This is a genomic window from Kaistella polysaccharea, from assembly GCF_020410745.1.
GTDB classification, from domain to species: Bacteria; Bacteroidota; Bacteroidia; order Flavobacteriales; family Weeksellaceae; genus Kaistella; species Kaistella polysaccharea.
In genome coordinates, this window is record NZ_CP084528.1 from 1326445 (window position 1) to 1441787 (window position 115343).

Sequence of the window (115343 nt, forward strand, 5' to 3'; positions counted from 1 at the left end):
CCTGTTCCTTTATCTTTTGCAGAAACACTCAAGATACCATTCGCATCAATATCAAAGGTTACTTCGATCTGCGGAACTCCTCTTGGAGATGGTGGAATATCGGATAAATCAAATCTTCCGATTTCTTTATTATCATTAAACATTGGTCTTTCTCCCTGTCCAACTCTAATGGATACTGCAGGTTGGTTATCACTTGCAGTAGAGAATATTTCTGATTTTTTAGTTGGAATAGTCGTATTTGATTCAATTAGTTTTGTAAATACAGAACCCATTGTTTCGATACCTAATGAAAGTGGCGTAACATCTAATAAAAGAACGTCTTTCACGTCACCTGTTAAAACTCCACCTTGAATCGCTGCACCTAATGCAACAACCTCATCTGGGTTTACTCCTTTTGAAGGGGTTTTCCCGAAGAATTTTTCAACTTGTTCCTGAATAATTGGGATTCTTGTAGAACCACCAACTAAGATTACTTCATCAATGTCAGATGTTTGAAGACCTGCATCAGAAAGCGCTTTTTTACAAGGCTCCATAGAACGTCTTACCAAGTCAGCTGCCAATTGTTCGAATTTCGCTTTGGTTAATGTTTTAACCAAGTGTTTCGGACCTGTTGCAGTTGCTGTAATATAAGGAAGGTTAATTTCTGTTTGTGTGGAAGAAGACAATTCGATTTTTGCTTTCTCTGCTGCTTCTTTTAATCTTTGTAGGGCAATTGGATCAGATTTTAATTCAACACCTTCTTGAGTTTTGAATTCATCTGCCAACCAGTTGATAATTACATCATCAAAATCATCACCACCTAAATGCGTATCACCATTTGTAGATAATACTTCGAAAACGCCATCTCCTAAATCAAGGATCGAAACGTCGAAAGTACCACCACCTAAATCGTACACTGCGATTTTTTGATCTTTATGACTTTTATCTAAACCATACGCTAATGCTGCAGCTGTAGGCTCATTAATAATTCTTTCTACTGTAAGACCAGCGATTTCTCCTGCTTCTTTTGTAGCTTGTCTTTGTGCATCATTAAAGTAGGCTGGAACTGTAATTACCGCTCTTGTTACTTCCTGACCTAAATAATCTTCTGCAGTTTTCTTCATTTTCTGAAGAATCATTGCAGAAATTTCCTGTGGTGTATATTCACGGTCATCGATTTTTACTTTTACCGTATCGTTCGGACCTTTTACTACTTTGTATGCTACTCTTCCGATCTCGGTTGCATCATCTTTAAAATGCGTTCCGATAAATCTTTTGATGGAGTAGATTGTTTTTGTTGGGTTGGTTACCGCCTGTCTTTTTGCAGGATCACCTACTTTTCTTTCACCGTCTTCTGTAAAAGCTACAATAGATGGTGTGGTTCTTTTACCCTCTGCGTTTGGGATAACTACAGGATCTTTACCTTCCATTACCGCAACACATGAGTTGGTTGTACCTAAGTCAATTCCAATTATTTTACTCATATCATTTATTTTTAATTATTATCTAATTTATTTTTACATGCTGAATTTCTCCAATTTTATACCAAGTAAAAAATAATGACAAATTGACAGAGTAGTTTTAGTGTCAACAGAAAAGGCATCTTATATTGCTATAAAATGCCTTTAAATATGACTTAATTTATATTTTATTTTTTCAGTGTCAAAATATAAGCGACCATTTTTTTTGCGTTTTCGGTGCTCATTCCGGCGTGTGGTGTCATCGGAATTTCGCCCCAATTGCCTTTTCCTCCTTCAATAATTTTAGATGCCAGCATATCGATGTCCGCTTCCGTATACTTATCGGCTACTTCCTGATATGATGGTCCGACAACTCTTACGTCCATTTTATGACAGGTTAAACAGTCGGCTCCTTCGATGAGCGCCAAACCTTCATGTTTTCCTGCTGCCGCGGAATCAACAACCGTAATTGCCGGTTCTTCCAACATTACATTAGAGTCCATATTAGGATTAACTTCTTTTTTACTACAAGAAACGATTGCGATTACTCCGCACATCATCAGATACTTTTTCATTCGTTTATTATTTAATATCAATTTTAATTTTCTGTGCCACAAATTTCACGATAATTATCATACTGTATATATGATTACGGTCATAATCCTAATCACCCAAAGAATGGTACTTTTGGGTATACAAAAAAATAAATAAAATGAAATCATTAAAAACAGTTGCACTAGCAGCACTAGCCTTCACCCTGTTCTCGTGCGGGGGCGACAAAAACACCGATTCAATCCCAACCGGATCTACTGAAACGACCGTAACGACTACAGATGAAACTGCTACCCCAGCGACAGCTGACGCAGCAAAATACGATCCAAACCGTGGTTTAGGAAAACATGAAAACGTAGATGTTAGCAAATTTGATCCAGCTATGGCTGCAGCAGGTAAAAAAATCGCTGAAGTTAAATGTACTTCTTGCCACAAACCTACTGAAGAAAAATTAGTTGGACCAGGTTGGAAAGGCGTTACTACAAGACAAACTCCCGAGTGGATCATGAACTTTATTTCTAACCCCGATCCAATGATCGACGTAGATCCTGAATTACAAAAACAACTTGAACTTTGTTTGGTAAGAATGCCAAACCAAGCTCTTACTGATACTGATGCCAGAGAAGTTCTCGAATATATGAGAGAAATCGACGGCGCTAAATAACAGGTCTTACTCATGAATGGTAAAGTGTATTGCCTTTACCATTCATTTCTTTTCCTTTCTGTTCTGAAAGAAAAATCAATTAATATATGAAAACTTACAAAAAAATTGGACTCGCAGCGTTTGCTGCGATGAGTATCGTTGCATGTAAGCCCAAGGGCACGAAGAATGTCGTATCGGGTGATGCAGCGCAGAAGGTTTACGTTGCGCCAGGGCAGCACGATGAAGTTTACAACTTTGTCAGCGGTGGTTTTAACGGTCAGATTAGTGTTGTGGGACTGCCAAGTGGTAGAACACTGAAAATCGTTCCTGTATTTTCAGTTCACCCAGAAAACGGATATGGTTTTAGCGAGGAAACGAAACCAATGCTTGAAACTTCTCACGGTTTTGTACCTTGGGATGATCAGCATCACCTTGCTTTATCACAAACGAATGGCGAGATCGACGGTAGATATTTATTCGCCAATGCGAATAATACTCCACGTGTAGCAAAAATTGACCTCAAATCTTTCAAAACGACAGAGATTCTGGAGATTCCTAACTCTGCCGGTAACCACTCCTCTCCTTTCCTAACAGAAAATACAGAGTATGTAGTTGCAGGAACACGTTTCGCAGTACCAGCTGATGGTGCGGGCGACGTACCTATTGAATCTTTTAAAGAAAACTTCAAAGGTTATCTTTCTTTCATCGGAATTAATAAAGAAGATGGTAAAATGGACATTACGTTCCAAATTGAAGCGCCTGGTTTTAACTTTGACTTGTCACACGCAGGTAAAGGTAAATCGCATGGTTGGTTCTTTTTCTCTTGCTACAACTCCGAACAGGCAAATACACTTCTTGAAGTAAATGCTTCTCAGAATGAGAAAGATTTTATTATGGCAGTGAACTGGAAAAAAGCTGAAGAGTATTTGAAAGCTGGAAAAGCTAGAAAAATGGCGGTAGAATATGCTCACAATACTTATGATGAGTCTACGCATATGGCAAAATCAGAAATTTTGAAAGAAGTTTCTGTACTTTCTGCAAAAGAATTAAAAGACATCTGCTATTTGATTCCTTGTCCAAAATCTCCACACGGGTGTGATATTGATCCAACAGGAGAATATATTATTGGATCTGGAAAATTGGCAGCATTAATCCCTGTCTTCAGTTTTGATAAATTAATGAAAGCAATTGCTGATAAAAACTTCGCTGGTGAATTTGATGGTATTCCAATCGTTAAATATGATGCAGTTTTACACGGTGAAGTTCAGAAACCTGGTTTAGGACCATTGCACACTGAATTTGATGGAAAAGGAAATGCCTACACTTCCATGTTCGTTTCTTCCGAAATTGTGAAATGGGACATTAAAACATTGAAAGTTTTAGACAGACAGCCAACTTTCTATTCTACAGGTCACCTTATGGTTGTTGGTGGAGACACTAAAAAACCTTACGGAAAATACCTAGTAGCGTATAATAAAATTACAAAAGACAGATATTTACCTACAGGTCCGGAATTGGCGCAATCTGCCCAGCTTTTCGACATCACGGGTGATAAGATGAAACTGCTTCTGGATTTCCCAACCATTGGTGAACCCCATTATGCACAAGCAGGACCCGCCGAACTGTTTACCAAAAATCAGGTTAAATTCTTCAAACTCGAAGAAAATAAACATAAATATGTAACCAAAGGTGAAGGTGAAAGTAAGGTCGTCCGCGAAGGGAATAAAATCCATGTCTACATGACCTCAATCCGTTCTCACTTTGCTCCAGACAATATAGAAGGGGTAAAAGTAGGTGACGAAGTTTATTTCCACGTGACCAACCTTGAACAGGATTGGGATGTCCCTCACGGATTCGCAATCAAAGGCGCACAGAATGCAGAACTACTCATTATGCCGGGTGAAACCAGCACACTGAAATGGGTTCCACTGAAACCAGGAATGTACCCGATGTACTGCACCGATTTCTGTTCAGCATTACACCAGGAAATGCAGGGATATGTAAGAGTATCTCCGGCTGGCAGCAACACTCCGCTTATTTATTCTTTGAATAATAAAAAGGACAATGCGCAAAGCCCAGTGAAAGAAGGTGAAACCAAATAACAATTTAATTAAAGGGCAGTTTTCACTGCCCTTTTTTCTTTTTGATGATATCTCTCAGTTTGTAACTTTTATCACACCCAAGTTGAATTAAAGTGTCGAACTTTACAATAGGAACTCCTCAAAAGAAGGCACCTAAAAACAAACCTAATGAAAACACTACCACTACACAAATGGTCAAAAATTTTGCTTATCATTTTAGGAATAGGCTTGGTGATCGCGATTTTTGTACCGATCTGGTCTATCTATCTTAATGCTCCGCAATATCCCGAAGGTTTAGCAATGTTTATCCACTCTAATAAAGTGAGTGGTGAATACGAAATTATCAACGGCTTAAATCATTACATCGGAATGAAAGAGATTCATGCAGATGAATTTTGGGAATTTAAAATCTTGCCGTTTGCCCTGGCTTTTTTTGCAGCATTGTGCTTTTTGGCAGCTTTTCTAAACAGCCGAAAAATACTTTATGCATTAACCGCATTATTCCTGCTTTTCGGGATCGGATTTGTTATTGATTTTTGGCGATGGCTTTATGATTACGGCCACAACCTAAACCCTCATGCTGCGATTATTGTTCCCGGAATGTCTTATCAGCCACCCTTGTTTGGATACAAGCAATTACTTAATTTTGAAGTTTGGTCTTACCCAAATATTGGCGGAGGAATCATGATTGGAGCCGGAGTAATTTTACTTATCTTAGCATTTGTAGAATTTAGATCTGCTAAAAAAGCGATTTAATCATTACATTTTGATTGATAAAAAGTTGTATAAATTTAAAAATATGAAGTTATTTAAAAACATTCTTGTAGCAGCAAGTGTCATCACTTTAGCATCTTGCGCAGAAAAAGGACCTCAAGAAATTACGGTAGGAAAAGATCAGTGCGATAATTGCAAAATGACCATTACAGAACCTAAATACGCGACTCAATTACTGACAGAAAAAGGAAGAGTCTATAAATTTGATGATATTGCCTGTCTTCGCGATTATGAAGTTTCTAATTCAGAAACTACGGGAAATGCGAAAACTTACGTCGCAGATTATCCAAGTGGTAAATTTGTTGAGAGCAATACGGCAACCTTCATTAAAGGGGGTGATATTAAAAGCCCGATGGGTGGAAACACACAAGCTTACTCCGATAAAGCAGCGGCTGAAAAAGCAGCAGCTGAACTTGGCGCAACCTTAACCAATCCATAAAAAAATGTGCAAACTTGTAGTCAATTAGGTCTACAACGAGTATGAAACATGAAAAAATTATCAGCAATCTTACTATTTTTACTTTTACCGGTCTTTGCATTTTCTGCAGTTTTAAAGGTCGGTAAAAATGAACAGTATAAAAGCATTAAACAAGCTATCGCCGCCGCAAAAAGCGGCGATACTGTTTTAGTTCAAAAGGGAATTTACCGAGAAGGCACCATTGACTTGGAAAAATCAATTGCTTTAATTGGCATTGATCGACCTATTATTGATGGAAATTTTAAAGGAGAAATTATAACATTCCGCGCAGACCGAATTATCTTAAAAGGCTTTAAACTCATCAACAGCGGTCGCGATGAAATTCGCAGTGTAGCCGCCGTACATGTTTACACCAGCAGCAATTCTGTCATTGAAAATAATATTCTGGAGAATAATTACTTCGGAATCTATATCCAGCGTGGGTACCGAATTTTGATTAATAAAAATAAAATAACAACGGATCGGGGAACTTCCCAGGAAAATATCGGTGATGGCATTCACCTTTTAGGAAGTCAGGAAATTTGGGTTAAAAACAATTACATCAGCGGACATAAAGACGGAATTTACCTTGAAAAAAATATAAAATGCTACGTTTATCATAATCTTTCCCGCGACAATTTGCGCTATGGCTTACACTTTATGTTTTCCAATGACAGCGTCTACACTTCTAATGTTTTCGATAATAATGGAGCTGGTGTTGCCGTCATGTACGCAATGAACGTGAGCATGTATCACAACAAATTCATCAATAACTGGGGCGACAGCGTGTACGGACTTTTATTAAAGGAAATATCGTACAGTAAAATCAAAGGCAATATCTTTCAAAATAACACGACCGGAATCTTTGCCGATGGCGCTACCAAAATCGATTTTTACAACAATCAGTTTGAGGATAATGGCTGGGCTATAAAAATCAACGCCAACTGTATGGAAAATCGCGTCATACGAAACAATTTCATCAACAATACTTTCGATGTGAGCACGAGTGGTTCTGTGGTGATGAATGATTTCCGCTTCAATTACTGGGATAAATATGAAGGGTATGATTTAAATAAAGATAAAATTGGCGATGTGCCATTTCATCCTCTGAGTTTATATTCTGTTTTGGTTGAGCAGAATCCTTCTGTAATGCTTCTGTTTCGAAGCTTTTTAGTAGATATGTTAGACAAAACTGAAAAGATAATTCCCAGTCTTACACCAGAAAGTTTCGTTGATGATCAACCGGTTTTAAAACCAATAAAAATTTAACTTCATTATTTTCATATAAATAATGGTCAAACTTAGAGCTCCACGATGGTAAAGCATCTGAAAGATATGATTGAAATTAATAATTTAACAAAGAAATTTAATAAGTTCACCGCCTTAGATGACGTGAATTTAACCTTCAGCAATGGTCATTCTATTGCCTTGATCGGCCCGAATGGATGTGGGAAAACCACCATGATTAAATGCATTCTTGGCTTAAATGTGGTAGAAGACGGCGATGTTTTGGTGGATGGAAAAAGCGTGAAAGAAGATTATAAATACCGGGAAATTATAGGCTATATGCCACAAATCGGGCGTTATCCGGAAAACATGACCATCGCAGAAACCATCAAGATGATCAAAGACACGCGCAACACTCCTGAAAATGAGTTGGATACGGAACTTCTGGAAGCATTTGATCTTCCCAGCATTTACGATAAAAAAATGCGGACCCTTTCTGGTGGAACTACACAAAAAGTGAGTGCGGTTCTTGCTTTCCTTTTCGATCCGAAAGTAATTATTCTGGATGAACCTACTGCAGGACTCGACCCACTTGCGACCGAAATCCTGAAAAACAAAATCATTCAGGAAAAGAATAAAGGCAAGTTGATCATCATCACTTCTCACCTTCTAAGTGAACTTGATGACATAATAAGCGAAATCGTTTTCATGAATGAGGGGAAAGTAGTGGTCCATCAATCTGTAGAAGATCTGAAGAAAGAAACCAACACCGACAAGATCTCAGACGGAATTATTTCTATTTTAAAAGCCATGAGAAAATGAACAAGATAGCACGTTTTATATTATTTGATATTTTAAAAAATAAAATTGTAATTCTCTACACGGTTTTACTTTTCATAATTTCTTGGTCCGTTTTAGGCCTCGACAGCAATTACACGAAAGCAACATTAAGTTTATTGAACGTAGTTTTACTCGTTGTTCCTCTGGTAAGTGTTATATTTTCAACAATTTACGTTTATAACAGCAGTCAGTTTATAGAGCTTTTATTGAGTCAGCCAGTGCCACGCGCAAGGGTTTGGTTCAATCTTTTTTTAGGTCTTTCCACTGCTTTAGTGTTTGCTTTTCTCATTGGGTGCGGGATTCCCATCCTCTTATATTCATCTATAGAAACAGGCGCTTCACTTTTGATTACAGGAATATTTCTTTCCATTATTTTTACCTCTTTGGCCATGTTAGCTGCAATTTCTAGTCGAGATCGTGCAAAAGGAATTGGCGTTTCCATATTTATCTGGATGTTTTTTGCCATTATTTATGATGGAATTTTACTCGTGCTGATGTTTCAGTTTGGCGATTACCCGATCGAAGGTATTATGGCCACGCTGGCTGCCGTAAATCCCATAGGATTATCGCGTATTTTCGTTCTTTTGCAATTGGATGTTGCTGCGATGTTAGGTCAGGCAGGTGCAATTTTCAAACAGGTATTTGGCTCTGGCGGAGGTCTTGTCATTTCCATGATTATCTTAACAATCTGGACATTTGTTCCTTTCCTTTGGTCCCTAATTAAATTCAATAAAAGAGATCTTTAAACAAGTCGAAATTCATTTACTAATAAATGATAAAACTCACCTAATTAAGGTGTTATATTGTGACCGTAGTCATAACTTTTATCAGTTTATTACGCTTAATTTTATACAGAAATAAAGGTTTAAAACCTGCCTCCAGTTTAAAAGTTAACAAATAAAATAAAGACTATGAAAAAATCAATCATGATGCTTGCAGTTGTTGCACTCGCTTTCAGTTCGTGCACGAAAAACGAAGAAGCAGCTACCACCGAAACCACGAGCACAGAAAATGTGGCAGTTGGAGGTCAGGAAGCAGTACAGGACGACGAAAGCGCACCTGATATTGTAAAACTTGCGGTAAGCAACAAGGACTTATCAACTTTAGTTACCGGAGTTCAGGCAGCTGGTTTAGCAACTTCATTAAGTAATGCAGGACCATTTACCGTTTTTGCACCGACGAATGAAGCGTTCGACAAATTACCTGCGGGAACATTGGATAATCTTTTAAAAGCTGAAAATAAGGATAAACTTAATGATATATTAAGTCACCACACCTACGTTGGTGTTATCAAGGCAGATCAGTTCACCGACGGACAAAATCTGGGAATGGTAGACGGAAAATCGATTACCATAAAAATGGTTGATGGAAAACCAACGGTAAACGGAACAGCTCATATCATCGCTTCTGTCCCAGCTTCGAATGGAATGGTGCATGTTGTAGATGCTGTAATCTTACCAGAATAAAGACTGTTTTTTTAGAATTTCATTTAATGTTTTGTTGCACTTCCCGAGTAAATTTGGGAAGTGTTTTTTTATAGCGTCTTCTTCTTCAAACTAACCAATATGGCAAGCAACGAAAACATCATTAATAATGAAACAGCAAGTAGAATCTCGGCTGCATAAGGGATCGCAACATACTGAATCGAGAAAATACCCATCAGTCCCAAGACTGCTTCATTTAGGAAAATTCCTAAAAGCAGTAGTTTTAATGCCGTAGTTACAGGTTTCGTAATTTTGAAAACGTTTGTTGCTAAAATTTGATTGAGTAGAAAAATAGACACACACATCAATAAAATCAAATGTAAATAAGCGATGATTACATTTCGAAAACCAAAGGCAAACTGACTGAGCGCGGGAACATTGGAGCCCAATTGCAAAGCTATTTTAGCGAAGAATGCAAAACCAACGTACATTAAAACAAAACGTTGCAGCGCCGAAAAATTAACCACCAGTTTTGGCCAATTTCTTTTTACAACACCGTACAATTTAACAGCAGCAACAGTCTGCGCTATTGTTGCAAGCAAAATCACGATAAGAATCCAAAGCGGAATTTTCATCCAAAGGACTGATAAACCGAAGCCAATTAATCCGCCAATAAACATCAGCCAGAAAATCAACTTATTTTCCTGCTCCGAAATTTCAGAACCTATTTGTTTAAGGGAAAGAATGAGAAAACCGATGCAACTGAAAATGAAGAAGCCATTATACTGAAAGTGAAGATAATAGTAGGTAGAAGCCAAATATAGCGTCTGGTTCATATTTTCTGTCATCATCATATAACTGAGCGTAAAAACGCCAATGGAAGAAATGACGGCGAAAAACATTCCACCTAAAAACCAAGGTTTCACTAAATCGTGATTTCCTTTTAAATCTCTTATTAAATAGAAAAAGAAGACAAAACTTGTCAATAATGCCGCGGTAGATGCAGCGATCGACGCCCAAAAATATCCATTATAAATAAAACTCGGAATCATCACAAACGCTGCAATGGCATTAATGACCAATAAAATGTTATATTTTTTTAATTTATTTTCAGGTAAAATTCCGTGTAAATATTTGATGATGAGAACATAAATAATCTGCGTGATCCACCCATAAAACGCAAAATGGGAATGTGCTTCCTGCACATGTTTTTGATCAACGATCGGCAGCGAGTAGGCGATTTTATAACGCATAATACAGCCCAAGACAGCAACCAGTAAAAAATTAAACACAGAAAACCGGAGCCAAAATACAATATTCTTCATATTACAAAAATAAAATCAAAAATCTGATTAACACTATGATTCAGGTCATCCTTGATATGATATCGATCACCCTTTAAAAAATAATTTTACCACTAACAATCTCCAACTTATCCTCTTTCTCCATTTTTTTAATGGTTCTGATGACCGTTTCTATCCGAAGACCCGTCATGTGCGCCAAGTCTTTTCGAGTAAGTTTTATTAATGTTTTTTCGTGTGCTTTCCCGTTTTCGCGTTTAAATTCCTGCAATTGCTGTAGAATTCGATCTTCAGGATTAAAGAGTACAATCTGCTTGAGGAGCAGACTTTTTTTGATGGATTTGTGCGCCACCGACAAAGTAAACTGGAAAAGAATTTCTGGATTTTCTTTGAGATATTTGATAAGATTGTCCCGATGAATTTTGATGATATCCACTTTTTCTGAACAAACCTCTACATTCCCTGGAAATGGGACACCAAGAAGGACTGCTGGTTCTGCAAAAAAATGGCCTGCTTTTACTTTATGCTGAAGCAGTTCTTTGCCTTTTTCAGTAAGGTTAGAGACCGCCAGTTCGCCCTCTTTCAGGTAGTGAAAGTATTGAGAACATTCCCCTTCGCTGAAAATAATATCACCTTTATAATATTTTTTAAATTCAGCTTTGGTTTCCTTCAATAAACCATCTTCCAGTACAAATTTCATGTAATCGCAGTTGTAATTCCTCAAATATAGCAAAGTTTTTACTTTAAAATTAAAAAATAACGTTATAAATTTCCGATTTTGCAGGGCAAGTTCAAAGGTTAACCCATCTTAAATCTCTATTTTTGAGAAACCAAATTTTTTAAAATGTCTAATCTTTTCAATCCGAGAGATATTACGTGGCTTGCTTTTAACGAAAGGGTTCTGCAGGAAGCAATGGATCCCAATGTTCCGTTACATTTACGCATTCGTTTTTTAGGGATTTTCTCCAATAATCTTGACGAATTTTTCCGGGTTCGCGTTGCAGGTTTGAAGCGTGCCATGGATTTCAAGGATAAATTTATTACCGAATCATTCTATCAGCCTCCGACAAAAATTTTGCAACGAATCACCGAGATCGTCATCCGACAGCAGCAAAACTTCGATAAAACCTGGAAAAAAATTCAGATCGAAATGGCTGACCAAAAAGTTTACATTAAAACTGCAAAGAATTTAACAGCGCAACAGAAAAGATTTGTCGTTTCTTATTTTGATGAAATGGTAGAAAGCAATGTAATTCCTATTCTCCTTCATGAAAATACAGCAATGCCTTATCTCCGCGACAAATCACTTTATTTAGGTGTTGCGATGCGCAAAAAAGAAATTCAATACGAAAGTAAATTTGCGATCATTGAAATACCTTCCCGAATTTTAGGAAGATTTGTAATACTCCCAACTGAAAAAGAAGGCGAGAAAAATGTGATGTTGTTAGAAGACGTTATCATTTTTAATCTTCCGCATATTTTCTCCTATTTCGGTTATGAAGAATTTGAAGCGCACTGTTTTAAAGTAACGAAAGATGCAGAATTTGATCTGGATAACGATATTCGAACAACACTCGCTCAGAAAATAGAAAAAGGTATAAAATCCCGACGAAAAGGAAAACCAACGCGTTTCGTTTTCGACAAAGTAATGGATAAAGCATTGCTCGAATTTCTGATTCGTAAATTAAATTTAAGCAAAAAAGACAGCATCATCCCAGGTGGAAAAATACATAATTTCCGGCATTTTATGGAGTTCCCGGATGTTTTTGAAGCCTACCAAAAACCTATCGAAAGAACTTCATTCGATCATCCAGATTTTATTGGGAATCGCATTACAGATGTAATTCTGAAAACCGACATTTTACTCTCTTTTCCTTACCATAATTTTACGCCGGTTATTGATTTGCTGCGGGAATCTGCCATGGATCCTGATGTAAAATCAATACAGCTTACAGCATATCGCCTCGCCAGCCATTCCAAAATAATTAATGCGTTAATTAATGCCGTTCGAAATGGAAAAGAAGTAACGGTAATGCTGGAACTTCGCGCACGGTTTGATGAAGAAAATAACCTGCAGTGGAAAGAGATTTTAGAGCAGGAAGGCGTGAAAGTTTTGATGGGAATTCCGAATAAAAAAGTACACGCAAAACTTTGTGTGATCAAAAAAAGAGTTCACAACAAGACGGTTCAGTACGGCTTTGTAAGCACCGGGAATTTTAATGAAAAGACCGCAAAAATATATGGCGATCATTTGCTGATGACTGCTGATCGAGGAATTATGGCAGACATTAATAAAATTTTTAATGTCTTAAAAAAACCAAAACAGGATATTATGCCGGCCTTAAAATCCTGCAAAAATTTGCTGGTTTGTCCGGATTTTATGCGGGAAAAAATCATTCAACATATCGACAAAGAAATTGAGGAATCCAAAGCCGGTAAAAAAGCATTAATTATCATTAAAGTAAATTCCTTAAGCGACCGGGATTTGATTCAGAAAATCTACGATGCTGCAAAAGCTGGCGTAACGGTAAAGATGATTGTAAGAGGTATTTACTGCGCTATCAATCAGAAAGATTTTAAACAAAAAATCATGGCAATAAGTATTGTTGATGAATATTTGGAACATTCGCGCATCATGTATTTTTATAACAAAGGCCACGAAGATATCTATATTTCATCGGCAGACTGGATGACTCGAAACCTGGATCACCGAATTGAAGCCGCAGCAAAAATCACCCAGAAAAACCTTAAAAAAGAAATTAAAGATCAATTAGACATTCAGTTAAATGACAACGTAAAAGCCAGAATTTTAGATAAGAAACTTAGTAACCTATATGTAGAAGGTGGCAAAAATCCAATTCGGTCTCAAATAGAAATCTATCATTACCTGAAAAATAAATTGTCGGACAATTGAATTTTACAATTTATCTGAAATTAAGAAATTAAACTACCATTTAAAAAAGGAAATTTTACGATCTAATACTTTGTATGCTGCAAGATAATCTACTATCTTTGCACTGCTTTTAGAAAAGGGAATCGTGTGTAAATCACGGACTGTCCCCGCAACTGTAAATCACCATTAGTGAAACTGCAATACAACCACTGAGCAATCGGGAAGGTGCAGTTTTGTGAAAGTCAGGAGACCTTGCTGAAAGTATTAACCTAAAAAATGCTTTCGGAGGAAAAGCCTGAATAATGATTAAAAAATACTCCTTTTCGGCTTTGTCGGTCTTTGCTTTTTTCTTCAGCTTCGCGCAGGAGCAGGCTATAGACACGGTTTTTATCTTCGACAAGCAACTCAACTCTTCTAAAAAATTTCAGAAAATCACTCTTTTAGAAGAAGATGATTTACTAAGAAATACAACCAATCTTTCAGACGTTCTACGTTTTCAATCGCCAGTTTATATTAAGGAAAACGGCCGCGGTTCGGTTTCGTCGCCTTCTTTCCGGGGCACAACCGCCCAGCAAACGGCTTTTGTATGGAATGGAATAAATATAAATTCAGTTCTTGTAGGACAAGGCGACGTGAATAATATGAATTTATTAGGTTACGATCAGCTTCAAATAAAATCCGGTGGCGGAAGTGTGATTTACGGCAGTGGCGCGATCGGTGGCACGATTCATTTAAATAATGAGCTTTCTTTTAATAAAGGTTTTCATTCCACTTTCTTTCTGGAAGCCGGTTCTTTCAGTATATTGAATACTTTTCTAAAAACTTCTTTCAGCAACGATAAATTATCGATAAAAGTTTCCGGAAATTATGTGAAAAGCGATAATGACTATGAAGTTCCAGAACAAAAATACGTGAACCTGAACGGTTCGTACCAAAATAAAAACTACAATTTAGGTGCAGCTTATAAGATCAATCCACAAAACACCGTTTCCTGGCAAACTCAAATTTATGATGGTGAGCAACACTTCCCTATTTTCTCTGAATTTGCAACCAAAACAAAGTATTTGACTCAGACTTTCCGAAGTTTACTGGAGTGGAACTTTAAAAGTTCTCAGTTTAGCAACACTTTTAAAGTTGCTTTCTTACAAGATGATTTTCAATATTTTGACCATCTTGAAGGGCCAAAAAATAGCGGCGGAAATTCTCACGTTTACTTGGCAAAGAATGATTTCAATTATTTATTTAATGATAAAATTGCAATTAATCTAATTGCTGATTATCAAACTACTACGGCAGAAGGTTTTAATTCTGGAATTCAAACGCCGAAAAGAAATTCGGGCTCCTTGGCGGGTTTATTACGATGGAATCCTTCCCATAAATTTAATTTTGAAGCAGGGATAAAGCAAGATTTCGTAGAGAAGATAGAATCTCCTTTTCTTTTTTCATTTTCCGGAAAACTGAATGCGTCTCCGTTTTATAATGTGGCTTTAAATATTTCGAAAAACTTCCGATACCCTTCCTTTAATGATCTTTATTGGAAACCTGGCGGCAATTTAGATTTAAGATCAGAAATTTCTCATCAGGCAGAACTTGTCAATAAATTTACATTCGGCAATTTTACGTTTAATGCAACTCCCTATTTTATATCGATAAATGATATGATTCGCTGGCTTCCAAATAATAAAGGAATCTGGGCGCCCATCAATACCAATAAAGTAGAATCTTATGGTTTAGAATCTGAATTAAATTTCGCCAAAGATTTTGGGCAGAATAAAACAAAATTGTCTGTAGGATATGGTTTTGCACATTCTGAAAATGTAGAAACGAAAAAATTACTGTCTTACGTACCTCAACACAAACTTTTCGGAACTGCGGTTTACCAATATCAAATTTTCGAACTATTTCTGCAGGGAACTTATAATGGGCTCACCTATACGACAGACGACGAAAACTTGCAGTATTCAATCGATCCTTATTTTGTAATAAACACAGGCGTTAAAGTTATCCTGCTGAAAAACTACCAAATTGGTTTTAAAGTGAATAATGTATTTGATGAAGTTTACGAAACGACAAAGGATTATTTTTTACCAATAAGAAACTATAGCGCTAACCTTTTAATTAACTTTTAAATAAATAAAAATGAAAATTTCTAAATTGCTGGCTCCAGCATTTGCCCTAACTCTACTCTTTAATATTTCCTGCCGGACAGAAGATCCTGTAGTAGAAGTACCAAAAGGTGCGTATGACCAAGGAATTTTAATTACCAATGAAGGTGGTTTTTCTACGCCAACTGCTTCTGTCACTTTCCTGACAAAAGACTTATCAAAACAAGAGAATAATATTTATAGCGCCAATAATAGTGGCGAAAAATTGGGCAATGTTTTCCAAAGCGTAGGATTTAAAGGGGATTTGGCTTATCTCGTGATGAATGTTCCGAACAAAGTCGAAATTGTGAATCGGTATTCTTTTAAGAAAACAGGTTCAATTACTTCTAATTTAAGTTCACCAAGATATATCGCTTTTACAGGCACTAATACGTACATCACCAATAATGATTTTTTCAATGTTAGAAAATTAAACATTTATGACAATGGAAATAATTTTATTAAAAGTATAGATTTTGACCGTTATGCCGAAAAAATTACGGCTGTGAAAGGGTTTATTTATGTACAAACTGATGGAACAACTTACGATGCTGATTATAACGAATTGCCGACCGGACATACAATTACCAGAATTAATGGAACAACAAACACTGTCGATCAAACGATTACTTTAAATGATAAATTAATTATTCGCGACATGATCTCCGATGGTAATTTTGTGTATGTTTTAACTTCTGATGAAAAAGAAAGCAATATGTACCGAATTTCTGCAACAAGTGGTTTACAGCAAAGAATTCCATTAACCGGAGCGCCGGGAGCTCAGAAATTAGCCTTGGATGGTAATAAATTATACTTCTTAACTGCCAGCAATAAAGTCTTTAATTTCAATGCAGATGCTGCGATGGAACTCATGAAAGTCACTGCAGATTATGCGTACGGATTTAATGTAATTGATGGACAGGTTTATGTATCCGACCCCTCTTTCTCCTCAAGCAGTAAGGTTAGAATTTACAACATGAACGGCGATCTACTAAAAACAATGACGACAGGAATAGGAACGAACGGTTTCTACAAAAATTAAAACACATCCCTATATTTTAATAAAAAGCCCTTTCAATTTTTTGTGAAAGGGCTTTTATTTTATATAAAAAAATTTACGATAGAATCAATCCAAGAGTTTCTCCTTCTTTAATCACGAAATTTCTGGCTTCATCTTTATCATTTCCTATTTCACCTTCCAGAATCGCTTCTTTTACTTTTTCTTTCAAAATACCAATTTCACGGCCTGGTTTCAAACCGAACATCGCCATAATTTCTTCGCCCGAAATTGGAGGTTGAAAGTTACGAACGTGATCCTTTTCTTCTACTTCTTTAATTTTCAGGGCGACATATTCAAAATTCTTTTTAAACTTAGTTTGTTTTGAAGAATTCTTGGTCGTGATATCTGCTTTATTTAAAATGAATAAATCTTCTAAATCTTCGCCGGCATCAAAGAGAAGTCGTCGCAGTGCAGAATCCGAAGTTCCATCATCAATTAAAGCAATCGGCCGCGAGGAAAGTTTAACCAATTTTTGAACATATTTCATGTCGGTACCAAGCGGTAACTTTAGACGGTGGAAAAGGTTTTTCACCATTTTAGAGCCTAAAAATTCGTGACCGTGAAACGTCCAGCCACTTCCTTCTACAAATTTTTTCGTGGGTGCTTTTCCGATATCGTGGAGCAAGGCTGCCCAACGAAGCCAGAGATTTTCGGTATTTTGTGAAATATTATCTACGACTTCCAGCGTATGCCAGAAATTATCTTTGTGGGTTTGCCCGTCAACTTCTTCAATTCCTTTCAACGCAGTAAGTTCAGGAATCACCAAATGTAGAATTCCGGTTTCCTCCATTAACTTTAGACCTAAAGACGGTCTTTCTGAAAGCATAATTTTGTTGAATTCAACCATAATTCTTTCCATCGAAACGATCCTAATTCGCTCTACTTCTTTTTTTATGGCAGCTAAAGAGTTTTCCTCAATCTTAAAGTTTAAAGTGGAAGCAAAACGAATGGCGCGCATCATTCGCAAAGGATCATCAGAATAGGTTTGACTTGGCTCTAACGGCGTGCGCAATATTTTATGCTGAAGATCTTGCAATCCATTAAATGGATCAATTAAATCACCGAAATTTTCTTGATTTAATGATATTGCTAAAGCATTTACGGTAAAATCCCGACGTTTCTGATCGTCTTCCAATGTTCCATTTTCCACCAATGGATTCCGTGAGTGTTCCGCATAACTCTCTTTTCTGGCACCTACAAATTCCAAATCCAAACCTTTATGTTTGAACATGGCAGTACCATAATTTTTAAAAAGGGAAACTTTGGGTGAAGGTTCAATCTGCTGTGCTACGGCTTTTGCCAGACTCATCCCATTACCTTCCGTTACAAAATCAATATCGGTAGGTGCAGAGCGATTCAAAAGTAAGTCGCGAACATAACCTCCGACAATGTAAACAGATTGTCCGTTATTTTGGGCAATTGTAGAGATTAATTTAAAGAGTTTTAAATTTCTATTTTGCGTAAGATTGATGTTCATAAGCGATCGCCAAGATTTGTGCAAAGATAAAGCTTCTTGCTCAATAGTTTCTCCATTCGAAGTCTGTAACTGAGAAGTGAACATAAAAAAACCCAATGGCCATTGAGTTTTTACTGAATAGCTATATTACTAAGGCGTATCTTCCAACAGCCAGTCATCAATTTCCTCTTCAAGATATTCGGTCTGCAATTTTATGGCATCCAGAAAATCATCAGGAATGTTGGATGTATCTGTATGTTCTAAATTCCACAATTCCTGCGACATCGTTTCGTATTCAGCAAAAACACGTTTGAAACGTGGACTTTCTTTCTCTAACGCCTCTATCTTCTTTTGTAGAGGCTTGAACTTTCGGGGCGGCATCTGGATTCTCATGGCGTATTTATTAGGGTTTTTATAAAATAATTTCAACACAGAATTAAATAACAACGAAATTTAATCTTCAATAAGTCATTCAAAATGAGAACTTTGTATCCCTATCTTCTCTTTTGACTAAATAAAAGTAAACAAATTATAGAAACGAAAATATATTTTAACAAGTTTTTCTGATTGTTTAACATATAATTTTAAATTTGCATCGGTAGTCATGAAAGAACTTTTCTTAAAACAAAAACAAATCTTATTTTTTGGAATCGCAGGAGCGCTGAGTGCTTTTGTGGAGATAGGGTTTTTCAAGATTTTCACCATTTACCTTCCGCTGATTTTCGAAAATGAAAGAAATTTTCATGGCATTCATTTTCCGTTAAGTAATATATTATCAACAGGATGCGGCATTATTACCAATTATTTTCTGAGTATCTGGTTTGTTTTTGAAAGAGGAAAACACTCGAAAAAGCGGGAATTCGCTTATTTCATGTTTATCTCTATGCTTTCAACTATTTTAAGTTTAAGCTTCTTTCAAATCTTCTTCAGATATACATTCAGCGATAATATCGATTTAGGATTTTTTGTATTTAGCCGGGAAATTTTAAGTAAAATAGCTGCTATTCTTCTTGTTTCAGTACTCAATTACTCTGTAAAAAAGAAAGTTATTTTCAACGGTTAATATCAATAATGAGAAACCAACATTCAGAGCATATTTCAACCATATGACGAAAATATTAAATTACATCTGGCGCGGATGGATGATTCTTTTAGGAGCTGTGCTCACCATTTTATTGGGAATTCCTGTCTTAATTTTTTCAATTAAAAAAGAGCATTACCCAATTGCGTACAAATTTATACGTCACTGGTGCTTCGGCATGTTCTATGGCATGGGATTTCGCTACGAATTGATTAATCTCACTGAAAAAAAGATTGATAAAGATTTGCAGTATGTATTTATATCTAACCACACTTCTATCATGGATGTGATGTTACCGTGTATTTTAATGCCTCATCACCCACTTTGCTACGTTGGTAAAAAGGAACTTGTAAAAATCCCTATTTTTGGAATCATCTACAAAAGAATATGTGTAATGGTTGACCGAAGTTCTGCTAAAAGCCGCGCCGACGTTTACCGCCGCTGTGCCGAAAGGATGGAAGAAGGGCAAAGTATTGTGATTTTTCCGGAAGGTGGCGTGGCGGAGGACACCTCCATTATATTAGATGAATTTAAAGATGGCGCTTTTACACTTTCCTCCAAACATCAGTCACCAATCGCCGTATTTACTTTTGTCGGATTAAAAAGAATGTTTCCCTTTGATGCATCTCGCGGATTTCCCGGAAAAGTAAAAGTTTATTTTACAGACATCATAGAACCGCATCACCCCGTTTCCGAATTAAAAACGGAGGCGTTTAATCAAATCAAAAATGTTTTGGTAAAATTCAATTGATTGAATAAAACAACTATATTTGTTTTCAAATTTTAACATATGTCGACAACTTATAGTAAGCAAACCAATTGGGGGCAGTTCGTACCTTTGGTAACCGTGTTTTTCTTTTGGGGTTTCGTTGCAGCGAGTAACGATATTTTAATACCGGTTTTTAAGAAAGCATTTAATCTCACCCAAGGACAAAGTCAGCTGGTTTCAGTTGCTTTTTATGTCGCATATACGGTTGGGTCACTTATCTATATGTTTGTTTCCCGTGCCATCAAGCAAGACGTTGTTAATAAAATTGGGTATAAAAATGGTTTAATTTTAGGATTGCTGATTTCAGCGTCAGGAACTTTACTATTTTATCCAGCGGCAAATATGGGTTCCTTCCCTCTAATGATTTCAGGATTGTTTATTGTGGGCCTCGGCTTCTCATTACAACAAATTGTGGCAAATCCGCTTGCAATAGAAATTGGACCTTCAGAAACAGGTTCCCAACGGCTTACAATGGCAGGTGGAATTAACAATTTCGGTACCACCATCGGACCATTAATTGTATCGTTTGCCATATTCGGTTCTGTAACTGGCGGCAATACTGAAGCAAGTATTGAATCGGTAAAAATTCCATATTTGGTTTTAGGAGTTGCTTTTATTCTGGTAGCAATACTCCTTAAATTCTCCTCTTTGCCGCAAATTACGCCTACAATTATTGAAGATACGGAAGATATTATTCCGGGTGAACATAGAGATTCAGCACTAAAATATCCTCAATTGGTTCTAGGAATGATTGCAATTTTTCTGTATGTAGGCGTAGAAGTTTCTACTGCCAGTAATCTTCCGGCCTATATGGAGAATTCTCTGGGCTTCTCAACCAAGGACATTGCGCCATACGTTTCTCTTTACTGGGCATCTTTAATGATTGGTCGGTGGACCGGCGCAGTAGAAGCATTTGACGTTACTGCGGGAACAAAGAAAATTTTAAGGTTTTTAGCACCTTATCTGGCTTTTGGCGTGTTTCTCTTAGTAAATGCAATTGCTCAGCACGATTTATCTCATTTTTATGTATACGGACTTATTATTTTAGTAATGATTGCAGCGGACATTGCGAGTAAGGGAAATCCTGCTAGAATGTTACTGATATTTTCTACCATGGGAATATTAGCATTAATCATTGGTATGTTGACAACCGGAATGACTTCTGTATACGCGTTCACAAGCGTTGGCTTATTTTGTTCTACACTTTGGCCGTGTATTTTCGCATTGGCGATTAATGGATTAGGAAAACATACGAACCAGGGTTCCGGATTCCTCATCATGATGATTATGGGTGGTGGAATTATTTCATGGCTGCAAGGAACTTTGGCAGACGCAGTAAATATTCATTTTAGTTACATTGTTGGTGTGATCTGTTTTGCTTATCTCGCGTTTTATGCTGTTCAGGTAACCAAAATTTTGAAGAAACAAGGAATTGAATTAGATAGTGTAGAGAAAGCAAATGCTCATTAAAAAGAATATTATATATCAAAGTAAAAGATTTTGGGCAGGTTTATTACTTGCCCAATTTCTTTTGTTTTTTATATTTTCGAAAATTCCCATAATTATTTCACTTTTCGAAAACTTTTTTGAAATTCAAAAAGCTTTTCATCAAAATATTTTTGCAAAAATTCCCTTCTCGGTTGGAGATGTTTTTTATATTTTACTAGGGATTCTTCTTATTTATATATTTATTAAAATTTTAAAGAAGGAAAGCAGAAGAATTTATATTTTAAAGTTTTTAATCGTGTTGAATATTCTCTACTTTGTTTATCAAATGTTTTGGGGAATGCTTTATTTTCAAAAACCACTTTTAGAGAAGTTACCGGAAAAAGAAGTTGGCTTAAGGGAAGTTAAATCTCTTACTTTAAAATATTTAGAAAAATGTAAAATTTCACGCAACTTGGTTACGGAAGATCAAAACGGAGTTTTTCTAATCACCAATTTTCCGGCAGTTGAAAAAAATGTCTTGAACAATCAAACCAAAATTCCAATTTCAATAAATAATAAGTCTGCGACAGAAATAAACTCTTTTAAAAAAAGTCTTTTCAGATCAGCAATCAGTTACAGTGGCATTTTAGGATACTATAATCCATTCACTGCAGAAGCACAATATAACGCCAATTTACCCCATACTTATCTTCCCTTTACCTTAGCTCATGAAAGCGCGCACCAACTTGGTTATGCTCGTGAACAGGAGGCAAACTTTATCGGATTTTTAATAGGTTATCGGTCGGCCAATCAGGATTTAAAATACAGTACCGACTATTTTGTTTTGAAATCACTATTAAATTCATTGATTGAAAAAAATCCCGAGTTTGTACAGAGTATTATCCAAGATTATTCTCCTGGAATGAAACGTGACCGTGAGGCTGAAAAGCTTTTTATAGAAAAACACGCTGGATTACTGGATGTTTTCTTCGGATTTACAAATGATCTTTTTTTGAAAAGTAATCAGCAGGATGGCAGTATTACCTATTCCTATTTCATTGATTTGTTACTCAGATATGAAGAGTCTTAAAATAAAAAGAATCGCAACTTACGAAGCGATTCTAAAAACACAAATGATGAAAAAAAATTTATTGCTCTTTTATCGAGTAATTCTTTAAAAGAGCTTTGTAAATGTAGGACTAAATACTAAAACAGCAAAATATTTAGTGGTAATATTTTAAAATAAATCCCCTTTTATGCGGTTATTATTTCGTTCACTCTCACTCTCCTAAAAAGGATATGAAAGAAGTGTAATGTTAGATTAATAATTTCTGGAGAATAAAGATCGGATTCAAATAGTTTAAAAATAAAAAAACCCAGCTAATTACTGGGTTTTTGTAGCGAAGACGGGAATTGAACCCGTGACCTCAGGGTTATGAATCCTGCGCTCTAACCAACTGAGCTACCTCGCCGTTTTGAGTGGTGCAAATATAAAAATATTTTGTGAGGTAGCAAAAATTTACTTTAACTTTAAATAAGAAATTACATCAACCGCATGATCGGGTTTGGCAATGATTTTATTATTCGCATCCAATATGAAATATGTTGGCGTCGCACGGATGTTATAGGTGTCTGAATAAGTACTGTTCCAGCCTTTCAATTCCGTATCATTGATCCAAGGCAGCATCTTTACTTTATTGTCATAAGCTGTTTTGTCATTGTCTAAGGAAAATGCAATAACTTCTCCCTTTAAACCTTTGATAGCATTATATTTTTCAATAAGAGTTGGCAACTCGGTTTCGCAATGAGAGCAAGTTGAAGACCAGAACACAATTACTTTTTTATCTGCTTTGATATCATGAATTGATTTAGCAGACGTATGGGTAGCATTTTTGAATAAATAATTCGGAAATACCGCACCAATTTCTGTATTCATATTCGTAGCAATGGTCTGGGAGAGCCGGTCATTAATCGTACACTTCAAATTTTTCGCTTCAGTAAGATACTTATCTTTCAATTCCGTCATACTGTAGGTATCGAAAATTTCAATAAGTTCAGACAAAACAGTTTGTCCCCGTGGTGTTTCGGTATTTACTGCAGTGAGCAATTTGTCAACATCAGCGGTAAGGTTAGCGCTTGGGCCAATGTTTAAGTAGGAAACAAGAATCGGTCGTAAAAGAGAAGATGTTTCCAACATATCAGAAGATTTATTGATAAAATCAATTATCTCCTGATGTGTTACAGGTTTTGAATCAGCTTTCTTCTCTAAAAATTTTTTATAATTTGAGTTATAGAAATTGATAAAAGGATACTTTGCAGCATCTGAAGTATTACTTGACAAGCGCTTAATTTCCAGGGAAAGTGCCGCTCCGAAACCATTTTCTGCTTTATAATATTCTTTTATCTGATACAAAGCTGGGAGAATGACTTCTTTCTTCTGCTGAATATCCTGTATTTGATTCATCGTAAAATTATCCTCATCTAAATATTCGACGTCGGTAATTTTATTATTAAGAGTATTAAACTTTAATTTAACATCTTTATTTTCGGAGATGAAATTAATAGAAGCATTATTTTCTGGGAAGTATAGTTTCAGCATTCCGGTATAAGGTTGCTTCACCTGAAGTTGCCAGTTGTTTCCTTTTTTAATTTCTTTCAGCTTGAGAACATCTTTAGATCCATTTAAGGTGTATAGATACACTTCCTTCGGAGTAAAAGATTGTGGAGCCTCAATGCTGATATTAAACTGTGCATTGTAGCTTGTGCACAGTAAAATGCTTAAAAGTAGGGTTATTCTTTTCATGATGTAAATATAAAAAAACTCACCGAGTTACGGTGAGTTCATTATTTTTTTAAAATAAACTAAGCAAGTTTCTTCTGTACTTTCTTGGTGTAATAGGCAATCAACAATACTGCAACTAGACCCAGCACATACACGTACATATCAATCGGGGAGGCAGGAGCACCTGGTCCTACACCACCACCACCACCACCTGGAGGCGCCGGGGGCGACGACTGTGCGCTTAAAAAGGCACTCACCGTAAGGAATGCAAATAACATTGTTTTATTAATAGAGTTCATAATTTGACCTTTTTAAGAATTATCTGATAATTTTTGTACTGAATTTTTCACCACTTTCTGAGACTGCTGTTACTATATAAGCACTTTTTTGTTTGCCCAGTTTTAAGGTAAAGTCACTAGTTGCATTGACATTTTTATCGGCGAGGATTAATTTACCGCTCATATCATAAACCTGAACATCTGCTTTTTTCCAGCTCGGATCAAACCTTACAAAGAAATCAGTAGTACCAGGGTTATAAACAACTCTTGTTCTGCTTGGTTTTACAACGGTATCAGTTCCTAAAGCGGTAGTTGATTTACCATAGTAAAGACTGTACTTGTCACCAGATACTGGAACAACTGTATTTTGAGAAGCTTCTTTAATTTCTCCGTTTGCTGCTTTATAGTAGAATCCAATTCCAGTTGACAAGGTATGTTGTCCTTTATCAATTAATTCGGCATTTTCTCTAATTTCAAACTTAAGGGATTTGATTTCGGTATTGTACATCATCATCGGAACTGCTTTACCAAAGAAATCTTTTTCATTCGCTTCATTGATGTAGAGCCAATAAGCGCTTTTAAAATTATCATCAATTCCGCCTTTTACAGCCTCTTCTTCGTAAGTCCCAATAATGTCCGTACTACTAAGTGTAGCTTGGGTCGTGGGTTTTGAAGAGTGTCCTGTAGTACCATCTGGATAGACGACATAGTAAGTTCTTGCCATTTCTTCTCCTTTCGAGTTCAATGCAATAACGCCTAACTGCTTAACTGTACCTCTTTGGTCCACCATTTTAGCCGCTGTTGGTTCATACGGCTGACCATTTGTGCGGGAAGCCGGAGCAAATCTTCGTAAACCATCAAAATTTAAGGTCCGATCACCTCCAACTTCTGGATCATTTCCTCGCAACTTAATAGCAATTGCCTGCATTGGCTGAATTACAATGCTAACGTCACCAACGGGTATCGGATCATAGAGGTCATTTGTGTAACTTAGTATTGAAGCATTTTGCGACCATGTTGCCCCTTGTGCATTGGAAACCACTCCACCAGGCCCAAATCTAATTCCTTGAATAGATTTAATATTATTACCATCTGTAATTGTGGTCGCTTCAACCCTTCCGATAAATCTCATATCTAAATTGGTGAAGTAAGGATTTCCATACTGATAAATATTCTTACCGTATGTTGGAACAGTATATGGTGAAGCACCACCCGCTGCAAGTCCAAAATCCCAAGCATCCTGAAGATAAGTGTTAAATGGTTCACTGTAAGAATTTCGTGCGCTACCATCAGGTCCAAAATTAACGCCTGCGCCAGCATTAACCATTGTTTCAGATATGCCGTTCGCAAATGGCACACCTCTTAAGGTATATACATCGCCTATAGCTGGCAAAGCAGAATTAAAATCTTTCGAACCTAACATATAGTAGGTTGTACTCTTTAAAGTAGAATTGCTAGTACTGAAATTATCCGCCTCAACATTAGCATTATCCCAAATAAGAATTTCATTTTGAGATCTTCGTACATTGGTAAATGTTTTCCCCAATTCTGAATTTAGGGACGACATTGGTTTGTTGTAAAATGGAAGTGCTATTTGCTGGTACGTTCCGTGTTTTAAAGTTTTATACTCTCTATCAACGATCGCAGTAATATTTGTCTGCGGAATACCATCAATATATAATTGACCATAACTTGTTGCATCAACGGCTAGAGGATCATTAATACGAATAATAATGTTTTTTCCGTCCGTTTTATCACCGGTGCCAGCGGCATTAAATGTTTTAACAACGTCGGCTGCATCGCCAACTACCATTAAATTTCCGTGCAAATCGATGATGCCATTTCCTTTGGTCTGAATACCGCCGCCGTTATAGACTAAAGCGTATTCGCCAACGTAGAAGGTGCCGCCATTATCAACATGTGTCAGCGCCTGCGCGCTCATTGATAAAGTTAACGACAAAAATCCTACAGTTAATAGATTTTTTTTCATTATAGTAGTGTTTTGTGTTTTAGATAGGATACTTGAGCTACAAATATACTATTTTTTTAAATCTTACCAATAATAATCGCAGGAAAAACTTTAAAAAGTAATATTTTCCTTGGTTACGGTGACTTTTTTCTCTGCAGCAATGTTAAACATGTAGTCTTCCAGCACTTTTTCTGTAGTTCCACGAAGTCCTCTGGCTCCCAAACCTTTCTCATTCGTTTCCTCAACAATCAGCTCCAAAGCTTCGTCTGTAAAGTTAAGTTCTACCCCATCCATCTTAAAAAGTTCCACGAATTGATTAATAATTGAATTCTTGGGCTCTTTCATGATTCGCAGCATGGTTTCCTTGGTTAATTTCTCCAGATACGTAATTATAGGAAACCTACCCAACAGTTCCGGAATTAATCCAAACTTTCGAAGATCAATGGCATTGATCTGTTTTAAGATATAATCATCTTCCTCAACTTTGTTTAATTTATCTGCACTGAAACCAATTGCTTGCTTGTTGAGGCGGCGTTCTATAATTTCTTTAATTCCGTCAAAAGCTCCACCCGCAATAAAAAGTATATTTTGTGTATTTACCTGAATATATTTTTGATCCGGATGTTTCCTACCACCTTGCGGCGGTACATTTACAATACTGCCTTCCAAAAGTTTAAGTAATCCTTGCTGAACACCCTCGCCGGAAACATCTCGTGTGATGCTCGGATTATCAGATTTACGGGCTATTTTATCAATTTCATCAATAAATACAATGCCGCGTTCCGCCTTCTGCACATCGTAATCTGCAACCATTAGAAGTCTGGATAAAATACTTTCCACATCTTCGCCAACATAACCGGCTTCTGTAAGAATCGTTGCATCAACAATACAAAATGGAACATTAAGCTCTTTGGCAATCGTTTTTGCCAGTAAGGTTTTCCCTGTTCCAGTCTCACCAATCATGATGATGTTGGATTTCTCAATCTCCACTTCGCGATTTTCATCTTGCGCGTGGAGTAATCTTTTATAATGATTATAAACAGCAATAGAAAGCTGTTTTTTTGCCTGATCCTGACCAATTACATATTGATCAAGAAATCCTTTTATTTCAATTGGCTTTTTTAACTCTTCAATGGTGTCAGCAGAAGAAACTCCGTTTTTCGAAGACGTTTCTTTTACAATTCCGTGTGCCTGTTCAATACACTCTTCGCAGATAAATCCATCATTGCCGGAAATTAACATTTGAACTTCATTTCGTTTTTTACCGCAAAAAGAACATTGGTTTGAATTCATATAATATTATTAATAATAATTTTAAAGGTTGGTGGTTTCGTCGGCATTAATGATCCGTTGCTGAATTTCTGTATATTCTTCATCTGAGAATTTCAACCGTACGTTTTTGAAGTTCATATCTTCCATTTTTGTAATGGGAATGAGGTGAATGTGCGCATGTGGAACTTCTAATCCAACAACTGCAACTGCAATTCTTTTTGTAGGATAGGCAACTTCCATTTTCTTTGCCACGTTCTGTGCAAACGCCCAAAGATTTTTATACGCTTCAGATTCTAAATCGAAAATGAAATCAACTTCCTCTTTCGGTATAACCAAACAGTGACCATTAACCAAAGGCATCGCATCTAAAAAAGCCAGATGAGATGAATCTTCGGCAACGATATAGGCCGGTATTTCTCCCGCTACAATTTTTGTGAATATTGATGCCATAGTACTTATTTTAAATTAAAAACCCACGCCGAAGCGAGGGTACAAATTTACAAAATCTGAAATAATTGCTCAGTTAAGGAAATGGTAAATTTCTGAGGTGATTTATCAAATCGAAATCAGCCAGATATCTCCTCTACTTTAAAGAGAAATTTCTAAAATATCAAAAGATAGTTTGTTGCCGTTTGGCAAAATAATTTCTGCAGTTTCACCCACAACTTTGCCCAATAAACCTTTAGCAATTGGTGTGTTTATAGAAATTCGTCCCGTTTTAATATCGCTTTCATTATCGGGAACCAGCGTAAATTTCTGTTCCGCTTTCGTAGCGTGATTTTTTAAACGTACGGTTGTAAGGATAGAAACCTTCGACGTATCGAGTTGACTTTCATCAATTACTTTAGAATTAATGACGATATCCTTTAGTTTAGAAATTTTCATTTCCAGCATTCCCTGTGCTTCTTTTGCCGCGTCGTATTCCGCATTTTCAGAAAGATCACCTTTATCCCGGGCTTCTGCAATTTGCTGCGTAATTTTTGGTCGTTCTATTGTTTCCAGTCGCTCCAACTCCGTCTTCATTTTATCTAAACCTTCTTTGGTGACGTAACTTGCCATAGCTTCTAATATTTAACGTTAGTATAAAAAAATAATCCGACATTTGTCGGACAATGTTTTTTGTTGATTTGTTTCACAAAGATATAAATTTATTTTATATGAAAAGAAATTTTTCATCTCTACTTCTTACAATTATTCTCATTTTCAGTCTTTTAAACATGCATTCCTGCACGGATCGTCAAGAAACGGTGCGTTGCTTTCCCGAGACGCCTATCAATGTGGTTCTCAATTTAAATCTGCCCGCTTATTTTAATCTGCAAACCGTTGGTGACTGGATTTATGTGAACGAGCAACAGTCAGGAACAAGAGGGTTGATCGTAGTTCGTACCACAACTGGGTATAAAGTCTATGACCGTAATGCACCGCATATTTGCCCAGATGGCAATACAACATTAAGTGTACAGGATAACATCAAAATCACCTGTCCGAAAGACGGCGCCGAATGGATTTTATTAACGGGTGAACCAACAAAAGTCGCAACGGTACCGCCCAAAACCTATCCTTATAGTTATGATCGGAATTCAAATATTTTATCGGTTTATTACTAAGATTTTTATATTATCAATATGAAAGCAGTTATTCAGAGAGTTTCCGAGTCGAGCGTTAAAGTAGAAGGAAAAGTGGTGGGCGAAATCATAAACGGACTCAATTTATTGATTGGTATTGATGAAGGAGATTCTACCGGCGATGCAGACTGGTTAACACAGAAGATTTTAAACTTGCGAATTTTTGGCGATGACGAAGGTAAACTCAATAAATCAGTTTTAGACATTACGGGAGAAATTTTATGCATCAGTCAATTTACTTTGATCGCTGATTACAAAAAAGGAAACCGGCCTTCTTTTATTAAAGCGGCAAAACCGGATCAGGCAATTCCCTTATTTGAATATTTTAAAGATGAACTCCGGAAATCGGGTTTAAAAATAGAAAGTGGTATTTTCGGTGCCGATATGAAGGTGTCCTTAATTAATGACGGCCCAGTCACCATTGTGATGGATTCCAAAACAAAAATCTAAAATATCTACTTTTATTTTAAAAGCTAATGAAATATATTATAATTCTATTATGGTTTTTGATGTTCAATTCCTGCGCGAAACCTGAAGCTGTAAAAGAATCTGCAGTTTCCGTTGAAAATAAAAGAATTGAATCTCTTAATGTAATCCGAACGAAAATTAATGACAGTATTGCTTTAAAAAACAGTCAAAATCGTTTAGGAAATCTTAGTGGTAATCATAAACTTAGTTTTTCAACAGATGGAATATCTACTTTTTATGGAACCATTACTTTCAAAAATACAGAACGTGATTTGTATGCGGTAAATGGCAAAGCAACCTCCGGAAAAAATTTTATCAGTATTAAAGGAGTTATTAAGAGAGTTTCGGCAAAACATTTAAATTTTGAGGGAGAAATTAAACAAAGCATTCATGGAAATTCCTTTAGCCGAACTAAAAAAACAACCTTTCTAGATGAAGGTAAAGGGAAATTTTGGCGACTACAAAATAAAGTAAATGGTGTAGGATTTGTTGACTATATCGATATTTATTTCTAAAAATTAATCACAATGTTGAATTACGAAATTTCAGGAAGTGGAAAAGAACAATTGGTTTTGTTGCACGGTTTTATGGAAAATCTGACCATTTGGGATGAAATGGAAGCTTCCTTATCAAATAAATTTTCCCTTATCAAAATTGATTTGCCAGGACATGGAAAATCGAAAGTTTACTCAGAAATCCACACGATGGAATTTATGGCGGAAAAAGTAAAAGAAATTACAGACTTTTTAAATTTAGAAAACTTCCATTTATTAGGTCACTCCATGGGCGGTTATGTGTCGCTCGCATTCGCAGAAAAATTCCCCGAAGTATTAAAAAGTATCACTTTATTTTTCTCCAGTTATTTAGCGGACGATGCGGAGAAAAAAGAACAAAGAGAAAAAAGTTTGCGCATTATTAAAGATGCTTTTCCAACGTATGTAAGTGCTGGGATTCCTAATTTATTTAATCCAAACGAAAAAGATTTTCTGGAAGGCAAAATAGAAAATGCAAAGAAAATCGCTTTATCCACGGAAAATGCTGGCGTTATCGCGGCAGTAAAAGGAATGATTGAACGTACAGACAAAACATCAGTCATTGAAAAGTTCGAAGAGAAAATACTCGTCATCGGAGGAAAACACGACAATGCTGTAAAAACTGAAATTTTAATTAAAAACTTACCAGACAAAACCAATATCAAATCTTATTTGCTAGATAGCGGGCACAATGGACATTGGGAAAAGCCAGAAATTTGTGCAGCAATAATCAATACGGAGCTTTTGCATCATCTACCCAAGCATTTTGTATTGTAATACTTTATAGTTACAAAAAAAGGTTGCCTTCAGTGACAACCTTTCTTTTTATATTTACAAACCATCAGAATTCTTCATCCTCAATTTTTTCTTTAAAATCTTCGATGGTTTCCTCGATGGTTTTCATATACTTTCCACCGGCTGCGTTGATGTGACCACCACCATTAAAATATTTTCGGGAAAACTGATTCACATCCACATCGTCTTTGGAGCGGAAAGAAATTTTTATAAAATCTTCATATAAATCCTCCATGAAAAATGCGGAAACCTTCGTCCCCATAATACTTAAACCATAATTCACAAATCCCTCCGTATCGCCTTTCTGGAAACCAAACTCCTTCAATTCATCACGTTTTAAATAAAGAATAGCAACCTTGCCGTCTTTAACAACCTCGATACGACCCAGAATTAAGGCCAGTAAGTGAAGTCTGGAAACAGTATTCGTATCCCAAGTATTTGAGGTGATCATTGCGGGATCGGCGCCTTTCTCAATTAAATTAGCGACGATCCGGTGCGTGGTCGCACTGGTTGACCGAAAACGGAAACCTCCGGTATCAGTCATTATTCCGGTGTAAAGACATTCAGCAATATCTTGATCGACCAAGTGTTCTTCACCAAGTCCTTGTATAAAATGGTAAACCATTTGACAGGTTGCAGGCACAGAAACATCAGAATAAACAAAATTAAAATCATCTGGCTGCTGATGATGATCAATTAATATTTTTGTCGCACGGGCCTTCTCTAACCATGGTCCTACTAAATTTCCGCTTCTGTGGGACGCATTAAAATCAAGAATAAAAATAACATCAGCGTTATAAATTGCTTCACCTGCGATTTTTCTCTTATAGTCTGCGATGATTATTTGCTTCGCACCAGGCATCCATTTGAGGAATTTCGGAAAATCGTTGGGCACAATAACGTCAGCTTCTAAACCTTTATTTTTAAGAAAATGCTTCAATCCCAAACTAGACCCAATCGCATCACCATCTGGATTATAATGGGTAATGATGACAATTTTATTTTCGGGAGTAAGTAAATTCTTGATTTCGGCAAGTTCTGTAGATGTAAACATTCTGATGATATTTTTAGAAGAGCAAAGATAAGGTTTGTTTTTATTTTTCGTCTTTCGAATTTTTCAAGTCCACTTTAATAATGACAAAATACATGTGAGAAGGTGGTTCAACTCTTAAAATATATTATTTAGGGATTGCTGAACTAACTTAAAAAACTTAATATTAAATTTGCAGAAAGTAAAAAGTTTTCTATCTTTGCAATCTGAAAATAAGATATAGTTTTTACTTAAAAATATAAGCAATGCCAAAAAGAACATTCCAGCCATCTGAAAGAAAGAAAAGAAACAAACACGGATTCCGTGAAAGAATGTCTACCCCAAACGGTAGAAGAATATTGGCTGCTAGAAGAGCGAAAGGCAGAAAGAGTTTAACTGTAAGTGCACAGCGCGCTAAGAGATAATCTCAGGAATTATCATATAAGATTATGCTTGAAAAGTTATTTTTCAGGCATTTTTTGTTAGTTAAAATTTGCTAAATTGTAGCACGAAAAGAAAGTTTTATTTACTTTTGGATGGCTATTGCAGCACGCCCATTTTCATAAACTTCAATCAAACTTAATATGCCACATTCTTATCAGGAAGGCCAAGATGTTATTCGGCTGAAAAATGCCAAAATCGCACAGAAAAATTTTACCGTTCTCAACGATGTAAATCTCAATATTAAAAAAGGCAGATTCTGCTACCTCATCGGAAAAACCGGCTCTGGTAAAAGTTCTCTTTTAAAAACCCTTTACGGCCATATTCCACTTACAGGTGGACAAGGTAATATTGCGGGTTTTGATTTGGAAAAACTCAGAATGTCTGATATTCCCAATTTACGTCGGAAACTTGGAATTGTTTTCCAGGATTTTCAACTGTTACCAGACAGAACTGTAGAAAAAAACCTACGTTTCGTCTTGGAAGCTACAGGTTGGGAGGAAAAGAAGAAGATGGATGACCGCATCAACGAAGTTCTTGCAAGCGTAGGAATGAAGTCTAAAAAGCACAAAATGCCACATGAACTTTCTGGTGGTGAACAACAGCGTATTGCGATCGCTCGAGCGCTTTTAAATCACCCAGAATTGATATTGGCCGATGAACCGACCGGAAACCTGGATCCCGAAACTTCGAACGAGATTATGACTTTGCTGAAACAGGTAGCATTCGAAAACGGATCTGCTGTGGTTATGGCGACTCATGATTATCATATGATTCAAAATTTCCCCGGAGAAGCGATCCGATGTGAAGACGGAAAAGTGACGGTCTTGAATACCGCGGAACTTTTCGAATAATCCACAAATCATTGAAACAAAAAAATCCTGTAATTGCTTACAGGATTTTATATTTTATAGCGGTTTTTTATTTAGCCCTTAAACTGGCCCATTGCAATAAATTTATCTTGCCGCTGAGTTTCCAGCTCTTTCCCAGTAAATTTAGAAAACGCTTTTATATTTTGTAAAATGGATGTTTTCAAGTGATCGTATGCAACTTTAGGATCGTAATGCGCACCGCCAAGAGGTTCTTCAATAATTCCATCAATAAATTTTTCCTGCAAAGCATCTTCTGGAGTTAATTTCAACGCATTCGCAGCATCTTCTTTATGATCCCAATTTCTCCATAAAATTGATGAGCAACTTTCTGGCGCAATTACCGTATACCAGGTATTTTCAAGCATATATACTTTATTTCCAACGCCAATACCTAAGGCACCACCACTCGCGCCTTCGCCAATAATATAAACGAAAATCGGAGTTTTAAGCATCGTCATTTCAAAAATATTTCGTGCGATAGCTTCACCCTGGCCTCGTTCTTCAGCTTCTAAACCAGGATAAGCTCCAGGAGTATCAATCAAAGAAATAACAGGAATATGGAATTTTTCAGCCAATTTCATTAATCTTAAAGCTTTACGATAACCTTCGGGATTACTCATTCCAAATCTTCGGAACTGTCTTTCCTTAGTTGTTCTTCCTTTCTGAGTTCCGATAATCATTACACTTTCTCCGTCGATGGTTGCTAAACCACCGATCATGGCTGGATCATCAGCAAAATTTCTGTCCCCGTGTAATTCCAGGAAACTGTCTTTATCTGTAATTCCTTTTATAAAATCTAAAGTGTAAGGACGGTCTGGATGACGAGAAAGTTGCACTCTCTGCCACGGCGTAAGATGATGGTAGATTTCTTTCTTCTTTTCTATAATTTTATCCTCGATTTGCGAACAGGCGAGTTTTACGTCTACGCCACTTTCTTCGCCCACCAATGAACAGGTTTGATACTGATCCATCAGATCTTTAATCGGAAGTTCAAAACTTAAGTATTCCATTTCAGTAATTAAGATTATGTTTCAAATTTAGGGAAAATTATAGGAAATTAGGGAATATTATTGACTGCATTTTTAATCCTCGCGGCACATTCTTCTTTTCCAAGGATTTGCATAATATCTGGAACATCGGGGCCTTTAAGTTCACCTACTAAACAGAGGCGCAAGGGCATCATCACCTTGCCCATTCCGACTTGGTGGCTTTCTGCGAAATCGTGAATCTCCTGTTTTAGAGTCTCATTTTCAAAATTAAAATCCAGCAATTTCTCCGCTAAATCTGTCATTAAGTTTACGGCGTTTTCGTTCCAAGATTTTTTCACCGCTTTTTCTTCATAATGGCTCGGAGCTTCAAAGAAAAATTTACCGTCTTCGTAAATGTCCTTTGCAAAAGTGGCTCTTTCCTTCATAAGCGGGATAATTTTCAATAATTTTTCGTTACCTGAATTAACCAGAGCGCTATTTTCTGTATTCTTCAATAGTGATAAAACTTCATCATCTGATTTCGATTTTAAATATTGCTGGTTAAACCATTCAGCTTTTTCTTTTGAAAATCGGGCGCCAGCTTTATGTACTTTATGAAGATCAAATTCATTGACCATTTCTTCTAAAGTCAAAATCTCACGATCATTGGCCGGACTCCAACCAAGAAGCGCAACCATGTTTATAAATGCATCGGGCAAATAACCTTCTTCACGATACCCTTTTGATATATTCCCTGTTTCCGGATCTTTAAAATTTAAAGGAAATACGGGGAATCCGAATTTATCACCATCTCTTTTGCTGAGTTTTCCTTTGCCTTCGGGTTTTAAAATTAAAGATAAATGTGCAAACTGCGGTCTTTCCCAGCCCATCGCTTCATACAACAAATAATGAAGACCAAGAGAAGGCAACCATTCTTCACCACGAATGACGTGAGAAATTTCCATTTCATGATCATCGACTATATTTGCAAAATGATAGGTTGGCATGCCGTCATTTTTAACCAAAACTTTATCATCTAAACTGTTTGTATTGACGGAAAATTTCCCCCGGATAATATCTTCGAGATTTAAAATACGATCTACAGGCATTTTAAAACGCACCACATACGGAACTTTTTCATCTATTAATTTCTGAACCTGCTCTTTTGAAAGGGTCAAAGAATTTTTAAGTCTATTTCTGGTGATATAATTATAGGCGAAGACCTCTCCATTCTGTTCAAATTCTTTTCGAATTTCATCCAAATCTTCGGGCGTATCAAAGGCAATATAGGCATAATCAGTTTTCAGAAGTTCTGCCAAATGTTTATCGTAAATCTCGCGTCGCTCAGATTGGCGATATGGAGCAAATTTCCCCCCGTGCTTTGGACTTTCGTCGGGAATAATTCCACACCATTCCAAGGCTTCCATAATATATTCCTCAGCACCTTCTACATATCTGGCAGTATCAGTATCTTCAATTCTTAAAACGAAATCACCTCCCTGGCTTTTTGCAAAAAGATAATCGTATAAGGCTGTTCTTACGCCACCCAAATGTAAAGGTCCCGTTGGACTTGGTGCAAAACGCACTCTAACTTTGCTCATTTTCTTTAAAATTTTAAGGTACAAATTTACTGAAAAAATACTGTTTGATCTCTTTATAATTGCTGTTTTAGAGATTCAGACGAGCTCCGGAAAGAATTGTTTTTTGAAAGACAAATAAATGTAAACAGTGTGTTTGATAAAATTACTTATTTTTGCAGTTAAATAGTGGTTATATGTTAGAAATTGGGGAAAGACCGTGGGGCAAATATTATGTTTTGGAAGATGAACCGCATTTTAAATTAAAGAGAATTGAAGTTCAGCCTGGTCAACGCCTGTCTTATCAATACCATCAACACCGCCAGGAATGCTGGACGATTATTGAAGGTGAAGCAGTAGTTACGCTGGATGATAAGGAACATTTATTAAATTATGGAGAAAGCATTTTAGTTCCCTTAGGTGCGAAACACAGAATCGAAAACAGAGGTTCCGAACTACTGGCTTTCATAGAAGTTCAGACCGGAACTTATTTTGGAGAAGATGACATCGTTCGGTTATTGGATGATTATGAAAGAAAGTAACCGGTATCGTGAAGCTCAACAAACAAAATAAGATATTTTATTATTTTAGATCTTTTTCCAGGATTTATATTCCTTCTACTTCTTTTAATTCTAAAATCAAGCACCTAAAATCCAAATTAAATTCTCAGAATATTGCCGCTGCGGAAACCAGGATTGCTTATTACAACAAGCATGAATCTATTGCTTCAACTTCTCACAAATACACTATTAAGGATTTAAAAGATCCGAAAACGCCCAAAGCGTATTACTTTGATTCTTATGAATATGCGCGGTATTTTAATCCAAATACACCGCTAAACTTTGTCTTTGGTGATGTGACGGAAGTTCCAGAAGTTCCCAGTATTGTAAAGTCCAGACCTATTTCTGAAAATAATCAAAACAGCATTCTATTAAATTTAGATAAAGCGCGCCATTTTGTATTTGTTCAGAATGATAAAAATTTTCTTGAAAAAAAACCCTCTTTATTTGGAAGAGCTGCGGTTTATCAAGAACATCGGTATCTCTTTTTCGACCTGTATTTTGATCATCCTCTCTGTAATATCGGGCAAGTGAATAAAACAGGTGGAAATCCCAAGTGGCTAAAACCTAAAATTTCAATAGAAAAACACTTAGAATACAAATTTATTTTGAGTTTGCAAGGAAATGATGTGGCAACCAATCTAAAGTGGATTATGTCTTCTAATTCCATCGCAGTAATGCCGAAACCAACTTTAGAAACTTGGTTTATGGAAGGAAAATTAATCGGTGGAAAACATTTTATAGAAATAAAAAGTGACTACTCTGACCTAGAGGAACAATTAAATTTTTACAACGAAAACCCAGATGAATGCTTGATGATCATCGAAAATGCGCACGCACATTGCAGACAATTTTTTAATAAAGATGTGGAAGACTATTGCAGTTTAAGAGTGTTGGAAAAATATTTTTATAATACTAAATCCATGTAAATTTGAAACATGGTAGAAAAAAATTATATTATTCTTGCTCACAAAAACCCGGAACAGATATTTCGCTTGATTCGGAGTTTAGATGACTCTTCGTCAAAGTTTTTCGTTCATGTTGATTTAAAAAGTGATTTAAGCAGTTTTGGTATTTTAGAAAGTTGTTCTAATATTTCAATTATTCCACAAAGAGAAAATTGCATTTGGGGTGATTTCTCAATTGTGAAAGCAACACTACATCTTCTAAAAAATGTTGTAGAATCTGGTAATAAAGGTTTTACAATCTTACTCAGCGGCCAGGATTATCCCATTAAATCACCGCAAAAATTAAATGATTTTTTAGGAATAAATAAAGAGTCAAATTTTATTGATATTCAAAAAGTTGAAGACAAATGGAGTAAAAAAATGGTCCGCGATAAAATAGAACATTACCATTTTATTCATTCACAGGAAAGAGGTCACAGTAATAGTTACTCTCCTTTTTTCAGAAGTTCTCTCAAACAAAAATTCAGAACTCTATTTCATCTTTTGAAAGGTCGCCTGCCTTTTGAAACATTTCAAAAATTATTAGAATTACCGCAAAGAATTCCAGTATTTACGCAACAATACGGCGGTTCTCAGTGGTGGGCTTTTAATGAAAAAACCACGGAAAATCTCAATTCTTACATTGAAAACAACTATCAGAAATTAGAAGATTATTATCGTTTTACTTCAGCGCCAGATGAGATATTTTTCCATTCTGTACTGATGAATATTCTTTCCGCGGAGAAAAAGGATCATTTAAAACCTTCGCTAACTTATACCAATTGGGAACGTAAAAATTGCATTTTACCGGTAACTTTTGATACAAATGACCTCCAGGAACTTTCAGCTGTTGATCACTTTTTTGCCCGGAAATTTGACATTGATTACGATCAGGAAATCTTCAATTTAATTGACAACAAGCTTTTAAAAGATTAGTTAGAGCACATTCCTGTTTAACCAACTGCTGAACGAATATTGCTTTACAATTTCTGGCGGAAGAACTTTGTATTGAGAACTTAAAAATTCTGGCAAACTGCCCAAATCGTCATGACCTAAAATAAATATATTTTGTGGATCATAAAAGTCATAGTTCAGAACGGCCGTATTGTTTGTAATGATTTTTTTGGAATATTTTAGTGCTTCAAAAAATCGTAACGAAAGTCCATCATGCTCCACCACTTTAAAATCTAACAAAATTTTTGCTTTTTTTAAATGGGAAATATTAGCTTTAAAATCAAAATTATGCTTAAAGAATTTGATGTTTTTTTCGTTGATGGGAAGTGTGCTGGGATGATATTTAAGATTGACGTCAAATTCAACATCATATTTTTCAAGTTCGTGGACTATTGTAACGAGATCGTCGGCTCGTTCTACAATATAACTTCCGACATAATAAACAATTTTAGAATGCTCAAGATTTGGTGAATCATCATCATAATCGAAATAAAAATTGTCACACTTCTTTAAATTAGGATATTGATCTTTGTATTTTAGATAATCATTCTGGTCAAAAACCAGAAATTTTTCAAAGTAGTTGATGTAACCAAAAATATCGTCATATCGCTCTAAACCATCCCACTGATAACCAACGACCTTCTTCCCAATTTTGAGCAGATGCTTCAAAGTTTCAATAGTAATGGTATCGGGACGAATGATTAAAATATAATCAACACTATTAGGCCCAAGATGTTTAATTTTTTCTTCGACGCTATCCGAGTGGAATTGCCTGATGAGTTGTCGCTTATAATTTCTATTTCCGAAGAAATTTTTCTGCAAAAAATTGACTGCGCGATCCGTCGCACTTTTATAGTGAAATTCCTGTGGAATAAAGTAATTCAGGTGCAAACCAAACTTCTCGATGTTTTCGTTGAACAACTTGTAAATACCAAAATCACAGGGAATAATTAAGATAAAAGATTTTCCTACAGCTGATGAATTGATCATTTTTTTGCTTCTAAAATTTTGGCGAGCGTATTAAATTTATACTGCGCTTTCAACGATGCGAAAATTAATCCTTCTTTCCCGTCGAGAAAACCTTGCTTTAAAAAGTAAAATTTAATAAACCAAAAAAACGGGGAGTACATCAGTTTAAAAAAACTGACATTAGTACCAATTCTTCTTTCAATTTCTGCTGTAGAATAGATATTGTTTTTCTTTAAAACTGATGAAATACAGTCGTCTGCTAAATGCTCGAGCGCCAGATTTTTGTCCTTCGGATCTAATTTTAATGTATTGCCCTTAATCTCTGGTTTTGAATGGATAAAGGGCGGCCAAACAACGGAATCTTTCCGGAAAAAACGATAAACATAATCAGGATAAGCGGCACGCATAAATTTGCCTAGAAAATAATTTTTTCGCGGAATTGCTAAAACTGTATTTCCTTCCTTATTCTCTTGAAATTTATAAAGTTCAATTTTTAAATCATTTGAAATTAATTCATCTGCATCTAGCAACAGAACCCAATCATTTTTTGCACTTTGAATGGCAAAATTACGTGCTGGTTCAACAAAATTTAATTTCTCGTGATGTAAGACAGTGCAGTTGTATTTTTCGGCGATGGGCACCGTTCTGTCGTTACTTCCCATATCACAAATTACAATTTCATCAAAATCTTGAACAGATTTCAAAACTTTTTCAAGGTGTAACTCGGCATTATAGGTATTAATAACGACAGAGATGCTCATATTTACTTCTTAAACTCCAGGATTGTTTTTTCGATAATAGCTACACATTCCAAAAGTTGTTCTTCTGTAATGACCAAAGGCGGCGCTAATCTGATAATGTTCCCGTGTGTAGGTTTGGCAAGCAAACCATTTTCTTTTAATTTCATACAAAGATCCCAAGCAGTAGAACTTTCTGGAATATCATTAATCAGGATGGCATTTAAAAGACCTTTTCCTCTCACTTTCGTAATCAGATCAGATTTTTCAATAATTTTTTCTATTTCAGACCGAAATAATTTTCCTAATTCTTCGGCTCTTTCGGAAAGATTTTCATCTTCTACAACTTGCAACGCTGCCAATGCGACTGCGCAAGCAATCGGGTTTCCCCCAAATGTAGAACCATGTTGACCAGGATGAATCACATGCATAATGTCGTCATTTGCCAAGACTGCAGAAACAGGATACATACCACCCGACAAAGCTTTGCCAAGTACGAGAATATCAGGTTGAACATCCTCATGATGACAGGCAATTAATCTACCCGTTCTGGCGATTCCAGTTTGTACTTCATCTGCAATAAAGAGAACATTATACTTTTTACACAACTCGGAAGCTTGTTTCAAATAACCCGCATCTGGCACAAAAACACCTGCTTCACCTTGAATTGGTTCGACTAAGAAAGCGGCAATATTAGCAGCATCATTTTTTAAAGTATCTTCTAAAGCTTGAATATCATTGTAAGGAATCTTTAAAAAACCCGGTGTAAATGGACCGTAATTTTTGCTCGCATCAGGATCATTAGAGAATGAAACGATCGTTGTAGTTCTTCCGTGGAAATTATTTTCACAAACTATAATTTTCGCGGCGTTTTCAGAGATTCCTTTTACTTCATAACTCCATTTTCGCGCTAATTTTACAGCCGTTTCTACCGCTTCTGCACCAGAATTCATGGGCAAAACTTTATCAAAACCAAAAAGTGTAGTTATTTTTTTTTCGTATTCACCCAAATTTGAATTATAAAAAGCTCGGGAAGTTAAAGCAAGTTTTTTGGATTGATTCACTAACGCATCAACAATTTTCGGATGAGAATGTCCTTGATTTACGGCAGAATATGCAGATAAGAAGTCGAAATATTTTTTCCCTTCTACATCCCAAACATATACGCCTTCACCTTTGTCTAAAACTACGGGCAAAGGATGATAATTGTGAGCGCCATACTCGTTTTCCAGATCAATGTAATATTGTGAATTCTTTTGAACAGCTGTTTCTGACATATCTTTTTCTTTATTACAAATTTAATGATTATTATCTTAAATGAAGGGATCAAAAAAATGCCTCAGAAGAGGCATTTGGTATTGTTTAAAAATACATTTTAATTATCGAAATTTTTATCCATTTTGAAATCTTCCATGAATTTCGTGGTATAATTTCCGGCCAGATAATCTTCATTTTCCATCAATTGTCGGTGGAAAGGAATCGTGGTTTTTACACCTTCAATATAAAACTCTTCAAGCGCACGCTTCATTTTTGCAATAGCTTCTGCACGAGTTTGTGCGGTTGTGATCAATTTTGCAATCATGGAGTCATAGTTGGAGGGAATCGTGTAACCTGAATAAACATGCGTATCTACACGAACACCGTGTCCCCCAGGAATATTTAATTCGGTGATTTTCCCTGGCGAAGGACGAAAATCATTAAATGGATCTTCAGCGTTAATCCGACACTCTATAGAGTGAAGTTTTGGGAAATAATTTTGGCCAGAAATTGCAGTTCCAGAGGCAAGAAGAATTTGCTCACGAATTAAATCGTAATCAACAACCTGTTCTGTAATAGGATGTTCTACCTGAATTCTGGTATTCATTTCCATAAAATAGAAATTACGGTGTTTATCAACCAAAAATTCTATGGTTCCAACTCCTTCATATCCAATATATTCGGCAGCTTTCACTGCCGCATCACCCATTTCCTTCCGAAGTTCATCGGTCATAAAAGGTGAAGGCGTTTCTTCTGTTAATTTTTGATTTCTACGCTGTACTGAACAATCTCTTTCAGATAAATGACACGCATTACCATATTGATCACCAGCAATCTGGATTTCAATATGCCGTGGTTCTTCAATCAATTTCTCCATATACATTCCACCGTTTCCAAAAGCGGCAACAGCTTCCTGAATTGCAGATTCCCAAAGATCTTTCATATCTTCTTCTTTCCAAACAGCGCGCATGCCTTTTCCACCGCCACCAGCAGTAGCTTTAATCATTACCGGATAGCCAATTTCTCGCGCAATAACCAGCGCATCTTCATAGGTGTCTACCAGACCGTCAGAACCGGGAACACAAGGAACACCTGCCTCTTTCATAGTCGCTTTGGCATTTGCCTTATCACCCATTCTATCGATTTGTTCTGGCGTAGCACCGATAAATTTAATTCCGTTTTTCTGACAAATTCTGGAGAAATTAGAATTCTCTGATAAAAAGCCGTAACCTGGATGAATCGCATCAGCATTGGTAATTTCTGCTGCTGAAATAATATTGGGGATTTTAAGATAAGAATCTTTGCTCATTGCCGGACCAATACAAACTGCTTCGTCGGCGAACCGTACGTGAAGGCTGTCTTTGTCGGCAGTAGAATACACGGCAACGGTTTTAATTCCCATTTCTTTGCAGGTACGTAAAATACGCATTGCAATTTCGCCGCGATTGGCGATTAATATTTTTTTGAACATCTTTTCAAGAATTTTAAATTTTGATCTTTGAATTTTAAATTATTTTAAAAGTGGTTCCCTTTAAAATATATTAGGTATCATTTAAAATTACTTAAGAAGGATCTACTAAGAATAATGGTTGGTCGTATTCTACAGGAGTTGCATCATCTACCAAAACTTTAACAATTTTACCTGAAATTTCAGCTTCAATTTGGTTAAATAATTTCATGGCTTCAATTACACAAACAACTTTACCTACAGAAACTTCATCACCAACATTTACAAAAATATCTTTATCAGGCGCAGGTTTTCTGTAGAATGTTCCGATCATTGGCGATTTAATGGTCACATAATTAGCGTCTTCTGCAACTGTTTCCTCTGGTGCAGATGGCGCGGCAGGAGCTGAAGACCCAGCAGTGTGCGCTTGTTGTGGTGGTGTATGATACACCGTTTGAGCAGGACCATAATTAATTTCACTTCCACCGAGTGGAGTTTTAATGGTAATTTCAAAGTCCTTTGTTTTGTATTTTACTTCGGAAACCTCAGCTTTAGACACAAATTTTATAAGATTTTGTATGTCTTTAATGTCCATATAATTGGTATTTGTTTATTATGTCAAAGATACTAAAAATCAATAAAAAACCACTCAAAATTGTAAAAATTGAGTGGTTTATGTATGAAAATGAAGATTCTCTAAGGTTTTTGGCTTAGTTCTCTTCTGTAGCTTCTACTTCTTTTTCCATTACTATTTTTCCTCTGTAGTATAATTTTCCTTCATGCCAGTGTGCTCTATGATACAGGTGCATTTCACCTGAAGTTGCATCTTTTGCCAATTGAGGAACTACTGCTTTGTAATGTGTTCTTCTCTTATCTCTTCTTGTAGACGACTGTCTTCTCTTTGGATGTGCCATTTTCTATATTTTTAATTTGATGAGCGATGAGTACTTGATTGCTCAATTCTCATCATTTTAAACTATTTAATTTTTATCTTTTAACTTTTTCAACGCTTCCCATCGGGGATCTATTGCGGGCTCTTCTTCAATTACTTCTTCCGGACTGAACTTATTTAATATTTCCAAATCTTCTTCAGAAATATTTGGAGAAACTTTTTTCATTGGGATTGATAACATAACATCTTCATAAATCAGCTGCGCTGCATTGAAGGCATAATCAGTCATCGGAATCGTGATAACATCTTCGTCGCTATCATCATATTCTTCTCCGAATTTAACCAGAACTTTAATTTTATTATCAATGGGATGAATAAAATTTTCGTTTGTGAGGTCACAAACTAAATTAACAGTTCCCAATGTTTTAATCCAAAGTTCTAAAAATGTAGTATGCCTATCCATAAGGATTTCGGCAACTATTTTAGGGTTTGTAAATTCTTGTTCAGTATCGAAAAGTTCAAAGAACGCTTTATCTATCTCAAACCTGAACTCGTGCTTTCCGTTTTTGAGCCCTGAAAACACAATATCGTAGTTTCTAAACTTGTCCATAAAATGAGTGTGCAAAAATATGCATTTTTTTTAATATTACAAATATATTTGAAAACAAATCTGCAGTAAAAAATAATTCCGCAGATATCTTAGAGGCGATCTACCGGCAAATCTTCCTCAACGTTATTACCAGAGGCGTTTCTACGCGGTCGCATTCTGTTTGTCATCAGGTCATTATATTCCTGTCTGTTCTTAAAAATTTTAATGGCCATAAAAATAGCTTCACTAAAACTTTGTGGATCCGCAATATTCTTTCCCGCAATATCATATGCAACGCCATGATCTGGACTTGTTCTGATAAAAGGAAGCCCTGCTGTGTAATTTACCCCTTCTTCATAAGCAATTGTCTTGAAGGGCGCTAAACCCTGATCGTGATACATCGCCAAAACTGCGTCGAAGTGTTTATATTTTTCAGGTTGAAAAAAACTGTCTGCAGGATAAGGGCCGAAAGCCATAATTCCGTTATCAAACAATTCGCGAATCGCGGGTTCAATAATTTCAATTTCCTCTTTACCAATCGCTCCACCGTCACCAGCATGTGGATTTAAACCAAGTACCGCAATTTTTGGGCGCTCGATGCAGAAATCCTCAATCAAACATTGGTTCAAAAGCTTAATCTGTTTTTTAATTTTCTCTTTGGAAATATTTTCAGCTACATTCGCAATCGGAATATGGTGCGTAGAAACGGCAACTTTCAGATCATCGGTTACTAAAAACATAAGGCCTTTCTTTTCAAACTTTTCTTCTAAATAACCGGTGTGTCCAGCATGCTGAAAACCATTTTTCAACATCTCTTCTTTATTAATGGGCGCGGTAACCAGAACGTCGACTTCACCATTCATTAATGCGTTTGTAGCAGCTTCCAGGGATTCGATAGCCATTTTTGTCGATTCTTCGGTTGGTGTGCCCAAATCTACATTTACATTATCTTTCCACAGATTCACCATATTGATTTTATCTGCATGAGCCTGAGAAACCTCGGTAATATAATTGAAATTATGTTGAAGTTTGAAAATATTTTTCTGATACGTAAACAATTTTCCAGATCCGAAAATTACAGGTGTAAAAAAATCAGTAATCGATTTATCTTGCAATGATTTCATAATGATTTCCGGTCCAATACCGTTGTAATCACCAATAGAAATTCCCACTTTTATTTTATGCTGTTTCGGACTCATTTTTATTATCTTTGAAAATTGTTTGAATTTTACAAATTTAACAAATTAGGATTAACAATCCTTATTTAATTTATTTTAAGCTGATTCAGCAGTTTATTTACTTCTTTTTTAAAAATACCAATATGTTTACAGGAATCGTAGAAGCGACGGGAATTGTTGAAACCATTCAACATAACGACAGCAATATTGACTTTATCTTAAATTGCCCTTTCACCTCCGAATTAAAAATTGATCAAAGTTTAGCACACAACGGCTGCTGTTTAACGGTCGTAGAAATAAATGAAAACAATTATCGCGTTACCGCAATCGATGAAACTTTAGAAAAAACGAATCTTGGCCAATGGAAAATTGGAACTGAAGTAAATTTGGAACGCTGTTTGAAGTTTGATGGCAGACTTGATGGTCACCTTGTTCAGGGACATGTAGATAAAACTGGAATCGTAGAAAAAATTGAAGATAAAGATGGTAGTTTTTTTATTACTATTTCTTATGATTCTACCGATGAATACACGACAGTTCCACAAGGATCAATTACGGTAAACGGTATAAGTTTAACAGTAGCAGAAAGTGGAAATACAAGTTTTTCGGTTGCAATAATTCCTTATACCTGGGAATTCACGAATATGAAAAATCTGCAAATTGGTGACATCGTAAACCTTGAATTTGACATTATCGGGAAATATGTAAATAAATTGATGAAAAAAAATGCCCTTCTCTAAATATAACGGTTTTAGCCTTCGCAATAAAGTTTTCTGGGGATTTCTCATAATCTGTTTACTCAGTATTACGGGCTCGTCCATACTCTCTTATTTTATATTGAGAGACAATGCAATGGAGCAAAGCCGCACCGATTTGCAAAAAAAATCTGAGTCATTAATGTCGGCTTTAGATTATGCCGTAAGTCACACTCAAGCGCAAACAGATGATTTGCCCAACATTCTTTCTAATTCAATTTACGAAATTGCAGACATCAATAATCAAGATATAATCATCTATGATTTAGATGGTAAATTTGTCATATCCAATAAAGACATCAACTTAATAGCGACCAAAAAACTTCCGCTCTCAGTTATAAATAGAGTATTAAAAAGTGATAAAAGAACGGATTTCAATACCTATGATAAAAAGATTGATGCGAATGTTACGTCATCTTATATGATTTTGAAGAACAATATGCTGGAACCTATAGCTATTGTATATTTCCCTTTCTATCATAATGATTCTGCTTACGTAAGCGTTTTTAACCGGTATTTAAATTATATATTTATTGTAAACCTCTTTGTTATTGCTTTCGGAGTTTGGCTTAGTTGGATTATCTCCAGCAATCTTACAAAGACCGTAAGCAAATTTTCTGAATTAATTAACAAAATAACGCTTCTGGAAGATGATCCACAGCCCATCAAATACTATCAAAATGATGAACTGAACCAGCTTGTAAAGGCTTACAACAAAATGATTTTGCAGATCAGGGAGCAGAAAGAGCGCCTTAGTTTTAAAGATAAGGAAGAAGCTTGGCGGGAAATGGCAAAACAAGTGGCTCATGAGGTTAAAAATCCTTTAACACCAATGAAACTAACCATTCAGAACTTTGAAAGGAAATTTAATCCGGAAGATCCTGATATTACGGAAAAAGTTAAAAAATTAAGTAAAGTAATGGTCGATCAAATCGATTTGGTGGCGACGGTTGCCAATGCGTTTTCCCAGTTTGCCCAACTTCCGGAAAAGTATAATGAGATTTTCGATGTGAATAGGGAGATCAAAAATATTATCAAAATTTTTAGTGACGAAAAAATCTACTTTCATGCTAATAAAGACAAAATTATGGTTGAGATGGACAAAATCTACCTGTCCAGAATTATTACCAACTTAGTTTCGAATTCGCGACAGGCTCGCGATGAAGATCGTGAGAATATCATAAATGTAGATGTTGAACAGCGCCAAAAAAGAATCATCATTACAGTAGAAGATAATGGTGTGGGTATTCCAGAAGATTTATACGGTAGAATATTCGAACCTAACTTTACATCAAAAACCAGCGGAATGGGTCTTGGCCTCACCATGGTTCGCAAAATGGTTGAAGATTACAAAGGTGAAATCACCGTCTCGTCTGAAATCGGTAAAGGCACCACATTCACAATTTTTCTGCCCACTAATGTAAAGCCCAAACGCGGAGAAGTTGCTGGCGAACTTACCGTTTAACCCTGCAGCTCATCCAAAAAAGATATTCTTGAAACCTTTTCATTTTAAAAAATTTTCAATCAAACAATCGAAAGACGTTTTTCGCGTAGGCACGGATGGCGTTTTGCTCGGCGCACTAGTAAATATTGAAAATTCCCAGAGAATATTAGAAGTAGGATCAGGTTCTGGACTCATTTCACTCATGATCGTACAGCGGAATCCCGTTGCCATCATCACGGCTATTGATATTTCTGCGGAGGCTGTAAAACTCTCTGATGAAAATTTTAAAAATAGTCCTTATAGTGAACGATTGAATTGTTTTGAGGCAGATTTTAAGCATTTTGCAGGTGTTGAGAAGTTCGATTTAATTGTGTCAAATCCACCCTACTTTGAGGAAAACGACTCATCTAAAGATGTGATTGCACGGCAGCAGACCTCACTTTCTTTCGAGAATTTAATTAAGTTATCAGCTGAGAAATTAAAGATTGGGGGATTATTTTCCGTTATAATTCCTGCGGAATTCGGTGATACTTTTACCCAAACTGCTACGGAAAACAAACTCTTTCTGAATAGAAAAGTAACCATTTACGGCATCAAAAACTCAAAACCAAAAAGATTGATTTTAGAATTTGGATTTGAGGAAAAGGAAATGATGATGAGTGAATTAATTATCGAAAAATCACCACGAATATTTACTGATGAATATTTAAAATTGACAAAAGATTTTCACCTTTTTGGCAAATAACTCCTATTTTGGAGCATTCAGCGTAATAACAATGTCTTTTTTAATACTTTTACTTGAGGAGTATTTTGCGTCACAAACCGATGTTGTCAAGGAATAGTTTCCTTTATCAACCATAATGAAATTTTGATTTTTCGCGGGCACATCTAAATTGTAGAATTTTTTTCCACTGATTTTGACGATCAAATTACATTTCGATTTATTTACGATTTGCACATAGGCAGTAGAGCTATTTGGATCAGAATTAAATAAATGATTGAGCAAATCAGCCGTTCTTTTGTGTTTAACATTCGATCCATTTTGGGCGATGTCTCTTTTTACTTCTGTTTTAAGTTTGCTTTTATTAACGGGAGTGACCGTAGGTTTAGCAACACTTGCTTTTTGTGCAGCCGGTCGGTCATTGTTGATTACTGCAAAAAGTTTTCTTTTAAATTCGGGTGTTCGCGGATGATTGGGATTATACTTGACGAAATTAGCAATGACTTGTGCATTGGTACTTTTTTCAACTTGTTGAACCGTATATTTTGATTGAGCAAAGGAAAAAACAGACAGTAAAAAAATAAATAAATAGAGGGTTTTTTTCATCAATCAATTAATTTTTTAGAGATTTTAATTTTAGTAATAACGTAGAAATCGGCTTTTTAGTTTGTGCGAAATTTATTATCTTTGCAACGCTCTAAAAGTGAGCTAAAATAATCAATTTTAAATCTAAAAAACAAGAATATGTATACACCAGTTGCTGCAGACGTAGCTAAATTGAGAAATATTACAGGCGCAGGAATGATGGACTGTAAAAAAGCTTTGGTAGAAGCGGAAGGAGACTTCGACAAAGCAATTGATAACCTTCGTAAAAAAGGTCAGAAAGTTGCTGCAAACAGAGCAGACAGAGATTCTCATGAAGGTGCTGTAATTGCAAAATTAAACGAAGACAACACCATGGGTGCGATCATCGCTTTAAATTGCGAAACAGATTTCGTTGCTAAAAATGACAGCTTCGTAGAATTGGCTCATGAACTAGCTGAACAAGCGGTGATGTATGCAAATAAAGAAGAATTTTTAGCGTCTGATTTCCATGGAATGACTGTTGCCGAGAAATTAATCGAGCAAACAGGTCTTATCGGAGAGAAAATTGAAATCGGTTCGTTCGAAAGAATAGAAGGTCCTTTCTTAGGAGCTTACATTCACGCAGGTAATAAAATTGCTGCAATCAGCTCCCTTTCTTCAAATGTTGATGGCGGTGCAGAAGTTGCAAAATCAGTATCAATGCAGGTTGCTGCAATGAACCCAATTGCATTGGATGAAACTATGGTTTCCCAAGAAACGATTGATAAAGAATTAGAAATCGAAAGAGAATTATTGACTAAAGAAGGCAAACCTGCTAACATTATCGATAATATCTTAAAAGGAAAAATGCAGAGATTCTACAAAGACAACACGTTGGTACACCAATCTTTTATTAAAGATTCTGGAGTTTCGGTTGCTGACTACGTAAAATCAGTTGACAATGATTTAAAAGTTTTAGGATTTGTAAGAGTAAGTCTTACTTAATTCTGAAAATTAAAAATAATTCAAATCTCTTCCTTAATCTAGGAAGAGATTTTTTTTTCGGTTAATAAGCAGTAATTTTAAAGTCTTATTTTTGATATGGTGAAAAATCTACTTTCTTTAATGTTGGGATTACTCTCTATCGCCGGATATTCACAACAATACATTTCAGTAAGTTCTAAATCTGCTGATGAATTGGTGAGAGATATTTTTATCGGATCTCAGAATGCAAATTGCATCACCGTATCGAATGTCACTGTAAAAGGTTGGCAAGATTACGGCAACAACCCTTTCAGTTATGGATATTTCGAAAAAGGAACTTTGCCATTTGATATTGATAAAGGAATTATTTTAAGTACAGGAAATGCACAAAATGCACCTGGACCCAACAATTCTCTGCTAAGTGACGGCGCATATGATTGGCTGGGCGACATTGATTTAGCAAGTGCTTTTCAGACTCCTACATCAAAATATATTAACGCAACAGCTCTCGAATTTGATTTTGTTGCGAACAATACTACGGAAATCAGTTTCGAGTATATGTTGCTTTCCGAAGAATATCAAACCAGTGGCTGTGATTACTATGATTCATTTGCTTTTCTTATTAAACAGGATGGTGAAGCCAATTACAACAATATTGCGTTGGTACCTGGAACCAATCAGCCGGTTTCCTCCCAAACAGTTCGGGGCGGCACAGACTGCCCAAGAAATCCCACGTATTTTGACCGATTCAATTATCCGCCCTATTCTTCAAGGCAGGTTTCGCCTACAAATTACGATGGTCAGACAAAAGTATTAACTGCAAAAACAAACATAATCCCTGGGGAGAGATACCATATTAAACTCGTTATCGCAGACTATAGTACCACATCACATGACTCTGCAGTATTGTTAAAAGCTGGAAGTTTCGTCGGTAAAAAAGACCTTGGTCCTGATTTATTGATCACGACAAACAACGCAATTTGTGAAGGTTTGTCTAAAACTTTAGACGCGACAACTACAGGCGCAACTTCTTATCAATGGTTTAAAGACGGAAATGCGCTTACTGGTAAAACAAACCCGCAATTATCAATCTCAGGTTCACCGTCAAGTACCGGAAAATATGAGGTAGAAGTTAGTCTGGGCGGTTGCATTTTAAAAGGTTCAATTCAGGTTGAAATACAACCAAAAGCAACAGTTAATTACGGAGTCTTTCCATTTTGTGATGACAATTTAGACGGAAGTATTCCCATAAATTTCACGTTTTTAAGCAACGAGGTAATTCCCAACTTTAGTCCGACTTTAATTTTTAAATATTATTTAGATGGAATGGATGCCCAGAATAATGCTAGCAATAATCTCCAAAATGGTTGGCTTTTAACTTCTGACACCGACGTCTTTGTGCGAGTAGATAGTTCTGCCGGTTGCTTGCCAGTAATAGGAAAAGTAACACTAGCTATTGGCAATAAAACACCTCTTTTAAAAACTAAATTTACAGCCGCCACAATTTGTGACGATCAACGGAAAGGTTCGGTTCCCGTAGATTTGACTAAATATACAAACGAGTTTACTTTAGATAACTCAATTACCGCTGTATTCTTCGGTTCTGTCGACGATGCAAGAAAAAATAAAAACCCAATTTCAGCACAACAGACTTTAAATACAGATTCCCGGACCTTCGGCATTCGATTACAAAATAGTACAGCTTGTGCTAATGTTGGAGAAATTACCGTTACTAAAAAAACCCCAAATACTTCGATGCTTTTAGTTGATAAAGAAGTTTGCGAAAATGGAACCACAACTTTAGATGCCGGCGCTGGATTCGATTATTATAAATGGAGCAACGGCCAAGAAGGAATTTCGACATCGAAAATTTCGAATGTCGGCGTAGGCACTTATTATGTCGACTTAACCTCTAACGGATGCACTTTCCGACAATCTGTAAAAATCACCTCTTCCCAACTCCCGCAAATCAGCAACATCGATGTTATTGGCAGTACAGCGACCATTTTCGTAAATGGTGGAACTCCTCCGTACCAATATTCAGTTGATAATATTACATTTCAAAGTTCAAATATCCTAACAAAACTCCCCCGCGGACGTCAAACAATTTATGTAAAAGATGCTCAAAATTGTAAAACGGTCAGTAAAGAATTTCTGATTCTCAATTTAGTTAACGTAATTACTCCTAACGGTGATGGAAAAAACGATGTTCTGGATTACTCAGATTTAAGCATCAAAAAAGAGGTTCAAATTGAAATTTATAACCGTCAGGAAATCCAGGTTTTTACTGCTCAAAAAGCACCTTATATTTGGGATGGAAAAATGAACGGACGCATTGTACCCACCGAAACTTATTGGTATATTTTAAGATGGATCGAACCCGATTCAAATTTACCAATTACGTACAAAGGTTGGGTTTTGCTTAAAAATAGAAATTAAACTACGACATCGAAATGTGATCAAAATGCTGAAAACCATTTAAAAAATCTTTAACGGACATTCGTTTCTTTCCTTCTAATTGCACTTCTTCTGGAATATAAAATCCGTCTTTTGTGAAAATTTTGAATTGATGTTTATTAATTTCTAATGTTCCGGGATTTTCCTCATGAGCACTTTCGATATATTTACCTTTATAAATTTTCAAGAATTTTTCATCTTCACCAATTTTAATAAAAGTAAACGCGGCTGGATAGGGCGACATCCCCCGAACAAAGTTATGAACAGTTTCTGAAGTTTGATACCAGTCTATTCGTGTGTCTTCTTTAAAAATTTTAAAGGCATTTTTCGGCTGGTCGACGTGCGGTTGCGGTTTTTCCGTAATTGAATTTTCAGCCAAACCATTTAAAGTTTCAACCACTAATTGTGCACCCATTTGCATTAAACGATCGTGCAATTCGCCCGCGTTTTCTTCGGGGTAGATTTCTACTTCCTGCTGTAAAAGGATATTCCCTTCATCAATCTTTTCATTAATAAAAAAAGTAGTTGCACCTGTTTTTTTCTCTCCATTAATCACGGCATAATTAATGGGCGCCGCGCCTCGATAATCTGGAAGCAGAGAAGCGTGAAGATTAAAAGTTCCCATTTTAGGCATTTCAAATAAAATTTTTGGCATCATTCGGAAGGCTACGACTACAAAAACGTCCGCATTGAGTTTTTCAATTTCTGCTAAAAACTCCGGATTTTTTAATTTTTCCGGTTGTAATACTGGGAGATTATTTTCGACGGCATATTCTTTCACAGCGGACTGGTGAATTTTCTGTCCGCGACCGCTGGCTTTATCAGCAACAGTTACCACGCCTACAACTTCATGATGCGATTGATGAATAGCTTCTAAAGAAGTTTTTGCAAATTCAGGAGTTCCGAAAAATATAACTTTTAATGATTTCATTTTATTTAATAATTTATAAAGGTTAGTAATTCTAACCTTAATTAATCGTGGTTGAAGGCGTATGTTCGGAAATTGAGCATTTTCACTTTTCCCGCGTCGAGTAAATGAATTAAATTTTCAAGAATATTTTCTTTCGAAAAGTAATTCAGTTTAATTGAAATCTCTTCTACGTTTGCAGGTGAATTTTTCAGAATATTTAGAATATCTTTCGAAATATCCCGACCAAAAACGCTTTCCTTTTGTTGCTGACAAACCGAACAATTGCCACAATTCTTTACATTTTTCTCCCCGAAATAAGACAGAATTAACTTCATTTTACAGAAGTCATCGTTCTCTACAAAAAATTTCATTTCTTCCCATTTCTGAATTTTGTTTTTCTGAATTTGGGCAAAAAGATACCAATACTGACCTTCGATTGCGCGCTGATCACGATGTTTAAGAAATTTCACGCTCGACTGCGCTCCATCAATATAATCTAAATAACCACTTTTCTGTAATTCACGAAGTCGTTCTTTCACCAAATGGAGATCTGAACCAACTTTCGCACTGAACGATTTTTCATTGAACATGACTTTGTGCATTGTAATTCCCGTAAGGTTCCTCAGTAGAAGTTCTATAAAATAAGCATCTTTTTTGGGTAGAAGATCTATTTGTTCTGCATTAATCTTTAATTCTAAAGAAGAAAGCGAATTTTGGGAATTATAAAAAATAATTTCTTGATGATGTAAAAAATTGAGAACATTCCTAATCTTAGCTAAAGAAGCTTTCGTAAAATTCTGCACCTTTTGAATATGAAGCTGAAATACATTTTCAGGCAAATCATTTTCTGCAATCTGGAAGGTAGAATACAAATAGGTTACGATATTCTGAAACTCTAATTTTGAAGGAATTTGATTGATTAAAATCTGGTCAAAATTTTTGAGTTCCTGTTCATTCCAAAGGAGAAAAGCATACGATCCCAATCCATCTCGGCCGGCTCGTCCGATTTCCTGATAATAATTTTCTATTGAAGCTGGCGGGGAAAAATGCACAATAAATCGCACATTATCTTTGTCGATTCCCATACCAAATGCATTGGTCGAAATTAGAGTATGGTTTCGACTTTTCAGCCAAAAATCCTGTTTTGCATTTTTCTCTTTTACTGGAATTCCAGCGTGGAAGAAATCAACATTCGTAATCTGATTCCGATGAAGAAATCCAGTTAATTCTTCGGCTTCTTTTCGAGTCCTAACGTAAATAATTCCTGAAGAATCGTTATATTTTAACAGATTACGGACCCGTTCATATTTATCGGAAATTTTATCAGAAATTATTTTTAAATTATTCCGTCTAAAACTTTTCTGAAAAACCAGATTGTTTTTTAAGTTGAGCTTTCCTTGTATTTCCTGTAGAACTTTCGGCGTTGCTGTCGCGGTAAGTGCCAGGCAAGGAACTTTTCCAAGACGATTTCTAAACTCTTTAATATTTTGATAACTGGGCCGAAAATCCTGTCCCCATTCGGAAATACAGTGGGCTTCATCTACTGCTATAAATGAAACTTGAATTTCCTCCAGATTTTGAATAAATAGGCGATTCGTAAGCCGTTCTGGGGAAATGTATAATAGTTTTGTGAGGCCATCTTTACAGCGGTTGAAAATGATCTCAGCATCATATTCATCAAGTTCGGAGGAAAGATATTCGGCTTCAATTCCCAGATTTTTCATCTGATAAACCTGATCTTTCATCAATGCTAAAAGTGGCGAAACCACCAAACATGTTCCTTCTAAAATTAAAGCCGGCAATTGGTAGCAAAGCGATTTTCCACCGCCAGTTGGCAACAATGCCAATGCATCTTGCCCTGAAATTACAGCATTAATAATCTCTTCCTGCGAATCTCTAAAATGGTCGAAACCCCAAAAATGTTTTAAGGTTTGAAGTTTTAACTGATCGAAATTTTGAGACTGAATCACCTTGTAAATTTACTGAAACAAATTCCATAAAACAAAAAAAGCCACGATTTACGTGGCTTTCATTATGGTCTAAAAATGTTTTGGAATTATTTAGCTTCGAAGTATACTCTTCTGTTCGCTCTGTTTTTCCATTCCGGACATTTGGTTGCCGGCTCACATTCAGGATATTTCAAATCTGTTTCTCCTTTTCCGATAGAGTTAATTTTACCTGAATTTACCCCATTCTGAATCAAATAATTTTTCACATTATTTGCTCTTCTTTCAGATAATCTCTGGTTGTACTCATTGGTACCTCTTGTATCAGTTCCACCTACAACGTTATAAGCGCCTTCCGAAGAATTGATATAATTAACTGCATTATTTAAAATTGGAGTATTTGAAGGAAGAATTCTGTCTGAATTCAAATCAAATTCAATACCTTCTAATGTTCTTGTATCATCAGAAACTGTAGATGAAGATGTTGTAGGACAACCGTCGTTTTCAACTGGTCCTGGTACTGTTACACACTTGTCGTACAAGTCGATAACACCATCTAAATCTGCATCCAAGGCTACACCAGCACCATCAACTCTCGCTCCGGCAGGCGTATCCAATTGTCTGTCCCAATCATCACATACTCCATCATTGTCAGCATCACCTTTTTTACAAACTTCAACATCTTGGTTTCTATCAGCCAATACATCTAACTTGTAATAAATTTCCTGAAGTGGATCATGCCAGAATAAATGAGATTCGTGTTTTCCTAAATTCAAGGTCGCACCTAATGTCAAGTTAATTAAATTGTCCGATGGATTGTCGTTCACAGTTGTTGATCGAGCACCATCAAAAGTTTCGTCACCTGAAACAAGGTACATTCCTCTTGCTTCAATATCCAAAGATTTCGTCGCACGGTATTTCAAACCTGCACCTGCCTGACCGAATAAACTGCTTAATTTAAAAGGTTCTTTTTCAGTAATCAGAGATTGGTTATAAACAGGACCTGCATCTTGTCTGTAAGCTCTGTAAGCTAAAGTACCAATACCTGCATAACCATGAAGCGCCCATCTGAATGGTGAATGATTATCAACTCTTCTCAAAAGATTAGAGAAGTTAATATCTCCCAAAACTGAAAGCGCATCATATTGAGTTCTTGCACCATCACCAAGTGTGGTAGTTTCGTGATCTTTTGTATTTACAAAACCTTGTCTGGTTTCTCCTTTGTCATATTGTAGTTTAAGTCCGAAAGCATGAGTGATTGCTTTATCAACACTTAAATATGCAGACCAGCCGTATAAATTTTTTCCAGCTCCAAAACCTTTTATAGAAGTAAGGTCAGAAGACTGCATCAAAGGTACACCTGCTCCGGCAGAAACTGCCCAGTCATTAAATCTTTTCGATTCCTGCGTAAACGGGGAAACATTTGCTGATCCCGACGTGTAGGCATTTGGATAACCCACAGTCATAGGAGCAATTGTGTCCTGTGCAAAGGTAGCCGTTGGTATAGCTAGCGCGAATGCAATAATTGTTAAATTTAGTTTCATATTTTGTTATTATTTGTAGATTACAAGTTTTCTAATATTTTTTACTAAGCGTAATTAAAAACCGTAGTTCTCTATATTAAAATTATTTAGGGCAACCGCTGGTTTCTACAGTTCCCGGCACAGTTACACATTTATCATAAAGGTCGATAACACCATCTAAGTCAAGATCTAAAGCAACACCAGCTCCGTCAACCCTTGCACCAGCAGGAGTATCTAACTGTCTGTCCCAATCATCGCAAACACCATCATTATCTAAATCACCTTTTTCACAAACCACCAATTCTGTTGGCATATCCTCCAAAACTTTGATTCTTCCGTGAATGTCCTGCAATGGATCGTACCATGATAAATGAGTATCATGCTTACCAAGCTTAAATGTTAGACCTAAATTTACAGTAAACATATTGTCTGAAGTTCCTGGATTGATGGCATTATAAGGAGGTCTTGCTGTTTTGCCATAACCACCACCATCAAAAGAATCATCACCTGTTATGGTGTACAATGCTCTTGCTTCAACATCAATTAATGGCGAAACATTATATTTCACCCCAGTTCCTAAATGAAACATGAAAGTATCTAAACCAATTTTTTGGTTTATTTCAATTGGAATTCTTGGCGGACTAGTACTCCATCTTGACATATCATTATCAAGTAACAAAGTCTCATAACCTTGAAAACCTAAACCTGCATAACCGTGTAGCGCCCATCTGTAAGGTGAGTGATTGTCTACACGTCTCATTAAGTTTGAAAAATTAATATCTCCCATCAGAGAGACTTGGCGATATTTAGTATACGCTGTTGCGACACCCGCTGCGACACCTAATGCGCCAGGCAATAAAGCCTTTTGATTAGTTTCTCCCATTTGGTAATGCACCCCTAAACCAAAAACATGCGTAATCTGCTTGTCTAATGACGCATACAAATTATAGCCGAAATTGGTTTTCCCGTCGTAGAAAGAGTTTACATCCGCATTTTGTAAGAAAGCTCCACCGCCACCAACTGATATTGACCAGTCACGAAACATGCGGGAAGAATTGTCAAAGTTACGTACGTCTGCAGAACCAGAAGAAAATGCATTAGGATAATCCCCGATGGTATCGTCGACAGAAGTGCTCTGCGCAAAGAAAGCTATCGGAAAAGCTAATGTTAATAATAAATTTAATTTCATATTATTGTTTTTTAATGTTTTTTAATTCTTCCAACAGCAGTCTTGAAAAATCACGCTGGTATAAATGTTTTTCATGCGGAATTATTAATTCCGACGAATAAAAGCTAATATTATCAAAAAATACCACATCAATATCAATCATTCTATCTTCGTAGACTTTTGAAACTGATGTGTCCGATTCCCTTCCCATCGACCTTTCAAGCATTTTAATTAACTTTAATAGATGTACGGGAGAATATTGCGTTTTTATTACTATTGCAATATTACAAAAAAAATTATTACTATCAAACTCTACAGGCTCCGTAATAAGCATTTCTGTACGAGCGATAACTGTGCCGAGTTGTGCTTCTATCAGGCGAATGGCTGTTTTTATATTACTTTGTACATTTCCAAGATTACTTCCGAGTAACAAAGTGGCTTCATGTTGCGACATATAGCACAAATATAAAAAGAATAATGAAGAGTTTTTTTAAAAATGTTTTAGCAAATATAGTTGCTGTTATCATCATAGCCGCAGTTTTTTCTATTACGCTAATTATGATCATTGCAGCGAGTGCGCTAAGCGGTGATCAGAAACCAACTATTAAGGAGAAATCAATTCTCACACTCGATTTTAAAACCAATATTATCGACAGTCCCGCGGAAGACCAAGGTGATTTCTTTGCTTTCAGTGATAAGCAAAAGAATGTAATGATTTACGATATGCTTGAAGCCATTAAAAATGCGAAAGCTGATGATAAAATAAAAGGAATAAGTATAGAAACAGATGGATTACGTGCCGGATTTACCCAGTTAGATGATTTGCGTGCTGCAATTCAGGATTTTAAGAAGAGTGGCAAATTTGTTTATGCTTACGGGAATGTAGTTTCACAGCCAGCATACTATTTAGGGTCGGTTGCAGATCAATATATCCTCAATCCCGCAGGTGGAATTGATTTAAAAGGTTTATCGATGGAGGTTTTATATATGAAAAGCTTCGCAGATAAATATGGAATCGGCTTACAGATTATTCGACATGGCAAGTATAAATCGGCAGTCGAACCGTTTATGAGAGATGATATGTCACCGGAAAATAAGGAACAGCTTTCAACTTTGTTGAATGACATTTGGTCTGTAAACTCAACTAAAATTGCGGCATCTAGAAAAATTGATACTGCTCAGTTCCGTACGGTTGTAGATAGTCTTTATGGTACAATTCCAGAACTTACCATTCAACATAAACTCGCGGACCGGTTGATGCAGAAAAGTGAGTATGACCAAATGATTAAAACCAAGTTACAACTTAAAGATAAAGACAAACTTTCTAAAGTGTCTTTCAGCAAGTATATCAAATCTTTTGATGAAAAATCTGACAAGAGCGACCGCATCGCAATTCTATATGCTTCTGGCACCATCTATAATGGTGAAGGTTATCAGGATATTTTCGCTGATAATTTTGTGAAGGATATTAAAAAACTGGCAGACAACGATAAAGTAAAGGCGGTGGTACTTCGTGTAAACTCACCAGGCGGAAGTGCAAATGCATCCGACGAAATTTTATTTGAATTACAACAACTGAAAAAGAAAAAACCTCTAGTGGTTTCCTTCGGAGACTATGCGGCATCAGGTGGATATTATATTGCCATGGCGGCAGATAAGATTTATTCAGAGCCCAATACACTTACCGGATCGATTGGTGTGTTCGGAATGATTCCTTATTTCAAGGAAATCGCTAATAAAAATGGTCTTACTTCACATGCAGTAACTACGAACGCAAATTCAAATATGTACTCTGCGATTAATGGGGTAACGCCAGGTGGTGTTGCCATGCTCACAAAAAGTGTGGAGCAAACCTATAAAAGATTTGTACATTTTGTAATTGAAAACCGAAAGAAAACTTTTGAACAAATTGATGAAATTGGTGGCGGCAGAGTTTGGAGTGGAACACGGGCAAAACAAATCGGTCTGGTTGATGAATTGGGAAGTCTTCAGGATGCAGTAAAATTTGCAGCCCAAAAAGCCAATCTTAAAGATTATGGCATTACCACTTATCCAAAGAAAACAACTGCATTTGAACAGTTATTTAAAAATCTTGATGAAAACGAAATTTCTACAAGACTCATTAAAAATAAGATAGGTGCTGATAATTATAAATTATTCGAGCAGATTACCAATCCTAAATTTCAGCAAGGCGTAATGATGCAGACGCCGTTCCAGATTAAAATTGATTAGGAATAAAAGCCAAAAAAATCCCGCACTGAAATTCAGCGCGGGATTTTTTTATTTTCTATTAATTATCCACGTTTTGTGGCCATTCCATAGATCCACAGAACTGCTAAAGCTCCGACAACTGCAAGAAGAATTCCTTTAATATCAAATTCCTCAACAGTTCCCCATCCTAGCATACTACCAATCCATCCTCCAACGAATGCACCTACGATACCTAAAATGATTGTTAAAAGCCAACCCATGTTCTGGTTTCCTGGCATAATAAGTTTAGCGATTGCTCCTGCGATAAGACCAAAAATGATCCAAGTTAAAATTCCCATAGTTTAAAAATTTAATGTTAGTTATTAATAATTCACTTTCTCTTCTATTATCAAACATAAGACCAAATTAAAGTCATTTCTGCATTTTTTAATGATCTATAAGATAAAATTAATTAAATAAAACCAATAAATAAAACTTTTTATCTTTTTTTAAAGAAAGAATCTACAAACTCTGCTCCATTGAACAACTGAAGATCAGTCATTTTCTCACCTACACCAATATATTTTACCGGTATTTGAAACTGATCAGATATACCAATCACCACACCTCCTTTTGCAGTTCCATCTAATTTAGTAATTGCTAAAGCATTTACTTCTGTCGCCGCAGTGAACTGTTTTGCCTGTTCGAAAGCATTTTGTCCGGTAGATCCATCGAGCACCAAGAGAATTTCATGTGGTGCGTCGGGTAGAACTTTTTGCATCACGCGTTTAATTTTCGTGAGTTCATTCATTAGATTCACTTTGTTGTGCAACCTTCCGGCGGTATCTATAATAACCACATCTGCATTATTCGCAACAGCACTTTGTACCGTGTCAAAAGCCACAGAAGCGGGATCACTTCCCATATTTTGTTTTACGATTGGTACACCAACTCTTTCGCTCCAGATCACCAGTTGATCTACTGCAGCAGCGCGGAAGGTGTCGGCAGCACCCAATACCACATTTTTACCTTCACTCTTAAACAGGTGCGCTAATTTACCGATGGTCGTAGTTTTTCCTACGCCGTTTACACCTACAACCATGATGACATAAGGTTTTTTAGTTTCATCAATAGTGCCGCTTCCGGCATGTGGCCCATCAAGAAGCAGATTCGTTATTTCTTCGCGCAAGATGACATCAAGTTCATCAGTTCCCACAAATTTATCACGGGCAACACGGTTCTCGATTCTTTCAATGATTTTAATGGTGGTCGACGCGCCAACATCAGAGGCAATAAGCACTTCCTCCAAATCATCCAGAACTTCGTCATCGACTTTAGATTTCCCGACAACCGCTTTCGAAATCTTATCGAAGAACCCCTGACTGGATTTTTCGAGGCCTTTATCTAAAGTTTCCTTTTCCTCTTTTTTAAAAATTTTTTTATACCAACTCATTACAAAAGTTCCTATTTAACATTACTAAATATAAGCGCTGTCGCCGAAAGCAAACAAAGATAAAATAAAAAAACTATCCAAAAAGGATAGTCTTATATATTCGCGATTGTGCCGAATCTTATTTTTTTAAATAAGCTTCAACCTCGTCAGCGTTCATTACTTTCTCATCAAAAATGTAAGCTCCAGATTTAGGAGATCTTACCATTTTCACAACTTTGGTCATTTTTTTTGAACCTGCACCACCTTGAAGCGTTGCTACTACTTTCTTTGCCATTTTCTATAACTTTAAAAAAATTATTTAATTTCTTTGTGAACCGTATATTTCTTAAGAACAGGGTTGAATTTTTTCAACTCTAATCTCTCAGTCGTGTTCTTTTTATTTTTGGTAGTGATGTATCTTGACATTCCTGCTACTCCGGTTTCTTTGTGCTCAGTGCACTCCAAAATCACCTGTACTCTATTTCCTTTTTTTGCCATGATTTATGATTTTTTGATGAAACCACTTCTAGTTCCTCTTAATATTGCTTCTTCAATCCCTATTCTGTTGATAATTCTCAATCCGTGAGCTGAAACTTTTAAAGTTACAGATTTCTCTTGCTCTGGAAGGTAAAATTTCTTTTCCAATAAGTTAATTTCAAAACGACGTTTCGTTCTGTTATTAGCGTGAGAAACATTGTTTCCTACCATGGCACGCTTTCCGGTTATTTGGCAAATTCTTGACATATCTCGATGTTCTTATTTCTGAATAAATATTTGAGAGTGCAAAATAACGAAGAATTTTTTAGTTAGACAAATATAATTCAGATTTATTTTGAAGAAAATCACAGAACCAAGTCCTTCATTTATTCTCAAATCTTTTGCAAGATGTTCTTATTTAATATTTACTTCACGTTCCAGGGCGATTCCAAATTTTTGATATACCGAATCAATGATCATGGCCGAAAAATCGTAAATTTCTCTACCTGTTGCTTTACCTGTTTTGTTCACGATCACCAAAGCTTGCAACTCGTGCGAAGCAACGTTTCCGATTTGCTTCCCTTTCCATCCACACTGCTCGATGAGCCAGCCTGCAGGAATTTTTACCAAATCACCCTGCGGATAGTTCGGCATTTCGGGATGTTTTTCACGAACGATTAAAAACTGGTCCGTAGGAATTGACGGATTTTTAAAAAAACTCCCGGCATTGCCAATCACTTTTGGATTCGGCAATTTGCTTTGTCTAATGCTAATTACCGCTTTCGAAACCTCTTGAATCGTCGGATTTTCAATTCCTAAATCCTGTAATTCCGATTTAATTGCGCCATAATCCGTTTTTATCACATGATTTTTCCGGGTTAATTTAAAGGTTACTTCTAAAATAACATATTTCCCTTTTCCTTCTCTTTTAAAAACAGATTCGCGGTAGCCAAAATTGCATTTTTGATGATCAAATTTTTCGACTTCCAAAGTTTCTAAATTCAGTACTTTACAATTTACAAAAGTGTCTTTAATTTCAGTTCCGTACGCACCGATATTTTGCATTGGTGAAGTCCCTACATTCCCGGGAATTAGAGATAAATTCTCTAAGCCACCATAATTTTTATTCAAACAGAATAGCACAAATTCATGCCAGTTTTCACCCGCTTTTGAAGTTACTAAAACTTCATTTTCATTTAGATATTCTTCTTCAATTCCTTTTAAATGTAACTGAATTACGATACCCTCGAAATCCTGAGTAAACAGAATATTACTGCCGCCACCAAGAAATAAAATGGCGAGTGAGTGAGTTTTTGAAAATTTGATTGTTTCTATTAATTCTTCCAAAGAACTAACTTCTGCAAAATATTTTGCCGAAACATCAACCCCAAAAGTGTTGTGATTTTTTAATGAAAAATTTTCCTGGATATTCATTTATTGCGAAATATTTGACATCATGTTGTGGATTCTCTTTTCTGCTTCCTCTTTCGTAATTCCGTGATAGAAATCAACTACAAACGGGTGGCTAAAATCCAACTGAGGATAAACTTCCGGTCGTTCATTCCCGGGTTTAGTTTTAACATCCATGGCGATACTTTTTTCAAATTGATAATCCGGCAGCGCATTGCTTAACCAACCAAAGTAAACGGTTTCATGATTTGTATTATTAAAGTTGGCAACATAGTCGTCGTAATTCTCTTCACTTACAGAAACCCAAAGTCCGTATTCCAGATATAGCGAGGATTTCGCAACCTTCTGCTTTAAAACAACTCGAATAAACCGATCAGTTCGGTCTGGATATTCAATGGTGCAAAAATCTTCATCAATATGAATTTTGTACGTATTTTTTTGTTCTTCAGTCAGCCAATAATAGGAATTGGGATACGCAAAAGTAAGCGCAGGATAAGAATGATGAATTTCACCGCAAATACCACATTTATTTTCTGAGTTCATTTTCAAAAATTTATACAGATTCTATTAAATAAAAAAAGGAAGTACTTATAACTTCAGTTCGTTGTAAACTTCGCTGAGTGAAACGCCTCTACGATCGTAATTTTTAGTAACCATTGAAGCAAAACCTTTGCGCATTTACCTTAAAAAAAAATACTAAAAATAAATAAAAAGCGGGCTAAAAAACCCGCTCCTATTTAATTAAAGTCCAAATTCAATTTTATATTTCTGAAGCGCATCATTTAACAATTCAACACTTCTTCTCAAATCCTCTTCTTTCAAAACATAAGCAATTCGCACCTGTTTTTTACCCAATTCAGGATTGCTGTAAAAACCACTCATTGGCGCAACCATAATGGTTTCGTTATTATGAGAGTAACTTTCTAACAACCACTGTGCAAACTTATCAGTATCATCAACCGGAAGTTCTACTGCGCAATAAAAAGCTCCTTTTGGTTTTGGACAAATTACACCTGGAATTCCGTTAAGCAAATCAACCAACACATTTCTACGGTGGGTATATTCTGAACGAACGGTCAAAATATAATCCGCATCGTCCTGATGAGCCGCCGCAGCTGCAATCTGACCTAACAATACCGGACTTAATCTTGCCTGAGCGAAAAGCATGGCTGCATCATGAATTTTTTTCGACCGCGTAACCATGAAACCAATTCGTACACCGCACATTGAATAACGTTTTGATTCAGAATCAATAATAATACAATTATCGGCAATTTCTGGGAAATCTAGCATCGAAACGGCCTGCTTACCGTCATATACATATTCTCTGTAAACCTCATCAGAAATTATTACAATATCGTGTCTCAGAGCGATATCTGCCAATTTCTGCAACTCTTCTCGGGTGTAGAGATAACCGGTGGGATTTCCGGGGTTACAGATAAGAATTGCCCGTGTTTTTGGCGTTATTTTTTTCTCGAAATCTTCTATCGGTGGCAGTGCAAATCCGGTATCAATTGTAGAAGATACCGCCACCACATTTACATTAAAAGTGCTTGCAAACCCATTATAATTCGCGTAATAAGGTTCTGGAATGATCACTTCATCGCCATCATCGCACAGAGTAGAAATGGCAAAGTTCAGCGCTTCAGAACCCCCATTAGTCACAATAAAATTTTCCGTCGTTAAATCCGAAAAACCTAAAGTGTGATAGTAATTTTTTAACGCCGTTCTGTAATCTAAATTCCCTTCGGAAAGCGCATACTCAAAAATTTTCAAATCATTATTTTTCACGGCATCCAAAGCAGATTGCGGCGTCTCAATGTCGGGCTGACCGATATTTAAATGATACACTTTTATTCCTTTTTGTTTCGCGAGTAATGCGTAAGGAACCAATTTCCGAACCGGTGAAGCTGGCATATTTTGAGCTCTCTGAGAAATTTTTGGCATTATTTTAAAATTTTCAACAAAATTAAGAATATTTTTTGAGCAACACGGTTTAATCTTCTCTGAAAAATCAGTCCGGTCTCCGTTTCAATCTTTTTCTTCGATTTCGCTACGAAAAAGGATTTACACTGCACCCGGGCTAGAAGTTCATGCAAAATGTTTCTCCAATTTTTTTAAACGCCAAAGACGCTAATATTTTTCAATCTGAAATCTTTTTATAAGTCCAAGTAAAATTTAAGTAAAAAATGCGCAGAAATAATCTGCGCATTGTTCTATTCTATTGTAAATCCTTGATAAATCAAATGTTCCTTATCCTTCGTTATCGGAATATCGTTCTGATAAAAATACGATTTGGAAATTTTATATTTACCTTTTTTCAAATTTGGATAATAACCACTAATATCGACTTCTAGCATCTTATTTTCGCCAGGTTTTATGATATATCCAATACTATTAAAAATCCGATTGACCTGTGCTTTTTCCTTCATCCATTGTTTCCCATTCCATTTTTCCACAATGAACGGATCACCAGTGATAATTACGTCCTCCGTATTATTGGAAATCAGTAGGTTTATTTTTTTTTTACATCCTTAAGCTTAATGTTACTATCAGCAATTTTTAAATCAACATTTCCATTAACCTGACTGATAAATCCTTTGCTTTTCAACAACGGTTTCAAATCTGCATCTCGCCCCGTAAATTCTTTAAAGGCTTTGTTCAAATCCATCGAATTTCCAACGGATAAAATATACTTACGGAAACGGTCTCCATTTTCACGAGTCATTCCACCATGTGTAGAAATCCAGTCCCAAGCATCAGCATTCAACATATCGCTCCACATATAAGCGTAATATCCTGCAGAATAACCACCGCCCCAGATGTGAGCAAAATAAGGGGAATGATATCTTGGCGGAACTTCTTTCAGGTTAAAACCATATTTAGCCAACACGTCTTTTTCGAATTCTAAAGTCGGTTTAAATTGCGATTCATCAGTTACAGAATGCCAATTCATGTCTATAGTAGCTGCAGAAACCAGTTCGGTCGTCGAATATCCTTGGTTAAAAGTTCCGGCTTTTTTGATCTTATCAACCAAAGATTGTGGCATTGGCTGCTTTGTTTGATAGTGCAAGGCATAATTCTTCAATACTGAAGGCTCCAAAGCGAAGAACTCATTGATCTGCGACGGGAATTCCACAAAATCCCGTGGAACATTTGTTCCAGAAATCGAGATATATTTCTGATCGGCGAACAATCCGTGTAAAGTATGTCCAAATTCATGGAACATTGTGGTTACGTCATCGTAAGAAATTAATGAGGGTTTTCCTTCTGCCGGTTTTTGATAATTAAATACATTAACAATCACCGGTTTTTGATTTAATAAATGCGATTGCTCTACAAAGTTACTCATCCAAGCCCCACCATTTTTATTATTTCTGGTATAGAAATCCAAATAATAAATCGCCAGAGATTTTCCATCACGATCGAAAACTTCATACGCCACAACATCCGGATGATATACTGGCAAGTCGTTTCTTTCTTTAAAAGTAATACCGTAGAATTTTTCAGCGGCATAGAAAACTCCTTTTTCTAGAACAGTTTTCACTTCAAAATAAGGTTTGATTTGATTTTCATCCAAATCGTATTTTTCTTTTCGAACTTGTTCCGCATAAAAATTCCAATCCCAAGGTTCAACTGTAAAGCCACCTTTTTGTTTGTCGATTAAAGCCTGAATTTCATTACTTTCTCTCTTTGCAGTTTCCACCGCTGGAGTCGCTAAACGCGCCAATAGATTCATTGCATTTTCTGGAGTTTTAGCCATTTGATCCTGCAACTTCCATTCTGCAAATGATTTTTTACCCATCAAATGTGCTTTTTCCATACGAAGTTTCGCCTCTCTTTCCAAGATGCTTCTGGTGTCGTTCGCATCTCCTTTTTCAGCTCTATACCAAGAAGCTTTGAAAAGTTTTTCTCTCGTTGCTCGGTTTTTTAGATTCTGCAACAATGGTTGCTGTGTCGTGTTCTGCAAAGCCAAAAGATAACCTGTTTTTCCCGCAGCTTTTGCATCTGCAGCGGCAGCAGCAATTTCATCTACAGAAAGTCCATCAAGTTCTTTAACATCAGAAATTAAAAGAGCGCCATCTCTTCTTGCATCTAATAATTTACTCGAAAACTGAGTAGAAAGCGTGGCTAATTCTTCATTAATTTTCTTAACCTTTGCTTTATTTTCGTCAGATAAGTTGGCGCCGGCGATTTCAAAGTTCGTCGTATATAATTCTAAAACTCTTTTTTCTTCGGAACCTAAACTTTCAGTTTTAATCGCTTTAATTCTTGAATATAATTTATCATTCAGGTAAATTTTATCGCTAAGTGCTGAAAAAATGGGTGCGTATTCTTCTTCCAGCTTCTGTAAAGTAGGATTCGTGTTAGATCCGGTAAGATTATAAAAAACAAGCTGTGCTCTTTTTAAAACTTCGCCACTATTTTCTAGGGCGACGATGGTATTTTCAAAAGTTGGCGCTGCAGAATTATTGGCAATCGCTTCTATTTCAGAAACTTGAACTTTCATACCATAATCAAATGCCGGTTTAAAATGTTCATCCCTAATCTTGTCAAATTCCGGTGCCTGATATTGCAGGGAGCTTTTCATCATAAATGGATTGTTCGCCATCACGTCTGGAACTGGAATTTCAGTAGGTGCGTTTTCGGTTGTTTTCATAGTAGTACAGGCGGATGTTAACGCCAGAGAAGATATTAAAAAAACAGATGTAATATTTTTCATTCTTAAATTGTTATTATAGGATAAAGGTATTAATTTTAAATTTATCTTTAACAAAATAACCATCAATACTATTTAAACTATGAAAACATCTTTTATTTTCGCTTGCGCTACACTTCTTTTATTTACTTCCTGTAACATTAAATCAGATAATGGCTTTCCGCTTAATTTTGGAACGAAAGAAGGAAATGGCATCATTAAAACCCAACAGTTTATGATGAATTTCGATGAGATTAAAATTTCGCAGTCCATTGCGGCAGAGCTTGTAAAATCAAGTACTGAAAAAGTAGTTGTCACTGCGCCTTCAGATATTATTGACGATATTTTAGTTGAAAATGATAATGGGAGACTTTACATTCATTTTAAATCGGGACTAAATATTTCTGCGAGAAATGTTGCAGTGAAAATTTTTGCGAAAGATTTCTCTAAACTGGAAGCAAACTCCTCCGCATCAATTGCGATTAAAGATCAGTTTACCCAAGAAAAAACAGAAATAAAAGTTGGAAGTTCTGGGAGTATTTCGGGGAATTTAGAAGCAAATGACCTTTCAATCGATGTTTCAAGCTCTGGAAGTTACTCTGGAAAAATTTGGGCTGTGAATTTAGTAGCAGATGTTTCTTCTTCCGGAGATATTATTATTTCAGGAAAAACTAAAAATGCAAACCTCGACGCCTCTTCGTCCGGAACTTTGGATGCGAAGGGCGTGATGGCAGAGAATGCAGAAATAGAGGCCTCAAGCAGCGGCTCCGCAAGTTTGTCAGTAAGCAATGAATTGCGGGCAAGTGCCAATTCTTCCGGTGATGTCATCATCAAAAAAATTGGGAATTTAAATATTTTCAGTCAAAAAGAAAATAGTGGCGGAAGTATTTCAATTCAGTAAAACTTCTCTTCAGTTCCTGAAAATAAAATCAGCCTCATAACGAGGCTGATTTTCTATTTTAATTTTCGAAATTATTCGAGTCTACCAACCTCCAGAAGCACCGCCTCCACCGAAACTTCCGCCTCCGCCGAAGCCTCCGAATCCGCCACCGCCAAAACCACCGCCGGAACGACCAAAACCGCCACCACCGAAACTGCCTGGGAAAGGGAAAAATCCACCTGGGTAGGAACGTCGTCCCCGTCGTGACAAGATCACATCTTCATCGTCATTATAATTGCCGCCACCGCCTCCTCGGTTTTTGAAGAGAAAACTTAAGATTATAAACACAAAGAAAGCAATCATTAAAATCTGTCCCGGAGTTAAACTTTCCTCCGATGAAGTTTTTGCAATCGGCTTAAATTTGCCTTGAACAGCTTCCATTAAAGCCGTAGTTCCTCTATTAATTCCTTCAAACCATAATCCTTGTTTGAAATTTGGCGTAACAATATAATCCAGAATTTGCCCTGCGACCGATGCTGTTAAATATTGTTCTACAGCTCTACCTTGCTGTATAGCCATGGTGTGATCTTCTGTAGCGATTAAGAAAACGATGCCGTTATCAGTTTCTTTTTGACCAATTCCCCACTTTTCACCATACATCGTGGCTAGATAATTCACATCCTCGCCACCCGTTGTCGGAATGATAATTACTGCGATTTCCGTAGATGTTGAATCGGAAAATTTAATTAGTTTTTGATTGAGCTGATCTTTCTCGCCCTGTGTCAATATTCCTACTTCGTCAGTTATCGGATATAAAATAGCGGGTTTTTTCGGAATATTTTGGGCAAAAACAAAAATGCTTAAACCTACGAGTAGAAAAGCGAAGAAATATTTACGAGAAAGTAATCTCATTAGAAAGTTCATTGGGATTTTCTCCCGAAATCGGGAAATGTTTTTTAAGTTCTAAACCTGTTTCTAAGACTGCATTCCGTAAGCCGTCATGATAGTTTCCGCGAGAGAATTCGCGTGTAATCTGATCGTGAATTTTATCCCAAAAATTCTGATGAACTTTTTTATGAATGCCTTCATCACCAATAATGGTTAAATATTGCTGTTCAAAATTCACATGAAATAATACCGCATTTCGCTCTTCGGTTTGTCCTTCGCAAAGCGTTTTAAAAACTTGAAATGCAATCTCGGCATTATTGCCTTCTGTTTGGGAATCTATATGAATACGGATTTCACCAGTCGAGTGATCTTCGGCTGTTTTAATGGCTTCTACGAGAGAAGCCATTTGATAATCTGTTAGAAAACTATTCATTAGTTCGTGAAAACTTCTGGTGCTTTTTGAGCACCTGCATCCGCTTTAAAATATGGTTTCTCTTTAAAGTTGGTGAAGTTTGCCAAAATATTATTTGGGAACGTTTTAATCGTAGTGTTATAATCCTGAGCTGCTTCGTTATAATAAACCGTTTCGCTTCGGATGCTGTTTTCAATCGCCGTATATTCTCTTTGGAAATTTAAATACTGCTGATCCGCTTTTAAGTTTGGATATTGCTCTACCACGGCCATCAATCTGCTTAAAGCGCCACTTAATTCACCTTGCGCTGCCTGGAATTTCGCCATATCAGCTTCGGTCATATTGGTAGGATCTACAGTAATTGATGTTGCTTTAGAACGGGCTTCAATCACTTTTGTTAATGTTTCCTGCTCAAATTGAGAGTACGATTTTACAGTACGCTCTAAGTTCGGAATTAAATTCGCACGTTTTTGATATACTGTTTCTACATTAGACCATTTGGTATTTACAGTCTGCTCTTTTGTTACAAAATTATTGTATCCGTTTTTACCCCAGAAGAAGAGCACAGCAGCAATTACAAGGAGAGCAATACCGATTGTTCCGGCGCTCATACAGCCTTTATTTCTCATAGTTTATTATTTTTTAAAAATTTTAATGCTACCCAAATATACAATTTATGTGCTAAATTTGTAAAAAATTAATTTAAAATGATAACAGCTGTAGTAGCAATGGGTTTGAATAATGAAATTGGTGCTGAAAATCAAATGCTTTGGCATTTACCAACCGATTTAAAACATTTTAAAGAAATTACATCAGAGCACCCAATTATCATGGGTCGTAAAACTTACGAAAGTATTGGAAAACCACTTCCGAACCGAACAAACATTGTTGTAAGTACTAAAAAAGATTGGTTTGAAGAAGGTATTCTGATTGTAGGAAGTTTAAAAGAAGCCATTAAGTTTGCAAAAAAAATAGACGAAGATATTTTTATCATTGGCGGCGGTAAGATTTACGAACAGACCATGGAGATAACGGACAAATTAGAAGTTACCCTCGTAAAAACCACTTTGAAAGCTGATACTTATTTCCCGAAAATTAGCGAGAAAATCTGGGTAAAAACCGACGAAATCTGCCACGAGAAAGACGAAAAAAATGCTTACGATTTTTGCTTTCAAACATTTGAGCGGAAAGAAAAACTCTAAATATTTTAACTGAAAATTAGGCAGTTTAGTTTTAGACACAAATTATTATCTTTGCACCACTAAATTTTAACAATGAATAAATACCTGAAATTTGTTATCGCAGCTCTGATCATTGCAGCCGGAGTTTATCTGATGATGAATAGAAATATTGGCTGGGGAATCGTGTTGGTTATTCTATCTGCCATCCCAATTTTGCTCTTTTTTAAGAATGAATATATTTTATTGGCCTTCTGGTTCATGCGCAAACAAAACATGGTTAAAGCTGCGAAGTGGCTTTCAAAAATCACCAATTACCACACGCAACTTCATAAATCGCAGTACGGTTATTTTCACTATTTGCAAGGTCTTACTTTAGCGCAGGAAAATCCAGCGAAAGTAGAACCTTTTATGAAAAAAGCTTTGGAATACGGTTTAAATATGAAACATGACCGCGCAATGGCCACTTTAAATATTGCAGCTGGGGCAATGCAGAAAGGCAGACGCCAGGAAGCGCAAAAACTTTTGGAAGAAGCGAAACGCCTAGACAGCGCCGGAATGATGACGGATCAAATAAAGATGCTAAAGGATCAGCTGAAAATGCCTTCTATGCAGAAACACATGCATAATCCGAATATGCGGCAGCGTGGTAAATTTTCTTAAAGAGAATTTTCTCATAAATTAAAGTCCGATTACTCGGACTTTTTTTGTGAAATCTTTTTGACTTTTTGTCTAAAATTAAGTACACTGAACAGAATTAAATTTTACATTTCAGAACTGTGATCAACACCGTAAAATTTAGGAATTTGCCATTGATACTTCACTGCAAAGGTTCGAATCGCAACAATGAGTAAAATAGTAGAAACCTGCACAAATCCATAAGAAAGCGTGCTGTATTTTACCAAACCTAAAAATATAATTCCGCCAGTAATACAAGCGGTTGCATAAATTTCTTTGCGGAAAATAAGCGGAATTCTGTTTAATAAAATATCCCTGCTAATTCCCCCAAAACATCCGGTTATGGTCCCTAAAGTGATACAGATTAAAGGATGTAAATCAGCATTAATTCCTTTCTGGATTCCAATAATAGTAAAAAGGCCGAGCCCGAAACTGTCGAAGATAAATAAGGTGACTTTAAATTTCTTTTCTAAAGATTTGAAAATCATCGATACGATACACGTGATGAAAATAACGGTACAGATTACCATATCGTGCATCCAGAAAACGGGAACATCCAATAATAGATCTCGAATTGTTCCGCCACCGACTGCAGTGACAAAAGCTATAATTAAAACTCCGAAAGGGTCAAGACGTTTCTGCATCGCGGCAAAACTCCCCGACATGGCAAACGCAATGGTTCCCAAAATTTCAATGGCTAAACTAAAGTTTTCCTGAACCTGCACTCTTACTTATTTTTTGGGATCACGCGCACGGCTTCTGGTACTAAAATCTCGTAATTCCCACCGAAAGTGATGATTTCGCGTACAATACTGCTGCTGATGAAGGATTTCCCGGATGAAGTCAGTAAAAATATAGTCTCTATTTCGTTGTCTTTTGTCAGCTCACGGTTGGTTTGCGCGATTGCTTTCTCGAATTCGAAATCCGCCGGATTTCTGAGACCTCGCAAAATAAAATTCACATTTTTACTGTGGCAGTAATCAATGGTTAAACCTTCAAAATGATCAACTTCAATATTCGGAAATTCTTTGAAAACCTCTCGAATAAAATGAATGCGCTCCTCTAAAGAAAACATATATTTTTTCTGAGAATTCTGTCCGATTGCTATAATTATTTTGTCGAATAAAGGATACGCTCGTTCCACGATATCATAATGGCCAAGCGTTATAGGATCGAAAGAACCTGGGAAAACTGCAACTCTCATAGATGATTTTAGATTTTGAATTATAGATTTTAGATGAAAATAATTTTTAAATCTAAAACAACTTTATTTAATGTTTAGCTAAGGCTTTTTCTACTTCATTTCCGCAGAGATCTTTGATGGAAATTCCATAAAAAGCAGCTTGTTGTGGCAAAATAGAAGCTGGTGAGAAACCTGGGTTGGTATTCATTTCCAGCATGTATGGAATACCATCCATAATAATAAATTCGGTGCGGGAAAAACCACTCATTCCTAATGCATTGTAGGCTTTTTTAGTAATGTCTTCCACGCGCTGTCGGGTTTCTTCGTCTATTCTGGCAGGTGTAATTTCTTCGGATGCACCTTCATATTTCGCTTCATAATCGAAAAATTCTTTATCGGGTACAATCTCCGTAATTCCCAAAACAATGGTTTCTCCGTTAATATCTACGGCACCTACAGAAACTTCCATTCCATCGAGGAAACTTTCAATTAATATTTCTTCATCTTCCGCGAAGGCGAATTCCAGTGCATTTTTAAGTTCAGACTGTTCCTTCACTTTCGTAATACCGAGCGAGGAGCCGGACTGATTTGGTTTTACAAAAAGTGGCAATCCCAATTCCTTAACTATTTGACCTTCATTAATAGGTTCTCCCAGGCGCAAGTAAATACTTTTTGCAGAGGGAATCCCGTATTTAGAAAGCACTGCTAATGTATCTTTTTTGTTGAAGGTTAAGGCACTTTGATAAAAATCACAACCCGTATATTTCTGACCAATCGTATTCCAGTATGCCTGCAATTCCCCATTTTCACCAGGTTTACCGTGGATTATATTAAAACAGACATCAAAACAAACCTGAAAACCACTGCTTAAACTGACAGTAAAATCAGCTTTATTAATGGCAGCTTTGTCGCCCCGATCATCTACAAAATACCATTCATCTTTCAGAATGACCACTTTGTAAACATTATAAATCTCCCGATCCAAAGAATCAAAAATCAGTTGACCGCTTTTCAGCGAAACTTTATACTCATCGGAATAACCGCCCATTACAACGGCAATATTTTTCTTGCTCATCAGATAATACTATAAAAGCAAAATTAAACAAATAGTTCAATAGCCACGATGAAATATTAAAATTTATAGCAAAAGCGCGATTTTTTGTGTATCCTTTCATCCGTTAATAAGCAAATTTTAATCTTTTCAGAATTGTTAAAATATCGTAATTTCGCCATCTATGAAAAGATGGTATCTCTACCCTTTTTCCCTGGGTTATCATGTGGCTACTTCCGCTCGTAATATGATGTATAACTGGGGAATATCTAAATCGACCAAATTTAAAACGCCGATCATCAATGTCGGAAACCTCTCTGTAGGCGGGAGTGGAAAATCGCCGATGGTAATGTATATCGCTGATTTACTCTCTAAACATTATAAAACCGGGGTTCTTTCCCGAGGTTACGGCCGGATAACAAAAGGATACGGAATTACAAATTACGACAGTAATTATAAAACAGTTGGCGACGAAGCGATGCAACTTTTCGAAAGATTTAAGAATAAGTTTGTTATTGCAGTTTCTGAGGAACGCGTTCCCGGTGCAAAAAAGTTGATTGAAGATATGGATCTTCAGGTTTTGATTTTAGATGATGCTTATCAGCACCGCGCCATAAAGCCAGGTTTCAATATTTTGATGACCGATTATAACGATCCCTATTTTAAAGATTATCTGTTACCTGCCGGAAATTTACGGGAAAGCCGCAGCGGCGCACGACGAGCCCAAATCATCATGGTTTCAAAATGTCCCGAAAATTTAACTGTTGAGCAAAAGCAATATTTTATTTCCAGAATTAAACCGCAGCATAACCAGAAAGTATTTTTTTCGAGTATTGGATATGATGAAAATGTGTACGCAAGAAATCAAATGCTTCCGGACAATAATTTATCGTACTACGATATTCTATTAATTACGGGCATTGCCAATCCTAAGCCGCTTGTAAAGCATCTTTCAAAATTTTCAGAGCGCGTAAAACATTTGAAATTCCGTGATCATCATAATTTCAGCGATCAAGACATTAAAAATATTTTAGCAGAGTATAAAAAACTCGGTGAATACAAACTTATTCTCACCACAGAGAAAGACTATGTGCGGCTGAAAACTTTTGATTATCTTAGAGATCTTGTTTTTTACTGGCCCATAAATGTAACCATCGACAAGAAAGAAGAATTTAACAAAACCATCCTTAACTATGTTGGAAAGAATTAAAGAAACTGCCAATTTCATTAAAAATATCATTCAAGACACGCCCGAATTTGCGATTGTTTTAGGTTCTGGCTTAGGTAAGCTGAAAGATGAAGTCGAACCAATACATATTTTAGATTATAGAGATATTCCAAATTTCCCCCAAACCACCGTAGTTGGACACGGTGGAAAATTAATTTACGGGACACTTGAAGGCAAAAAAGTTTTGATGATGAGTGGCAGATTTCATTATTATGAAGGTCATGATATTCAAACCATAGTTTTCCCTTTCCGCGTTTTTCATTTATTAGGAATTAAAAATTTGATTCTATCAAATGCTTCCGGTGGCGTAAATCCCGCTTTTAAAGTTGCTGATGTGATGATTATAAATGACCACATTAACATGATGCCAGAACATCCTTTGCGGGGAAAAAATTTGGATGAATTCGGTCCACGATTTGTGGATATGAGCGAGCCTTACAATAAAAAAATGATTGAAGTTGCAGCCACTGTTGCACAGGATTTAGGAATTACTGCACACCAAGGTTGTTACGTTGCGTTACAAGGACCAACTTTTGAAACACCTGCAGAATACGGAATGATCAAAGCGATCGGCGGAGATGCCGTGGGAATGAGCACTGTTCCGGAAGTAATTGTGGCAAAACATCAGGGAATGGATTGTTTTGGAATTTCGATAATTACTGATGTTGGTGGACCAGATATTGCGTTTACTGTTTCCCATGAGGAGGTTTTACAGGCCGCTGATAAAGCGATGCCAAATGTTATTAAAATCGTAAAAGGTTTGGTGAAAAATTACAACACTTAATTTTCAGAGAGATTATATAAAATAGGGAAACGCATCTTTCGGGATGCGTTTTCTATTTTTATTAATTAATGGCCTATTCTACCTTTTTATATTCTTTCATTATTTCCTCCGCTGCTTTCAAAGATTCCAGCATAATGATTGGAAAATTCTTCGATAGTTTTTGCCCCGCAGAACTTTTATAAAATCTTGTAAGTTTTCTTACTTCAGCAGAAGTGTATAAATCTCTGTAAATCCAGGTAATTGCATTATCGAGATCTCTTCTACCATTACCAGAATTAAAAAATTGTTCTAACTTTTCCGCATCTTCTTTAGTGAGTTCACCTTTTGATTGATCTTCCCCGATTTTAAATAAAATTGCTTCGTTAATATTAAATCCACCTTTTGTAGATCTTAATTTTCGTATTTCATGGGTTAATTGATCTTCCGGAACTTCAGTAGAATTTACTTTAAATTCTTTCAGGGTAGAAGATATTTTTTGAAACACCTCTTGTTTTTGATCTTGTGCAAGAGAAAAATTTAAAAAAAAGCAGCAAAAAATTACAAAATAATTTTTCATAGCATTCAAAATTTTAATTTCTAATGTTATAGAATAAGGAAGAAATCTAAAATTCTTATTTTACCCTCACATAAATATGTCGAATATTATTGACGCCCGTCTCGCGCTCATCAATTTCAATTTTTCCGATACTTTTTATTAAAGGTAGTAATTTAAGAAAACCGAAATTTCTTGGATCGAAATCAGGTTTCTTTTTGATGATAAAACTTCCAAGGTTTCCCAGGAAAGTCCAGCCATCTTCGTCGCCCAGGTCGTTGATACTTTCTGTGATGAGTTTGATCGTTCGCGAATCTACTTTACTCAGCGGTTCTTTTTTACGTTTAGGTTTTTCACTTTTCTTGGTGATTTTATTTTCAGAATCTTTTTCTACGTCTTTTTCAGACTCCTCCGTATCATTTAGAATTTCCAGATAAATAAATTTATCACAGGCAGAAATAAAAGGTTTCGGCGTTTTCTTTTCCCCAAATCCCATTACCATCATTCCGGCTTCGCGAAGTCGCGTGGCCAATCTTGTAAAATCACTGTCGCTTGATACAATGCAAAACCCGTTGACTTTTTCGGAATACAGAATATCCATCGCGTCAATAATTAAGGCACTATCACTGGAATTTTTTCCAGTCGTATAACTGTATTGTTGAATTGGAGTGATCGCATTTTCCAGCAGTACATTTTTCCAGCCAGAAACGGTGGGTTTGGTCCAGTCGGCATATATTCTTTTGATGGTTGGTGTTCCATTTCTGGAAATCTCCTCCAACATTTCTTTTACATTTTTATACGGAACATTGTCCGCATCGATGAGGACTGCTAATTTGTCGTCGGTCATATTATTTATCTGTTTACAATTTTACTTTATTGGAATTCTATTGTCGTCTCTTCTTCCATCCCAAAGTGATAAAACTTTTATTTGACTTGTATCAAAATCTAATTTTAGTTCAGCGGTGCTGATTGTGTTTGAATTTATTTCAAATTTACAAATTCTAAGTTATATTAAACTTCAATATCATTCCTTAATTTTGCACCGTGCAAATCGACCGAAAAATTATTCATGTTGATATGGATGCGTTTTATGCTTCTGTGGAGCAACATGATTTCCCCGAACTGAAAGGAAAACCTCTGGTGGTCGGCGGCGGAATGTATGGTGTAGTAGCTGCAGCCAGTTATGAAGCCCGAAAATTTGGAATTCGTTCTGCAATGCCGGGTAAAATCGCACTGGAAAAATGTCCGCATTTAATTGTTGTAAAACCGCGATTCGCGAGATACAAAGAAATCTCTCAACAGATAAGATCGATCTTTTATGAATTTACCGATTTGGTAGAACCACTTTCTTTGGATGAAGCTTACCTGGATGTTACCGAAAATAAAAAAGGAATAGAATCCGCACAGGAAATCGCCAGACAAGTAAGAAGCAGGATTTTTGAAGAAACTGGACTTACTGCTTCTGCAGGGATTTCAGTTAATAAATTCCTCGCAAAAGTGGCTTCTGATTATCGGAAACCCAACGGACAGAAAACCATTCATCCTACCCAAATTCTCGAATTTATGGAAGAACTTCCTATCGAGAAATTTTATGGAATCGGAAAAGTGACGGCGAATAAAATGCACGAACTTCATATTTTTAAAGGTTCTCATTTAAAGGAAAAATCTTTAGAAGAATTGGTCCGACTGTTTGGGAAATCAGGAACATATTACTACAATGTCGTTCGAGGAATTCATCACAGTGAAGTAAAACCCCATCGGATTCAAAAAAGTGTTGGTGTTGAGGAAACTTTTTGGGAAAATTTATTAGATGAAGAAGAAGTTTTTAAACAATTGGAAATCATTAGCGATGATCTAGATAAACGACTTTTAACTAAAGAAATCAAAGGAAAATCTTTAACCCTGAAAATTAAATATAAAGATTTCACAGTATATACGCGGAGTAAAACTCAGGAAGAATATTTCGGAAATTCGAAAAATTTATACGAAACAGCGAAAAAACTGTGGGAACTTCGGCCTTTTGATAAACCGGTTCGTTTGCTTGGATTATCGCTTTCAAACCTCAACACTCAAGAGAAGAAACAAATCTCGGTACAACTGAAAATTCCTTTTGAAGATTTCGAATAATCACGATGTCATTCTGTATAAAATGTAGCCAATTAATGTTTACTTTTACTGTAAATTTAATGTATGCTAGAGAACTTTGCATTTTACCTTTCCTTGGTTTTGCTCATTACGTTCCTTCTCATATTAGCAAAAAAAATACAGGTTGCATATCCGGTATTACTCGTAATCGCTGGACTTGCAGTAAGTTTTATTCCCGGAATTCCAACCATTAAAGTAGATCCAGAACTCATTTTCTTCATTTTTTTACCACCATTATTATATGAAGCTTCCTGGACAACTTCCTGGAAAGAACTCTGGAGATGGCGCCGCATTATCTTCAGTTTTGCTTTTGTGGTCGTCTTTTTCTCGGCACTTTCCGTAGCAGTTTTCGCAAATTATTTTATTCCCGGATTTTCGTTGGCTTTAGGATTTCTGCTGGGTGGGATCGTGTCGCCACCTGACGCGGTAAGTTCTGGCGCTATTTTAAAATTTGTAAAAGTTCCGAAGAGATTTGCCTCCATCTTAGAGGGAGAAAGTTTGCTGAATGATGCATCTTCCTTAATCATATTTAGATTTGCGATGATCGCTGCCGTAACGGGACAATTTGTTTGGCAGGAAGCTGCTGCAAGTTTTGTTTGGATGTGTATTGGCGGTGTCGGCATAGGACTACTCATCGCTTACTTATTTTTAAAAATGCATAAACTTTTACCAACCGATGCGAATACAGATATGCTACTGACTTTGGTTGCGCCGTTCGTGATGTACCTTGCAGCTGAAGAACTTCATGCGTCCGGAGTTTTGGCAGTGGTAAGCGGAGGTTTATTTTTATCTTATCGAAACCAAGATTTTCTAAGCAGTGCTTCCCGACTCCGAGCGGTTACGGTTTGGGAAAGTTTCTGTTTTTTATTAAACGGAATCGTCTTCATGCTTATTGGGTTAGAATTACCCGAAATTGTGTCTGGCTTGGGAAATACCAATATTTACACTGCAATAGGCTACGGTGCTGCAGTAACATTAGTTTTGGTATTGGTAAGAATTTTTGCAGTTTATGGCGCTGTCGTTACAACCATAATTATGCGGAATTTTATTAAAGTTGCAGATCGTGAAATTCCCAATTGGAAATCACCTATGCTTTTAGCTTGGACTGGAATGCGCGGCGTAGTTTCTCTCGCAGCAGCACTTTCAATTCCGATTACTTTGGCGGATGGATCTCCGTTTCCGGAAAGAAATTTAATACTGTTCATTACCTTCGTGGTCATTTTATTAACACTCGTTGTTCAGGGACTAAGTTTACCCATTTTACTTAAAAATTTTCCGCCGCAAGATCGGGATTACATTAAAAGTGAAAAGGAAATTGATTATGAAATCCGAACTGAGCTTGCCCAAGTTGCCATCGATAAAATCCGGACTGATTATCCTGATAAAATAGAAACTTTCCCAGCACTGAAAGATCAACTTTCAATTTGGGAAAAACGACTCAATAGCTCCGAAGTTATTATCAATTACGAAGAATATCAAAACATTTACTCAGATGTTATCAATACCCAGAAAAAATATCTGATCACTAAAAACAGAAAGGAACTTTTGCTCAATGAAGAAATTATCAGAAAACATTTGCGTTTGCTTGATCTTCAAGAAGAGAAATTAAACATCATGAAGTAAGCGAAAACAGATAATTTTCCTCAAATTTATAGAATCATTTTTTAGACCTGAATTTTTTAAATACGATTATACCCTATGAACCCAACAATGATTCAGTTTTTCCATTGGTATTCTGATGGAAATGCGCAGCTTTTTGACCAAATAAAAGATTCAGCTTCTTATTTAAGAGATGTAGGAATTTCTGCAGTTTGGTTTCCTCCGGCTTACAAAGGTTCAGGTGGAGGCTATTCTGTAGGATATGATCCGTACGATTTGTTTGATTTGGGCGAATTTGATCAGAAAGGAACTATTCCGACCAAATATGGGTCGAAAGAACAATATGTAAATGCGTGTAAAGCATTACAGGAAGAAGGAATTTCAGTTATCGTAGATATTGTTTTAAATCACAAAGCGGGTGGCGATGAAAAAGAAAAATTTAATGTTGTTAAAGTAAATCCCGAGAATCGCCAACAAAATCTATCCGAACCCTATGAAATAGAATCTTACACCAAATTTACTTTTCCCGGGCGCGGTGAGCAATACTCCGATTTTAAATGGAACTTCCAGTGTTTTTCGGGTGTAGATTACGCCGAAGGTCAGGAAGAAGGAATTTACCAAATTATTCAGGATTATGGCGAAGGTTGGGATGAAATGATTACTGATGAAAAGGGAAATTATGATTATTTGATGTATAATGATATTGAACACCGCAATCCTTTTGTTCGTGAAGAATTAAATTATTGGGGAAAATGGTATCATGATCAGGTTCATTTTGATGGAGTTCGTTTGGATGCGGTGAAACATCAGTCTCCGGAATTTTATCAGGAATGGTTATATACTTTGCGCGCAAATACAGGAAAAAACATCTTTGCTGTTGGCGAATATTGGGCACCAGGCCACTTGCCCTTGCTTCAAGAATATATCGATGCGACAGCGGGTTCTATGAGTTTGTTTGATTCTTCCTTACAGCACAATTTCCATCTTGCTTCGTTGTCAGGTTCAGATTATGATTTGCGAACTATTTTTGATGAAACCTTAACGAGGGCCAATCCACTTTTGTCGGTAACATTGGTTGATAATCACGATACGCAACCTTTGCAGGAATTAGAAGCGCCGGTTGAAAAATGGTTCAAGCCATTAGCGTATGCTTTAATATTGCTTCGGAAAGATGGCTACCCGTGTATTTTCTATCCAGATTTATTTGGAGCTCATTATACTGATAAAGATAAAGCAGGAAACGATCAGGAAATTTTCCTGGATAAAGTGGAAAAAATTGAAGAACTTTTGAAAGCGCGTCAGTATTTTGCATATGGACCTCAGCGCGACTATTTTGAAGATGCAAACTGCCTTGGCTGGGTTCGTGAAGGTGATGGCGAACATTCAGGATGTGCTGTTGTACTAAGCAATAAAGACACGTACACAAAACCCATGGAAATGGGAACCCAATATTCTGGGCAGATTTTTTATGATTTCCTGGGCTGGTTTGAGGAAAAAATAACCATTGATGAAAATGGCTGGGGAAATTTTCCCGTTCCTGCCGGAAATGTGTCAGTTTGGGTACCTGAAGATTGATAAAACCTAAAGTTTATGACTAAGCACAGAACAATTTAGTATTTCATTAACATACATTCTTTTGCTGAGCAAGTATCTTTGCGTAACTAAAAAATAATATAGATGAGCGACAATAATATTAAAGCATTTGGGGCAGCTTCGAAAGATGCAGATTTAGAAGAAATGACAATTGACCGAAGAAGTGTAAAACCTACGGACATTGAGATTGATATTTTATACTGCGGCGTTTGTCACAGCGATTTACACACTGCACGAAATGATTGGGGTGGCACAAAATATCCTGCTGTTCCGGGCCACGAAATTGTGGGAAGAATTACAAAAATTGGTGAACAAGTCACCAAATTTAAAGTTGGAGATTTAGCCGGAGTTGGCTGTATGGTGGATTCTTGTCGAGAATGTGAAAGTTGCAAACAGGATTTGGAACAATATTGCCTGAACGGCTCAACTGGAACTTATAACGGAAATGACAAACATTTAAACCAACAAACTTTCGGTGGTTATTCTGAAAAAGTTATTGTTGATGAAGCCTTTGTTCTAAAAATCCCTGAGAACCTTGATTTGAAAGCGGTTGCTCCTCTACTTTGTGCGGGCATTACAACATGGTCTCCTTTGAAACACTGGAATGTAAAAGAAGGCAGTAAGGTCGCGGTTGTAGGTTTAGGCGGTTTGGGTCATATGGCCATAAAACTGGCTAAAGGTTTAGGTGCTGAAGTCACTTTAATTTCCAGAAGTCCTGATAAAATTCAAGATGGATTAGACCTCGGCGCAGATTCTGTGGTAATTTCTACCTACGAAAATGAAATGAAAGCGGCCGAAGGAAAATTTGATTTGATTATTGATACCGTTCCTTATGATCATGATATCAATCCTTATATTTCTACTTTAAATATTAGCGGAACTTTAGTTTTAGTAGGTTTTATCGGTAAAATGGACGAAGCACTTTTATCGGTTCCATTGGTTTTAGGTCGAAGATCAGTTGCAGGTTCCTTGATTGGTGGAATTAAAGAAACTCAAGAAATGCTGGATTTCTGCGGTGAACACAATATTTTACCAGAAATTGAAATGATCAACATGCAAGATATTAACGAAGCTTATGAAAGAATGTTGAAAAGCGATGTTCGTTACCGTTTCGTAATTGATATGGCTTCCTTAAAAAATTAAATTTCATTTAAAAATTAGAAAAACCGGTTGAAAATTCAGCCGGATTTTTTATTATTTTAAAAGAATCTCCTTTGCTATTTGTTCTGAACCATCAATCGGATTCGATATTTTTAATTTTAAAATATCTGTCACAATTGGATAAACATTTACATTTTGAAATTCCCCAATTTTCTTGTTTGATTTAAAGGCCGGACCAAATGCGATAAATGTAGCTTTCATTTCAGGAACTTTGTAAGGGTTGTAACCATGCTTACCTAGGGAAGTGTTTTTTCCTTTTTCCAGAAATATTTTAGGCGCTTTTGGAATCAAAATAATATCACCAATTCGATTATAGCGGTCATCTCTTTGTGCAAAATTTAATTTACGCGGAAATCTTTTCGTTAGATAAACTTTATAGTCCGAAGTTCGGTCTTTTTTAAGTTGTCGGAAAACCGATTTAACCTGCGATTTATCTTTCACCACAACACGCAGCAAGGTTTGAGAATTATAAAAATCGAAGCGGTTTTTATCAAATAATATTTCGGGGATTTCTAAAGGATTTTCCTTGTCTACAGCAATCATTCCGTGATCGGACACGAAAATATAGTTTACATTCTGTAACCCTAATTCTTGAACTTTTTCGACCAAATTTCCGACCGCCGTATCTATAAGTTTCACTGCTTTCGCTGTTTCATTACTGTCAGGTCCAAATCGGTGGCCGTTAGAATCTACTTCCGGAAAGTATAAACTGATAAAGTGTGGTCTTTTAGCTTCTGGAAGCTGGAGCCACTTGATTACTTTCTGAACTTTTTCCTCAGGCGTAAATTTTTCGTGATAATGATAGTAATATGTAGGTCTTGTTCCTCCAGCGTCACTTGCCGAACCTACCCACATCATCGATGCAGAAAGCATTCCCTGTTTTTCTGCGAGCCCCCAAAGTGGAGTTCCGCCGTACCAAGTGCCATCTTCAGCAGCTTCTTGTTTACTCATCGCGTAGAAGTTTTCCCTCTTGTAATCGTAGAAATAATTGTCAATCAATCCGTGATGTGACGGATACAATCCTGTAATTAAACTCCAATGATTGGGAAAAGTAATAGACGGAAAACTGGGCAACATCGCTTTTGATGAAACTCCAGATTCTGCAAATTTCAAAAGATTACTCGCCTGGAATTTTTCCGCATAATCCGACCGAAAACCGTCCGTCGAAATTAAAATAACGTAGGGTTTATTTTCTGAAATCGGCGTATTCATTCGATCTGCAATCACGACTTGAGCCGTATCGCTTTGCGAAAAAACATGGTTAATACATCCGAGCAAAAAGAGAACAAGATACTTTTTCATAATTTTTAATGAGCTGCAAATTTATTACTTTTTACCACCTAAAGACTCTTAACTTTTAGGGAATCGCTAAGAAATTTAAACCCAAAAAAACCAGATTTAAATTAATCTGGTTTTCTATCATTTCGAACTGATTACGAGGCGATAATTTCCTCTAAAGCTTTTTTAGTTTCGTCTTCAAGCTCTTCAAGACCGTCATTGTTGTAAATAACAAAGTCTGCAATTTTCACTTTATCTTTCTCAGGCATTTGTCGCAACATTATTGTTTCGACTTCCCGATATGTTTTGTTATCGCGATCCATTACTCTTTTTAATCTGCAGTTGTCATCAGCGGTAACCAATAGGGATTTGTAGCAGTTTTCGTTTAATTTCAATTCAAACAAAAGAGCTGTTTCTTTAAAAACAAAATCTGTTTTTTGCTGTGAAACCCAGTTTTCAAAATCTAATTTTACGGCCGGATGAATTAATGAATTGAGTTTCAATAATAGTTCCTCATCTTCAAAAACTAGATCTGCAACATATTTCCGGTCGTATAAACCATTTTCGTCATACGATTTTTCTCCTAGAAGTTCTTCGATCTGTTGCTGAAGTTGCGGATGATCATTCACAATTGTTTTCGCCCGAATGTCTGAATAATAAACAGGATAACCTGCTTCTTCAATAAGTTTCGACACCGTTGATTTTCCGGAGCCAATTCCACCGGTTATTCCAATAATTTTTGTACTGTCCCTGGGTTCGGGTTCAGCTTCTTCTTCTATCATAATTTTATTTTAATTTTTCTAATCTTAATAACCAAAAACTTCATTCATGCTGAAAGTTTCATCTAACCGAATACCTTTATCCGTCATTTTCAAACTCGCCAAATCATTGTGCGCATCGTGCTCAAAAAACAAAAGATATTCATTATCAACACATTGCTTTAGAAACTTTGCCTTTTCTTCCATTGTTAAAAGCGGACGCGTATCATAACCCATCACATAAACCTGTGGAATATGCCCAACAGTAGGAATTAAATCTGCCGCGAAAACAATTGTTTTTTCCTGATATTGAATGACTGGAAGCATTTGCTTTTCGGTATGTCCATCTACAAAAATAACATCCATTTTCAAATCTGGTGCGAAACCGTAATTGCCATTTTGCGGAGTTGGCAAAAAATTCAACTGTCCACTTTCCTGCATTGGCAAAATATTCTCTTTCAAAAAACTTGCCTTTTCTCTCGGATTAGGTTCTGTCGCCCATTTCCAATGTTCTTCGTTCGTCCAGAATTGTGCATTTTTAAAAGCTGGTTGATAACCAGTTCGGTCAGCATTCCACTCGATCGCGCCGCCACAATGGTCAAAATGAAGGTGTGTCAAAAAAACATCTGTAATATCTTCTTTTATGAAACCATATTTTTTCAGGTTTTTATCCAAAGTATCATCGCCCCAAAGCGAGTAATGACCGAAGAATTTCTCATTCTGCTTGTCTCCTAAACCACAATCGATGAGAATCAGTTTTTTACCGTCTTCCACCAAAAGTGAACGCGTTCCCAATTCTATTAAATTATTTTCATCAGCCGGATTCGTCCGTTGCCAAAGAGATTTCGGCACTACACCAAACATTGCACCACCATCTAATTTAAATTTTCCGCACTGTATAGGATAGAGTTTCATAGGTAAAAATGAATAATTAATATTTAATAAATAATATTGGTTTTTAACCAATTCTTTAATCTGATAGAAAATTTACTGATTCTCTTTTGAAGATTTTAAAATTACCGTCATAATTTTTATAATTTCTTCTACATCAAAAAGTAGAGATTCAAATTCCGATTGTTTTATATATTCTGTTTTAAAAAGAAGTTTGAGCCAATATCTACTTTCGAAAGCTTCTTTGTAAGAAATTTGAAGTTTAAATATAAATTCTTTTTTGCTAAAAGCAGCAATTCCTTCTTCAATATTTGCTCCAACAGATGTTGCAGATCGTATTAACTGTTTAGAAATCACCATTTCATTCCTTTGATAATAAAGAATTTTATACAAATTGACTATTCTAACCGAAAAATCAAATGATTTACTCCTAATAATATTATCCTTTTCTTGAAAAACATTTTCCATCTCAGATATTCATTATTAATTTTTCATTATTAACTAGAAGAGTTCATCTGGTCTTCTCGGAATCGTAATCTGCAAATGTTTATACGCCTTTTCGGTCACTTCTCTTCCTCTTGGAGTTCGAATAATAAAACCTTCCTGAATCAAAAACGGTTCATAAACCTCTTCCAAAGTTTCCGGGTTTTCACCAATCGAAGTTGCCAAGGCAGAAATTCCCACTGGTTTCCCACGGAAATTTTCGATCATGACGCGCATTATTCGATTGTCCATATCATCGAGTCCAAATTCATCAACATTTAAGGAGTTCAACGCAAATTTTGTAATATTAATTTCAATTTCCCCATTTCCTTTGATCTCAGCAAAATCTCGAACTCTTCGCAACAATGCATTTGCAATTCTAGGCGTTCCACGACTTCTTCTCGCAATTTCCAAAGCTGCATCTTCATAGATTTTGACATCCAGAACACGCGCACTTCTTTCAATGATCATTGATAAAAGTTCGATCGTATAATATTCTAAACGTGACTGAATTCCGAATCTCGCCAACATTGGTTTGGTTAGCATTCCACTTCTGGTCGTTGCTCCAACCAAGGTAAAAGGATTTAAGCCAATCTGAACACTTCTCGCATTCGGCCCACTTTCCAGCATGATGTCAATCTTATAATCTTCCATCGCGGAGTATAAATATTCTTCTACAATCGGTGAAAGTCTGTGAATTTCATCGATAAATAAAACATCATTTTCTTCTAAATTCGTGAGTAAGCCGGCTAAACTTCCAGGTTTATCCAAAACAGGTCCCGAAGTTATTTTGCAGCCAACACCCAATTCATTAGCGATAATATGGGCTAATGTCGTTTTTCCCAAACCGGGTGGACCGTGTAAAAGGACGTGATCCAAAGCGCCATTCCGATTTTTTGCTGCTGCTACAAACACTTCTAAATTATCCAAAGTCTTGCGCTGTCCGGCAAAATCCTGAAAACTCTGCGGACGGATTTTCTCTTCTAAAATCAATTCATCCTCAGAAAAATTTTCTTGATCAGGATGCAAAAAGTCGGGCATTTTTAATTAAAATTTGTTGAAATCAAAGGTAAGTTTTTTTAGCAACTTTAAATTTATTTAAAAAAAGACAATGCAATTTCAACCTAAATACATCTTATTTTAATTCCGTTGCGCCTTTATATTTTAATAATTAAATTTACAGAAAGTATTTTTCTATGAAATTAATCGGTCCTTTTACACAAATTGTAACGCTTGCAAACTTGCCTTTGCGTGGAAAACTTTCGGATGACAAACTCGAAATTATCAATGACGGTGGAATTTTAATTAAAGATGGAAAAATAGAAAACACTGGTTCTTTTTATGATTTAAAAGAACAATTTCCAACTATAGAAATCGAAACTATTGAAGGTGAACAAATATGCTTGCCGGCTTTTACAGATTCTCACACGCATATTTGTTTTAGTGGAAACCGTGCCAATGATTTTGCGATGCGAAATGCAGGAAAAACTTATTTGGAAATCGCAGAAAGTGGCGGTGGAATCTGGAGTTCCGTTCAACATACCAGAACTGCGAGCGAAGAAGAATTATTAAAAACGACTTTAGAAAGAATTAATTTTCTGATATCACAAGGAATTACGACGATTGAAATAAAATCCGGTTATGGTTTAGATGTTGAAAGTGAACTGAAAATGTTGCGCGTTGTTAAAAAAGCACAAACTTTTACGAAAGCGACTTTAGTTCCGACTTGTCTTTCAGCCCATTTAAAACCCAGAGATTTTGAAGGAAGCTCGCAGGAATATTTACAATATATTTTAGACGAAATTTTACCCAAAGTAAAAGAAGAAAATCTCGCAAAAAGAGTTGATATTTTTATTGAAAAATCTGCATTTCTTCCAGAAGAAAGTAAAGTGTTTTTATTAAAAGCAAAAGAATTAGGTTTTGAAATTACCGTTCACGCCGATCAATTTACTTCCGGAAGTTCCAGAATTGCCGTTGAAGTTGGTGCAAAATCTGCGGATCATTTGGAAGCAACTATTGATGAAGATATCAAGTTTTTAGCAAAATCAGAAACAGTCGCAACTGCACTTCCGGGAGCGAGTTTAGGTTTGGGTGAAAAATTTACGCCGGCACGTAAAATTTTAGATGCGGGTGGAATTTTAGCGATTGCGTCTGATTGGAATCCTGGTTCTGCACCGATGGGAAATTTGATTACTCAAGCGAGTATTTTAGCGACTTTTGAAAAATTATCAACGGCGGAAGTTTTGGCGGGAATTAGTTTCCGTTCGGCTTTTGCTTTGAATTTTGAAGACCGCGGAACTTTAGAAAAAGGAAAAAAAGCAGATTTTGTTACTTTTAAAAATGATAATTTCCAGAATGTTCTTTATCACCAGGGAAGTTTAAAAGCGGAAGCTGTTTATATTGATGGCGAAAAACAAACATTATGACAGAAAAAATAGAAGAGAATACTTCCTCTTATCAAGAATTTTGGAACTGGTTTAAAAGCAAGGAAAAATCTTTCTTCAATGCAGTAAAAGAGCGCCAAAACATTGAAAAAAGTTTTTTAGATATTGTTCTGCCTAAATTGAAAGAAGTGAATGAGAATTTCTTCATTCTCGTGGGAATGCCTGATAATTCTATAGCAGAACTTATTGTAACCGTTGATGGAAATATTAAAGATATTGTTTACGCCGAAGAACTCATCGAAGCAGCACCTAAGTTTGAAAATTGGAAATTTACAGCACTTAAACCTGAGTTAGATATAAATGATGTAGAAATTAGAATGGATGACTATATTTTCAGCAAAGAAAATATTTATTTCTACTCTAATGACGACGTTGATTATCCGGATGAAATAGATTTAGTATTCGTACATGAGGACCTGAATGATCAAAATGAAAATGAACTGATCAGTGGAACTTATCTCTTTATCGATAACTATTAAGGCGAATTAAATTTTGTTACTCAAATCGACAACTTTAGAATTACGGGTAAAAATGAGGCGGAAGAAGAATTAATTCCAATTGAGAAACTAAAAGATTTTTTGAGCTGGCGCAAAACAGAATTTACGGAAAAATACGAAGCTGCAAAAATTGAAACCACTGAAGATTCCTATTCATTATTAGAAGGAACTTTGGAAAATGGATTTCCCATGCTCGCTACCGTTAATGTCGATTTATTGCAATGGAATCAAAAAGCCTCGCATCCCTGGATTTCGGTTTTAAGAATTAAATATCACGGTGATGAAGACAATGGTTTTCCAGACGATAAAGATTATGACCTTTTTAATTTAATTGAAGATGAAATGATGCTTGAACTAAACACAGAAGAAGGAAACTTAAATCTTGGTCGGGAAACTGCCGACAATGTTCGAGAAATTTATTTCGTCAGCAAAGACTTCAGAAAGATTTCAAAAGTTCTGGCAGAAACGGTGCAGAAATATCCAGACTACGAAATGACGTTTGATATCTATAAGGATAAGTATTGGCAGTCATTTGAACGGTACGGAATTCATTAAAAATCTTTACCTTTAAAACTTAAAATTTACAGCAATGAGTAATTTAGATATGTGGGAAGTTTTTATCCAGACAAAACCGGGACTTTCCCATAAACACGCAGGAATTGTGCAAGCGGCAACTGCGGAAATGGCATTACAGGCAGCAAGAGACGTTTATACCAGAAGAATGGAAGGAACCTCAATTTGGGTAGTTCCAAGTAAATATTTGGTGACTTCGGAAGGAATTGATAAAGAAGCATTTTTCGATCCGGCCGATGATAAACTCTATCGCCACCCGACTTTTTACGAAATCCCGAATGATGTGAAAAATATGTAAATCGTACTATGTCGGTTGTACTAGGTACAATGTAAATTCGACATCATCATTGTACTTTGTACATTTTACTTTATACAAAAAAAATAAATGAATCCACTTTTTAATTATACTTTAAAATTAGCCGATGATACTTTGATTTTTGGTCAAAGGTTGGGCGAACTTTGCGGACAGGGACCTTATCTGGAAGAAGATATCGCCTTGACGAATATCGCTTTAGATTATCTCGGACAGTCTAATAATTTTTATAAATACGCTGCACAAATTCAGGATCTTGGAAAATCAGAAGACGATTTGGCATTTTTGCGTTTGGAAAAAGAATATCTGAATTGTCAGTTGTCGGAACTTCCGAATGGTGATTATGCAAATACGCTTTTAAAAGTTTATTTCTTTTCGGTTTATCAGAAAATTCTTTACACAGAATTAATGAAAAGCAGCGACGAACAACTTTCTGCAATTGCGGAAAAATCTTTAAAAGAAGTAAAATATCATTATACGCATACTTCAACCTGGATTAAAATGTTTGCAGGCGGAACCGAAGAAAGCAAAACCCGTTTGAAAAACGCCGTTGAAAATCTTTGGGAATACACGGGCGGAATGTTTGCAGAAACTCCAGGCGAAGAAGATCTTGCGAAATTAGAAATCGTTCCGAACGGAAAACAAATTGAGGAACTTTGGAAAAAAACAGTCGCTGAAGATTTCCAAAATTTCGGCATAGAAATTCCCGAAAGTAAATTTATGCAAAAAGGTTCAAGAACTGGCTATCACACCGAATATTTTGGATTCATTTTATGTGAATTGCAGTATATGCAGCGAACATATCCAAACTGCGCTTGGTAATATTAGTTGATAGTTGATAGTTGATAGTTGATAGTTGATAGTTGCAAAATTATTGATGTTGTACTTTTATGAACTTTTCAACGGCATAATTTCACTTTAATAATCATAAAACTTCTGTGGCTTTTGTGGTTTAAAAAAATATAAATCTTGTGGTTAATCAAGCAAACTTATTAGAGATACTTTCTCAGATTCCCGATCCCGAAATTCCCGTAATCAATATCGTGGAACTCGGCATTGTTCGGGAAGCAAAAATGGTTTCCGATAACGAAGTCGAAATTGTTATTACACCGACTTATTCGGCATGTCCAGCGATGTTTAACATTGAAGAAGACATTGTTAAACTCTTTAAAGAAAAAGGAATTCAGGCGAAAGTTACTACCAAAATTTCTCCCATTTGGACGACCGACTGGATTACCGATGAAGCGCGGGAAAAACTTCGTGTTTACGGAATTACGCCACCGGAAAAAGGAAATCACGAGGATCATTTAAATGTCCCGAAAAAATGTCCAAGATGCGGCTCTACTAATACAAAGCAAATCAGCAGATTTGGTTCTACGCTTTGCAAAGCCAGTTATCAATGCAATGATTGTCTGGAACCTTTCGATTATTTTAAATGTCATTAAATAGAAGCTACCACATCGTTTTAAAGTTTACAAACTAATAAAATTATGGTAATTTAGGCATTCACAAAAAATTAATAAAACATGTACACCCAACTTCAAATAGAATCTCACCTGGATGGGAAATTGCTCATCGCTTATATTAATGACGAGAAAACTTTTAACAGTTTAAATAAATCGACTCTTTCCGAACTTCGCACTTTTGTTCATGATGGAAGTCGTGACGAAAATGTTCGTTGTCTGGCGATTTCCGGTCGTGGAAAAGCGTTCTGTTCCGGACAAAATTTGAAAGATGCGATGTCATTTAGCGATCCGGATGAAGACCGGGTTATTCAAAGAATGGTGATTGATTATTATAATCCTTTGGTGAAAGAAATTGCAAATGCTAGAAAACCAGTTATTTCCTTGGTGAATGGTCCTGCAGTTGGAGCTGGCGCAATGTTGGCTTTAATTTGTGATTTCACTTTGTCTACAGAATCTTCTTACTTTTCACAGGCATTTGTCAATATTGGATTAATTCCTGATACCGGCGGAACATATTGGTTACCAAAACTTTTGGGCAGACAACAAGCAAATTATCTGGCTTTTACCGGAAAAAAAATATCAGCGAAAGAAGCGAAAGATTTAGGATTAATTGCCGATGTTTTCGAAGATGAAAACTTTGTGCAAAATGCAATGGCTGTTTTAACTCAAATCTCCAATCTACCGACGAAAGCGATTTCACTCACAAAAAAAGCTTTCAATGAATCTTATGATAATACACTGGTTCAGCAATTAGATATAGAAGGAATACTTCAGCAAGAAGCGGCAGAATCAGAAGATTTCATGGAAGGAGTTTCAGCATTTTTAGAAAAAAGAATACCGGAGTATAAAGGGAAGTAGCACATTGTAGAATGTCGGAGGTACAAAGTAAAATGTAATTAAATACTTTCTACCTCCGACATTTTACATTTTAAAGTAAAAAAAACATAAGATAAAAATTAGCAAATTGTATGAGAAAATTAATTATCATGTTATTTATTTTTATAATAAATTACAGTTTCGCACAAACGAAACAGTTTATTTACGAATATATTTCTATACCCGATTCTACGCAAAAAAAGAATTCTCATTCTGAAATAATGGTTCTAAATATTGATAAAGAGCAATCTGAATATTTCAGCTATAGAAAATTTGTTTCAGATTCTACAATCCAGTCAGAAATTAAAGATGGTTCTTATTTTCTTAAACCACCTGCTCCACCGCAAAAAAGAAGTACAATAATTCCAAGACTTAGGATCATCAAAAAAAATAATTCTAGTACCATTGAATATATTACACCGATTTCTGAAACTGACTATGTGGTTCATCAAAATATCGATTTAAAATGGAAACTTCATCCGGAATACCTCTCGGTTTTAGATTATAAAGCGCAAAAGGCAACCATTGAATTTGCTGGTAGAAAATGGATTGCTTGGTTCACAAAAGATATCCCTTTCCAAGATGGTCCATACAAATTCCAAGGTTTGCCAGGCTTAATCGTAAAAATAGAAGACGAGTCTAAAAGTCATCAATTTGAATTAAAAGGGATTAAAAATTTGAACGAAAATTTTGTGTACCCAGACAATTCAAATAACGTTAAGATTACAATTCCCCATGCAAAGTTTATAAAAGCGTTTAAAGAAAATCGAAAATATCCAGCGATTGCCTTAAAGAAAAGATTTCCTAATGCCGAACATGCAGAAATGATTAAAAATATTGAAAAAAACATGATGGAGGAACTCAAAAAAGACAATAACATCATTGAAATCGATCTAATTAAATAATGAAAAACGTAGGAATAATAGGTTCTGGAACCATGGGAATTGGAATTGCACAAGTTGCAGCAACTGCCGGTTGTGAAGTTTTCTTGTATGATCAAAACTCAGCACAAACAGAAAAGTCTTTAGCAAGTCTTAAAAAGGTTCTGGACAGATTGGTTGAAAAACAAAAAATTTCTGCAGAAAAAGGCGAAGATATTTTTACAAAAATAAAACCTTGTACGGAACTTCAGGATTTCAAAGATTGTGATTTGGTGATTGAAGCGATCATTGAAAACAAAGAAATCAAAACAAAAGTTTTTCAACAATTAGAAGAAATTATTTCTGATGAATGTATTATTTCTAGCAACACTTCTTCGATTTCAATCACTTCCCTATCTTCAGAATTGAAGAATCCGAAACGTTTTATTGGAATTCATTTTTTCAATCCGGCTCCTTTAATGCCTTTGGTGGAAGTTATTCCGGGATTGTTAACCGAGAAAACTTTGGCTTACGAAATTACTTCCTTAATGGAAAGTTGGGGTAAAACTCCAGTCATTGCGAAAGATGTTCCTGGATTTATTGTGAATAGAATTGCGCGTCCGTTTTATGGAGAAGCGTTGAGAATTGCTGAAGAGAATATCGCCACGCCGGAACAGATTGATGATGCGATGCGAACTTTGGGTAATTTCAAAATGGGACCTTTTGAATTGATGGATCTCATTGGGATTGATGTTAATTTCTCTGTAACAAAAACGGTTTACGCTGATTATTTTTACGATCCGAAATATAAACCGAGTTTGCTTCAACAAAGAATGAGCGAGGCAAAATTACACGGTCGAAAAACGGGAAAAGGTTTTTACGATTACTCCGAAAATGCTCAAAAACCTGCTCCCGAAAAAGACGAAGAATTGTACCAGGAAATTTTCATGCGGATTTTATCAATGTTAATCAACGAAGCCGTAGAAGCAAAACGACTTGGAATCGCCAACGATGAAGCCATAGAATTAGCCATGCAAAAAGGCGTGAACTATCCGAAAGGTTTGTTGCAGTGGGGATTTGATATTGGCTTTAATAAAGTTTCTGAAACCTTGCAAAATCTTTACGAAGTATATCAGGAGGAAAGATACCGGCAAAGCGCGCTTCTTCGCAAGATGTAAGAATTAATTAAATGCAGCAACTGCTGTTATATTTATAGCGGTGAAAATCTATGCAATCTGTGCGCAAAAAATTATTGCACAGATTTCCACAGAAGAAATTCAATTATAACACAATTACAAATCGCCAACTACATGGATTAAAAGAACGACCTTTCTGAGTTATCAGATGAGAAATTAATTAAAAGAAGAGATATGCTGAAAGGAGTTCTTATTGGCATGTACGCTGTTTGTATATTGCTTGTTGTCTTGCTTTCATATATCTTTTTCAATAAAGGATTTAGCTCCATATCGATTGCTGTATTTATTCCGGTTTTTATGTTACCCGTAATTAGTTTGCCTTTACTTTTTCAAGTGAAAACTTTAAACAAAGAAGTTAAATCGCGTAATTTGAAATAAATTTTCGCTCATTCTATTTTCATTTTTAAAATTTTAAATTATCTCATTTTCAAACTAAAACCATGACTCCATACGAACTCGCGCAATACATGCTTAATCAGGATCACTTCTCACAATGGATGGGAATAAAACTCATCGAAGTTCGCGAGAAATATTGTCTGATTGTAATGCCTGTAAAACAAGAAATGATCAACGGATTGCGAACGGTTCACGGCGGCGTTACTTTTTCCCTCGCAGATTCTGCTTTGGCTTTTTCGAGTAATAATACGAATGAAGCTTCTGTTGCTTTACATTGTTCAATGAACTTTACAAAAGCAATTCGATTGGGAGATACTTTAACGGCAGAAAGTGTTTTGATTTCCGATACCAGAAAAACTGGAGTTTATGATATTTCGATTACGAATCAGCATAAAGTTCTAGTTGCGACTTTTCGTGGCACGGTTTATAAAATCGATAAGAAGGTGACGGATCTATAGATCTAAAGATTTTGATAATTTATTTAAAAAACTGTTAATCAATATAATTACCTTTTAAAATACTTACAAATAGATTTGTCATTTATACCAAAACTTGGTACATTTGTTTCAAAGTAAAAACGAAATGGGAAAAAATACATCAATATTACTTGGCGATCATTTTGAAAATTTTGTCAACGAAAAAATTACTAGCGGAAAATTTTCATCTGTAAGTGAAGTCATTAGAAATGCGTTGCGTTTAATGGAAAATGAAGAAAATAAAACGAAGATTTTGATCAACGAACTTAAAATTGGAGAAAAAAGTGGAATCGTAAAAGATTTTGACAGGAATGAAAATTTAAAAAAGATTCACGCCAAACACCTCGTTAAATGATTTTTGAAATAAGTGAAAAAGCAAATGAAGATCTTGAAAACATTTGGTTATACACTTATGAAAATTGGTCCCAAGAACAGGCAGACCGCTATTATAATCTTATCCTAAATGAGATTGAATATATTACTGAGAATTTCGAAAGTGGCAAATCATTCGAACATATTAGAAAAGGTTATCGCTCTGCAAAAGTAAAATCCCATCTTGTTTTTTACCGAATATCAAAAAGAGATACCATAGAAATCATCAGAATACTTCATCAAAGAATGGATATTGAAAACCGCCTGGTAGAATAATATCAAAACATAATTTTGTTAGCAACTTTTCGTGGAACAGTTTATAAAATTGAGAAGAAAGTGACGGATTTGTAATTTTTTTTGGGCAGACAATTCTGCCTTCCACTCCCGCTTTTTTTATTGTTGGCTTCGACAAGCTCAGCCAACAATAAAAAAGAGCTCCGTTCAAGTCGGGCTGCAGATTAGTTCCCAAAACAAAAAGAGGAATTAATAATAAAAAGCGAGCAAAAATTAAACTTCAAAAACTATTTTGAAGTTTTTTTTATTTTCATGTAATATAATTCGGAAATTAGTTGTCTTACTTATAGAAACTAAACTATGACTCACGAGATTTTCAAAAATACGGTATTCTGTCTCAAGGATGAGATGTATCGTTTTGCGAAAAGATTCGTGATCAGCAGCGACGAAGCGGAAGATGTTGTACAGGATTTAATGATGAAATTTTGGCAGAAAAAAGAAGAACTCGCGAGTTTCGGAAACATGAAATCTTATGCGATGAAGTCGGTGAAAAATGAATGTTTGAACCGTTTAAAGCATGAAGACGTGAAATTGGGATTTGCAGATTTTCAAATGCACAGAAGTGAAATTCATGAAGTGGAATCGAATAATATGAAAGATCAGATCATTGGTTTTATTAATGAACTTCCGGAAAAACAAAAAGCTGTAATTCACTTAAAAGATGTAGAAGATTTCGATGTAGTAGAAATTTCACAAATCCTGGAAATGGAGCAAAATGCAGTTCGTGTAAATTTGATGAGAGCACGACAAAAAGTGAAAGAACAAATCCAGAAACTGATGGATTATGAAAACAGAATGATCGAAAATTTATAAAAAATTTTTAGAATGAAAACGAACAAACCTGAAGATAAATATACCGAAATAACCCAAGAGCTCAAGGAAGAGAAAATGAATTGGGATTTTGAAGATTTCCTGGAGAAAACAAAACAGGAAGAGAAAATAATTCCCTTAAAACCTCAGCCGAAAGGTGGCTATTTTCCGAAAACATTTTGGATGGCCGCCAGTGTAATTCTGCTTTTATCAGTTGGTCTATTTGTGAAATACGGCAATACACATTCTGTTTCCGAAAAAGATACGATGGTTAAAAACGAAATTCTGAAAGAGAAAGATCATTTTCAGCAGGAGTCAAATTTTGCAGTTAACGCCATTAATGACAGTATTGAAATTAAAAAAGACAGCATTGTATCCGATTCCAGTCGTACGGTAGATCAGGTAAAAGAAACCGATATTATGGATCAAATTTTACCGCGCAGAGGCAGAATTAGAAAAGAAACTCGACCGCGTTACGCTAACATGTCGATGCCAGAAAAAAAAGAAATTCAGGAAAAAACAGATCAACCAAAATACGAATCTAATTACGTAATTATCAACGGCCAAAAAATAGAAAATGAACAGGAAGCGATTGACTTGACGAAGTATTCCTTCCGGATTTTATCTGAAAATGTATCTAAAACAATGGCTCAAACCGATGTCATTACCACCATTAACAATGATTACTAAAATTTAATAACATGAAAAAACTTCTTTTAATATTCGCCCTCACTTTTTCGTATTTTTTCCAAATTAATGCGCAAAAAGATAAACTGGATCAGCTTTTTGAAAAATATCAGGAAGCAGATGGAATTACCTCCATCAAAATTGCCAAACCCATGTTTAATATGCTGAACAAGCTGAATATTGCTGATGATGAATTAGCACAGATTAAACCTTTACTCAGCAAAATCAACAGTCTTAAAATATTAATTCTCGAAAAACCTGCGGTATCCACAAATTTGGCAGATCAGCGGCAGATGAATTTATTTCAAATATTACAAAGTGAGATTGGCGTCTCCCTGAAAAATATGAAATATGAGGAATTGATTACCGTAAACAGCAAAGACAACAAAATAAAATTTCTCTCTTCCGATGCGACGAATGGGGTTTTAGACGACCTTTTGCTCAGCATCAACTCCGAAGGAAATACCGTTTTGATGATGTTGGATGGAAAAATCTCAATGGATGATGTAAATACGCTGGTGAACGAAGCTCAAAATTCAACTCTTAAAAGTTCGGTAACAACAGAAAACATCACTTCGAATGGCGTTACCCAAGTTCGAAACGTTGGTAAATTTACGGGAGTAGCGGTTTCAAGTGGGATTAAAGTAAATTTTACGCAGGGAAATAATCAAACTGTCGTGGTAGAAACAAGTCCCAACCTGCAACAATATGTTTCTACAGAAGTTGAAAATGGAATTTTGGTCATTACCGTAAAAAATAAGGAAAACCGAAATTTAAATTTCAAGAAACTTCTAGTAACAATAGAAGCTCCACATCTTTCTTCCGTAAAACTTTCTTCAGGATCTTTTCTAACAACTGTTAGTCCTGTTAACGAAAACGATTTCAAGGCTGAAATATCCTCCGGAGCGAATTTAACGGCAGATATAAACGTGAGAAATAAAACAACTGTTGACATCAGTTCCGGCTCATCGATGAGACTGGATCTGAAAACAGAGACCCTCGAATTCGAAGGCAGCAGTGGTTCTATGGCGACTATCACAGGAAAGGCAGAAACAACAGTCGTAAATCTTTCTAGTGCCGCATCTTGCAACGCGCAAGATTTAATTTCAAAAAATGGTGCAGCGAGGGCTTCATCGGGCGCAAATCTTAAAATTAATGCTTCTGAAAGTTTAAATGCAGCGGCAAGTTCGGGAGCTTCGATACGTTACAAAGGAAATCCAACGCTAGTTGGAGCCGGGAAATCTTCAAGCGGCGGAAGCGTTAAACCATTAAATTAATACCATGAAAAAACTATATTTTTTCTCAACAGTTGTTCTGATGTTATTTTCCGTACAATCTTGCATCGTGTCATCCAGCCCCAATATGGCATTTTTCGACAATCCCTACTACGATTATAAAGATGCGCATTTTACCAGTGTTAATGTTCCCATGTTTCTGGCAAAACCAATCGTTAAAAAAGCGCTAAAAGACGACGGTGAAAGTGAAGAACTCATCAATATCATCAAGAAAATATCGGATATAAAAGTGATGACTATCGAAAATGGAAACCAAGAAATGGTCGCTGATTTCGCAAAATACCTAACCAAAAATAATTTTGAGGAATGGGTAACGGTAAAAAAAGATAAGGAAACCATCAATTTCCAGGCAAAGCAGAAAGGTGAACGCATCAGAAAACTCTTAATCACGGTGGCTTCAGGAAAGGAATTAGTTTATGTGGATGTTTCTGGAAACTTTACGGCAGATGATATTTCAAAACTCATTAATTATTCGGAGAAAAATGAAATCCGAAGTAAAATGAAGAATTAGTTATTATTTTTACAGAAGTGTTTTATTTTTTTTAAATTTAGCACATGAAATTCAGTAAAATAGTAATAAGTCTTTTTCTCTGCTTCAGTTTATATGTAAAGGCACAACTGGATTTAGAACACTGGTTTCCACCCGTTTATCAGACGGGAAGTGTTTATAAACTTTCTGAATTTTACTTTTACCTCTCTACAGATAAAATTACGCCTTTTACTGTGAAAGTTTATAGTAACAATGTTTTGCTAAAAACATTAACTATCAGTAAATCCATGCCCGGAATTTTATCACCTCAAGACTTTGATACCAGCTTGATCCATGTAGCTACAGACAGGCGAGTTATGAAAGTAATCCCCGCTGGTATTCAGATGGCAGGGGAAAAGAGTTTTTACGCAAGTTTGCGCCTTGCAACAGGTCCGTTAATAACTTCGGCGAAAATTGCCGATATTTTTTCGTCTAAAGGAAAATCAGGCTTAGGCAAAGATTTCTTCACCGTTATGGATCAGATTATTCTTTACGGGAACAATCCGAATAGCATGAATTATTTTGCCTCCGTAATTGCTACCAGAGATGATACTCATGTTAAAGTTTCCGATTACGATAAGGAAATTATTTTTTCTGACGGTCTAAAGCATGAAAATTTAGAATTTACCTTACAGAAAGGGCAATCTTATGTTGTCGCCGCCGATAAAAGAGCAAATACAGATTACATTTTAGATGATAACGATCCTAATCTTATTGGGGTCAGAATTACTTCCGATAAGCCGATTGTAGTTTCCAATGGAAATTTCGTGAGCCAAGATATTGGCGTAGAAGGCGGCGGTAACATGAATGCGGATCAGACCATGCCTACATCGAAAATTGGTAAAGAATATTTCGTGGTAAACGGAATGACCAAAACGGAAGCAGGCATGGAAAAAGTAATCGTAGTAGCGACCAAAGACGGTACTAAAATTTATTTTAATAACGACACAGAACCTTATAAAACGCTTAATAAAGGTGAACATTTTATAAGTCCATCGCCAAACAAAAAAAACACCTGGATAGACGGAACTCAAGAAGGCTTTCGAAATCCAGAACCTTTTGATATCCCCACCCGAGGCATGTACGTTCGTACTTCGCAGCCGGTATATTTATATCAGTTGATTGGTGGATATAATTTTATGGTTCGCGGACCAGTTCCGGACAGAACAGATTTTACGAGCGGAATGTTGTTTTCTTACCCAATCGACAAAGATTATTTGCCCGATCCGCGGCAAAAATTATCGAATACCATTGAAATTCCTAGCGTTGCTAAATTAGGAGTCGTTGATGTTTTTAACAAAATTACCGTGAAAACGCCCGATAATGCAGCGATTACCTTTAATGGAGGTTCCGTTACAGATTTTTCCACCATTCCCGGAAAACCAGGTTGGTCCTATTTTACAAGAATAAATTATGGCGGCAATATCAGTATAAATTCCAACAAAAGTTTGATGGTCGATACCGTGGGTGGTTTTCGGTATGCAGGTTATGGCGGCGGTTACACTGGTTTTTCTAATGATCCTTTCATTATTAAAAATGGAAATTGCATCGAAGAAGGCGTCTTTCTATATCTTAATAATATCGATTTTGAAGGATTTCAGTGGAAACTTGATGGCGTAGATATTACTGGAGAAACGGGTTCAACGATTACGCCCAAACTTCCTGGAAATTACACCTGTGTGGTTTCTTACATGGATTTTACTTTTACAACTTCGCCTGTACGAGTAGATAACTGTCCTTATCTCGTTGTGGAGAAAAACGAAGGAATCCAATGCCATTCTTTCACTCTTGATGCCTCATTTTCACCGCCAAGACCTAGAGATGAGGTCGCTTCAACGCGCATTTTAACGGAACCTTTTCGCGGCAAAGCCATTATTAAAGACGGAGTCATATTCGTGAAAATAGATGAAGATTTTTCAGGAGAAAACCGGCTCGTTTATGAAATTAAAGGATCAAGTGGATTTTCGCAAACCGTTAAAGTAAATTTTTCAGTTTACCCAATACCCAAAATCGAACTGAAAGAATCTATATTTCCCAAAGGATTCCGTAATACAAGTTATGTGTATGATTTGACGGAAGCCACCCTATCAAACCCCGATGCGAACAAAATAAAGTACTTTCAGACTGTAAATCAAAATCCTGGGGACGAGATTACCGGATCTTTAATTAATAATTTTTCTACTAACAAAACGGAAATTTACGCCCAAATAACCTACGGAAGTGGCTGTACAATCCTTCGTGAAATTGGTCTGATTCAGACAAAAATTCCCGATCAACCTGGCGATCCTAATGCAATTTTACCAAATTTTTTCTCTCCAAACAACGATGGAATAAATGATTTTTGGTGTTATGAAAATTTAGGAAATATGTCCACTTTAAAATTAGCCATCTATGACCGATATGGGACGAAAGTTTATGAACATACCACTAACGAAACCTGCTGGGACGGAAAAACGAAGACGGGAATCAGTTTTCCCACCGGAACTTACTGGGTTTATTATATCGTAACTGACGCAGAGGGCGTTCAAACACAGAAGTCCCAGTGGATTTTATTAAAAAATGCGAATTAAAGTTTTGTTAACAAAAAGCAGAAATTTTTATTTTAAATAAAAATAACTTAATTTCGCGCAGAAAGTAAAGATGTCTATTCATAACAAAATCGTAGAAACTGCCATCACTTTCGATGACGTTCTGTTAATACCTTCTTATTCAGAAGTTTTACCTAATCAGGTTTCCCTAAAATCACGACTTTCCGATAAAATCACCCTTCATGTTCCTATAGTTTCCGCTGCGATGGATACGGTTACAGAAGCTGAAATGGCAATAGCTCTCGCACGAGTTGGCGGCCTCGGGTTTATTCACAAAAACATGCCGATTGAAGAGCAAGCAGCGCAGGTTTACCGTGTTAAACGCTCGGAGAATGGGATGATTTCTGATCCTGTTACTCTTACAAAAGACCATACGTTAAAGGAAGCCAGAGATTTAATGGCGCAGTACAAAATTTCCGGTTTACCGGTGGTTGATGATGAAAACACACTGATTGGCATTATTACCAACCGCGATGTAAAATATCAGGAAAACCTAGATGCTAAAGTGGAAGAATTAATGACGAAAGACAAACTCATTACTTCTGATAAAGCCACCAATTTGGAACAGGCAAAAGAAATTTTACTTCAAAATAGAGTTGAAAAACTTCCTATTGTTGATAAAAACTTTAAACTGGTTGGTCTTATTACCATTAAAGATATCGACAATCAAATGGAATATCCAAATGCTAACAAAGACAGCAGCGGACGCTTGATTGTAGGTGCTGGTGTGGGTGTTGGCGAAGATACGATTGAGCGGGTAACCGCTTTAGTAAAAGCTGGCGTTGATATTATCGCAGTAGATTCTGCACACGGTCACTCTAAAGGCGTTTTGGATAAAGTGGTCGAAATCCGAAAAAACTTCCCTGATCTTGATATCGTAGGCGGAAATATTGTTACCGCTGATGCAGCCAAAGATTTAATAAAAGCGGGCGCCAACATTCTTAAAGTTGGAGTGGGTCCAGGGTCAATATGTACAACCAGAGTTGTGGCAGGTGTTGGAGTTCCTCAACTTTCTGCAATTTATAATGTATTCGAATATGCAAAAAGTAAAAATGTTGCTGTAATCGCTGATGGTGGAATTAAACTTTCCGGAGATATTGTAAAAGCCCTAGCTTCGGGCGCAAATGCGGTGATGCTTGGTTCTTTATTAGCCGGAACTGATGAAGCTCCGGGAGAAGAAATTATTTTTCAGGGACGAAAGTTCAAATCTTATCAGGGAATGGGTTCACTTTCAGCCATGCGACGTGGCGGAAAAGAAAGATACTTTCAAAGTGAAGCAAAAAAGTTTGTACCGGAGGGTATTGAAGGTAGAGTTCCCCACAAAGGCAGTTTAGAAGACGTAGTTTTTCAACTTACTGGCGGAATAAGAGCCGGAATGGGTTATTGCGGAACGAAAGATATCCCTACGTTACAGGAAGATGGAAAAATGGTTATGATTACGGGAAGTGGTTTGAAAGAATCGCATCCGCATGACGTTATCATTACGCAGGAAGCACCTAATTATTCTTTATAAAGAAAATACACCATAACAAATGCCGAAGTTTTGCTTCGGCATTTGTTTTAAAATTCTTTATATTTACTTTTTTAGAAAAGCTTTATGAAATCATTTTTCACTGCACTTTTATTATTTTTATTCCTCAGCTGTGATATCTTGCCACCTGGCAGCGTTTACCGTTCTTTCCCCGGTACCAATACTTCTGCATCATCTGGATCTAGAAGTGAAAGTTCAGAATTCAATGATTTAATGGCAAAAGATCAAATCAATAAAAAGAAAGTAACGGCAGAAGTTTTAACTTACCTTTTAAATGATCCAGATCCTACTGAAAAACAAACTGCGGCCGTTATCGAAAATACCTCAAACTGCAATATTATCATCAGAGTAGTCGGCATCAGCAACAACCTGATTTATAATTTCCCGATTGGTCGGCAATCTAAAAATCAGTTTGTGATTGATAAAGGTAATTACACTTTAAAATCGGATATTTGCGGAGCTAATTATTATTCTCAAAAAAACATTAGTGAACCGCTCATTTTAAAGCTTTCCAATAATTGATTTATATTTCTCCAGAAAAAATTTTATCTTCTGTCATAATGCTTCACCAAAAAAGTGCGGAATTCCTCAATGCTTTATATTTAAAAGTCTTGAGTAGAACAGGTGATAAAATTCATACCTAATAATTTTGAAATACATTCTAATTCGGATAACTTTGTCCTATTAAAAAACAGTAAAAAATATCATTCAAATGAAACGAATTGTAACAAGCTTTGCTTTAGCCCTTTTAACATTACAGGCGTGCAAACAAACTCCAGGCGACAACGCCAAAGCAACAACTGAAAATTCCGCAATGGATATTAAAGTGAGTGGCGAAACTGAAACCCAAGCCAAACTAAATCCACCAATGGTTCCTGCTGCAATCGGCAACAGAGCTGCAAAAAAAGTAGTTGTTCACTTAGAAGCAACTGAGGAAGAGGGTGTTTTGGCTGATGGCGTAACCTATAAATTCTGGACTTTCAACAGTACCGTACCAGGAACTTTTATTAGAATCAGAGTTGGTGATGAAGTTGAACTTCACCTTAAAAATGCAAGTAACAGCGTAATGCCACACAATATTGACCTTCACGCAGTAAACGGCCCAGGTGGCGGTGCAGAAGCGACAAATGTAGCTCCAGGGAAAGAAGCGATCTTCAATTTCAAAGCGTTAAATCCAGGATTATTTGTTTATCACTGTGCTGCAGCACCAGTTCCATTGCACATCGCAAACGGAATGTACGGTTTGATCTTAGTAGAACCAGAAGGTGGTTTGCCTAAAGTAGATCGTGAATATTACATTATGCAAGGTGAATTCTATACAAAAGGAAAGACTGACGAAAAAGGTCTTCAGGAATTTGATCAAGACAAAGGTGTTGACGAAAGACCAACTTACGTAGTATTTAATGGTAAGAAAAATGCCTTAATGGGTGCTGATGCTTTAGAAGCTAAAGTTGGAGAAACAGTAAGAATGTTCGTGGGTAATGGTGGACCAAACTTGGTGTCTTCCTTCCACGTAATTGGGGAAATTTTCGACAGAGTGTATGTTGAAGGTGGAACAACCATTAATAAAAATATTCAAACTACAGTAATTCCCGCAGGTGGTGCAGCTATGGTAGAATTTAAAGTTGAAGAACCCGGAAATTATATTTTGGTAGACCACTCAATTTTCAGAGCATTTAATAAAGGTGCCATCGGAATGTTGAAAGTTACAGGTGAGAAGAATCCAAAAATTTTCCATAAAGTACAATAACATTATCTCATTAATCATCAATAAAAGAAACCACCATGTTCAAAATTTTTAAAATATTTCTGTACTTCGGTGGTTTCTTTTTTCTTTTAACCGCTTGCGACAAAGTATCGGCGTTCAATTCCACAAAAGAATCTGCCAAATCCGATAATAAGGAAGTTTCTATAAATCCAGATGTCAAAATGGTTTTGATTAAAGGTGGCGAATACCAACCTTTTTATGGAGAAGACAGCTCTTTGGTTCAGGTTCAGGATTTTTTACTCGATGAAAAACCGGTAACGAATAAAGAATTTCTAGACTTCGTACAGAAGAATCCGAAATGGAAACGCAGCCATGTAAAAGCAGTTTTTGCCGATGACACTTATTTGAAAGATTGGCAAAATGATGAAACCTTACCGAAAAATGCCGATCCAAATGCAGCGGTAACTTTCGTCTCCTGGTTTGCTGCAAAAGCCTACGCAAAAAGTGCGGGAAAAAGATTGCCGACTTTAGATGAATGGGAATATGTCGCGATGGCCGACGAAGAAAGTGCCAATGCCAGAGACAAGTCCACCTACTCCGCTCATTTGATTAATCTTTATAATCAGAAAGAAAGGGAAAAAAATGCGGTGAAAATCTCTCAACCAAATTATTATGGCGTTTATAATATGTTTGATTTGGTTTGGGAATGGACAGACGATTTTAATTCCATCATGACGACCAGTGATTCCAGAACAGCAGAATTTGATGACAAAGGTCTATTCTGTGCTTCTGCAGCCACAAGTACTACCGATGTTTTAAATTATGCATCGTTTATGCGGTACGCTTTCCGATCAAGTTTAAAAGCCAATTATACCGTAGGAAACCTCGGTTTCCGATGCGCAAAAGACGTTACAAAATGAAAAATATTATAATACTCTTTTTTTCAGCGATTCTACTCTTTTCTTGTAATGAGAATAAAGCGTCGCAAAAAGAGGAAAAAGCACTTAGCGAATCAATATTTTTATTAGATTCAAAATGGCAGAATCAAGATGCGAAGGAACTTGAGTTAAAAGATCTGAAAGGAAAAAACATCGTAATGGTGATGATTTTCACCAGTTGTAAAACGGCTTGTCCGATTTTGGTTTCTGATATGCAAAAAATTGCAAAAAAGATCACTGCAGACAAACTGAAAGAAACAACCATGGTATTAGTTTCCATTGATCCGGAAAATGATACGCCCGAAGTTTTAAAACAATACGGAAAGCAACACAAAATGGAGGGTGAGCCTTGGCTTTTCCTCAGAAGTGATAAAGAATCTGTACGGGAACTGGCCAATGTTTTAGCCGTGAAATACAAAAAGATTTCTCCTATCGTATTCTCGCATTCTAATATTATAACAGTTTTTAATGAAAACGGAGAAATGATTGATCAGACGGAAGGAATCGTAAACTCGGATGCTGTGGCCAAAACAGTAAACGAATTGAACTAAAATAACAACTTTAAAAAAATACCTGCAGAAGAAATTGTGCAGGTATTTTTTGTTTTAAAATTTAATGATCTTTTCCCAGATTATTTCTAAAATCATCAATTCGGTGATCGGTTAATGCATTTCCTTTTTCTATTTTTTCTTTAGAATACAACCTGAAATCATTTTCCGTTTTTTCTAACAGATGATCATAGGGTCCGACAGAAGATATCAATTTTACTAAAACCGGTGCAATCTCGAGTGAAATAAATAATCCCATAATAAAAGCTGCCGCAACGCCAATGATGGCTGAGTTTTTCCCGAGTTCATCCAACGCCTGTAATCTTGCAGCAAAGCCATTAAACTGATCCTCAAAAGTTTCCGTTTTATCTCTTTCCTTTTCGATATTGGTATAAACTTTCGAAACCTCTTTATCCAGATATTCCAGGCGCGGGGCAATCTGTTTCTGATAATTTTCTAAATCAACGCGTCGTTGTTCTTTTAATTCTGCTTTTCTTTCGGCATTCGAGCCATAGCCTACTTTCCCGCTGGTTAAACCACTTTGTTTTCCTAATATTTCTTTTTCCAATTCTACAGCAGCCGAATCATAGGATTTTTGATAGTCTGCAATTTTGGTTTGAATTTGCTTTTTTTCAGTATCGAAAGGTCCGGATTGTTGTAGAATTCTGCCATTCATTTCCGCTTGAAGCTGCGTTTTATTTCTTTGAATAATGGTGTTCAATTGCTTATTGACTTCTTTCTCGAAAATCTTTAATTCCAAAGGTTTAGAAATAATGATACCTAGAAAAGCCGCTAAAATTAAGCGAGGAATTGCCATCAAAATCTGATTCCACCACGTTCCTGTTTTCTTGATGGATGAAACAATATAACGGTCTAAATTAAAAATCATTAAACCCCACAAAATTGCAAAAGCAACGGAAATCCAAATATCATCAAACACCGTAAACATGGCGTAACCCGCCGAAAGTGTCGCAAAAACTGCCGTGAAAAGTACAATTCCGCCAATGCCGGAAAACTTATTCCATTCACTTGGCGTTTTCTTTAAAATATGAATATTTCCGCCGGAGCAAACCATGAGAAATTTTTGAAACCAATTCATAGAATGATTAACTTGATTTAAAGGATTTATCTTTTGATTTTTCATCTTTTAGTACTGTAATAATTAATTGGTATTAGAAAACGCAACAATGTTACAAATAGTATTAGGTTTAGCCAAGTAAATCTTTTGTATAATTAATGTGAACTGGTTTTACAAATAAATTGATTGATAATTAGAAAGTTACCTTACTTCAGCCGATCGGGATTTTGCTTTAGAAAACTGTCCCAGCCCGTATAGGACTTCTCTTGCGACACATTTCCAGAATTGAAATGGTGACAGACGGCAACTGCCAAACCATCAGATGCATCAAGATATTTCGTCGGAAATTCTTTAAGTTTTAGAAGGGTTTTCAGCATTCCGGCAACCTGCTCCTTACTGGCATTTCCGTTTCCCGTGATGGCCATTTTAATTTTTTTAGGGGAATATTCCGTGATCGGAACATCTCGGTATAATGAAGCCGCCATGGCAACTCCCTGCGCGCGACCCAACTTCAGCATCGATTGCACATTCTTGCCAAAAAACGGAGCTTCGAGCGCAACCTCATCAGGATGAAATTCATCAATTAAAGACAAAGTTCGTTCGAAAATATACTTGAGCTTGGTCTCGTGATTTGGATATTTTTTCAGAATCAATTCATGCATTGAAACCAATTCCATCTTACTTCCTTGAACAGAAATAATTCCGAATCCCATAATAGTGGTTCCGGGATCAATTCCTAAAATTATTTTTTCGCTCTGCATTGGCGCAAAGGTAAGATAAGTATACTTTGGATTATTAAGATTTAACCCGAATTTCTTTTAGTTGGGAAAATTTGACCATACAATCATTCTCTTCATCCCAAAGAGTATAAAAAGCATATTTTAAACTTCCAAAAAAAGTAATTTCAGAAACATGTTTTTGAAAAACCGGATTTTCCTGACTGCATCTCTTCAGTTTATAAAAGGGAACTTTTGGCGCCAAATGGTGCAGGTGATGATATCCAATATTTCCTGTAAAGTAATTGAGTATCGCAGGTAATTTATAATAAGAGCTTCCTTTGATCGCGGCCAAAACATATTCCCAGTCTTTTTTCCAGGCTTTATAATTTGGGTTGTGCTGATGCTGCATATAAAAAAACCAGATCGCTGTAAATACGAAAGTGAGCAAAATTGGAATATAAATAAATGCCAATTTTTTGAAACCGTACATCAAATCAAAATTGGGTAATGATAATAAAATGCCCAAGACCGCAAAAAATAAAACAAGAAAAACATTTGTGAGAAGAAGCATTTTTCGCTCTTTATCCCAGCCTTTCAAAGTAATAAACGGAATACGGTTATGGATGAAAATATAATACGCCGGGCCAATAATAAACATGACGGGAAATGACCGATAAATACGATACTTGAATTTTTCAAATTTCGAAAGCGCTTCGTATTCACGAACGGTTAAAAGATTTACATCGCCAATCGTTCGGGTATCTAATTGTCCCTGATGTGAGTGATGGTGATTGTGTGATCTAGCCCAATATTTATAAGGAATACACGTGAGAAAACTGGTAATAAAACCTGTTCTGTCGTTTTTCTTCCGGTCTGGGAAAAATGCTTGATGTCCGCAATCATGTTGAATTATAAATACGCGCGTTAAAAAAAGACCGCCTACAATTGAAACCAATAATGTAGCGATCAGCGAGTAATCGTAGAGAATTGCTGCCAAAAGAAATACACCGATAAATGGTAAAATGGTATTGAAAATCTGCTTCCAGGCGAGTCCTGTTTCGGGTGAAGCGTATGGTTTAATTAGTTTTTTCCAGTCTTTAAGATCCTGTATAATAAGTTCTTCTTGCTCTTTGGTCATATATTATGTTAAGCTGCAAAGATATTAATTTAAAAGAACTATGGCATAAATAATACCTAAATTCGATGTTAAAATTTTCTAAAAAAGTGGTGAAATTTTTACTAATTGCTCTATTTAATCTGTTGTAAAAATTACTAAGTAGAAATTCAAAATAAATTTTACTTAAGAATCCTTCTAATTATTGATATTTAAAAAGTAAAAAAAATGTTTTAGTAATTATCCTTAAAAAAAAGAACAGCATTTTAACGCCTATTAATGAATTCTACGTCATCCATCGCTTCGTGCTCTTTTTTTATTTCCTCGCTTATTATAGTTATATCTCCGGTAGCTTCTAAAATGATGGCATTAATTTTTTCAAAATCCGCATGGCCAGCTTCCCGTACAGATTTATTGATTTCTCCAATTGCGATCCGTTCTTTTTTCAGAGCATCATAAAGCATTTCATCTTTATAATATAATAATGTTGGAGTACTGCTAATTTTCTGCTTGAATTTTTTGCTGCGAACAGAAATATAAGTAATGCAGAATTGCAGTCCGATAAGTAATGCGGCAGCCAATAATCCTTCTACTAAAGGAACGGATTTATTCAAAATGACAGATGCAAGTATCGAGCCCAGAGCGATCGTTACAACAAAATCGAAAGCATTCATTTTTGCTAAGGTTCTTTTACCAGATATTCGAAGTATAAAAATCAAAATAATATAGGCAAGAATAGTTGTCACTGCAACACTCACCAAGCCTTCCCAAGTGTCGAAAAATATTTTATTCATGTTGAATATATTATATTTGGTTAACTTAAAACCAGCCAATTACAGACTTAACCTCACAAAAAGCGGAAAATGATCTGACCCGATTTTCGGCATTCTTTCCAGCGTGTTGAGCCGAAATTGCTTGCTCACAAAAACATGATCCAAAGGCCAACGCATGAAAGGGTTTTCTGCATTAAAGGTGTTTAAAAATCCACGTCCCACCCGGGTATCATGTAATATATTTTTTGTCCCGGTTAACTCATCAACTTCTGCCCAAACCACATCGTTCATATCGCCAGCAACTACGATAGGATATTTGTTATTCTGAATTTCTTTGCCCAGCTTTTTCATGGCAATGTCTCTTTGGCCTACATTATCAGGTAAATCTTCAAAACGCATAGGTGGCACAGGATGCAGACAATGCAAATCTATCTTCTGACCATTTTTAAGTGTTACCAGACATTCAAAAGACGGAACTTTTTTATTATTCAAATAATTAACTTTCAGATTTTCTAAGGGATATTTGCTGTACAAAATCATTCCATACGTTTCGTCATTAATGACCCGTTGAAAATAAGGATATTCTTTTTCCAAATACTTTAACTGTTGATTCCACCAGAGGTCGATCTCCATTCCTAAAATTAAATCCGGGTTTTTCTCCCTGATTAATTTAATCAAATCCGCAGAGTTTCTGTTTGTCATCTTCACATTTGCCAACAGCAAGCTGAAATGATTATCTGAATTTTTTACAATTTCCGCAGAAGGAACTTCAACATCAACTAAACCGGTATAGTTTATCAGAAAAAAAGTATGGATTCCTACACCCAAAACAAGTCCAGATACCAGGATTATTTTGTACCGTTTCCAACTATTTACAAGTAAAAGCAGAAGAATTAGACAAATTATTGACGCAATAAAAAACTGAATTCTAGGAAAGTCCAGCATTTTAAAATATCGAACACTCGAATTTCTGAAAAGCGAAAAAATGGCGCACAGAATAAGGCTTCCGGAAACGAAGTACAAAATGCCCCAAAGAATTTTTTTTACAGTTTTCATGTGATTAAAGTTACTATAAAAATTGCTTCATTTATAAATCTTTCCGCAAATCAATTACAGCATTTTGAATGACGTCTGTAACTTGCTTGATCTCTTTATGAGGAATAAAAATCGCATTTTTACCTTTGGTCTCATCGGCAATATTCGATAAAATAACGACAGAAGTTTTCGTTTCCGGATAATAAATGTTTAAGGACGGTGAACCTTTTACATAACCGGTGTGGAAGTAAGCGTCGGGCTTTCCAATATTCATCATGATGCCAAATCCGTAGCCCATTTTGCCCAAAATCGGGTGTTTTCTGTCGGATGATTTTTCTATGTATTTACTCAACGAGCTCGGTTTCAAAATTTTTCCGTTGTAGAGCGCGTAATTCCATCGATGCAAATCATCAGCTGAAGATAATATTCCACCTGCAGGAACCGAAATTTCGGTATTTGAAAGACGTTTCGGCATATTGTCAACCTTTGAAAAATTTTGGACATTTCCAGTATGCGCGGAAGCAAAGTTATCTCCTTTAAATATATTTGAGGTTGAAGAATTTGTCATGCCCACTTTTTTAAATAATTCCACGGCATTTTCATCGTACGATTTCCCTGAAACCTTTTCAATAATTTGTCCTAAATAATGAAATCCTTTATTGGAATAATGGAATTCAGTTCCGGGTTTGGAAAGCAATCCACTGCCAAAATCCCTGATGCCAGACGTATGATTCAGTAATTCTTTAATCGTAATATTTTGAAATTGATTCGGCTTAAATTCTACCAAATACTTTGAAACTTTGTCTTCCGTAGAAAGTTTTCCCGCATCTTCCTGAATTAAAATTAGAACTGCCGTAAATTGTTTACTTAAAGACGCAATTGCAAAAACCGAATTACTATCCAATTTTTTCTTTTTATTAAAATCGTCAAAACCGTTTTGTCTTTCGTACAAAACTTTATTGTTCTGGCGAACAGAGACGCTTCCATTAAATTGAGTTCTTGCAAAAACAGAATCAATATGCGATTTTAATAAGTTCTTTTGAAACAATATAATGGTGCTGTCAATGATGGCATTTCGTACCGAAGTTTGGTCGGCGATTTTTTCAGCTTCCGATTTACAGGAAAATGAAAAGACAAGAATGAGCAGAAACAGAATAGATTTGATATTCATAGAAGAGGATCGTTTTTTCAAATATAAAGAATGAAAAACAAATAGCTGAAATAGAAATAAAAAAATCTCCCACGATTATTGGAAGATTTTAGTTTTTCATTTATTGTTTTATGAAAGTGCTGCTGCTCCCGCTTCTGCAACTGCATGATCATTTTCTACAGCACTTCCGCTTACGCCGATTGCACCAATAATTTCACCTTCTGCATTTTTTACTAAAACTCCGCCAGGAAAAGTGATCAGTCCACCATTGGAGTGTTCGATATTATAAAGCGATTCTCCAGGCTGAGACAATTTTCCAATTTCTCCAGAATTCATATCAAAGAATCTGGCGGTTTTTGCTTTTTTAATGGAAATGTCCAAAGATCCCAACCAAGCACCATCCATTCTGGCAAAGGCGACCAAATTGGCTCCGCTGTCAACCACGGCGATATTCATTGTACAATCGATTGCTATTGCTTTTTCTTTGGCAGCTGCGATTAATTTTTCTGCTTGTGATAAGGTAATATTCATTTTATTACTTTTTATTGATTTCTATTTTTTTTACAAAACTTCAAAAAAAACCAGCAAAACCTTAGAAGTATTGATGGTTTTAGTTATTAATTAATGTTTCTCTCGTAGTGATTTACTTATCACAAGTACAACCTTTACAAGTGCAGTTGGTACACGTACAATTTTTACAATCACCTGATTTGCATCCTTCACAGTTACAAGTACATTGAGTATTTTCCATAATGTTGGTTTAAAAGATTAGGACTAAAGGTAAAAAATGATTTTCAAAAAGACAGTGAAATTATTTGATTTAACGAAAATTAACAACATTCAAAAATCCTAAAAAAAACCGTGTCAAGGTTTAAAACCTTGACACGGTTGGTAATAAACAAATTTTGAAAAGTTAAATTATAGATTACATATTCCGTCGATACATCCCCCCAACTTCAAACAAAGCATTGGTAATTTGTCCAAGTGAACAATATTTCACGGCTTCCATCATTTTTTCAAATAAGTTTTCCTGGTTAATGGCGGCTATTTGTAAGTCATGTAAAATCTTTTCGCTTTTATCAGCGTGAGATTTCTGGAAGTTTTCTAAATTCTGAATCTGCAATTGTTTTTCTTCTTCAGTTGAACGAATTACTTCTCTAGGTAAAACTGTTGGTGAACCGTCTTTTCCAAGGAATGTATTTACCCCAATAATTGGAAATTCTCCGGTATGTTTCAACATTTCATAATGCATACTTTCTTCCTGAATTTTTGAACGTTGATACATGGTTTCCATCGCTCCTAAAACTCCTCCACGTTCAGTAATTCTATCAAATTCCGTGTAAACAGCTTCTTCTACTAAATCGGTTAATTCTTCAATAATAAAGGAACCTTGCAACGGATTTTCGTTTTTCGCTAAACCTAATTCTTTATTAATGATGAGCTGAATTGCCATCGCTCTTCTCACCGAATCTTCAGTAGGAGTCGTAATCGCTTCATCATAAGCATTGGTATGCAAAGAGTTACAATTGTCGTAAATCGCATACAATGCTTGTAATGTCGTTCTGATATCATTAAAGTCAATTTCCTGCGCGTGCAAAGATCTTCCGGAAGTTTGAATATGATATTTCAACATTTGAGATCTTTCGTTCGCATGGTATTTAAACTTCATGGCTTTTGCCCAAATTCTACGTGCAACTCTACCGATTACGGCGTATTCAGGATCCAATCCGTTGGAGAAGAAGAACGATAAATTCGGAGCGAAATCATTGATATTCATTCCGCGGCTCAAATAATATTCAACATACGTGAAACCATTTGCCAAGGTAAACGCCAATTGTGATATTGGATTTGCGCCCGCTTCTGCAATGTGATACCCAGAAATGGAAACCGAATAAAAGTTTCTCACTTTTTCATCAATGAAATACTGCTGAACGTCGCCCATTAATCTCAAGGCAAATTCCGTAGA

At 36.1% G+C, this 115343-nt stretch carries 121 protein-coding genes, 1 tRNA gene and 1 riboswitch (2 of these 123 only partly in view); of the genes, 61 read left to right on the forward strand and 61 right to left on the reverse strand.

From position 1 onward, the window contains the following. Positions 1–1463, reverse strand: partial view of a molecular chaperone DnaK gene (dnaK, locus tag LC814_RS06055; protein ID WP_226065734.1) — the 5' portion only. 436 nt of this gene lie to the left of the window's left edge; 1463 of the gene's 1899 nt are visible here — the first part of the coding sequence; it begins with the start codon at positions 1461–1463; the stop codon falls past the left edge of the window. A 164-nt stretch (positions 1464–1627) separates the two neighbouring features. Then, entirely contained in the window at positions 1628–2014 is a 387-nt protein-coding gene (locus LC814_RS06060) for a c-type cytochrome (RefSeq protein WP_226065735.1), read from the reverse strand. 137 nt (positions 2015–2151) lie between these two features. Between LC814_RS06060 and LC814_RS06065 the strand changes: the two genes are divergently transcribed. The 8 genes from LC814_RS06065 (at position 2152) to LC814_RS06100 (ending at position 9479) form a co-directional block, all read left to right on the forward strand. Beyond that, a complete protein-coding gene (locus LC814_RS06065; protein ID WP_226065736.1) occupies positions 2152–2655 on the forward strand; it encodes a c-type cytochrome in 504 nt (167 codons plus the stop codon). A gap of 86 nt (positions 2656–2741) precedes the next feature. Continuing rightward, positions 2742–4736 (forward strand): Sec-dependent nitrous-oxide reductase, encoded by a 1995-nt coding sequence (nosZ, locus tag LC814_RS06070; protein ID WP_226065738.1) that lies wholly within the window; start codon positions 2742–2744, stop codon positions 4734–4736. Positions 4737–4883: 147 nt separating this feature from the next. Beyond that, positions 4884–5471 (forward strand): hypothetical protein, encoded by a 588-nt coding sequence (locus LC814_RS06075; protein WP_226065740.1) that lies wholly within the window; start codon positions 4884–4886, stop codon positions 5469–5471. Positions 5472–5514: 43 nt separating this feature from the next. Beyond that, positions 5515–5928 (forward strand): nitrous oxide reductase accessory protein NosL, encoded by a 414-nt coding sequence (locus LC814_RS06080; protein WP_226065742.1) that lies wholly within the window; start codon positions 5515–5517, stop codon positions 5926–5928. A 48-nt stretch (positions 5929–5976) separates the two neighbouring features. Next, entirely contained in the window at positions 5977–7215 is a 1239-nt protein-coding gene (locus LC814_RS06085; RefSeq protein WP_226065743.1) for a nitrous oxide reductase family maturation protein NosD, read from the forward strand. Positions 7216–7260: 45 nt separating this feature from the next. Beyond that, complete coding sequence (locus LC814_RS06090; protein WP_311135720.1) at positions 7261–7995, forward strand: ABC transporter ATP-binding protein; 735 nt, start codon at positions 7261–7263, stop codon at positions 7993–7995. After that, entirely contained in the window at positions 7992–8759 is a 768-nt protein-coding gene (locus LC814_RS06095) for an ABC transporter permease subunit (RefSeq protein WP_226065744.1), read from the forward strand. The genes LC814_RS06090 and LC814_RS06095 overlap by 4 nt, the downstream gene beginning before the upstream one ends. A gap of 165 nt (positions 8760–8924) precedes the next feature. Next, on the forward strand, positions 8925–9479 hold the full coding sequence (locus LC814_RS06100) for a fasciclin domain-containing protein (protein ID WP_226065745.1): 555 nt from the start codon (positions 8925–8927) through the stop codon (positions 9477–9479). Positions 9480–9547: 68 nt separating this feature from the next. Here the strand turns inward: LC814_RS06100 and LC814_RS06105 are convergent, their stop codons facing one another. Both LC814_RS06105 and LC814_RS06110 read right to left on the reverse strand, forming a co-directional pair. Next, positions 9548–10762, reverse strand: a complete 1215-nt coding sequence (locus LC814_RS06105) for a hypothetical protein (RefSeq protein WP_226065747.1) — start codon at positions 10760–10762, stop codon at positions 9548–9550. 73 nt (positions 10763–10835) lie between these two features. Then, the gene (locus LC814_RS06110) at positions 10836–11438 is read right to left on the reverse strand and encodes a Crp/Fnr family transcriptional regulator (protein ID WP_226065748.1); all 603 of its coding nucleotides are present in this window, start codon (positions 11436–11438) and stop codon (positions 10836–10838) included. 144 nt (positions 11439–11582) lie between these two features. Here LC814_RS06110 and ppk1 point away from each other — a divergent pair, with 144 nt between their 5' ends. The 3 genes from ppk1 to LC814_RS06125 all read left to right on the forward strand — a co-directional run bounded on the left by ppk1 (position 11583) and on the right by LC814_RS06125 (position 16817). Next, positions 11583–13652 carry a polyphosphate kinase 1 gene (ppk1, locus tag LC814_RS06115; RefSeq protein WP_226065749.1) on the forward strand — a complete coding sequence of 690 codons (2070 nt, stop codon included), beginning with the start codon at positions 11583–11585 and terminating at the stop codon, positions 13650–13652. 61 nt (positions 13653–13713) lie between these two features. Further along, positions 13714–13904: riboswitch (cobalamin riboswitch) on the forward strand. A 29-nt stretch (positions 13905–13933) separates the two neighbouring features. After that, complete coding sequence (locus tag LC814_RS06120; protein ID WP_226065750.1) at positions 13934–15760, forward strand: TonB-dependent receptor plug domain-containing protein; 1827 nt, start codon at positions 13934–13936, stop codon at positions 15758–15760. A gap of 10 nt (positions 15761–15770) precedes the next feature. After that, a complete protein-coding gene (locus LC814_RS06125; RefSeq protein WP_226065751.1) occupies positions 15771–16817 on the forward strand; it encodes a DUF5074 domain-containing protein in 1047 nt (348 codons plus the stop codon). Between the two features lie 73 nt (positions 16818–16890). On the opposite strand, the gene LC814_RS06130 is transcribed toward LC814_RS06125, so the two are convergent. After that, a complete protein-coding gene (locus tag LC814_RS06130) occupies positions 16891–18312 on the reverse strand; it encodes a CCA tRNA nucleotidyltransferase (RefSeq protein ID WP_226065752.1) in 1422 nt (473 codons plus the stop codon). 129 nt (positions 18313–18441) lie between these two features. Beyond that, positions 18442–18684 carry a hypothetical protein gene (locus tag LC814_RS06135; protein ID WP_226063071.1) on the reverse strand — a complete coding sequence of 81 codons (243 nt, stop codon included), beginning with the start codon at positions 18682–18684 and terminating at the stop codon, positions 18442–18444. A gap of 211 nt (positions 18685–18895) precedes the next feature. Here LC814_RS06135 and LC814_RS06140 point away from each other — a divergent pair, with 211 nt between their 5' ends. The 4 genes from LC814_RS06140 to LC814_RS06155 all read left to right on the forward strand — a co-directional run bounded on the left by LC814_RS06140 (position 18896) and on the right by LC814_RS06155 (position 22659). Continuing rightward, positions 18896–19354, forward strand: coding sequence for a GtrA family protein (locus LC814_RS06140; protein WP_226063072.1), 459 nt, complete (start codon positions 18896–18898; stop codon positions 19352–19354). A 43-nt stretch (positions 19355–19397) separates the two neighbouring features. Further along, a complete protein-coding gene (locus tag LC814_RS06145) occupies positions 19398–20123 on the forward strand; it encodes a lysophospholipid acyltransferase family protein (protein ID WP_226063073.1) in 726 nt (241 codons plus the stop codon). A gap of 39 nt (positions 20124–20162) precedes the next feature. After that, complete coding sequence (locus LC814_RS06150; RefSeq protein ID WP_226063074.1) at positions 20163–21611, forward strand: MFS transporter; 1449 nt, start codon at positions 20163–20165, stop codon at positions 21609–21611. Positions 21612–21672: 61 nt separating this feature from the next. Next, the gene (locus LC814_RS06155; protein ID WP_226065776.1) at positions 21673–22659 is read left to right on the forward strand and encodes a DUF3810 domain-containing protein; all 987 of its coding nucleotides are present in this window, start codon (positions 21673–21675) and stop codon (positions 22657–22659) included. 308 nt (positions 22660–22967) lie between these two features. Here LC814_RS06155 and LC814_RS06160 read toward each other — a convergent pair. The 7 genes from LC814_RS06160 to greA all read right to left on the reverse strand — a co-directional run bounded on the left by LC814_RS06160 (position 22968) and on the right by greA (position 28929). Then, a tRNA-Met gene (locus tag LC814_RS06160) sits at positions 22968–23041 on the reverse strand. Between the two features lie 47 nt (positions 23042–23088). Next, positions 23089–24372, reverse strand: a complete 1284-nt coding sequence (locus LC814_RS06165; RefSeq protein WP_226063075.1) for a TlpA family protein disulfide reductase — start codon at positions 24370–24372, stop codon at positions 23089–23091. 59 nt (positions 24373–24431) lie between these two features. Further along, positions 24432–24650 (reverse strand): Fjoh_0651 family PID-CTERM protein, encoded by a 219-nt coding sequence (locus tag LC814_RS06170; protein ID WP_226063076.1) that lies wholly within the window; start codon positions 24648–24650, stop codon positions 24432–24434. Positions 24651–24669: 19 nt separating this feature from the next. Continuing rightward, a complete protein-coding gene (locus tag LC814_RS06175; protein ID WP_226063077.1) occupies positions 24670–26619 on the reverse strand; it encodes a DUF8694 domain-containing protein in 1950 nt (649 codons plus the stop codon). Positions 26620–26709: 90 nt separating this feature from the next. After that, positions 26710–27891 (reverse strand): ATP-dependent Clp protease ATP-binding subunit ClpX, encoded by a 1182-nt coding sequence (gene clpX, locus LC814_RS06180; protein WP_226063078.1) that lies wholly within the window; start codon positions 27889–27891, stop codon positions 26710–26712. A 21-nt stretch (positions 27892–27912) separates the two neighbouring features. Then, on the reverse strand, positions 27913–28320 hold the full coding sequence (locus LC814_RS06185) for an HIT family protein (protein WP_226063079.1): 408 nt from the start codon (positions 28318–28320) through the stop codon (positions 27913–27915). A gap of 138 nt (positions 28321–28458) precedes the next feature. Further along, the gene (gene greA, locus LC814_RS06190; RefSeq protein WP_226063080.1) at positions 28459–28929 is read right to left on the reverse strand and encodes a transcription elongation factor GreA; all 471 of its coding nucleotides are present in this window, start codon (positions 28927–28929) and stop codon (positions 28459–28461) included. 98 nt (positions 28930–29027) lie between these two features. Between greA and LC814_RS06195 the strand changes: the two genes are divergently transcribed. From LC814_RS06195 to LC814_RS06210, 4 genes are read left to right on the forward strand one after another with little or no spacing between them, the layout of a single operon-like run. After that, positions 29028–29477 (forward strand): Rieske (2Fe-2S) protein, encoded by a 450-nt coding sequence (locus LC814_RS06195; protein WP_226063081.1) that lies wholly within the window; start codon positions 29028–29030, stop codon positions 29475–29477. 18 nt (positions 29478–29495) lie between these two features. Beyond that, the gene (dtd, locus tag LC814_RS06200; RefSeq protein WP_226063082.1) at positions 29496–29945 is read left to right on the forward strand and encodes a D-aminoacyl-tRNA deacylase; all 450 of its coding nucleotides are present in this window, start codon (positions 29496–29498) and stop codon (positions 29943–29945) included. A gap of 26 nt (positions 29946–29971) precedes the next feature. Continuing rightward, positions 29972–30478, forward strand: coding sequence for a hypothetical protein (locus LC814_RS06205; RefSeq protein WP_226063083.1), 507 nt, complete (start codon positions 29972–29974; stop codon positions 30476–30478). A 12-nt stretch (positions 30479–30490) separates the two neighbouring features. After that, positions 30491–31273, forward strand: coding sequence for an alpha/beta fold hydrolase (locus LC814_RS06210; protein WP_226063084.1), 783 nt, complete (start codon positions 30491–30493; stop codon positions 31271–31273). A gap of 64 nt (positions 31274–31337) precedes the next feature. Here LC814_RS06210 and LC814_RS06215 read toward each other — a convergent pair whose 3' ends face one another. Then, the gene (locus LC814_RS06215) at positions 31338–32345 is read right to left on the reverse strand and encodes a DHH family phosphoesterase (protein WP_226063085.1); all 1008 of its coding nucleotides are present in this window, start codon (positions 32343–32345) and stop codon (positions 31338–31340) included. Between the two features lie 242 nt (positions 32346–32587). On the opposite strand from LC814_RS06215, the gene rpmH reads away from it, so the two are divergent. Together rpmH and LC814_RS06225 are read left to right on the forward strand one after the other, a co-directional pair. After that, positions 32588–32746, forward strand: a complete 159-nt coding sequence (gene rpmH, locus LC814_RS06220) for a 50S ribosomal protein L34 (RefSeq protein ID WP_226063086.1) — start codon at positions 32588–32590, stop codon at positions 32744–32746. A 159-nt stretch (positions 32747–32905) separates the two neighbouring features. Then, positions 32906–33616, forward strand: coding sequence for a cell division ATP-binding protein FtsE (locus tag LC814_RS06225; RefSeq protein ID WP_226063087.1), 711 nt, complete (start codon positions 32906–32908; stop codon positions 33614–33616). A 71-nt stretch (positions 33617–33687) separates the two neighbouring features. Here the strand turns inward: LC814_RS06225 and LC814_RS06230 are convergent, their stop codons facing one another. Beyond that, complete coding sequence (locus LC814_RS06230) at positions 33688–34644, reverse strand: acetyl-CoA carboxylase carboxyltransferase subunit alpha (RefSeq protein ID WP_226063088.1); 957 nt, start codon at positions 34642–34644, stop codon at positions 33688–33690. Between the two features lie 47 nt (positions 34645–34691). Continuing rightward, positions 34692–36203 (reverse strand): glutamate--tRNA ligase, encoded by a 1512-nt coding sequence (gene gltX, locus LC814_RS06235; protein ID WP_226063089.1) that lies wholly within the window; start codon positions 36201–36203, stop codon positions 34692–34694. 173 nt (positions 36204–36376) lie between these two features. Here gltX and LC814_RS06240 point away from each other — a divergent pair, with 173 nt between their 5' ends. From LC814_RS06240 to LC814_RS06250, 3 genes are read left to right on the forward strand one after another with little or no spacing between them, the layout of a single operon-like run. After that, the gene (locus LC814_RS06240; protein WP_226065778.1) at positions 36377–36721 is read left to right on the forward strand and encodes a phosphomannose isomerase type II C-terminal cupin domain; all 345 of its coding nucleotides are present in this window, start codon (positions 36377–36379) and stop codon (positions 36719–36721) included. 8 nt (positions 36722–36729) lie between these two features. Beyond that, positions 36730–37668: a glycosyl transferase family 90 gene (locus tag LC814_RS06245; protein ID WP_226063090.1), complete on the forward strand. Its 939-nt coding sequence runs from the start codon at positions 36730–36732 to the stop codon at positions 37666–37668. Between the two features lie 9 nt (positions 37669–37677). Continuing rightward, entirely contained in the window at positions 37678–38622 is a 945-nt protein-coding gene (locus LC814_RS06250; RefSeq protein ID WP_226063091.1) for a beta-1,6-N-acetylglucosaminyltransferase, read from the forward strand. On the opposite strand, the gene LC814_RS06255 is transcribed toward LC814_RS06250, so the two are convergent. The 8 genes from LC814_RS06255 to pdxA all read right to left on the reverse strand — a co-directional run bounded on the left by LC814_RS06255 (position 38623) and on the right by pdxA (position 45730). Beyond that, positions 38623–39630: a WaaS/CpsH family glycosyltransferase gene (locus LC814_RS06255; RefSeq protein WP_226063092.1), complete on the reverse strand. Its 1008-nt coding sequence runs from the start codon at positions 39628–39630 to the stop codon at positions 38623–38625. Further along, positions 39627–40370, reverse strand: coding sequence for a glycosyltransferase family 2 protein (locus LC814_RS06260; protein WP_226063093.1), 744 nt, complete (start codon positions 40368–40370; stop codon positions 39627–39629). The genes LC814_RS06255 and LC814_RS06260 overlap by 4 nt, the downstream gene beginning before the upstream one ends. Positions 40371–40372: 2 nt before the next feature. Further along, on the reverse strand, positions 40373–41623 hold the full coding sequence (rocD, locus tag LC814_RS06265) for an ornithine--oxo-acid transaminase (protein WP_226063094.1): 1251 nt from the start codon (positions 41621–41623) through the stop codon (positions 40373–40375). 98 nt (positions 41624–41721) lie between these two features. Continuing rightward, the gene (gene accC / locus LC814_RS06270) at positions 41722–43074 is read right to left on the reverse strand and encodes an acetyl-CoA carboxylase biotin carboxylase subunit (protein WP_226063095.1); all 1353 of its coding nucleotides are present in this window, start codon (positions 43072–43074) and stop codon (positions 41722–41724) included. Between the two features lie 91 nt (positions 43075–43165). Then, the gene (gene accB / locus LC814_RS06275) at positions 43166–43645 is read right to left on the reverse strand and encodes an acetyl-CoA carboxylase biotin carboxyl carrier protein (RefSeq protein WP_226063096.1); all 480 of its coding nucleotides are present in this window, start codon (positions 43643–43645) and stop codon (positions 43166–43168) included. A 115-nt stretch (positions 43646–43760) separates the two neighbouring features. Further along, positions 43761–43964: a 50S ribosomal protein L32 gene (rpmF, locus tag LC814_RS06280; protein WP_226063097.1), complete on the reverse strand. Its 204-nt coding sequence runs from the start codon at positions 43962–43964 to the stop codon at positions 43761–43763. 66 nt (positions 43965–44030) lie between these two features. Next, entirely contained in the window at positions 44031–44552 is a 522-nt protein-coding gene (locus LC814_RS06285; RefSeq protein WP_226063098.1) for a YceD family protein, read from the reverse strand. Between the two features lie 89 nt (positions 44553–44641). Further along, a complete protein-coding gene (pdxA, locus tag LC814_RS06290; protein WP_226063099.1) occupies positions 44642–45730 on the reverse strand; it encodes a 4-hydroxythreonine-4-phosphate dehydrogenase PdxA in 1089 nt (362 codons plus the stop codon). A 122-nt stretch (positions 45731–45852) separates the two neighbouring features. Here pdxA and LC814_RS06295 point away from each other — a divergent pair, with 122 nt between their 5' ends. The 3 genes from LC814_RS06295 to LC814_RS06305 are packed head-to-tail and all read left to right on the forward strand — an operon-like array spanning position 45853 to position 48653. Beyond that, complete coding sequence (locus LC814_RS06295) at positions 45853–46449, forward strand: riboflavin synthase (RefSeq protein WP_226063100.1); 597 nt, start codon at positions 45853–45855, stop codon at positions 46447–46449. Continuing rightward, complete coding sequence (locus tag LC814_RS06300; RefSeq protein WP_226063101.1) at positions 46436–47929, forward strand: sensor histidine kinase; 1494 nt, start codon at positions 46436–46438, stop codon at positions 47927–47929. The genes LC814_RS06295 and LC814_RS06300 overlap by 14 nt, the downstream gene beginning before the upstream one ends. Before the next feature lie 28 nt (positions 47930–47957). Beyond that, a complete protein-coding gene (locus tag LC814_RS06305; protein WP_226063102.1) occupies positions 47958–48653 on the forward strand; it encodes a tRNA1(Val) (adenine(37)-N6)-methyltransferase in 696 nt (231 codons plus the stop codon). Positions 48654–48656: 3 nt separating this feature from the next. Here LC814_RS06305 and LC814_RS06310 read toward each other — a convergent pair whose 3' ends face one another. Further along, on the reverse strand, positions 48657–49235 hold the full coding sequence (locus LC814_RS06310; protein WP_226063103.1) for a DUF6759 domain-containing protein: 579 nt from the start codon (positions 49233–49235) through the stop codon (positions 48657–48659). A 138-nt stretch (positions 49236–49373) separates the two neighbouring features. On the opposite strand from LC814_RS06310, the gene tsf reads away from it, so the two are divergent. Continuing rightward, entirely contained in the window at positions 49374–50198 is an 825-nt protein-coding gene (gene tsf, locus LC814_RS06315) for a translation elongation factor Ts (RefSeq protein ID WP_226063104.1), read from the forward strand. A 96-nt stretch (positions 50199–50294) separates the two neighbouring features. Next, positions 50295–52616, forward strand: a complete 2322-nt coding sequence (locus LC814_RS06320; RefSeq protein ID WP_226063105.1) for a choice-of-anchor L domain-containing protein — start codon at positions 50295–50297, stop codon at positions 52614–52616. 1 nt (position 52617) lies between these two features. Here the strand turns inward: LC814_RS06320 and fmt are convergent, their stop codons facing one another. From fmt to folK, 5 genes are all read right to left on the reverse strand, one after another. Further along, positions 52618–53565 (reverse strand): methionyl-tRNA formyltransferase, encoded by a 948-nt coding sequence (fmt, locus tag LC814_RS06325; RefSeq protein WP_226063106.1) that lies wholly within the window; start codon positions 53563–53565, stop codon positions 52618–52620. A 41-nt stretch (positions 53566–53606) separates the two neighbouring features. Next, positions 53607–55514 (reverse strand): RecQ family ATP-dependent DNA helicase, encoded by a 1908-nt coding sequence (locus LC814_RS06330; RefSeq protein WP_226063107.1) that lies wholly within the window; start codon positions 55512–55514, stop codon positions 53607–53609. Positions 55515–55600: 86 nt separating this feature from the next. Then, positions 55601–57034: an OmpA family protein gene (locus LC814_RS06335; RefSeq protein ID WP_226063108.1), complete on the reverse strand. Its 1434-nt coding sequence runs from the start codon at positions 57032–57034 to the stop codon at positions 55601–55603. Positions 57035–57116: 82 nt separating this feature from the next. After that, a complete protein-coding gene (locus tag LC814_RS06340) occupies positions 57117–58058 on the reverse strand; it encodes an outer membrane beta-barrel protein (RefSeq protein ID WP_226063109.1) in 942 nt (313 codons plus the stop codon). 145 nt (positions 58059–58203) lie between these two features. After that, on the reverse strand, positions 58204–58635 hold the full coding sequence (folK, locus tag LC814_RS06345; protein WP_226063110.1) for a 2-amino-4-hydroxy-6-hydroxymethyldihydropteridine diphosphokinase: 432 nt from the start codon (positions 58633–58635) through the stop codon (positions 58204–58206). Positions 58636–58658: 23 nt separating this feature from the next. On the opposite strand from folK, the gene sppA reads away from it, so the two are divergent. Beyond that, positions 58659–60413, forward strand: coding sequence for a signal peptide peptidase SppA (gene sppA, locus LC814_RS06350; protein ID WP_226063111.1), 1755 nt, complete (start codon positions 58659–58661; stop codon positions 60411–60413). Positions 60414–60475: 62 nt separating this feature from the next. Here the strand turns inward: sppA and LC814_RS06355 are convergent, their stop codons facing one another. The 10 genes from LC814_RS06355 to LC814_RS06400 form a co-directional block, all read right to left on the reverse strand. Then, positions 60476–60730: a GlsB/YeaQ/YmgE family stress response membrane protein gene (locus tag LC814_RS06355; protein WP_226063112.1), complete on the reverse strand. Its 255-nt coding sequence runs from the start codon at positions 60728–60730 to the stop codon at positions 60476–60478. Between the two features lie 140 nt (positions 60731–60870). Further along, positions 60871–61824 (reverse strand): signal recognition particle-docking protein FtsY, encoded by a 954-nt coding sequence (gene ftsY, locus LC814_RS06360; protein ID WP_226063113.1) that lies wholly within the window; start codon positions 61822–61824, stop codon positions 60871–60873. 118 nt (positions 61825–61942) lie between these two features. Then, positions 61943–62098 carry a DUF4295 domain-containing protein gene (locus LC814_RS06365; protein WP_226063114.1) on the reverse strand — a complete coding sequence of 52 codons (156 nt, stop codon included), beginning with the start codon at positions 62096–62098 and terminating at the stop codon, positions 61943–61945. A gap of 20 nt (positions 62099–62118) precedes the next feature. Then, positions 62119–62301: a 50S ribosomal protein L33 gene (rpmG, locus tag LC814_RS06370; RefSeq protein ID WP_193811744.1), complete on the reverse strand. Its 183-nt coding sequence runs from the start codon at positions 62299–62301 to the stop codon at positions 62119–62121. 3 nt (positions 62302–62304) lie between these two features. After that, positions 62305–62547: a 50S ribosomal protein L28 gene (gene rpmB, locus LC814_RS06375; RefSeq protein ID WP_226063115.1), complete on the reverse strand. Its 243-nt coding sequence runs from the start codon at positions 62545–62547 to the stop codon at positions 62305–62307. Between the two features lie 147 nt (positions 62548–62694). Next, entirely contained in the window at positions 62695–63714 is a 1020-nt protein-coding gene (gene murB / locus LC814_RS06380; RefSeq protein ID WP_226063116.1) for a UDP-N-acetylmuramate dehydrogenase, read from the reverse strand. Continuing rightward, the gene (locus tag LC814_RS06385) at positions 63715–64233 is read right to left on the reverse strand and encodes a DUF2199 domain-containing protein (protein ID WP_226063117.1); all 519 of its coding nucleotides are present in this window, start codon (positions 64231–64233) and stop codon (positions 63715–63717) included. 198 nt (positions 64234–64431) lie between these two features. Next, on the reverse strand, positions 64432–65637 hold the full coding sequence (locus tag LC814_RS06390; RefSeq protein ID WP_226063118.1) for a pyridoxal phosphate-dependent aminotransferase: 1206 nt from the start codon (positions 65635–65637) through the stop codon (positions 64432–64434). Between the two features lie 269 nt (positions 65638–65906). Next, positions 65907–66209, reverse strand: a complete 303-nt coding sequence (locus tag LC814_RS06395) for an immunoglobulin-like domain-containing protein (protein WP_311135721.1) — start codon at positions 66207–66209, stop codon at positions 65907–65909. Then, a complete protein-coding gene (locus tag LC814_RS06400) occupies positions 66206–68413 on the reverse strand; it encodes a M3 family metallopeptidase (RefSeq protein WP_226063120.1) in 2208 nt (735 codons plus the stop codon). Before LC814_RS06400 ends, LC814_RS06395 begins: the two co-directional genes overlap by 4 nt. A gap of 79 nt (positions 68414–68492) precedes the next feature. On the opposite strand from LC814_RS06400, the gene LC814_RS06405 reads away from it, so the two are divergent. Then, a complete protein-coding gene (locus LC814_RS06405; protein ID WP_226063121.1) occupies positions 68493–69290 on the forward strand; it encodes a head GIN domain-containing protein in 798 nt (265 codons plus the stop codon). Between the two features lie 81 nt (positions 69291–69371). On the opposite strand, the gene LC814_RS06410 is transcribed toward LC814_RS06405, so the two are convergent. From LC814_RS06410 to LC814_RS06420, 3 genes are read right to left on the reverse strand one after another with little or no spacing between them, the layout of a single operon-like run. After that, on the reverse strand, positions 69372–70181 hold the full coding sequence (locus LC814_RS06410; protein WP_226063122.1) for a TPM domain-containing protein: 810 nt from the start codon (positions 70179–70181) through the stop codon (positions 69372–69374). Then, positions 70162–70590 carry a TPM domain-containing protein gene (locus LC814_RS06415; protein WP_226063123.1) on the reverse strand — a complete coding sequence of 143 codons (429 nt, stop codon included), beginning with the start codon at positions 70588–70590 and terminating at the stop codon, positions 70162–70164. Before LC814_RS06415 ends, LC814_RS06410 begins: the two co-directional genes overlap by 20 nt. Beyond that, complete coding sequence (locus LC814_RS06420; protein ID WP_226063124.1) at positions 70590–71198, reverse strand: LemA family protein; 609 nt, start codon at positions 71196–71198, stop codon at positions 70590–70592. Before LC814_RS06420 ends, LC814_RS06415 begins: the two co-directional genes overlap by 1 nt. Before the next feature lie 78 nt (positions 71199–71276). On the opposite strand from LC814_RS06420, the gene LC814_RS06425 reads away from it, so the two are divergent. Continuing rightward, entirely contained in the window at positions 71277–71771 is a 495-nt protein-coding gene (locus LC814_RS06425; protein ID WP_226063125.1) for a dihydrofolate reductase, read from the forward strand. A 72-nt stretch (positions 71772–71843) separates the two neighbouring features. Beyond that, the gene (locus tag LC814_RS06430; protein ID WP_226063126.1) at positions 71844–72410 is read left to right on the forward strand and encodes a DUF2892 domain-containing protein; all 567 of its coding nucleotides are present in this window, start codon (positions 71844–71846) and stop codon (positions 72408–72410) included. A 101-nt stretch (positions 72411–72511) separates the two neighbouring features. Here LC814_RS06430 and LC814_RS06435 read toward each other — a convergent pair whose 3' ends face one another. The 3 genes from LC814_RS06435 to LC814_RS06445 all read right to left on the reverse strand — a co-directional run bounded on the left by LC814_RS06435 (position 72512) and on the right by LC814_RS06445 (position 74683). Further along, positions 72512–73090, reverse strand: a complete 579-nt coding sequence (locus tag LC814_RS06435; protein ID WP_262903728.1) for a trimeric intracellular cation channel family protein — start codon at positions 73088–73090, stop codon at positions 72512–72514. A 62-nt stretch (positions 73091–73152) separates the two neighbouring features. Then, positions 73153–73629, reverse strand: coding sequence for a pantetheine-phosphate adenylyltransferase (gene coaD, locus LC814_RS06440; protein ID WP_226063128.1), 477 nt, complete (start codon positions 73627–73629; stop codon positions 73153–73155). A 67-nt stretch (positions 73630–73696) separates the two neighbouring features. After that, a complete protein-coding gene (locus LC814_RS06445; protein ID WP_226063129.1) occupies positions 73697–74683 on the reverse strand; it encodes a D-alanine--D-alanine ligase in 987 nt (328 codons plus the stop codon). A gap of 160 nt (positions 74684–74843) precedes the next feature. On the opposite strand from LC814_RS06445, the gene lpxK reads away from it, so the two are divergent. Next, positions 74844–75869, forward strand: coding sequence for a tetraacyldisaccharide 4'-kinase (gene lpxK, locus LC814_RS06450; protein ID WP_226063130.1), 1026 nt, complete (start codon positions 74844–74846; stop codon positions 75867–75869). Further along, positions 75853–76671: a purine-nucleoside phosphorylase gene (locus LC814_RS06455; RefSeq protein ID WP_226063131.1), complete on the forward strand. Its 819-nt coding sequence runs from the start codon at positions 75853–75855 to the stop codon at positions 76669–76671. The genes lpxK and LC814_RS06455 overlap by 17 nt, the downstream gene beginning before the upstream one ends. Before the next feature lie 73 nt (positions 76672–76744). Here the strand turns inward: LC814_RS06455 and LC814_RS06460 are convergent, their stop codons facing one another. Beyond that, a complete protein-coding gene (locus LC814_RS06460) occupies positions 76745–77155 on the reverse strand; it encodes a DUF2059 domain-containing protein (RefSeq protein WP_226063132.1) in 411 nt (136 codons plus the stop codon). Positions 77156–77282: 127 nt separating this feature from the next. Further along, the gene (locus LC814_RS06465) at positions 77283–78050 is read right to left on the reverse strand and encodes an NYN domain-containing protein (RefSeq protein WP_226063133.1); all 768 of its coding nucleotides are present in this window, start codon (positions 78048–78050) and stop codon (positions 77283–77285) included. Between the two features lie 230 nt (positions 78051–78280). Between LC814_RS06465 and dinB the strand changes: the two genes are divergently transcribed. The 4 genes from dinB to LC814_RS06485 all read left to right on the forward strand — a co-directional run bounded on the left by dinB (position 78281) and on the right by LC814_RS06485 (position 83683). After that, positions 78281–79330, forward strand: a complete 1050-nt coding sequence (gene dinB / locus LC814_RS06470; RefSeq protein WP_262903729.1) for a DNA polymerase IV — start codon at positions 78281–78283, stop codon at positions 79328–79330. Between the two features lie 63 nt (positions 79331–79393). Continuing rightward, positions 79394–80971, forward strand: coding sequence for a Na+/H+ antiporter (locus tag LC814_RS06475; RefSeq protein ID WP_226063135.1), 1578 nt, complete (start codon positions 79394–79396; stop codon positions 80969–80971). Positions 80972–81046: 75 nt separating this feature from the next. Further along, positions 81047–82522 (forward strand): alpha-amylase, encoded by a 1476-nt coding sequence (locus LC814_RS06480; RefSeq protein ID WP_226063136.1) that lies wholly within the window; start codon positions 81047–81049, stop codon positions 82520–82522. A 102-nt stretch (positions 82523–82624) separates the two neighbouring features. Beyond that, entirely contained in the window at positions 82625–83683 is a 1059-nt protein-coding gene (locus tag LC814_RS06485) for an NAD(P)-dependent alcohol dehydrogenase (RefSeq protein ID WP_226063137.1), read from the forward strand. Positions 83684–83734: 51 nt separating this feature from the next. Here the strand turns inward: LC814_RS06485 and LC814_RS06490 are convergent, their stop codons facing one another. The 5 genes from LC814_RS06490 to ruvB form a co-directional block, all read right to left on the reverse strand. After that, the gene (locus LC814_RS06490) at positions 83735–85003 is read right to left on the reverse strand and encodes an alkaline phosphatase family protein (protein ID WP_226063138.1); all 1269 of its coding nucleotides are present in this window, start codon (positions 85001–85003) and stop codon (positions 83735–83737) included. Between the two features lie 131 nt (positions 85004–85134). Next, on the reverse strand, positions 85135–85761 hold the full coding sequence (coaE, locus tag LC814_RS06495; RefSeq protein WP_226063139.1) for a dephospho-CoA kinase: 627 nt from the start codon (positions 85759–85761) through the stop codon (positions 85135–85137). Between the two features lie 24 nt (positions 85762–85785). Beyond that, on the reverse strand, positions 85786–86652 hold the full coding sequence (locus LC814_RS06500; RefSeq protein WP_226063140.1) for an MBL fold metallo-hydrolase: 867 nt from the start codon (positions 86650–86652) through the stop codon (positions 85786–85788). Positions 86653–86724: 72 nt separating this feature from the next. Continuing rightward, entirely contained in the window at positions 86725–87096 is a 372-nt protein-coding gene (locus LC814_RS06505; protein WP_226063141.1) for a four helix bundle protein, read from the reverse strand. A gap of 33 nt (positions 87097–87129) precedes the next feature. Beyond that, entirely contained in the window at positions 87130–88152 is a 1023-nt protein-coding gene (gene ruvB / locus LC814_RS06510) for a Holliday junction branch migration DNA helicase RuvB (protein WP_226063142.1), read from the reverse strand. A gap of 155 nt (positions 88153–88307) precedes the next feature. Here ruvB and hutI point away from each other — a divergent pair, with 155 nt between their 5' ends. From hutI to LC814_RS06620, 22 genes are all read left to right on the forward strand, one after another. Then, positions 88308–89537, forward strand: a complete 1230-nt coding sequence (gene hutI, locus LC814_RS06515; RefSeq protein WP_226063143.1) for an imidazolonepropionase — start codon at positions 88308–88310, stop codon at positions 89535–89537. Then, the gene (locus LC814_RS06520; RefSeq protein WP_226063144.1) at positions 89534–90034 is read left to right on the forward strand and encodes a hypothetical protein; all 501 of its coding nucleotides are present in this window, start codon (positions 89534–89536) and stop codon (positions 90032–90034) included. The genes hutI and LC814_RS06520 overlap by 4 nt, the downstream gene beginning before the upstream one ends. A gap of 99 nt (positions 90035–90133) precedes the next feature. Beyond that, the gene (locus tag LC814_RS06525; protein ID WP_226063145.1) at positions 90134–90607 is read left to right on the forward strand and encodes a DUF695 domain-containing protein; all 474 of its coding nucleotides are present in this window, start codon (positions 90134–90136) and stop codon (positions 90605–90607) included. Between the two features lie 34 nt (positions 90608–90641). Next, complete coding sequence (paaB, locus tag LC814_RS06530; RefSeq protein WP_226063146.1) at positions 90642–90923, forward strand: 1,2-phenylacetyl-CoA epoxidase subunit PaaB; 282 nt, start codon at positions 90642–90644, stop codon at positions 90921–90923. An 87-nt stretch (positions 90924–91010) separates the two neighbouring features. Further along, positions 91011–91760: a 1,2-phenylacetyl-CoA epoxidase subunit PaaC gene (paaC, locus tag LC814_RS06535; protein ID WP_226063147.1), complete on the forward strand. Its 750-nt coding sequence runs from the start codon at positions 91011–91013 to the stop codon at positions 91758–91760. 149 nt (positions 91761–91909) lie between these two features. Next, the gene (gene paaD / locus LC814_RS06540) at positions 91910–92383 is read left to right on the forward strand and encodes a 1,2-phenylacetyl-CoA epoxidase subunit PaaD (protein ID WP_226063148.1); all 474 of its coding nucleotides are present in this window, start codon (positions 91910–91912) and stop codon (positions 92381–92383) included. 81 nt (positions 92384–92464) lie between these two features. Continuing rightward, positions 92465–93262, forward strand: a complete 798-nt coding sequence (locus tag LC814_RS06545) for an enoyl-CoA hydratase-related protein (protein WP_226063149.1) — start codon at positions 92465–92467, stop codon at positions 93260–93262. Between the two features lie 110 nt (positions 93263–93372). Next, positions 93373–94185, forward strand: coding sequence for a GLPGLI family protein (locus LC814_RS06550; RefSeq protein WP_226063150.1), 813 nt, complete (start codon positions 93373–93375; stop codon positions 94183–94185). Next, positions 94185–95318 carry a 3-hydroxyacyl-CoA dehydrogenase NAD-binding domain-containing protein gene (locus LC814_RS06555; RefSeq protein ID WP_226063151.1) on the forward strand — a complete coding sequence of 378 codons (1134 nt, stop codon included), beginning with the start codon at positions 94185–94187 and terminating at the stop codon, positions 95316–95318. The genes LC814_RS06550 and LC814_RS06555 overlap by 1 nt, the downstream gene beginning before the upstream one ends. 458 nt (positions 95319–95776) lie before the next feature. After that, positions 95777–96190, forward strand: coding sequence for a PaaI family thioesterase (locus LC814_RS06560; protein WP_226063152.1), 414 nt, complete (start codon positions 95777–95779; stop codon positions 96188–96190). 124 nt (positions 96191–96314) lie between these two features. After that, a complete protein-coding gene (locus LC814_RS06565) occupies positions 96315–96563 on the forward strand; it encodes a type II toxin-antitoxin system ParD family antitoxin (RefSeq protein WP_226063153.1) in 249 nt (82 codons plus the stop codon). Beyond that, complete coding sequence (locus LC814_RS06570) at positions 96560–96856, forward strand: type II toxin-antitoxin system RelE/ParE family toxin (protein WP_226063154.1); 297 nt, start codon at positions 96560–96562, stop codon at positions 96854–96856. Before LC814_RS06565 ends, LC814_RS06570 begins: the two co-directional genes overlap by 4 nt. Before the next feature lie 318 nt (positions 96857–97174). Next, positions 97175–97687, forward strand: a complete 513-nt coding sequence (locus tag LC814_RS06575) for a GFO_1088 family ECF-type sigma factor (RefSeq protein WP_226063155.1) — start codon at positions 97175–97177, stop codon at positions 97685–97687. 12 nt (positions 97688–97699) lie between these two features. Beyond that, a complete protein-coding gene (locus LC814_RS06580) occupies positions 97700–98374 on the forward strand; it encodes a hypothetical protein (RefSeq protein ID WP_226063156.1) in 675 nt (224 codons plus the stop codon). An 11-nt stretch (positions 98375–98385) separates the two neighbouring features. Continuing rightward, a complete protein-coding gene (locus tag LC814_RS06585) occupies positions 98386–99648 on the forward strand; it encodes a DUF4252 domain-containing protein (protein ID WP_226063157.1) in 1263 nt (420 codons plus the stop codon). Positions 99649–99652: 4 nt separating this feature from the next. Further along, positions 99653–100177: a DUF4252 domain-containing protein gene (locus LC814_RS06590; RefSeq protein ID WP_226063158.1), complete on the forward strand. Its 525-nt coding sequence runs from the start codon at positions 99653–99655 to the stop codon at positions 100175–100177. A 44-nt stretch (positions 100178–100221) separates the two neighbouring features. Continuing rightward, on the forward strand, positions 100222–102765 hold the full coding sequence (locus tag LC814_RS06595) for a T9SS type B sorting domain-containing protein (RefSeq protein WP_226063159.1): 2544 nt from the start codon (positions 100222–100224) through the stop codon (positions 102763–102765). A 70-nt stretch (positions 102766–102835) separates the two neighbouring features. Continuing rightward, complete coding sequence (gene guaB / locus LC814_RS06600; RefSeq protein ID WP_226063160.1) at positions 102836–104296, forward strand: IMP dehydrogenase; 1461 nt, start codon at positions 102836–102838, stop codon at positions 104294–104296. An 84-nt stretch (positions 104297–104380) separates the two neighbouring features. After that, entirely contained in the window at positions 104381–104836 is a 456-nt protein-coding gene (locus LC814_RS06605) for a DUF6759 domain-containing protein (protein ID WP_226063161.1), read from the forward strand. Positions 104837–105026: 190 nt separating this feature from the next. Continuing rightward, complete coding sequence (gene nirK / locus LC814_RS06610) at positions 105027–106064, forward strand: copper-containing nitrite reductase (protein WP_375373388.1); 1038 nt, start codon at positions 105027–105029, stop codon at positions 106062–106064. Between the two features lie 35 nt (positions 106065–106099). Then, the gene (locus LC814_RS06615) at positions 106100–106942 is read left to right on the forward strand and encodes a formylglycine-generating enzyme family protein (protein ID WP_226063162.1); all 843 of its coding nucleotides are present in this window, start codon (positions 106100–106102) and stop codon (positions 106940–106942) included. After that, a complete protein-coding gene (locus tag LC814_RS06620; RefSeq protein ID WP_226063163.1) occupies positions 106939–107511 on the forward strand; it encodes an SCO family protein in 573 nt (190 codons plus the stop codon). Before LC814_RS06615 ends, LC814_RS06620 begins: the two co-directional genes overlap by 4 nt. A 61-nt stretch (positions 107512–107572) precedes the next feature. Here LC814_RS06620 and LC814_RS06625 read toward each other — a convergent pair whose 3' ends face one another. The 8 genes from LC814_RS06625 to LC814_RS06660 form a co-directional block, all read right to left on the reverse strand. Beyond that, a complete protein-coding gene (locus tag LC814_RS06625) occupies positions 107573–108652 on the reverse strand; it encodes a DUF4407 domain-containing protein (RefSeq protein WP_226063164.1) in 1080 nt (359 codons plus the stop codon). Positions 108653–108792: 140 nt separating this feature from the next. Next, complete coding sequence (gene ruvC / locus LC814_RS06630) at positions 108793–109347, reverse strand: crossover junction endodeoxyribonuclease RuvC (RefSeq protein WP_226063165.1); 555 nt, start codon at positions 109345–109347, stop codon at positions 108793–108795. A gap of 34 nt (positions 109348–109381) precedes the next feature. Beyond that, positions 109382–110443, reverse strand: a complete 1062-nt coding sequence (locus tag LC814_RS06635) for a fatty acid desaturase (RefSeq protein WP_226063166.1) — start codon at positions 110441–110443, stop codon at positions 109382–109384. A 242-nt stretch (positions 110444–110685) separates the two neighbouring features. Continuing rightward, entirely contained in the window at positions 110686–111213 is a 528-nt protein-coding gene (locus tag LC814_RS06640; RefSeq protein ID WP_226063167.1) for a DUF421 domain-containing protein, read from the reverse strand. A 39-nt stretch (positions 111214–111252) separates the two neighbouring features. Beyond that, positions 111253–112248, reverse strand: coding sequence for an endonuclease/exonuclease/phosphatase family protein (locus LC814_RS06645; RefSeq protein ID WP_226063168.1), 996 nt, complete (start codon positions 112246–112248; stop codon positions 111253–111255). A gap of 31 nt (positions 112249–112279) precedes the next feature. Next, a complete protein-coding gene (locus tag LC814_RS06650; RefSeq protein WP_226063169.1) occupies positions 112280–113398 on the reverse strand; it encodes a serine hydrolase domain-containing protein in 1119 nt (372 codons plus the stop codon). Positions 113399–113506: 108 nt separating this feature from the next. Next, the gene (locus LC814_RS06655) at positions 113507–113908 is read right to left on the reverse strand and encodes a GlcG/HbpS family heme-binding protein (protein WP_226063170.1); all 402 of its coding nucleotides are present in this window, start codon (positions 113906–113908) and stop codon (positions 113507–113509) included. Between the two features lie 394 nt (positions 113909–114302). Beyond that, on the reverse strand, positions 114303–115343 hold the end of the coding sequence (locus LC814_RS06660; protein WP_226063171.1) for a methylmalonyl-CoA mutase family protein. It continues 2340 nt past the right edge of the window; only the last 1041 of its 3381 coding nucleotides appear in the window; its start codon lies off the right edge, out of view; the stop codon is at positions 114303–114305.

Excerpts from the sequence above, each read along its gene's own strand:
- LC814_RS06060 (WP_226065735.1), bottom strand. The coding sequence starts at position 2,014 with ATGAAAAAGTATCTGATGATGTGCGGAGTAATCGCAATCGTTTCTTGT.
- LC814_RS06065 (WP_226065736.1), top strand. The coding sequence starts at position 2,152 with ATGAAATCATTAAAAACAGTTGCACTAGCAGCACTAGCCTTCACCCTG.
- nosZ (WP_226065738.1), top strand. The coding sequence starts at position 2,742 with ATGAAAACTTACAAAAAAATTGGACTCGCAGCGTTTGCTGCGATGAGT.
- LC814_RS06075 (WP_226065740.1), top strand. The coding sequence starts at position 4,884 with ATGAAAACACTACCACTACACAAATGGTCAAAAATTTTGCTTATCATT.
- LC814_RS06080 (WP_226065742.1), top strand. The coding sequence starts at position 5,515 with ATGAAGTTATTTAAAAACATTCTTGTAGCAGCAAGTGTCATCACTTTA.
- LC814_RS06085 (WP_226065743.1), top strand. The coding sequence starts at position 5,977 with ATGAAAAAATTATCAGCAATCTTACTATTTTTACTTTTACCGGTCTTT.
- LC814_RS06090 (WP_311135720.1), top strand. The coding sequence starts at position 7,261 with ATGGTAAAGCATCTGAAAGATATGATTGAAATTAATAATTTAACAAAG.
- LC814_RS06095 (WP_226065744.1), top strand. The coding sequence starts at position 7,992 with ATGAACAAGATAGCACGTTTTATATTATTTGATATTTTAAAAAATAAA.
- LC814_RS06100 (WP_226065745.1), top strand. The coding sequence starts at position 8,925 with ATGAAAAAATCAATCATGATGCTTGCAGTTGTTGCACTCGCTTTCAGT.
- LC814_RS06105 (WP_226065747.1), bottom strand. The coding sequence starts at position 10,762 with ATGAAGAATATTGTATTTTGGCTCCGGTTTTCTGTGTTTAATTTTTTA.
- LC814_RS06110 (WP_226065748.1), bottom strand. The coding sequence starts at position 11,438 with ATGAAATTTGTACTGGAAGATGGTTTATTGAAGGAAACCAAAGCTGAA.
- ppk1 (WP_226065749.1), top strand. The coding sequence starts at position 11,583 with ATGTCTAATCTTTTCAATCCGAGAGATATTACGTGGCTTGCTTTTAAC.
- LC814_RS06120 (WP_226065750.1), top strand. The coding sequence starts at position 13,934 with ATGATTAAAAAATACTCCTTTTCGGCTTTGTCGGTCTTTGCTTTTTTC.
- LC814_RS06125 (WP_226065751.1), top strand. The coding sequence starts at position 15,771 with ATGAAAATTTCTAAATTGCTGGCTCCAGCATTTGCCCTAACTCTACTC.
- LC814_RS06130 (WP_226065752.1), bottom strand. The coding sequence starts at position 18,312 with ATGAACATCAATCTTACGCAAAATAGAAATTTAAAACTCTTTAAATTA.
- LC814_RS06135 (WP_226063071.1), bottom strand. The coding sequence starts at position 18,684 with ATGAGAATCCAGATGCCGCCCCGAAAGTTCAAGCCTCTACAAAAGAAG.
- LC814_RS06140 (WP_226063072.1), top strand. The coding sequence starts at position 18,896 with ATGAAAGAACTTTTCTTAAAACAAAAACAAATCTTATTTTTTGGAATC.
- LC814_RS06145 (WP_226063073.1), top strand. The coding sequence starts at position 19,398 with ATGACGAAAATATTAAATTACATCTGGCGCGGATGGATGATTCTTTTA.
- LC814_RS06150 (WP_226063074.1), top strand. The coding sequence starts at position 20,163 with ATGTCGACAACTTATAGTAAGCAAACCAATTGGGGGCAGTTCGTACCT.
- LC814_RS06165 (WP_226063075.1), bottom strand. The coding sequence starts at position 24,372 with ATGAAAAGAATAACCCTACTTTTAAGCATTTTACTGTGCACAAGCTAC.
- LC814_RS06170 (WP_226063076.1), bottom strand. The coding sequence starts at position 24,650 with ATGAACTCTATTAATAAAACAATGTTATTTGCATTCCTTACGGTGAGT.
- LC814_RS06175 (WP_226063077.1), bottom strand. The coding sequence starts at position 26,619 with ATGAAAAAAAATCTATTAACTGTAGGATTTTTGTCGTTAACTTTATCA.
- clpX (WP_226063078.1), bottom strand. The coding sequence starts at position 27,891 with ATGAATTCAAACCAATGTTCTTTTTGCGGTAAAAAACGAAATGAAGTT.
- LC814_RS06185 (WP_226063079.1), bottom strand. The coding sequence starts at position 28,320 with ATGGCATCAATATTCACAAAAATTGTAGCGGGAGAAATACCGGCCTAT.
- greA (WP_226063080.1), bottom strand. The coding sequence starts at position 28,929 with ATGGCAAGTTACGTCACCAAAGAAGGTTTAGATAAAATGAAGACGGAG.
- LC814_RS06195 (WP_226063081.1), top strand. The coding sequence starts at position 29,028 with ATGAAAAGAAATTTTTCATCTCTACTTCTTACAATTATTCTCATTTTC.
- dtd (WP_226063082.1), top strand. The coding sequence starts at position 29,496 with ATGAAAGCAGTTATTCAGAGAGTTTCCGAGTCGAGCGTTAAAGTAGAA.
- LC814_RS06205 (WP_226063083.1), top strand. The coding sequence starts at position 29,972 with ATGAAATATATTATAATTCTATTATGGTTTTTGATGTTCAATTCCTGC.
- LC814_RS06210 (WP_226063084.1), top strand. The coding sequence starts at position 30,491 with ATGTTGAATTACGAAATTTCAGGAAGTGGAAAAGAACAATTGGTTTTG.
- LC814_RS06215 (WP_226063085.1), bottom strand. The coding sequence starts at position 32,345 with ATGTTTACATCTACAGAACTTGCCGAAATCAAGAATTTACTTACTCCC.
- rpmH (WP_226063086.1), top strand. The coding sequence starts at position 32,588 with ATGCCAAAAAGAACATTCCAGCCATCTGAAAGAAAGAAAAGAAACAAA.
- LC814_RS06225 (WP_226063087.1), top strand. The coding sequence starts at position 32,906 with ATGCCACATTCTTATCAGGAAGGCCAAGATGTTATTCGGCTGAAAAAT.
- LC814_RS06230 (WP_226063088.1), bottom strand. The coding sequence starts at position 34,644 with ATGGAATACTTAAGTTTTGAACTTCCGATTAAAGATCTGATGGATCAG.
- gltX (WP_226063089.1), bottom strand. The coding sequence starts at position 36,203 with ATGAGCAAAGTTAGAGTGCGTTTTGCACCAAGTCCAACGGGACCTTTA.
- LC814_RS06240 (WP_226065778.1), top strand. The coding sequence starts at position 36,377 with ATGTTAGAAATTGGGGAAAGACCGTGGGGCAAATATTATGTTTTGGAA.
- LC814_RS06250 (WP_226063091.1), top strand. The coding sequence starts at position 37,678 with ATGGTAGAAAAAAATTATATTATTCTTGCTCACAAAAACCCGGAACAG.
- LC814_RS06255 (WP_226063092.1), bottom strand. The coding sequence starts at position 39,630 with ATGATCAATTCATCAGCTGTAGGAAAATCTTTTATCTTAATTATTCCC.
- LC814_RS06260 (WP_226063093.1), bottom strand. The coding sequence starts at position 40,370 with ATGAGCATCTCTGTCGTTATTAATACCTATAATGCCGAGTTACACCTT.
- rocD (WP_226063094.1), bottom strand. The coding sequence starts at position 41,623 with ATGTCAGAAACAGCTGTTCAAAAGAATTCACAATATTACATTGATCTG.
- accC (WP_226063095.1), bottom strand. The coding sequence starts at position 43,074 with ATGTTCAAAAAAATATTAATCGCCAATCGCGGCGAAATTGCAATGCGT.
- accB (WP_226063096.1), bottom strand. The coding sequence starts at position 43,645 with ATGGACATTAAAGACATACAAAATCTTATAAAATTTGTGTCTAAAGCT.
- rpmF (WP_226063097.1), bottom strand. The coding sequence starts at position 43,964 with ATGGCACATCCAAAGAGAAGACAGTCGTCTACAAGAAGAGATAAGAGA.
- LC814_RS06285 (WP_226063098.1), bottom strand. The coding sequence starts at position 44,552 with ATGGACAAGTTTAGAAACTACGATATTGTGTTTTCAGGGCTCAAAAAC.
- pdxA (WP_226063099.1), bottom strand. The coding sequence starts at position 45,730 with ATGAGTCCGAAACAGCATAAAATAAAAGTGGGAATTTCTATTGGTGAT.
- LC814_RS06295 (WP_226063100.1), top strand. The coding sequence starts at position 45,853 with ATGTTTACAGGAATCGTAGAAGCGACGGGAATTGTTGAAACCATTCAA.
- LC814_RS06300 (WP_226063101.1), top strand. The coding sequence starts at position 46,436 with ATGCCCTTCTCTAAATATAACGGTTTTAGCCTTCGCAATAAAGTTTTC.
- LC814_RS06310 (WP_226063103.1), bottom strand. The coding sequence starts at position 49,235 with ATGAAAAAAACCCTCTATTTATTTATTTTTTTACTGTCTGTTTTTTCC.
- tsf (WP_226063104.1), top strand. The coding sequence starts at position 49,374 with ATGTATACACCAGTTGCTGCAGACGTAGCTAAATTGAGAAATATTACA.
- LC814_RS06320 (WP_226063105.1), top strand. The coding sequence starts at position 50,295 with ATGGTGAAAAATCTACTTTCTTTAATGTTGGGATTACTCTCTATCGCC.
- fmt (WP_226063106.1), bottom strand. The coding sequence starts at position 53,565 with ATGAAATCATTAAAAGTTATATTTTTCGGAACTCCTGAATTTGCAAAA.
- LC814_RS06335 (WP_226063108.1), bottom strand. The coding sequence starts at position 57,034 with ATGAAACTAAATTTAACAATTATTGCATTCGCGCTAGCTATACCAACG.
- LC814_RS06340 (WP_226063109.1), bottom strand. The coding sequence starts at position 58,058 with ATGTTTCGTGACTGGTCAATATCAGTTGGTGGCGGTGGAGCTTTCTTA.
- folK (WP_226063110.1), bottom strand. The coding sequence starts at position 58,635 with ATGTCGCAACATGAAGCCACTTTGTTACTCGGAAGTAATCTTGGAAAT.
- sppA (WP_226063111.1), top strand. The coding sequence starts at position 58,659 with ATGAAGAGTTTTTTTAAAAATGTTTTAGCAAATATAGTTGCTGTTATC.
- LC814_RS06355 (WP_226063112.1), bottom strand. The coding sequence starts at position 60,730 with ATGGGAATTTTAACTTGGATCATTTTTGGTCTTATCGCAGGAGCAATC.
- ftsY (WP_226063113.1), bottom strand. The coding sequence starts at position 61,824 with ATGAGTTGGTATAAAAAAATTTTTAAAAAAGAGGAAAAGGAAACTTTA.
- LC814_RS06365 (WP_226063114.1), bottom strand. The coding sequence starts at position 62,098 with ATGGCAAAGAAAGTAGTAGCAACGCTTCAAGGTGGTGCAGGTTCAAAA.
- rpmG (WP_193811744.1), bottom strand. The coding sequence starts at position 62,301 with ATGGCAAAAAAAGGAAATAGAGTACAGGTGATTTTGGAGTGCACTGAG.
- rpmB (WP_226063115.1), bottom strand. The coding sequence starts at position 62,547 with ATGTCAAGAATTTGCCAAATAACCGGAAAGCGTGCCATGGTAGGAAAC.
- murB (WP_226063116.1), bottom strand. The coding sequence starts at position 63,714 with ATGAATATCCAGGAAAATTTTTCATTAAAAAATCACAACACTTTTGGG.
- LC814_RS06385 (WP_226063117.1), bottom strand. The coding sequence starts at position 64,233 with ATGAACTCAGAAAATAAATGTGGTATTTGCGGTGAAATTCATCATTCT.
- LC814_RS06390 (WP_226063118.1), bottom strand. The coding sequence starts at position 65,637 with ATGCCAAAAATTTCTCAGAGAGCTCAAAATATGCCAGCTTCACCGGTT.
- LC814_RS06400 (WP_226063120.1), bottom strand. The coding sequence starts at position 68,413 with ATGAAAAATATTACATCTGTTTTTTTAATATCTTCTCTGGCGTTAACA.
- LC814_RS06405 (WP_226063121.1), top strand. The coding sequence starts at position 68,493 with ATGAAAACATCTTTTATTTTCGCTTGCGCTACACTTCTTTTATTTACT.
- LC814_RS06410 (WP_226063122.1), bottom strand. The coding sequence starts at position 70,181 with ATGAGATTACTTTCTCGTAAATATTTCTTCGCTTTTCTACTCGTAGGT.
- LC814_RS06415 (WP_226063123.1), bottom strand. The coding sequence starts at position 70,590 with ATGAATAGTTTTCTAACAGATTATCAAATGGCTTCTCTCGTAGAAGCC.
- LC814_RS06420 (WP_226063124.1), bottom strand. The coding sequence starts at position 71,198 with ATGAGAAATAAAGGCTGTATGAGCGCCGGAACAATCGGTATTGCTCTC.
- LC814_RS06425 (WP_226063125.1), top strand. The coding sequence starts at position 71,277 with ATGATAACAGCTGTAGTAGCAATGGGTTTGAATAATGAAATTGGTGCT.
- LC814_RS06430 (WP_226063126.1), top strand. The coding sequence starts at position 71,844 with ATGAATAAATACCTGAAATTTGTTATCGCAGCTCTGATCATTGCAGCC.
- LC814_RS06435 (WP_262903728.1), bottom strand. The coding sequence starts at position 73,090 with ATGTCGGGGAGTTTTGCCGCGATGCAGAAACGTCTTGACCCTTTCGGA.
- coaD (WP_226063128.1), bottom strand. The coding sequence starts at position 73,629 with ATGAGAGTTGCAGTTTTCCCAGGTTCTTTCGATCCTATAACGCTTGGC.
- LC814_RS06445 (WP_226063129.1), bottom strand. The coding sequence starts at position 74,683 with ATGAGCAAGAAAAATATTGCCGTTGTAATGGGCGGTTATTCCGATGAG.
- lpxK (WP_226063130.1), top strand. The coding sequence starts at position 74,844 with ATGAAAAGATGGTATCTCTACCCTTTTTCCCTGGGTTATCATGTGGCT.
- LC814_RS06455 (WP_226063131.1), top strand. The coding sequence starts at position 75,853 with ATGTTGGAAAGAATTAAAGAAACTGCCAATTTCATTAAAAATATCATT.
- LC814_RS06465 (WP_226063133.1), bottom strand. The coding sequence starts at position 78,050 with ATGACCGACGACAAATTAGCAGTCCTCATCGATGCGGACAATGTTCCG.
- dinB (WP_262903729.1), top strand. The coding sequence starts at position 78,281 with ATGGATGCGTTTTATGCTTCTGTGGAGCAACATGATTTCCCCGAACTG.
- LC814_RS06475 (WP_226063135.1), top strand. The coding sequence starts at position 79,394 with ATGCTAGAGAACTTTGCATTTTACCTTTCCTTGGTTTTGCTCATTACG.
- LC814_RS06480 (WP_226063136.1), top strand. The coding sequence starts at position 81,047 with ATGAACCCAACAATGATTCAGTTTTTCCATTGGTATTCTGATGGAAAT.
- LC814_RS06485 (WP_226063137.1), top strand. The coding sequence starts at position 82,625 with ATGAGCGACAATAATATTAAAGCATTTGGGGCAGCTTCGAAAGATGCA.
- LC814_RS06490 (WP_226063138.1), bottom strand. The coding sequence starts at position 85,003 with ATGAAAAAGTATCTTGTTCTCTTTTTGCTCGGATGTATTAACCATGTT.
- coaE (WP_226063139.1), bottom strand. The coding sequence starts at position 85,761 with ATGATAGAAGAAGAAGCTGAACCCGAACCCAGGGACAGTACAAAAATT.
- LC814_RS06500 (WP_226063140.1), bottom strand. The coding sequence starts at position 86,652 with ATGAAACTCTATCCTATACAGTGCGGAAAATTTAAATTAGATGGTGGT.
- LC814_RS06505 (WP_226063141.1), bottom strand. The coding sequence starts at position 87,096 with ATGGAAAATGTTTTTCAAGAAAAGGATAATATTATTAGGAGTAAATCA.
- ruvB (WP_226063142.1), bottom strand. The coding sequence starts at position 88,152 with ATGCCCGACTTTTTGCATCCTGATCAAGAAAATTTTTCTGAGGATGAA.
- hutI (WP_226063143.1), top strand. The coding sequence starts at position 88,308 with ATGAAATTAATCGGTCCTTTTACACAAATTGTAACGCTTGCAAACTTG.
- LC814_RS06520 (WP_226063144.1), top strand. The coding sequence starts at position 89,534 with ATGACAGAAAAAATAGAAGAGAATACTTCCTCTTATCAAGAATTTTGG.
- paaB (WP_226063146.1), top strand. The coding sequence starts at position 90,642 with ATGAGTAATTTAGATATGTGGGAAGTTTTTATCCAGACAAAACCGGGA.
- paaC (WP_226063147.1), top strand. The coding sequence starts at position 91,011 with ATGAATCCACTTTTTAATTATACTTTAAAATTAGCCGATGATACTTTG.
- LC814_RS06545 (WP_226063149.1), top strand. The coding sequence starts at position 92,465 with ATGTACACCCAACTTCAAATAGAATCTCACCTGGATGGGAAATTGCTC.
- LC814_RS06550 (WP_226063150.1), top strand. The coding sequence starts at position 93,373 with ATGAGAAAATTAATTATCATGTTATTTATTTTTATAATAAATTACAGT.
- LC814_RS06555 (WP_226063151.1), top strand. The coding sequence starts at position 94,185 with ATGAAAAACGTAGGAATAATAGGTTCTGGAACCATGGGAATTGGAATT.
- LC814_RS06560 (WP_226063152.1), top strand. The coding sequence starts at position 95,777 with ATGACTCCATACGAACTCGCGCAATACATGCTTAATCAGGATCACTTC.
- LC814_RS06565 (WP_226063153.1), top strand. The coding sequence starts at position 96,315 with ATGGGAAAAAATACATCAATATTACTTGGCGATCATTTTGAAAATTTT.
- LC814_RS06570 (WP_226063154.1), top strand. The coding sequence starts at position 96,560 with ATGATTTTTGAAATAAGTGAAAAAGCAAATGAAGATCTTGAAAACATT.
- LC814_RS06575 (WP_226063155.1), top strand. The coding sequence starts at position 97,175 with ATGACTCACGAGATTTTCAAAAATACGGTATTCTGTCTCAAGGATGAG.
- LC814_RS06580 (WP_226063156.1), top strand. The coding sequence starts at position 97,700 with ATGAAAACGAACAAACCTGAAGATAAATATACCGAAATAACCCAAGAG.
- LC814_RS06585 (WP_226063157.1), top strand. The coding sequence starts at position 98,386 with ATGAAAAAACTTCTTTTAATATTCGCCCTCACTTTTTCGTATTTTTTC.
- LC814_RS06590 (WP_226063158.1), top strand. The coding sequence starts at position 99,653 with ATGAAAAAACTATATTTTTTCTCAACAGTTGTTCTGATGTTATTTTCC.
- LC814_RS06595 (WP_226063159.1), top strand. The coding sequence starts at position 100,222 with ATGAAATTCAGTAAAATAGTAATAAGTCTTTTTCTCTGCTTCAGTTTA.
- guaB (WP_226063160.1), top strand. The coding sequence starts at position 102,836 with ATGTCTATTCATAACAAAATCGTAGAAACTGCCATCACTTTCGATGAC.
- LC814_RS06605 (WP_226063161.1), top strand. The coding sequence starts at position 104,381 with ATGAAATCATTTTTCACTGCACTTTTATTATTTTTATTCCTCAGCTGT.
- nirK (WP_375373388.1), top strand. The coding sequence starts at position 105,027 with ATGAAACGAATTGTAACAAGCTTTGCTTTAGCCCTTTTAACATTACAG.
- LC814_RS06615 (WP_226063162.1), top strand. The coding sequence starts at position 106,100 with ATGTTCAAAATTTTTAAAATATTTCTGTACTTCGGTGGTTTCTTTTTT.
- LC814_RS06620 (WP_226063163.1), top strand. The coding sequence starts at position 106,939 with ATGAAAAATATTATAATACTCTTTTTTTCAGCGATTCTACTCTTTTCT.
- LC814_RS06625 (WP_226063164.1), bottom strand. The coding sequence starts at position 108,652 with ATGAAAAATCAAAAGATAAATCCTTTAAATCAAGTTAATCATTCTATG.
- ruvC (WP_226063165.1), bottom strand. The coding sequence starts at position 109,347 with ATGCAGAGCGAAAAAATAATTTTAGGAATTGATCCCGGAACCACTATT.
- LC814_RS06635 (WP_226063166.1), bottom strand. The coding sequence starts at position 110,443 with ATGACCAAAGAGCAAGAAGAACTTATTATACAGGATCTTAAAGACTGG.
- LC814_RS06640 (WP_226063167.1), bottom strand. The coding sequence starts at position 111,213 with ATGAATAAAATATTTTTCGACACTTGGGAAGGCTTGGTGAGTGTTGCA.
- LC814_RS06645 (WP_226063168.1), bottom strand. The coding sequence starts at position 112,248 with ATGAAAACTGTAAAAAAAATTCTTTGGGGCATTTTGTACTTCGTTTCC.
- LC814_RS06650 (WP_226063169.1), bottom strand. The coding sequence starts at position 113,398 with ATGAATATCAAATCTATTCTGTTTCTGCTCATTCTTGTCTTTTCATTT.
- LC814_RS06655 (WP_226063170.1), bottom strand. The coding sequence starts at position 113,908 with ATGAATATTACCTTATCACAAGCAGAAAAATTAATCGCAGCTGCCAAA.